Below are 110,370 nucleotides of genomic sequence, written 5' to 3' on the forward strand. Positions count from 1 at the left end.
GGTTTGCCCCGTAGCGAAGCGCAGGGGTCGCAGACTGGGGGTCGCCTTTTCTTTGCTTACTTTCTTTTGGCGAAGCAAAAGAAAGTGAGTCGCCTGCCGGGGCGACAACCCGGCCTCCGCCCTCAACACAAGCATGCTTTTCAAACCAGCGCGCCAAGGCTTCGAAAAGCTCAGCCCGAACGGTATGGGGCAAACTAGGGAACTATAAAAACAATAGCGGCTAGCGCTTTCTACACAAGCGCTAGCCGCCAAAACCACTAAAAATGCTGACCTTAAGCCGCCAGAATCAGCTTCTCCAGCTTCACCGCATCCACCGCAAACGCCCGAATCCCCTCGGCCAGCTTCTCCGTCGCCATCGCGTCCTCGTTCAGCGCATAGCGGAACCCCGCCTCGTCATAGTTCACCGCTGGCAGATCCATCCCCTTCGCAACGCCAGCATCCAGCGCCCGCTGCAACGGCGCATCGCTCGCCGCCAGCTGCGCCAGCAGCTCCGGCGCAATGGTCAACAGGTCGCACCCAGCCAGCGCCGTGATCTGGCCCACGTTGCGGAAGCTTGCACCCATCACCTCGGTGGCAATGCCAAAACGCTTGTAGTGGTTGTAGATCTGCGTGACCGACTGAACGCCCGGGTCGTTGGCGCCCGCGCGCGCGGCCTCATCCCAGCTCGCGCCCGCCTGCTTCTTGTACCAGTCGTAAATGCGGCCCACAAACGGGGAAATCAGCTGCACCTTGGCCTGGCCGCAAGCCACGGCCTGGGCGAACGAGAACAGCAGCGTGAGGTTGGTGTGGATGCCCTTGCGCTCCAGCTGGGCAGCGGCCTGGATGCCCTCCCACGTGGCCGCGATCTTGATGAGCACGCGGTCGATGTGGATGCCTTCGGCCTGGTACAGCTCGATGATGCGCTCGGCGCGCGTGACGGTGGCGCTGGTGTCAAAGCTCAGACGCGCATCCACTTCGGTGGAGACGCGGCCGGGCACGTGGGTCAGGATTTCGCAACCAAAACGCACCAGCAGGCGGTCGATCACCTCGTCCATGGCGCGCCCTTGCCACTTGGCGACGGTGTCCTTGAGCAGGGGCGCGTATTCTGGCTTTTGCACCGCCTTGAGTATCAGCGAAGGGTTGGTCGTGGCGTCCTGCGGACGGAACTGGGCCAGTTGCAGAAAGTCGCCGGTGTCGGCAACCACGGTGGTGAACTGTTTGAGGGCGTCGAGTTGGTTCATGGCGCCATTATTCCGCATCACGTTGGGCACCTTCGGTACTACCAACCACCGATACGCCGTGGACACCCAGGCTCAGCTGCACGTCATCACCCACGGCCAGCACATCATCCAGGTCGGACGACACCACAAAGATGTGGCCGAGCGTGGTGTCAAAGGTGTATTCGTGCACCGCGCCCAGGTAGGCCCGCTTGTCCAGCCGGGCGGGCAGCAGGCCCGCGCCCTGGCGGTGAATACGCCAGGCCTCCGGCCGCACCGCCACCTTTACCGGGCCGCTCTTCACCGCCATGCGGGGGCGCAGCACCAGCGGGCCGAGTGCCACCGTGCCGTCAGCGTCGGCCACGGCGGGGAACAGCATCGCCTCGCCCATGAAACCGGCCACGAACTCGCTGTGCGGGGTTTCGTACAGCGCGCGCGGCGAGCCCTTCTGCGCAATCAAGCCCTGGTTCATCACGATGATCTGGTCGCTCACGGCCATGGCCTCGGCCTGGTCGTGTGTGACGTAAGCCACCGTGAGCGACAGGCGCTGCTGCAGCGCGCGGATCTCTTCGCGCATCTCACGGCGCAGGCGGGCGTCGAGGTTGGACAAGGGCTCGTCGAACAGCAGCACCTCGGGCTCCAGCACCAGCGCACGGGCCAGGGCCACGCGCTGCTGCTGGCCGCCCGAGAGTTCACTGGGCAGGCGGTCGTCATAGCCCACCAGGCCCACGCCGCGCAGCGCCTCCACGGCCTTGGTGCGTGCCTGCTCCTTGGGCTGGCCCGACATGCGCAGGCCGTACATCACGTTTTCCACCACGTTCATGTGCGGGAACAGCGCGTAGCTCTGGAACATCATGCTCACGTTGCGCTGCGCGGGGCCGAGTGTGGTCACGTCCTTGCCGGCAATGAAGATCTCGCCCGAGGTGGGCGACTCCAGCCCCGCGATCATGCGCAAGGTGGTGGTCTTGCCGCAGCCCGAGGGGCCGAGGATGGTGGTGAGCGTGCCGCGCGGCACCTCAAAACTGATGCCCTTGACGGCCAGGGCCGCACTGCTGTCGCTGCCGTAGCGCTTGGTGATGTTGCGGAACACGATGCCCGCGTCGTTGTTGTTCATGGTTGTCTTTTCAATTGACGATTGCGCCTAGCAACTGGCGCGGTCCAGGCGTGGGACGCCGAGCAAGGGCCGCCCCGTAGCGAGGGCGTCGCCCCCCTGGGGGGAAGGCGCCGAAGGCGACTCAGGGGGGGGTCATAAGCCACCGCGCCGACCGAGTTTGCGGTCACCCACCAGCAGCTGAATGAGCCCGATGGAGGCCGACATGAGGATGATGAGCACCGTGCAGTACGCCAGCGCCACGCCATAGTCGCCATTGCCCACGCGGCCAATGATGTAGGTGGTGGCCAGCTCGTTCTCGGCGGTGACCAGGAAGATCACCGCACTCACGGTGGTGATGGCGCGCACAAAGCTGTAGACCAGCGCCGCCACCAGCGCAGGCTTGAGCAGCGGCAGCACCACATGGCGCAGCGTCTGCACACTGCCTGCGCGCAGCATGACGGACGCTTCATCCAGCGACCGGTCCAGCTGCTTGAACGCCGCCGTGCCCGCCCGCACGCCCACCGGCAGATTGCGGAACATGAAGCACAGCACGATGATGAGCGCCGTGCCTGTCAGCTCGAACGGTGGAACGTTGAAGGCCAGGATGTAGCTCACGCCCAGCACCGTGCCCGGGATGGCGAAGGCCAGCAGCGCTGCAAACTCGAACGCGCCCTGCCCCCGGAACTCGGTGCGCGCCAGCAGCCACGCAATGCCGATGCCCAGCGTGGCCGTGAGCGGCGCCGAGATGGCCGCGAGCTTGAGCGTGGTGAAAAACGAGTTCCACGCGGTGCCCGCCCACACCACACCAAATTCGCCCCACTCCACACTGAACGCCGTGCGAAAGTGCGCCAGCGTGATGGTGTAGTCGCGCCCCCAGGTCTGCACAAAACCGCCCGCCAGCGCAAACAGGTAGACGATGAGGGTGAAGGCCATCCAGGGCAGCGCGATGGAATGCACCACGCGGCGCACACCGGTGGGCAGCGGCATGGCAATGCCCGCGTCGCCCTTGCCCGACACGGTGGTGAAGTTCTGCTTGCCCAGCAGCCCGCGCTGGATGGCGAACACGGTGAGCGCAAAGAACGTGAGGATCCAGGCCAGCGACGCGGCACGCCCCTGGTCGTACTGCGCACCCACGATGGCAAAGAAGATTTCGGTCGAGAGCACCGAGAACTGCCCGCCCACCACGATGGGATTGCCGAAGTCCGCCATGCTTTCGATGAAGCCCACCAAAAACGCGTTGGCCAGGCCGGGCTTGAGCAGCGGCAGGGTCACGGTCATGAAAGTGCGGTGCGGGCTGGCGCGCAGGGTTTGTGCGGCCTCTTCCAGGCTGGGCGCCACGCCCTGCACCACGCCGCGCATGATCATGAAGGCGATGGGCGTGAACGCAAAGGTCTGCGCCACCCAGATGCCCAGCCAGCCGTAGAACCAGCGCGTGGGCGTGATGCCGAACGCGTATTCCAGAAACTGGTTGAACACCCCGGCACGGCCAAACAGCAGGATGAGCCCCAGGCCCACCACAAACGGTGGCGTGATGATGGGCAGCAGCGCCACGATGTTCAGCGGCCGCGCATAGCGGCGCGACGCGCGCTCGGCCATCAGCGCCATGAAAGTGCCCAGCAGCGTGGTGCTGGTGGCGGTCATCAGCCCCAGGAACAGCGTGTTCCAGGCCACGCCGCAGCGCTGGCCACCCGCCAGGCACGAGAGACCAAAGTTGCGCTCGTGCGCAATGCGCTCCCACACCACGGCCAGCGAGAACGGGCCGTCCTCCAGAAAAAACGCAGCCGACAACGCCTTGAGCACCGGGAACACGATGAACAGCGCGAGCAGGCTGCCACAGCCCACCACCGCAGCCGCTACGAACAGATCGCCTTTGAAAAATCCTCGCCGTGCCACGCCAAACGACAGCAGCACCAGCAGCGCTGACAACACCACAAACCCGCCCCAGCCCATGCCGGGCTGGCGCGCACCCAGCTCGCCCAAGCTGGTGTTCATCCACTCAAAGGCCCAGCCGCGTGCGCCAATCGCAAAGCCACTGAGCAACAAGGCCACAAGCCCCAGCGCGCCCCCCGCCGCAAGCACGGCGCCCTGCTTGCGTCCCGCAGGCAGGCAGGCGCCCAGCCCCGCCACGGCCAGACCGGCCAGGCCTAGCCAGAGCCAGGGCCGACCAAACAATGCCGCCTGCATGAGCCCGTTGGCCGCCTGTTCGCCGCTGAAAACCTGGCCCACCGCGAGCAGGCCATTGGCATCCTGCTGCGCATACCAGGGGAACACGAGATAACCCAGCACGCCCACGACCAGCCAGACCCACAAGGGCCGGTTGACCGAGGCGCTGGGTGCTGTGGTTCGGAGGGTTGCGTGCGCCGCCGCTGCTGCTGCCGACACCACCACCCCTTAGCGCGCCGCGTTCTGCACGTCTTTTTCCCAGCGCGCAATCAGGCGGCGACGCTCGGCGCTGGCGCCGTATTTGGCGTAGTCGTAGTTGATGAGCTTCATCTTGGAAGGGTCGGTCATGCGCGGGTCCTTGGGCACCTGCGTGTTGCTGGGCAGCTGGAACTGCTTGGCCGCCAGGCCAAACTGCTGGCCGCCTGGCGTGAGTGCCCATTCGTAGAACTTCTTGGCGGCCTCGGTGTTGGGGCCGTTCTTGACGATGCTCATGGAGCCCACCTCGGCGCCCGTGCCTTCCGAAGGCGTGACCGAGCCCACGGGGAAGCCATTGACCGCCTCAGTGGTCACGTCGTGCACGAAGCTCACCGACACCGTGGTCTCGCCCCGGGCGGCCGCCTTGACGGGCGCCGTGCCCGAGCGGGTGTAGGTGCTGATGTTGGGGTGCAGGGCCTTGAGGTATTCAAACGCCTTTTCCTCGCCCATCATCTGCACCAGCGTAGCGATCATGGTGTAGGCCGTGCCACTCGATGCCGGGTTGGCCATCTGCACCTCGCCCTTGAACTCGGGCTTGAGCAGGTCAGCCCATGACTGTGGCGGGTTGAGCTTGCGCTTGGCCAGCAGCTCCTTGTTGTAGCCAAAGCCCAGCGGGCCCAGGTACACGCCCACCGTGCGGTACTTGGAATCCGCCGCCTGCTTTTGCGCCCAGGGGTACAGCTGCGGCAACTGGGGCGATTTGTATTCGAGCGTGAGGCCCTGCTCGGCCGCCTGCAGGTGCGGGTCGCCCGTGCCGCCAAACCAGATGTCGGTCTTGGGGTTGGCGCGCTCGGCGTTGAGCTGCGCCAGTGCCTCGCCTGAGCCCTTGGCCGTCATATTGACCTTGGTGCCGGTGGTCTTGGCGTACACCGTGGACATCAGGTTGCACCACTCAGCCTGCACCGAACAGATGATGTTGACCTGGCCTTGGGCCCAGCTGCCGGAGGCGGTGGCCACCAGGGCCGCACCGGACAGAAGTTTCGTCAGCAAAGGTTTGCGCATGGGAGTCTCCTCAGTATCTGGATAACGTGATTAACGCGATGCAAGGATGCTAGTCCTGCAGGCAGGCCAGGGTCAGGGGGGAAACTCCCAGACTGGGTGCAAGCAGGTTGAAAGGCGGGGATGGCGCCCTCCCCGCCGCCTTGGGAACCAAGTTACATTAAGAATGGTTCCCCCAAACCTGTTCGAAGGCCTCACCTGAGCAGCCCGCGCTGCACACCCTGACTGAGACATGCTCGACCGCATCACCGCCTCCCTGCCCTCCCTGGCCCCCGCCGAACAGCGCGTTGCCCGGCTGGTGCTAACCGACCCACGCACTTTTGCACGCCTGCCCGTGCGTGAACTGGCCGAACGCGCGCACGTGAGCAAACCCACGGTGGTGCGCTTTTGCCGCAGCATGGGGTATGACGGACTGGCAGATTTCAAGCTCAAGCTGGCAGGCAGCGTGAGCGAAGGCGTGCCCTTCATCCACCGCAGCGTGGACGCCGACGACAAGACCGGCGACGTGCTGGTGAAGGTGGTGGACAACGCCGTGGCGGCCTTTTTGCAATACCGCAATGCCGCCAGCACCGTGGCGCTGGAGCGTGCGGCCGAGGCGATTGCAGCCACCTGGAAAACCGGCAAACGCATCGAGTTCTACGGCGTGGGCAACTCGGGCATCGTGGCACAGGACGCGCAGCACAAGTTCTTCCGTCTGGGCGTCACGTCCATTGCCACCAGCGACGGCCACATGCAGGTGATGAGCGCGACCCTGCTGGGCCCGGGCGATTGCGCGGTGATCATCTCCAACTCGGGCCGCACCCGCGATTTGATGGACGCCGCCGACATCGCCCGCAAGAACGGCGCCACCACCATCGCCATCACCGCCAGCGGCTCGCCCCTGGCCAGCACCTGCCAGATCCACCTGGCCGCCGACCACCCCGAGGGCTACGACCGCTACAGCCCCATGGTGTCGCGGCTGATGCACCTGCTCATCATCGACGTGCTGGCCACCTGTGTGGCGCTGCGCATTGGCAGCTCGCTGCAGCCGATCCTGCAGCAGATGAAAGAGAACCTGCGGGCCAAGCGCTACGCGTAAATCCTGGCCGTCAGGCCAGGCCGGGTGCACACCTTCTCAGTCCAGCGTGACACCCGCGTCGCGGATCACCTTGCCCCACTTGGTCGTTTCAGCAGCCAAGAAGGCATCGCACGCCTCCGGTGTGGTGCCCTCTCCGAAGGTACCCATGGTTTCGAGCTTGGCTTTGGTCTCTTCACTCTGGATGATGGCGTTCACCGCGTCCGACATGCGCTTGACAACGTCGCGCGACGTGCCGGCGGGAGCAATCATGCTGGCCCAGGTGCTGCCCAGCATGCCCGGCACGCCCTGCTCGATGAAGGTGGGCACGTCGGGCAACATGGGCAAGCGCTTTTCGCTGGCCACGCCGATGAGGGTGATGCGGCCTGCCTTGGCGGGCTGAATCAGGTTGGGCGGAGGGTCGAGGAACAAAGGCACCTGGCCGCCGAGCAAATCCGTCAGCGCCGGCGCGGCGCCGCGGTAGGGTATATGGACCATGAAGGTCTTGGTGAGTGACTTGAGCAACTCGCTGGTCAGGTGCGCGGCAGAGCCCGTGCCTGACGAGGCAAAACTCACCTTGCCCGGGTTGGCCTTGGCATAGGCCACGAGTTCCTTCACCGTCTTGAACGGTGCATTGGGGGCCACCGCTGCCACCAGTGGAGAAACACCCAGCAGCGACACCCCCACCAGGTCCTTGCGCGGGTTGTAGGGCAGCTTGGGGTAGAGCGTGGTGTTGGCGGTAAAGGCCGGAATGACCACGCCAAAGGTGTGACCGTCCGGAGTGGACTTGGCGACAGCATCCACGCCGATGATGCTGTTGGCGCCGGGCTTGTTGTCGATGACAACCGACTGACCGAACTGCTTTTGCAGGCCCAAAGTCAGCAGACGCGCCATCTGGTCGGTAAACCCGCCCGCCGTGTAGGGCACGATGATCTTGATCGGCTTGCTCGGCCAGGCCGTTTGTGCCAGCGCGGGCAGGGCAGCGCTGGCCAGCGCTGCGCCAGCGGCTTGCACGACACGGCGGCGGGAAAGGGAAGCGTTCATGGTCTTGTCTCCTTGGTCTTTTTTAGTCAAAACAGGCTGTAGCGCTTTCCAATCAGGCGCAAACAGCTATGTTTTCAATAGCACCCGAATCGCGGTGCCGGATGCCTTGCTCCGTATGCGCTGCTCCTACAGCGCCTTCACCAGCTCCGGCACAGCCGTGAACAGATCCGCCTCCAGCCCATAGTCGGCCACGCTGAAGATCGGCGCCTCAGGGTCCTTGTTGATCGCCACGATCACCTTGGAGTCCTTCATGCCCGCCAAATGCTGGATGGCGCCAGAGATACCCGCTGCGATGTACAGCTGCGGCGCCACGATCTTGCCGGTCTGGCCCACTTGCCAGTCGTTGGGGGCGTAGCCTGCGTCCACTGCGGCCCGGCTGGCACCCAAAGCGGCGCCCAGCTTGTCGGCCAGCGGCGTCATCACTTCGTCGAACTTTTCCTTGCTGCCGAGGGCTCGGCCACCGGAGACGATGATCTTGGCGGCCGTGAGTTCGGGGCGGTCGCTCTTGGCGATTTCGCTGCCCATGAAGCTGCTCTTGCCAGCGTCTGCGGTGGCTGCGGCGGTTTCAACGGCTGCGGAACCGCCCGTGGCGGCTGCGGCGTCAAAGCCCGTGGCGCGCACGGTGATGACCTTTACGCTGTCGGCGCTTTGCACGGTGGCAATGGCGTTGCCGGCGTAGATGGGGCGCTCGAAGGTGTCGGCAGAAATCACCTTGGTGATGTCGCTGACCTGCGCCACGTCCAGCTTGGCGGCCACGCGGGGGGCCACGTTGCGGCCGCTGGCGGTGGCGGGGAACAGGATGTGGCTGTAGTTGCCTGCGATGGCGAGCACTTGCGCGGCCACGTTCTCGGCCAGGCCGTGTTCCAGGCCAGGGGCGTCGGCGTGGATGACCTTGGCGACGCCGGCGATCTGGGCGGCTGCGGCGGCGGCTGCACCGGCGTTGTGGCCAGCCACCAGCACGTGCACGTCGCCACCGCAGGCCACAGCGGCCGTCACGGTGTTCAGCGTGGCGCCCTTGACGGACGCGTTGTTGTGTTCAGCAATAACGAGTACCGACATTTAGATCACCTTCGCTTCGTTCTTGAGTTTCTCGACCAGAGCGGCCACGTCGGCCACCTTGATGCCAGCACCGCGCTTGGCGGGCTCGGTGACTTTGAGGGTCTTGAGGCGCGGCGCTACGTCCACGCCGAGGTCTTCGGGCTTGACTGTATCGAGCTGCTTTTTCTTGGCCTTCATGATGTTGGGCAAGGTGACGTAGCGGGGCTCGTTCAGGCGCAGGTCGGTGGTGATGACCGCTGGCAGCGACAGCTGCAGGGTTTCCAGGCCGCCGTCCACTTCACGCGTCACGCTGACCTTGTCGGCCGACAGTTCAACCTTGTTGGCGAACGTGGCCTGGGGCAGGTCGGCCAGGGCCGCGAGCATCTGGCCGGTCTGGTTGGCGTCGTCGTCGATGGCTTGCTTGCCCAGGATGATGAGAGAAGGCTGTTCTTTGTCGACCAGGGCCTTGAGGATCTTGGCAACGGCCAGGGGCTGCAGCTCGACGTCGGTCTCGACCAGGATGGCGCGGTCGGCCCCAATGGCCATGGCAGTGCGCAGGGTTTCCTGGCACTGGGCCACGCCGCAGGAAACTGCGATGACTTCGGTCACCAGGCCTTTTTCTTTCAGGCGCACGGCCTCTTCAACGGCGATTTCGTCAAAGGGGTTCATGCTCATCTTCACGTTGGCGATGTCTACACCCGTGTTGTCCGATTTGACGCGGACCTTCACGTTGTAGTCCACCACGCGCTTGACAGGGACGAGAACTTTCATGGGATTGTTTTCCTTGATTTTTGTTGTGGGAGTGCGGGTGCGCAGGCTTACTCGTTCGAGATGCCCTTGTCACGGATCACAGTACCCCACTTGACGTAGTCCTGCTGAATGCGGCGGGCCATCTTGTCGGGCGCTTGGTATGCAGCGATGGCGCCTGCAGTCAACAACTTGTCCTGCGTGTCCTTCTCGGCCAGGATTTGCTGCACCTCGGTTGCGATGCGGTCCACCACGGCTTTGGGCGTACCGGGCGGCGCCAGCAGACCACCCCACGAGACGGCCTCGTAGCCCTTGAAGCCCTGCTCGGCGATGGTATTGACATCGGGCAGCATGGCAACGCGCTGGGGCGACCCTACTGCGATGGCGCGCAGCTTCCCCGTCTGGATGTGCGGTAGCGCAGCCACCAGGTCGGCGTACATCAGCGGCACCTGGCCGCCGATGGTGTCGGTAATGGCGGGCACGCCCCCTTTGTAGGGAATGTGCTGCATTTCAAAGCCCCCCATCTGCTTGAGCAGCTCCATGCTCAAATGGCCAAAGCTGCCCGCACCTGAGCTGGTGTAGTTGAGCTGACCTGGACGGGCCTTGGCATGGGTAATGAGCTTTTGCAGATCGGTCACAGAAGGCATCTGGGCAGGATTGACCACCACGACGATGGGCAGGTCGTACACCGTGGCCACGGGCGTGAAGTCTTTCACCGTGTCGTAGCCCGCCTTCTTGTACAGGTGCGGCGCCAGCAGCGTGGGCGTGGCCAGCATCATCAGCGTGTAGCCGTCGGCCGGGCTCTTGGCCACCTGGGCGGCAGCGATGGAGCCCGAAGCACCTGCACGGTTTTCCACCACCACGGGCTGGCCCAGCCGTTCGGCCAGGCGTTGGCCCACGATGCGCGAGGCAGTATCGGTAGGGCCGCCTGCCGGGAAGGGCACCACCAGCTTGATCATCCTGGTGGGCCACGCTTGCGCGTGGGCCGAGGCCGCGCCCCACAGGGCGCTGGCCGCCAGAGCGGCGGACACGGCCAGCACGGCGCGGCGGGCTGCGAAGGTGCGAGAGACAAACATTGGGGTCAAAACGGGCTCAGGTTGTTGGAGGGGTTGCATCAGTCCAGCTTGGCGCCGGACACCTTGACCACGCGCTCCCAGACGGGTGCATCTTTTTTGAACTGGGCGCCGAACTGTTCGGGGCTGCTGCCGACGGGGATGAAACCCATCTGCTGGATGCGCTCACGCACCTCAGGCAGCGCAATCACGGCCTGCAGCTCGCGGCCCAGGCGGGCCACGACCTCCGGCGGGGTGTTGGCCGGGGCGCTCATGCCCAACCAGCCTGTCACCTGGAACACCTCGTCCTTGATGCCCTGCTCGGCCATGGTGGCCAGCTTGGGAAGCGCATCCATGCGCTGGGTGCCCGTCACGGCCAGCGGCTTGAGGCGGCCGGAATCAATGTACGGCCGGGCCGACTGCAGGCTGGCAAATGCCATTTGCAACTGCCCGCCCACCAGGTCCTGCAGCATGGGCGCCTCGCCCCTGTAGGCCACATGATTCATGTCGGCCTTGTGCTTGTCGGACAGCCAGGCGCCAGCCAGGTGGGCATACGAGCCCATGCCCCACGAGCCGTAGGCGACCTTGCCCTTGTTGCGGTCGATATAGCTCATCAGCTCGGCCGCGGTGGACACCGGCAGCTGCGGATGCACCAGCAGCACCACCGGAGCCAGGGCGATCTGCGTGATGAGGGCCTGGTCCTTTTGCGGCTGGTACGGCAGGCGCTCGTACAGGTACTGGTTGATCAGCATGGTGGTACCCAGCGACACCAGCAGCGTGTAACCGTCGGCCGGTGACTTGAGCGCCTGGTCGGTGCCGGTCACACCGCCGGCGCCGCCACGGTTGTCTACCAACACGGGCTGGCCCAGGCGGGCCGAGAGCTTCTCGCCCAGCGTGCGGGCGGTGATGTCGGTGGCGCCACCGGCCTGGTAGGGCACGATCAGCTTGATGGGCTTGCTGGGCCAGGCATCTTTGCCCGACTGGGCCAGTGCGGAACCCAGCAGGCCGGTGCTGGCCAAGGCGGCCAAGCCCTGCAGGACGCGGCGGCGGTGAATGCGGGTGATGTTCATGTTTGTCTCCTGGTTGAGGTTGAAATTTGCTCTAGCGCTTACCTAACAAGCGATTGAAGCTATTATTTTTATAGTATTTAGAGCGATGGAAGCGTGAGCACGCCCTTGTCGCGCAGGGCTTCAAGCTCTGCCTCGGGCAGCTGCAGCAGTTGCTGCAGCACCTCCCGCGTGGCGGCGCCCAGCGTGGGCGGGGCGTTGCGGATGGGCAGGCGCTGCCCATCGAGTCGATAAGGCGGCGCGAACACATGCGTAGTGCCCGCCACGGGGTGGGGCATTTCCTGCAGCAGGCCGCCGCGGCGCGTACGCTCGCTGGTCAGCGCCTCGTGCAGGCCGGCCACCCTGCCGCAAGGGATGCCAGCAGCGCTCAGGCGTTCGAGAAGCACATCACGCGGGAAGCTGGCGATCAGCGCCTTCATCTGGGGCAACAGGGTCAGTCGATTGCGGGCACGCTCGACATTGGTGGCGTAACGTGGGTCTTCGACGATATCCGGACGCATCACCACCTGGCGGCAGAACTTGTCGAACTGGCTGTTGTTGCCCACGGCGATGATGAGCGGACCATCCTGTGCCTCGAACATGCCGTAGGGCACGATGGACGGGTGGGCATTGCCGTAGCGCTGCGGGTCGTGGCCCAGCAGCATGGCGTCGAGCCCGTAGTAGCCGGTGATCATTAGGCCGCAGTCGTACAGCGCCATTTCGATGTGGCGGCCCTTGCCCGTAGTGCTGCGGCGAAACAGCGCGGCCAGCACGGCCTGCGCCGCGTACATGCCGGTCATCATGTCCACGGCAGCCACGCCGAACTTCAGCGGTGGCTGGCTGGCCTCGCCGTTCAGCGCCATCAGCCCGGCCTCGCCTTGAATCACCAGGTCGTAGCCGGGTCGCTTGGCCTCGGGGCCGGAACTGTCGTAGCCCGCCACCGAGCAGTAGATGAGGTCGGGCTTGATGGCCTTAAGCTGCTCGTAGCCCAGGCCCAGCTTCTCGGCACCACCGGTCTTGAAGTTCTGGATCACCACATCGCACTGCGGCAGCAAATCGCGGATGATCTTCACGCCTTCGGGCGTCTGCAAATCCACCGTGATGGACCGCTTGTTGCGGTTCATGCTGTTGTAGTAGGTGGTCTCGGTCTTGCCGATGCGCATGCCCCAGTCGCGGGTGTCGTCGCCCCGGCCGGGGTGCTCCACCTTGATGACGTCAGCGCCAAAGTCGGCCAGCACCTGGCCACACAGCGGCCCGGCAAACACGCGCGAGAGGTCGAGCACGCGCACGCCGTCGAGCGGGAAGTCCATGCCCTCGGGCAGCGGGGGTGTCGGTGTTGTAGTGGTCATTTCGTAGTGTCGGGTTGGGTAGCGGCAGTGGCAGGAGCCTGGCGCAAGCGTGCGAAATCGGCCGGGCGCTTTTCCAGAAACGCAGCGATGCCTTCGCGGGATTCTTCGGTGGCCTGTGACAGCACCATCAGCTGTGCCTCAAGCTCCAGCTGGTCAGCCAGCGGCTGCACATAGGCGCTGCGGCACAGGGCCTTGATGTTCGCCATCGCGGTGTCAGGCCCGGTGGCAACTTGCGCAGCCAGGGCCACGGCCTGGGCGAGTGCCTCGCCCGGCTCGGCCAGGCGGTTGACGGGGCCGAGCGCATGCAGCCGCTCACCCGAGATGCGTTCGCCCGTGAGGCACAGCTCGGTCAACACCTGGCGGGACACAAACTCGGCCAGGAAGGCGGTAGCACCGCCGTCGGGCGTGAGGCCCACCTTCACATACGCGACCGAGAACACGGCATTGCGCGCAGCCACCAGCATGTCGCAGGCCAGCGCCAGCGACAGGCCGGCGCCCGCCGCAGCGCCCTCCACCGCGGCAATGACCGGCTTGCGGCAATCGCGCACGGTGCGGATCAGGTCGTGCAGGCCTTCGAGCTTGGCGCGGCGCTCTTCCACGGGCAGCTCGCGCCGCTTGGCCAACTGGCGCAGGTCGCCGCCCGCGCAAAAGTGCCCGCCTTCACCCGTGAGCACGATGGCGCCCACGGTGGGGTCGGCCTCGGCCTGTGCCAGTGCCTCGGTCAGCGCTGCATAGAACGCGGGCGACAGCGCATTGCGCGCGGCAGGGTTGTTGTTGGAGAGCACGAGCACCGCGCCCTCACGGCGTTGCAGCAGAGGCAGTGGCTGCTCCATGGCTTCAGCTCCGACCCAGCGCGATAAAGCGCGCCAGGTGGTGGTCTTCATCGCCAAACTGGTGGTCCACCATAACGAGGCGCTTGGCGTAGTGGGACAGGGGCAGCTCCCACGTCATGCCAATGCCGCCGTGCAGCTGAATGCTTTCTTCAGCCACCAACGCTCCGATGCGGCCCATGGTGACCTTGGCGGCCGACAGCGCGCGCTCGCGCTCGGTGCGGTCGGTGCTGTCCATCGCGGCCGCTGCGTTGATGACTGCAGAGCGCGCCTGCTCCACTTCCAGCAGCAGGTCGGCCATGCGGTGCTGCAGGGCCTGAAAGCTGCCAATGGGCACACCAAACTGCTTGCGCGTTTGCAGGTATTCCAGCGTGTGCTTCTTGGCCACATCCATGGCGCCCAGCGCCTCGGCGCACACGGCCAGAATGCCCCAGCCCACGGCATGTTCCAGCGTGGCAAAGCCCTGCCCTTCAGTGCCCAGCAGTGCATCGGCACCCACCTGCACATTCTGCAAGCTGACTTCTGCCACACGGCCGCCATCGATGCGCCCCATGCCACGGCGGCTCAGGCCTGCGGTATCGGCGGGCACCAGGAACAGCGAGATGCCGTCTTCATCGTCCACAGCGCCCGCTGTGCGGGCACTGACCAGCAGCATCTGCGCCTGGTCACCATGCAACACCACGGCCTTGTGGCCCGTCAGCAGCCAGCCATCGCCACTGCGCACGGCGCGGGTGGTCACTCGGTTCTGGGCATAGTGCGCGCCGGGTTCCTCATGCGCCAGTGTGGCCACGGTGCTGCCGTCGATGATGCTGGCAATGTGTTCCTTTTGCGCAGCGCTGCCCGCCAGGCCCAGTCCCCGGCCCACCACCAATGCGCCCACAAAGGGCTCCACCACCAGGCCTGCGCCCAGGGCTTCAAACACCACGGCCACGTCAAAGCCCGCGCCGCCAAAGCCGCCATCGGCCTCGGGGAACAGCGCGCCAATCGCACCCAGCTCCGCAAAGCGGCCCCACAGCGCTGCGTCCATGCCGCTGTCGCCGTAGGCGATGTGGTTGCGGATTTCGATCCCGTACTGCTCGGCCACAAAACGGTTCAAGGTGTCCGCCAGCATGCGGCGGTCTTCGGTATGTTCAAAGTTCATCGCAGCGGCCTCACAAACCAAGGATCATTTTGGAAATGATGTTCTTCTGAATTTCATTGGAGCCGCCAAAGATCGACAGCTTGCGGTAGTTGAAGTAGTTGGCGGCGGCCGTGGCCGCCTCTTTCGGGCCCACGGGTTCGTCGGCATAGCCTTCGTACTGCGCTTCTTCGATGAAGGGCAGCGCGTACGGGCCCACCGCACGGCGGATGAGCGAGAGGATCTCCTGGCGGATTTCGGTGCCACGGATCTTGAGCATCGAGCTTTCCGCCCCCGGCACGCCGCCACCGGCCACGGCGGCAATCACGCGCAGGTTGGTGGTCTTCATGTTCTCCAGGTCAATCTCAACCTGGGCCATGCGGGCGGCAAACAGCGGGTCCTGGTCCAGCGGCTGGCCGTTCTTCATCACCTTGGCGGCCACCACCTTGAGCTTGGCCAGTGCGGCAATGCAAAAGCCCACGCCTGCAATGCCGGTGCGCTCGTAGGTCAGCAAATACTTGGCGTAGGTCCAGCCCTTGTTTTCCTCGCCCACCAGGTTTTCTACCGGCACCTTCACGTCGGTGAAGAACACCTCGTTGACTTCCTTGTCGCCATCCAGGGTGCGGATGGGGCGCAGCTCCACGCCGGGCGATTTCATGTCCACCAGCAAGAAGCTGATGCCCGACTGGGCCTTGGCCTCGCGGTCGGTGCGTACCAGGCAGAAGATCATGTTGGCGTGCTGGCCCTGGGTGGTCCAGGTCTTCTGGCCATTGACGATGTAGTGGTCGCCTGTTTCGTCAGTGACTCGCACTGCCGTGGTCTTGACCGAAGCCAGGTCCGAGCCCGCGCCGGGTTCGGAGTAGCCCTGGCACCACCAGTCCTCGCCGCTCAGGATGCGCGGCAGCCAGTATTTTTTTTGCGCCTCGTTGCCAAACTTGATGAGCACGGGGCCCAGCATGTTCACCCCAAAGGGTACGATGCGCGGGCCACCGGCCAGGGCGCATTCGGTGTCGAAAATGAACTTCTCGACCGCACCCCAGCCGGGGCCACCGTATTCCTTGGGCCAGTGGTTGGCCAGCCAGCCGCGCTCGTTCAGGATGGCGTGCCACTCGTCCTGGTCGGCCTTGGACAGGCGCTGCCCGGCCTTGACCTTGGTGGCAATGCGTTCGGGCAGCTTGGCTTTCAAGAAAGCCTGCACCTCGGCGCGGAAGGCTTCTTCTTCGGGGGTGAAATTCAGGTCCATATCGGGTCGCTTGCAGTGTTCAGAGTTCGCTGGTGTGGCGCTGGGTCAGAAAATTTCAAAAAGGCCTGCAGCGCCCATGCCGCCTGCAATGCACATCGTCACCACGCCGTACTTGGCCTTGCGGCGGCGGCCTTCGAGCAGCAGGTGACCCACCAGGCGCGCGCCGGTCATGCCAAAGGGGTGGCCAATGGCAATCGCCCCGCCGTTCACGTTCAGCCGCTCGGACGGGATGCCCAGGCGGCGCTGGCAGTACAGGGCCTGCGAGGCAAAGGCTTCGTTCATCTCCCACAGGTCAATGTCCTGCACCGTGAGGCCGTGGCGCGCCAGCAGCTTGGGCACCGCAAACACGGGGCCAATGCCCATCTCGTCGGGCTCGCAACCGGCCACAGCAAAGCCGCGGAATGCACCCAGAGGCTGCAGGCCCCGGCGCTCGGCTTCTTTCGCTTCCATGAGCACGCAGGCGCTGGAGCCGTCGGACAGTTGCGAGGCATTGCCTGCGGTGATGAACTGGCCAGGGCCCTTCACCGGCTCCAGCTTGGCCAGGCCTTCCAGCGTGGTATTGGCGCGGTTGCAGTTGTCGTGCGTGGCGGTCACTTCGCGGTAGGTGACCTCGCCGGTCTCCTTGTTCTTTTCCATCATGCGCGTGATGCAGGGCACGATCTCGTCAGCAAACACCCCCGCCTGCTGCGCGGCGGCGGTGCGTTGCTGGCTTTGCAGCGAAAACAGGTCTTGGTCTTCACGGCTGATGCCGTAGCGGCGGGCCACGATGTCAGCGGTGTCGATCATGGCCATGTAGAGGTCGGGCTTGTGCTCTTGCAGCCAGGGGTCGATGTCTGCCGGGTTGCCGGGGCGGATGGCCGAGATGCTTTCCACCCCGCCCGCCACCATGGCGGGCACGCCTTCGGCCACGATGCGGCCTGCGGCAATCGCCACCGACTGCAGGCCCGACGCGCAAAAGCGGCTGGCCACCATACCCGCCACCGACAGGGGCAAGCCCGCACGCAGCGCGGTCTGGCGGCCAATGTTCTTGCCGGTGATGCCCTCGGGGTAGCCACAGCCCATCACCAGGTCTTCGATCAACTCGGGGTCGATGCCCGAGCGCTCCACCGCCGCCTTGACGGAAAAGGCCGCCAGCTGCGGGCCGGGTGTGGCATTGAACTCGCCACGGTGCGACTTGGTCAGCGGGGTGCGGGCGGTGGAAACGATGACGGCTTCACGCATGATTTGCTCCTTATTTGGTAGCTGCTTGCGCTTATTGATCAAGCGGTAGCGGCCAAAATGATTTGAATTCGATGGGACTGAGAAAATCGCCTAGAGAGGCGGGATCAGCGCTTTTCAGCCTGGTTCAGGCTGTCAAAGTTGCGCCCCTCCCGCACCAACTGCACCAGCAAGGGCGACGGCTTCCAGAACAGCGGGTCTTCCTTGGCAAAGGCCTCGATGTCGGCCAGCACCTTGGGCAGGCCCATCATGTCGGCCCACTTCATCGGGCCGCCCCGGTGGCGCGGAAAGCCGTAGCCCGCCACAAAGGTCACATCCACATCCAGCGGGCGCAGGGCAATGCCCTCGTGCACCACGTTGGCCCCTTCGTTGACCATGGCGGCCATGTAGCGGTGCATGATCTCGTCGGCAGTGAAGCTGCGGGGGCTGACGCCCTTCTTGGCCCGCTCGGCATCCACAATGGCCAGCACTTCAGGGTCGGGCTGGCCCGTGCGGGCGCCTTCGGGGTAGAGGTAAAAACCGCGCCCCGTCTTCTGCCCAAACCAGCCGCGCTCGCAGATGCGGTCGGCAATTTCCACGTAGCGGACCTTGGGGTCGCGCGTGGCAGCGCGGCGCTTGCGGGTGGCCCAGCCAATGTCGCCACCGGCGAGGTCCGTCACCTGGAAGGGGCCCATGGCAAAACCGAAGCCGCGCACGGCGGCGTCGATCTCATACGGGCTGGCACCGTCTTCCAGCAGGTAGTCGGCGGCCTGCTTGTACACGGCCAGAATGCGGTTGCCGATGAAGCCGTCGCACACACCGGCGCGCACAGGCACCTTTTTGAGTTTTTTGGCCAGCTCAAACGCCGTGGTCACCACATCGGGCGCGACCTTGGCGGGCACCACGATCTCCAGCAGCTTCATGATGTTGGCGGGGCTGAAGAAGTGCAGGCCGATCACGTCCTGAGGGCGGCCGGTGGCGGCGGCGATGGCGTCGATGTCGAGGTAGGACGTGTTGGTGGCCAGCACCGCGCCGGGCTTGCACACGCGGTCCAGCTCGCGGAACACGGTCTTCTTGACCTCGATGTCTTCAAACACGGCCTCGATCACGAGGTCCACCTGGGCGATGTCGGCATAGCTGGTGCTGCCGGTGTAGCGCGCCATCACGGCGACCTTCGCTGCGTCGGTCATGCGGCCTTTGGCGACCAGGGCGTTGTAGACCTTCTCGACATTGGCGCGGCCACGGGCGATGGACTCGGCATCACGCTCGATCATGGTGACGGGCAAGCCGGCATCGAGGGCCGCCACGGCAATGCCCGCGCCCATGGTGCCGCCGCCGATGACGGCGATGCTGGCCACGGGACGTGGCTGCGCGGCCTGGGCCTCGGGCACCTTGACCACTTCACGCTCGGCAAAAAAGGCGTGGATGAGCCCGGCGCGTTGCGGGCTGTCGATGCATTCCATGAACAGCGCACGTTCGCGGGCCATGCCTTCGTCAAAAGGCAGCTGCAGTGCTGCCTGCACGCATTCGATGATCTTGAGGGGAGAGAACAGGCCGCGCGACTTTTTGGCGGTCTCGGCCTTCTGTGCGTCCAGCCAGGCCAGCGCAGCCTGCGGCTCGGCAATGGCCAGGTCACGCGTGCGGCGCACGGGGGCGTTGGCAGCCAGCAGTTCGCGCACGTAGGCCAGGCCTGCGGCCAGCGGGTCGGGGCCTTCCACCAGCTTATCGACCAGACCTGCCTGCAGCGCGGCCTGCGCTTTGAGGGGCTGGCCGCTGAGCATGAGGGTGGTGGCCGCCTGCACGCCCATCAAGCGCGGGGCGCGCTGGGTGCCTCCCGAGCCGGGCAGCAGGCCCAGGTTCACCTCGGGCAGGCCCAGCGTAGCGGCAGGCAATGCCAGGCGGTAATGGGCTGACAGAGCCACTTCGAGACCGCCGCCCAGCGCCGCACCGTGCAGCACGGCCACCACGGGCTTGTTCAGGTTTTCGATGGCGCGGCAGACCTCGGGCAGGATGGGGGCAACCGGTGGCTTGCCGAATTCGCGGATATCCGCCCCGGCAATGAAGGCCTTGCCAGCGCCCACCAGCAGCACGGCCGCCACGGCGGCGTCGGCCTGCGCCTGCTGCATGGCGGCCAACAGGCCCTGGCGCACGGCGGCGCCCAGGGCGTTGACGGGTGGGTTGTCGATGGTGACGACAAGCACATCGCCCTGCAGCGCGGTGGTGACAACGGAAGATGCGGGAATGGCGGCGCCCATGCTGGAAAGTCTCCTGGTCGATGGCTATTGACTGCCTGTGAATGACTCGGTGATTGTTGATGCGTGAAGTTATCTTGACAATTACATAGCCTGTTGACAGACTGTCAAACGCCTTTTGACAAATACCACCGCAACGGCATCACGTGCCGCCTCCCTGTTCAATGGAACTCACCTCCCTCACCGTGCTGGTCGACATCCTCGATGCCGGCAACCTCAGCCAGGCCGCCCGCAACCTGAAGATGTCCCGTGCCAACGTCAGCTACCACCTGCACCAGCTCGAAAAGTCAGTGGGTGTGCAGTTGGTGCGCCGCACCACGCGCCGGGTGGAGCCCACCGAGGTGGGCCTGCGCCTGTATGCCCATGGCCGCGCCATTCAGAACGAGATGCTGGCTGCGCGCGAGACCATTGCCACGCTGGGCCAGGGCCTGCAGGGCCGCGTGGGCCTGAGCGTGCCCAGTGGCTACGGGCAGATGGTGATGTCAGACTGGCTGATCGACTTCAAGCGGCTGTACCCTGGCATCGTGCTGGATGTGCGCTTTGAAAATCGGGTGGACGACCTCATCCGCGATGAGGTGGACATCGCCATCCGCGTGATGCCCGAGCCCCCACCCACGCTGGTGGCGCGCGACCTAGGCAGCGTGCGCTACATCGCCTGCGCATCGCGGGGGTACGCCGAGGCGCATGGGCTGCCCCAAAGCTTTGAAGCGCTGCAGGCCGCGCCGGTGATCACCGCAGGGGTGGTGGGCAAGCAGCTGCGCCTGCGCGGGTACCGGGGTGACCAGCGCCAGGAAGCCCTGCTGGAGCCCACCCTCATTTCGGAGCATTTTCCGTTTCTGCGCCAAGGCATCCTGGCAGGGCTGGGCGTAGGGCTGGTACCGGATTACGTGGTGCAGGACGCCGTGTCCAGTGGGGAAGTGCTGACCACGCTGGACGACTGGCGGTTGAGCATTTTTGGCACCCAGATGTTCATGCTCTACATGCCCAACCGCCACCAGACGCGTGCGGTGCGCACCTGCATTGACTACCTGCTGGGGCGGGCCCTGCCGGCAGCCGGCCAAGGAGTGACTGCGGAGCCAGGATGAGCATCTTCTGCGCGTTTACAAGAAAAAATAGCCGCAAGCGCAGGTATTCATTGCGCTAGCAGCTATTTTATTGATAGCAATCGCTACTGCGACAGTAGCAATGCCGGATGAGTCCCTCCGCCGCGCGTCAGCAAACCCGCGTGGCGGCTGGCATCAGATCCGCCCTTCCTCCACCGCATGGCACGCAATGCGGATGCCACCAATGCTCTTGAGCTGGGGGCGCTCGGTGCGGCAGCGGTCGTTCACATGCGGGCAGCGGGGGTTGAAGGCGCAACCGGGTGGTGGGTTCAGCGGGTTGGGCACCTCGCCCTGCACGGGGGTGCGGGCCTTGCCGGTGTCGTGCATCTTGGGGATGGCATCGAGCAGCATGCGTGTGTACGGGTGGCGGGGCGTGTCAAACAACGTGTGTTTGTCGGCCAGCTCCACCAGGCGGCCCAAGTACATCACGCCGACCTGGTCGCTGACGTGGCGCACCACGGCCAGGTTGTGGCTGATGAACAGGTAGGTGAGATGCCGCTCGCGCTGCAGGTCCTTCATGATGTTGAGCACCTGGGCCTGCACCGACACGTCAAGTGCACTCGTCGGCTCGTCGCACACCAGGAACTCGGGCTCGGTGGCCAAGGCGCGCGCGATGGAGATGCGCTGACGCTGGCCGCCGGAGAACTGGTGCGGGTATTTCACCATGTCCAGCGGCGACAGGCCCACGGACTTGAGCAGTTCACCCACGCGCTGCTTGAGCTCAGCCTTGTCGGTGATGAGGCCATGCTCCTTGAGCGGCTCGCCAATGATGTCTTCGACCAGCCAGCGGGGGTTCAGGCTGGCATACGGGTCCTGGAAGATCATCTGGATGCGGCGGCGCATGGCCTTGGCGTCGTTGCCCTTGAAGGCGGCGTGCGCATCCTGGTTGTCAAACGTGAGGCCGCCGCGTGTGGGCTCGTACAAACCCACCAGCAGGCGCGCCACGGTGCTTTTGCCGCAGCCGGACTCACCCACCAGGGCCAGGGTCTTGCCTTTTTCGATCTCGAAACTCACGCCGTCCACCGCATGCAGCAGCGTGCGGGGCTTGCGCTCGATCACGCGGTTGAGCCAGGGGGCGGACACGTCAAAAGTCTTGGCCAGGTCGTGCGCCTGCACCAAAGCCTTGCTTTTCATTGCTGCGCTCATGCGGTCACCTCGGTTTTTGTCGTGGCACCAGCGTGCAGCCAGCAGGCGGCGCGGGTGGAGCCTGCGTCCATCAGGTCGGGGCGATCAGTCATGCAGCGGTCAAAAGTCTGGGGGCAGCGCGGGTTGTAGGCACAGCCCTGGGGAATGGCGTTCAGACGGGGCATGGCGCCGTCGATCTGGTTCAGGCGTTCACGGTCCACCGTCATGTCGGGGATGGAGGCCATGAGGCCGCTGGTGTACGGGTGCGAGGGCTTGTTGATGACGTCGTGCACGGGGCCGATCTCGGCCACGCGCCCGGCATACAGCACGGCCACGCGGTCGCAGGTCTCGGCGATCACGCCCATGTCGTGGGTGATCAGCATCACCGCGGCACCGCGCGATTTGCAGATGTTTTTCAGCAGCGTGATGATCTGCGCCTGGATGGACACGTCGAGCGCCGTGGTGGGCTCATCGGCCACGATGAGCTTGGGCTCGGCCGCCAGGGCCAGGGCAATCACTACGCGCTGGCGCATGCCACCGGAGAACTGGTGCGGGTAGTGGTCGATGCGCTCTGCAGCGGCCGGAATGCCAGTGTCTTGCAGCAGCGCAATGGCACGCTGACGGGCCTCGGCGGGCGTGACCGGCAGGTGGGCCAGGATGGTTTCAGTGAGCTGTCGGCCCACTGTGTACAGCGGGTTCAGCGAGGTCAGCGGGTCTTGAAAGATCGCGCCGATGCGGCGGCCACGGATGTGGCGCATTTCCTCGTTGCTCAGGTTGTCGATGCGCTGGCCCTCCAGCAGGATCTGGCCAGATGCCACGCGGCCCGGGGGCTCCAGCAGGCCGATGATGGCAGCGCCAGTGAGCGATTTGCCCGCGCCGGACTCCCCCACCACGCCCAGGATCTCGCCGGGTGCAATGGAGAAGGAAATGTCGTCCAGGGCGCGCAGGGTACCGCGACGGCCCGGGAATTCGACAACGAGGTTTTTGACTTCTAGGAGACTCATGGGGATATCGCTTTTCTTGTTCTTGTTCAACGCAGGCGCGGATTGAGGGCATCACGCAACCAGTCGCCGAGCAAGTTCACACTCAGGGCGATCAGCACCAGCATGGCACCGGGGAACACGGTGATCCACCATTCTCCGGAGAACAGGTAGTCGTTGCCGATGCGGATCAGCGTGCCCAGCGAAGGCGAGGTGGGCGGTGCGCCCACGCCCAGGAAGGACAGCGTGGCCTCGGTGATGATGGCCGTGGCCACCTGAATGGTGGCCAGCACCATCACGGGGCCCATGACGTTGGGCAGCACGTGCTTGCGCATGATGCGCAGGGGCGAGACGCCTGTCACGCGGGCAGCCTGCACGTATTCCTTGTTGCGCTCGACCAGGGTGGAGCCGCGCACCGTGCGCGCGTACTGCACCCAGCCCGTGAGCGAGATGGAGATGATCAGCACACCAAACGCCAGCGACTCGTGCGCGTTGGGGAACAGCGCACGACCCACACCCGCAATCAGCAGCGCCACCAGGATGGCGGGGAACGACAGCATCACGTCGCACAGGCGCATGAGCACGGCATCGATCCAGCCGCCGCGAAAGCCGGCCAGCAGGCCAAACGCCACGCCCACCACCACGGAGAGCACCACGGAGGCAAGGCCCACCACGAGGGAAATGCGCGCACCATAAATGAGCGCTGAAAGGATGTCCCGGCCCTGGTCGTCGGTGCCCAGGGGGTACTTCATGGAGCCTTCGGCGCTCCAGGCCGGAGGCAGCCGCGCGTCGCTGAGTTCGAGCGTGGCCAGGTCAAAGGGGTTGTGGGGTGCGACCCATCCGGCAAACACCGAACAGAACACACAGATCAGCGCGATGGCAGCGGCCACCATCGCCATGGGCGATGTGCGGAAGCTGTAGCCGATATCGCTGTCAAACCAGCGGGCAAGGGTTGTTTTCATTGTGGGAAACCAGTAAACAAGCACCAACGCAGAGCCCGGGTAGCGGCCCTGCGTTGGCGTGGACTTTCAAAGAACCGGTCGTTCTCTCTTTTCTCTGCGATCGACTAACGTAGGGGCTTCTGTGCCCCTTCTTACTTGGTGATGCTCATCCACTTGAAGTGCATGAAGTTGTCGGCCATCTGCACGAGCTTGACGTTCTTGCCCACGCCCCAGGCCAGCGCTTGCTGGTGCAGCGGAATGTGGCCCACATCGGCCGCGTGCAGATCGAAGACTTCCTTGATCATCGCGTTGCGCTTGACCTTGTCGGTCTCGGCCTGGATCTTGAGTGTCAGCTCATCCACCTTGGGGTTGCAATAGGCACCAAGGTTGAACTGACCAGCACCCTTATCGTCAACGCAGCGCATGAGGGCATTGAGCGCGTTGTGCGAGTCGTAGGTGGCGGGTGTCCAGCCCAGCATGTAAAAGCTGGTGTCGCGGCGCAGCACCTTGGGGAAGTAGGTGCCCTTGGTTTCGGCCTGCAGGTTGACCTTGACGTTGATGCGCGAGAGGTTGGCGGCCACGGTCTGGCAGATGCGCCCATCGTTCACGTAGCGGTCGTTCGGGCAGTTCATGGCCACTTCAAAGCCATTGGGGTAGCCCGCTTCTGCCATGAGTTTCTTGGCGGCTTCCACGTCATAAGGAAGACGCTTCGCGTCCGGCTGGAAGCCATTGATGCCAGGGCCCACCAGCAGAGCTGACGGATTGGAAGCACCACGCATCACGGTCTTCTTGATGCCTTCGATGTCGATGGCCTGGTAGAACGCCTGGCGCACACGCTTGTCCTTGAACGGGTTCTTGCCCTTGACGTTGGAGTACAGCAGCTCATCGCGCTTTTGGTCCATGCCCAGGAAGATGGTGCGCAGTTCGGGGCCGGTGATGGCACGGGTGTTGGCGCCGCCGTTCACGCGCTCGATGTCCTGCACAGGCACGGGCTCCATCACGTCCACCTCGCCGGACAGCAGGGCGGCCACACGGGTCGCATCGTTGCCGATGGGGGTGAAAACGACTTCGCTGACGTTGCCTTCGATCTTGCCCCAGTAGCTGCCGTTGCGTGTGAACACCGAACGCACGTTGGGCTGGCGCTCACGCAGGCGGAAGGGACCCGTGCCGTTGGCGCGGAACGAGGCGGCGTTCTCGATACCCTTGCGACGGTCCACGGGTGCCAGTGCTTGGTTGGTCTCGCACCACTTCTTGCTCATCATGTAGACGAGCGAGATCACGTCCGGAAGGATGGGGAAAGGGGTCTTGGTCTCGATCTCGACCGTGTGGTCGTCGATCTTGCGCACTTCCTTGAAGTCGTTGGTGTAGCTCTTCATGTCCGAGCCCTCCACCTGGGTGCGAGCGAAGCTGAACACCACGTCGTCGGCGGTGAACGGCGTGCCGTCGTGGAATTGCACGCCCTTGCGCAACTCGAAACGCCACACGGTGGGCGACGTCTGCTTCCAGCTCGTCGCCAGGGCAGGCGCCAGGCTCAGGTCCTTGTTGCGGCCGACCAGCGGCTCATAGACGTTGCCGGTGACGCTCAGCTGCAGCGACTCATTGAGCGAGTGGGGGTCCATCGACAGCGAGTCACCCTGGTTGGCGATGCGGATGGTCTGAGCTTGGGCCACCAGGCTCGCCGCCGCCAACGCGGTAAAGAGAGCGGTCAGAGCGATTTTTTTATGGAATTTCATGGAAACCTCCAGGTTGGGGAAAGCGGGGTGAAAGGGTTGGGCCGTGGCGCGGTAGTGCAAATGGGCAGGCTGGTTGGACGGTGCTTCAAGCTGCCGCCAAAGGCATGGCCTGCTCGATAAGGCTGGCGTGCAGCGCTGAGCCCAGGGGCAGGATGTCGTCGTTGAAGTCGTAGCGGCTGTTGTGCAAGGCGCTGCCACTGGCCCCTGTGCCCTGGCCGATCCGCAGATAGGCACCGGGGCGGGTCTGGAGCATGAAGGCGAAGTCCTCGGCCCCCATACTGGGCTCCAGGTCACGCACCACATGGTCGGCACCCAGCAGGGATTCGGCCACGTCGCCGGCAAAGATGGCTTCGCTTTCGCTGTTGATCGTGGCCGGGTAGATGCGCTCGTAGTGCACCGTGGCCGTGGCGCCAAAGCCCAGGGCAATGGCGTTGCACAGCTCCTTGAGGCGTTTTTCCACCATCTCCTGCACGACCGGATCAAATGTCCGCACGGTGCCCACCAGGGTGGCAGAGCCCGGCAGCACACTGAAGGCCCCCAGGTCGCCAGCCTGTGCGGCGCAGATGCTGACCACGGCGCTTTCAATGGGGCGCACATTGCGCGAGACGATGCTTTGCGCGGCCGTAATGATGTGCGCGGCCACAACCAGCACGTCCACCGTCTGGTAGGCATGGGCACCGTGGCCGCCGCGTCCCGTGATCTCGATGGTGAAGCGATCCGCCGCAGCCATCATGGGCCCGGAGTTGATGCCCACGGTGCCGGGCTTCATCGCGGGCCAGTTGTGCATGGCGTAGATGGACTGCACCGGGAAACGGTCAAACAGCCCGTCTTCCATCATGACGCGGGCTCCAGCAAAACCTTCTTCGCCCGGCTGAAACACGAGCACGGCTGTGCCGTCGAAGTTGCGGGTCTCGGCCAGGTAGCGCGCAGCCCCCACCAGCATGGCGGTGTGGCCGTCGTGGCCGCAGCCATGCATGAGGCCCGGCTTGCACGACTTCCAGGAGAAATCGTTGTGCTCGGCCAGCGGCAGCGCATCCATGTCGGCACGCAGGCCGACCATGCTGCCACTGGAGGTGCTGCGGCCGCGGATCACGCCCACGACTCCTGTGCGGCCAATGCCGTCGTGGATCTCGTCCACGCCGCAGAGCTTCAGGGCCTCTTTGACGCGCGTGCTGGTGTAGATCTCCTCGAAACCCAGCTCAGGGTGGGCGTGCAGGTCCCGGCGCAGCGCGGTCAGCTCGGGGTGGTACTGCGCGATGTGCGCAAACGCCCGGCCTCCGGCTTTGTATCGAAGCGACTGCATGTCAGGCGTCCCGAAAGCTCGTGCAGCGCCAGCAGCCGGCAAAACCGGCGCGGCACAGGCCAGCGCTCCCGCGCAAGGGCCGCCCCGCCGCGCTGGGAGCGTCCCCCCTTTGGGGGGATGGCGCGAAGCGACTCAAGGGGGAGTTCATTCAATGCCCTCCTGCCTTGCCTACGCGCAGGCGAGGATCGACCGCAAAATACAACAGGTCCACCACCAGATTGATTACCACAAAGATCAAGGCAATCAAGCACAGGTAGGCGGCCATCACCGGAATGTCGGCAAAGGTCACGGCCTGGATGAACAGCAGGCCCATGCCGGGCCACTGGAACACGGTCTCGGTGATGATGGCGAAGGCAATCAGACCACCCAGCTGCAGGCCGGTGATGGTCATCACGGGCACCAGCGTGTTCTTGAGCGCATGGCCGAAGTGAATGGCGCGATTGGACAGGCCCCGGGCGCGTGCGAACTTGATGTAGTCGGTGCGCAGCACCTCCAGCATTTCTGCGCGCACCAGCCGCATGATCAGCGTGAGCTGGAAAATCGCCAGCGTGATGGCAGGCAGCGTGATGTGGTGCCAGCCCTTGGCCTTGAGCAGGCCCGTGCTCCACCATCCCATCTGTACCACTTCACCGCGCCCGAAGCTGGGGAACCAGCCCAGGGTGACAGCGAACACCAGGATCAGCAGGATGCCGATCAAGAACGTTGGCAGCGACACGCCCAGCAGTGAGATGGTCATGAACAGCTGGCTTGTGAAGGTGCCGCGCTTGAGGGCTGCATACACGCCCATGGGCACGCCAATGACCAGGGCCAGGAAAGCAGCCACCAAAGCCAGCTCCAGTGTGGCGGGAAAGCGCTCTGCAATCAGTCGCGAAACCTTGGCACCCTGGCGCAGGCTCAGGCCGAATTCGCCCTGGGCTGCGTTGACCAAAAAATGCCAGAACTGCACGAAAAAGGGCTTGTCCAGACCGAGCGAGGCGCGCAGTTCGCGGATCTGCTCGGGGGTGGCGTCCTGGCCCAGCAGGAACACCACAGGGTCTCCCACGTACTGGAACAGCATGAAGGAGATGAAGGCCACCGTGACCATGACAATCACAGCCTGTATCAGGCGGCGCAATATAAAGGCGAGCATCGGAGAGTCGATTGAGTGTTCGATGGGAACGCCACAGCCACTTTTGATGGCAGGGCGCTGGCAGGCAATAAGCGGTCGTCAAACCGGACCAGAAAACAAAACAAAGAAAGCAAGGGCCTCGGGGCCCTTGCTCTCAGTGTGTCAGGCACCGGTCAATTCACCTTGACGGTGCGCATGTCCACGCGGTTATCCGCGCGGTGAACCAGTTCAATGTTCTTCTTCACGGCCCATGGGATCACCTGGTCATGCAGAGGAATGTGGGACACGGTGTCGTTGGACAGTTGCAGCGCTTCCGTCAGCATGCGGGCGCGCACCGGTGCATCGGTTTCTGCCTTGATGCGGTCCACCAGATAGTCCATGCGCTGGTTGCTGTAGCGGCCCACGTTGTAGTTGCCGTCACCACCTTGGCCCACAGTGCGGACCAGCGATTGCAGGCTGTACAGCGCATCGAAGGTCGGCACACCCCAGCCCAGCATGTAGATGCTGGCTTCGTAGCGCTGAATCATCGGGAAGTAATTGACCAGGGGCAGCGTGCGCAGCTTGGCCTTTACGCCCACGCGCGACCACATGGCGGTCACGGCCTGGCAGATGGCTTCGTCATTGATGTAGCGGTTGTTGGGGCAGGCAAAGTCCACCTCAAAACCATCGGGGTAACCGGCCTCGGCCAGCAACTTCTTGGAGGCTTCAACGCTATAGGGGAACCGCTTGCCAACGGCCTCGGTATAACCCGCCACCTGTGGGGCCACGATGGTGCCCGTGGGCTTGCCCAGGCCGCGCATGATGTTGCGGGAAATGGTTTCTGCGTCAATCGCCTGGTACAGGGCCTTGCGCACGCGCACGTCCTTGAGCGGATTTTTGCCCTTGATGTTGGAGCCTGGCAGTTCGTCGCGGAACTGATCCATGCCCAGGAAGATGGTGCGGTTCTCAATGCCGTCAATCACCTTGAGGTCGGGGCTGGCGCGCAGGCGGCCCAGATCCTGGGGAGTGGGGTCGAGCACCATGTCCACTTCGCCCGACAGCAGGGCTGCAATGCGTGTGGCAGCAGACTTGATCGGGGTGTAGACGATTTCGGTCACGTTCCCGTCCATCTTGCCCCACCAGTTGGGGTTGCGCTTGAACACCATCTTCACATCAGGCTGCCACGATTCCAGCGTGTAAGGACCAGTGCCCATGGCATTGCGGTGGGCAAAGTTTTCGTCGGTGCCCTTGATGTCTTTGGGCTCGACCGACTTGTTCTTTTCCGCCCAGGCCTTGCTCATCATGCGCAGTTCGGTCATCTGGCGCAGCAGCACAGGGTTGGGCGCGGTCAGGATGACGTCGATGGTTTGCGCATCCACCTTGTTGATCTTGCTGATGCCCTGGATGTAGGGGGTGAAATTCGATGTCTTGGCCATCGCGCGCTGCAGCGAATACACCGCATCGTCGGCGGTGAAGGCCGAGCCATCATGGAACTTCACGCCTTGGCGCAGGGTGAAACGCACCTGCGTGGGGCTGATTTCTTTCCAGGCCGTTGCCAGCACGGGTTCTACGTCAAAGGTCTTGCTGTTGTAGTAAACCAGGCTTTCATACACATTCGCATGGATGCCATTCTGGAGCGCGTTGTTCTGGGAATGGATATCCCAGGTCGCGATTTCCCCCTGGCTTGCCCATTTGAAGGGCTTGGCATGCAGGGCTGGCGCCACAAGCAGTGCAGCGGCCGCAGCCACCGACAAAAGACTGTATTTGAGTTTCATGGAACCCTCTTGAATAAAAGTTTTACTATGCAGTAAAGGTTGCTCTATAGCCAACGGGAAATCCCTGAATCCCGGGCACTACGAAGGGCCTCTAAGGGCTGATTTTGTAGGGAAGCAGCACGCAAGGATGGTGCCAAGAATCTGCACCAAAGCAAACAAGAGGAAGAAACCTCGGAGACAGTGCGAAGGACGCCATTGCCCGACATCAACCGACCGATCCGTAGGGCCGATGTACCCGGAGTTACATACAGGAAGTCCGCACAACCAACCACCAAGCACAAATCAGCAGACAAAAAAAAGCCGCCCGAAGGCGGCTTTTTTTGCTTTGATACCGGTAACTGGCCAGAAGCCAGTCTCGATATTAGAAGCTGTGACGGATACCGAAGTCGTAGCCGTTGGAGTTGTCGCCAGCAGCAGTCACGGAACCGTTCAGGGACTGAGCAGCGCCGTTCTTGTTGCTCACGTGAGCGTACGTTGCGTACAGAGCCGTGCGCTTGGACAGGTTGTGCACGTAGCCCAGAGCGATCTTGTTCGAACGTGGGTCAGCACCAACGGTGTCGATCTTGTAGGTGGAGTAAGCCAGACGGATTTCGCCAGCGCCCACGGGCACCAGACCACCGATCAGGAAGCCCTTGCCTTCGTTGCCGCCCTTGACGTCGTCTTGGTTGTAGTGAGCCATGATCTTGGCCACGCCCAGGTCGTATTGACCGCCCAGGTTCACAGCCTTGATGTTGCCCGACAGGAACTTGGTGTCAGAGAAAGCCAGAGCCACGTTGATGGGGCCATTGGCGTAACCAGCGCGCAGAGCCAGGCCGTTGCCGTCCTTCTTGTTGGCTGCGTTGCTCAGGTTTTCACCCATGTAGTACTGGGCTTGGCCGTAGAAACCACCCAGGTTGCCAGGCAGGAAGTAGCCGATAGCGTTCGAAGCGCGCACGGTGGTTGGGCCACCCAGGCTGGAGTTCAGGGTTTGGGTCGTGCCAACACCGTTGGTGCCGAACGGATCGAACACGGTCAGGTTCCAGAATTGGGGCGTGTAGTCACGGCCCAGACGCACTTCACCGAAGCCGCCGTTCAGGCTGACGGTCGAACGACGGTTGAAGGTCAAGCCGCCACCGCCGGTGACGCCGCTTGCGCCTTGGTTGTTGGTGCTGGTGGTGCCACCGGAACCGTTGTCGTTGTTCACGCCAGCTTCGAGCCAGAACGAAGCGGACATGCCGCCACCCAGATCTTCAACACCGCGGAAGCCCAGACGGCTGCTGTTGTAGCCGGAGTTCGTCAGTTGGGACTTGTTGGCGACGCTGCCGGAACCGTATGCGTAGGTAGCGTCAACGATACCGAACAGGGTTACGGACGATTGAGCCATTGCAGCGCCGGAAGCAGCCAGCACAGCCAGGGCAATCAGGGATTTTTTCATTGCGAGTTACTCCAAGGTTAAACATCGGGCTCCGGTACGGGGGGTCTATGGTGAAAGCACCTGCACAGTCCCGCCGGTTCCCCGGGCCAACCTCCTGGTGGGGAAGTTGCTCTTATTGCACCAGACCCGGCCAGGTTTCGCAAAGGAATTCACCCACAATCGACCCGAAAGGGAAAAATCGTTGCAGTGTTGCAACATTTCCATGAACCCCGGCAAAATCGATCTGCTGCGCCTTGTAGCAGCTCCTGCCAGCGCCCGAGATTTGTATCCAAGTGAAAATTGTGTTTCTGCGCTCTTGCCAACCTGAAAGCCTCCATGGACTCTTTGCTTATTGCGGCTGACACCGCACTGCGCACACTTTTTGCAACACCCCGGGCATCGGAGCCCACGCCGGCGCGCGGCATGGACGAAGGAGCACTCGACCCCACCCAGAAGAAGCTGGCGGGGGCGCTGATGCGTGTCAACCACGTGGGCGAAGTCTGCGCACAAGCCCTGTACACCGCGCAGGCAGCCATCACGCGCGACCCCGCGCTTCAAGCCCACCTGCTGGAGGCCGCCCGCGAAGAAACAGACCATCTCGCCTGGACCCAGCAGCGCCTGGACGCGCTGGGCGCCCGGCCCAGCCTGCTGAACCCCCTGTGGTTTGCGGGCGCCTTCGCGCTGGGGCTGGTTGCCGCCAAGGTCAGCGACCGGGCAAGCCTGGGTTTTGTGGCAGAAACGGAAAACCAGGTGGCGGCGCACCTGCAAAGCCACCTCGCACGGCTTCCCGCACAAGACCTGCCCTCACGGGCCGTGGTGGCCCGCATGAAGGACGACGAGGAGCGCCATGCCGCCCAGGCCCGGGCATCGGGCGCACTGGAACTGCCGCCCCCCGCCCGGGCGGCGATGAAGGTAGCCGCCAAGGTGATGACCACCACCGCGCACTACCTCTGAGCACTGGCCGCACTGCGCACGCACTGACCGCGTGCGCCAAGGGGCATCGCGCGCGCGACGACCTCAAAAACTGGCGCAGCCCAAGCCAGCAGACGCCGTGGAACTGGCCTTGCCAGGCCACCAGGTGCGTCCTCCTCCCGCACAGCGAGAGAGGGGGAAGGCGCCGCAGGCGACTCAGGGGGAGGTCTACCTCATGCCTCGACCACTTCAAACCCGGTGGTGATCTCCGCCGTCTTGCCCAGCATGATGCTGGCCGAACAGTATTTGTCATGGCTCATGGCGATCGCGCGCTCTACCGCAGCGGGCGGGATACCCTTGCCGGTCACGGTGAAATGCATATGGATCTTGGTGAACACCTTGGGGTCCGTCTGGGCGCGTTCGGTGGTCAGCTTGACACTGCAGCCGCGCACATCGTGGCGGCCCCGCTTGAGGATGAGCACCACGTCGTAGGCCGTGCAGCCGCCTGTGCCGGCCAGCACGGTCTCCATGGGCCGGGGCGCCAGGTTCAGCCCGCCGTTGGCCGGATTGGCGGCATCGGGCGCGCCATCCATCGTTAAAACATGGCCGCTGCCGGTCTCGGCCACAAAGCCCATGCCAGAACGGGTTCCTGTGCCTCCGGTCCAGCTGACTGTGCATTCCATGGTCTATCTCCTTTTTGGTGCGTGGTTTTTTTCGCACGGAATGGCCCGGCGAAATAAAAATTTGGTGTTGATTTTGCTGCAATGCAACAAGACTCGCGCTAAACTTCCACCAAGCGCTGCTTTTTCTGGATGGAAAAGGCAGATGGCAAGAAGCCCGGTTTTCGGCACTTGTCCCGCACCGATTGTCTCCTCCATCTCCTCAAAGGATGGATTAGCCCCAGGCCTCACGGCTTGGGGCTTTTTTTTGGCTGAACTGGCCTCGATAGCTTCCCTCAGCGGCGCATCGCCCCCCCAAAAACCGACCCCCTATGATGTGGACCCCCGCCGCTGCCCCGTGGCGGTCCCACCTGCCCTGCCATGACCCAGCACCTCACCCCTGCCGACTACCTGAAAAAAATCCTGACCGCCCGCGTGTACGACGTGGCGGTGGAGTCGGCGCTGGAGCCCGCCAAGAACCTCAGCCGCCGCCTGCACAACAAAGTGCTGCTCAAGCGCGAAGACCAGCAGCCCGTGTTCAGCTTCAAGCTGCGGGGTGCCTACAACAAGATGGCGCACCTCACGCCCGAGCAGTTGGCACGCGGGGTGATCTGCGCCTCGGCCGGCAACCACGCGCAAGGCGTGGCCATGAGCGCCCACAAGCTGGGCACGCGCGCCGTCATCGTGATGCCCACCACCACGCCGCAGCTCAAGATCGACGCAGTGAAGACGCTGGGCGGCGAGGTCGTGCTGTTTGGCGAGAGCTATTCCGATGCCTACGGCCATTCGGTGAAGCTGGAGAAGGAACAGGGCCTGACCTTCGTGCACCCGTTCGACGACCCGGACGTCATTGCCGGCCAGGGCACCATCGCCATGGAGATCCTGCGCCAGCTGCAAAGCCTGGGCAGCAACCAGCTCGACGCCGTGTTTGTGGCCATTGGCGGCGGCGGGCTCATCTCGGGCGTGGCCAACTACATCAAGGCCGTGCGGCCCGAGATCAAGGTGATCGGCGTGCAGATGAACGACTCGGACGCCATGATCCAGTCCGTCAAGGCGCACGAGCGCGTGACGCTGGCCGACGTGGGTCTGTTCTCGGACGGCACCGCCGTCAAGCTGGTGGGCGAGGAGACCTTCCGCATCGCCCACAGCGGCCTGGTGGACGAATTCATCACGGTGGACACCGACGCCGTCTGCGCCGCCATCAAGGACATCTTTGTGGATACGCGCAGCATCGTCGAACCCGCAGGGGCTCTCGCCGTGGCGGCCATCAAGCAGTACGTTGCTGAAAAGAAAACCAAGGGCGAAACCTATGCCGCCATCCTGTGCGGCGCCAACATGAACTTCGACCGCCTGCGCTTTGTGGCCGAGCGTGCCGAAGTGGGCGAGGAGCGTGAGGCGCTGCTGGCCGTCACCATCCCTGAAGAACGCGGCAGCTTTCGCCGCTTTTGCGAAGTGGTGGGCGGCCTGCCCGGCGGCCCGCGCAACGTGACCGAGTTCAACTACCGCATCAGCGATGCCGCCCAGGCCCATGTGTTCGTGGGCATCACCACCAATGGCAAGGGCGAGTCGGAGAAAATCGCCAAGAACTTCGGCCGCCACGGCTTCGAGGCACTGGACCTGACGCACGACGAACTGGCCAAGGAGCATCTGCGCCACCTCGTGGGCGGGCATTCGGCGCTCGCGCAGGACGAGCGGCTGATGCGCTTCACCTTCCCCGAGCGGCCCGGCGCGCTGCTCAAGTTCCTGAGCCTGATGCAGCCGACCTGGAACATCAGCCTGTTCCACTACCGCAACCAGGGCGCCGACTATGGCCGCATCCTCGTGGGCATGCAGGTGCCACCCGAGGACGCCGCCACGTTCGACGCCTTCCTGGCCACGCTGGGCTATCCGTATGTGGAAGAGACGTTGAACCCGGCCTACCGGCTGTTCCTGCGATCCAAGTAACCAGAATATGGGCCAAATTGGCCTCCGGCGCTTATCCATCAAGCGCTGGCAGCTATCAAATCTGACATAGCCCCAGCCAACCCATGCAAGCCCTGCGCCACTATCTGCTGGCCGTGCAGTTTTTCACCCGAATCCCGGTCACTGGTCGGCTGGCAGACTGGGTCGGCTACAGCCCCGCCATGCTGCGGGCCAGCGCGGCGCACTTTCCGGGCATTGGCTGGCTGGCCGCGCTGCTGTCCACGGGCGTCTATGCCGCATTGCACTGGGCCCTGGCGCCCAACCCGCTGGCCCCGGCCGTGGCTGCCGTGTTCTGCACCATCGCCACGGTGCTGATGACCGGCGGCTTTCACGAGGATGGGCTTGCCGATGTGGCCGATGGCCTGGGCGGCAGCGCAGATCGCGAGCGGGCACTCGACATCATGAAGGACTCGCGCATCGGCGCCTTCGGGGCCATGGCGCTGGTGCTGGCGCTGCTGGCCAAGCTCAGCCTGCTGGCGCTGCTGGGGGCCCACAGCCTGCTGGCTGCCGTGGCCGCGCTGGTGGGGGCGCATGTGCTGTCGCGTTTCTGGCCGCTGCTCATCGTGCGCAGCCTGCCGCATGTGGGCGACACCGCCCGGTCCAAAAGCAAGCCGCTGGCCGACCAGATTTCGGGCGGCGCGCTGCTGGCGGCATTTTTGTGGTGTTTTATGCCGCTAGCGCTTGTCTATCAAGCGCAATCAGCTATTTATTTTATAGCGTCTGTACTCTGCAGCGCCCTTGCCGCCGCCTGGATGGCCCGCTGGTTCGCGCGCAGGCTGCAGGGTTTTACCGGCGACTGCCTGGGTGCCACGCAGCAGGTCAGCGAAATCGGCTTTTACCTGGGCGCGGCGCTGGCCTTGCGCTGGATGTGACCGGCGCACCCCCCAAAACTCGCCTTTGGCTGGTGCGCCACGCCCAGCCGCTGGTGGCACCCGGCACCTGCTATGGGGCGCTGGACATCCCCGCCGACCCCGCCGCCACGCGCGCTGCCGCAGAACACCTGGCCGCCGCGCTGCCACCCCAGTCGCGGGTGATTCACTCCACCCTACAAAGATGCGAGCAGCTTGCGCTAGAGCTTCAAGCGCTGCGGCCCGATTTGGCATCAAAACCCGACGCCCGCCTGCGCGAAATGGACTTTGGCAGCTGGGAGGGGCAGGCCTGGGAGTCCATTGCCCGCAGCGACATCGACGCCTGGACGGCCGCCTTCGCGAGCTACCGCCCTGGCCTGGGGGAAAACCTGGCGGCGGTGCTGGCCCGCGTGGCGGCTGCGCTGCAGGACCACGACCCCGGGGCTACACAGGATGTGGTGTGGATCACCCACGCCGGGGTCATCCGCAGCGTGGCGTGGCTGAGGGCGCACGGCAACGGCGTGCTGCCGCGCTCGGAAGAATGGCCCGTTGCCGCGCCGGGCTGGGGCCAGTGGGAGAGGATCGAACTGGGATAGGAGCCGGAGCCCCCTGCCCCGGCATCAAGCATCAACGCTTGAGCGGCATGTCCAGCGTCAGCGTGGCGGGGCCATCAGCATCGCGCCCCAGCTGCGCCTGGCGCGGGCCCAGCGCCTGCAGCACCAGCCCTTCATCCACCGCGGCACCCACGCGGAACGGTTTGGCGGGTTTGCCATCCACCGCGATCAGCGCGGCGCCGCCCCCGCTGTTGCGGCCCGAGAGCACCCCGATCAGTGCGAAGCGGCTGGCCAGTGTTGCCACCGGGGCGGCTGCGACCACCCCCGGGGCAGCGGGCGCAGCCCCCAGCAGCCGGGCCAGAGCCTGCGCATCGGGCGCCACGGGGGGTGGCAGCACCACGGGCGCAGCGGCTCCGGCCGCAGGGGCCGACAGGCGCAGCCCCCAAAAAACCACGCTGGCGCCTGCGGCGGCCCATAGCGCCAGAGTCCCCAAGCGGACGCCCCATTTGCTGTACGTATTGGTCACCATGCGGGGATTATGATTCACGCGATTCGACCATCCGAGAGACCGCCAGCAGTGAACACTTCTTTCCCCCTCCTCTTGCGCTCCGCCCGCCACCGCCTGGCCACGAACGTGGCCCGTGGCTTCACCCTCATCGAGCTGATGGTGGTGCTCGTCATCATCGGCGTGCTGGCCGCCCTCATCGTGCCCAATGTGCTGGAACGCGCCGACGACGCCCGCGTGACCGCTGCCCGCACCGACATCACCAACATCATGCAGGCGCTCAAGCTGTACCGCCTGGACAACCAGCGCTACCCCACGGCCGAGCAAGGCCTGCAATCGCTGATCGTCAAGCCCAGCTCGGGCCCCGTGCCCAACAACTGGAAGCTGTACCTCGAAAAGCTGCCCAACGACCCCTGGGGCCGTCCGTACCAGTACCTGAACCCTGGCATCAAGGGCGAGATCGACGTGATGTCGTTCGGCGCCGATGGGCAGTCGGGCGGTGAAGGCAAGGATGCTGATATTGGCAGTTGGCAATGACGACCGGCTCTTCGCGACAGACCCCTGCTCCATGAAACTGGCGCTCCCTCGGCCAGGGATGTCGTGGAACTGGCTTCGCCAGGCCATCGGCATCTCCCCCCCGAAGGGAAGCCGCGCGGCGGCTCAGGGGGGCTTCACCCTCCTTGAGTTGCTGGTGGTCATCAGCATCATTGCCCTGGCCACCGCCGGTGTGAGCATCGCCATGCGCGACAGCGGGCAGACACTGGTCGAGCGCGAGGCAGCCCGGCTGGCGGCGTTGCTGGAATCTGCGCGTGCGCAGTCGCGCGCCGGGGGAATGCCCGTGCGCTGGCGTGCCGATGCCGGAGGGTTCCGGTTCGAGGGCCTGCCGCCCAGCGCACTGGCGGCGATGCCCGGCCAGTGGCTGGATGCGGGCACCACGGTGCGCGCGCCCACGCTGCTGGTGCTGGGGCCAGAGCCCCTCATTGGCCCCCAGCAGGTGCTGATCACCCACCAGGCCTATCCCGAGCGCACGCTGCGCATTGCCACCGACGGGGTGCGCCCCTTCACCGTCGAGACCGTCCAATGAAGTCCACCCTGCCCCCCCAACGCTGTTGCAGGCGCCAGCGCGGCTTCACGCTGGTGGAGGTGCTGGTGGCGCTCAGCATCGTGGCTATTGCACTGATGGCGGGGCTGCAGGCCACCACGGCGCTCACGCGCAACGCGCTGCGCCAGTCAGACATCGTGCTGGCCCAGTTATGCGCCGAGAACGAACTGGTCTATGCGCGCCTGTCGCGCCAGATGCCCAGCGTGGGCGACAGCCAAGTCACCTGCGAACAGGCCGGGCGCCAACTCACCGTGGCCCTGATCGTGCGGCCCACGCCCAACCCGAGCTTTCGCCGGATGGACGCGCAGGTGCTGGATGGCGACAACTCGATCCTGCGCATCTCGACCATCATCGGAAGGTATTGACCAGATGTCCCCCCTGAGTCGCTTCGCGCCTTCCCCCCTTGGGGGGGACGCACCCGGTGGCCTGGCAGAGCCAGTTCCACGGGTGCACTGGCCTCGCGCCGCGCCGGTTTTGAAAGGCGCGCGCGGCTTCACGCTGGTAGAGCTGCTGCTGGCCATTGCGGTGATGAGCCTGCTGGCCATCCTGAGCTGGCGTGGGCTGGATGGGATGGTGCGGGCGCAGGAGATCACGCGCCAGCGGGCCGACGAGATGCTGGTACTGCAGTCTGCCCTGGGCCAGTGGGGCACGGACCTGGATGCGCTGCTGCCCATTGCCAATACCACGCCGCTCGACTGGGACGGCCAGGTGCTGCGTTTGACGCGGCGCACCAGCGCAGTGCCCGACGAGGGCGCCCTGGTGGTGGCCTGGACGCGCCGGGGCGGCCAGGGTGTGGGCCAGTGGATGCGCTGGCAGTCGCCCCCGGTGCGCACGCGCGCCGAGTGGCAGGAGGCGTGGCAGCTGGCCGCGCAGTGGGCGCGCAGCCCGGGCGACGCCGAGCGGCGCCATGAGATGACGCTGCTGCCGCTGGAGGACTGGCAGATCTTCTACTACCGGGGCGGTGCGTGGTCCAACCCGCTGTCCAGCAGTGGCACCACCCCGGTGGGCACCTCGGCCATCCCCGACGGGGTGCGCCTGCAGATCACCCTGCCGCCCGGCCAGGCCCTGGTGGGGCGGCTCACACGCGATTGGGTGAACCCCGTGCTGGGTGGGGGTCGGACATGACAATGACAAGCCCCCCCCTGAACAGCCGCGCCGCTTCCCCCCAGGGGGACGCCACTCGTGGCCTGGCAAAGCCTGTTCGACGATGGCACTGGTCTGGGCCGCGCCAGTTTCACAGCGACCCAGGGGGATTCCACATGGGGCCGCGCCCGGTCCGCAGGGAACGCGGTGCGGCGCTGCTGCTGGCTATGCTCACGGTCACCCTCGTGGCGACCTTTGCAGCGGCGTCCATGTGGCAGCAATGGCGCGCGGTAGAGATTGAAACGGCCGAGCGCGGCCGCGTGCAGTCCACCTGGATTCTGGTCGGTGCGCTCGACTGGTCGCGCCTGATCCTGCGCGAAGACGGGCGCTCGGGTGGTGCGGACCACCTGGCCGAGCCCTGGGCCGTGCCCCTGCAGGAGGCACGGCTGTCCACCTTTCTCGCGGCCGACAAGAACGTCAGCCAGGTGGACGACGCCACCACCGACACCACCGAGGCCTTTTTGTCGGGGCAGATCTCGGACATGCAGGGCCGCCTGAATCTGACCAACCTGGTCGACAACGGCAATGTGCAGACCTTGGCACTGCGGCAGTTCACGCGGCTGTTCGAGCGCCTGGGCCTGCCGCTGCAGGAGCTGAGCCTGCTCACCGACGCCCTGCGGCGCGCGCAGGCCACCACCGGCACCGACAGCACGAACGCCCCGCTGCTGCCCCCCACCATGTCGCAACTGGGCTGGCTGGGCCTGGCGCCCACCACCGTGGCCCGCCTGGCGCCCCACGTGACGCTGCTGCCCGTGCGCGCGCCGGTCAACCTCAACACCGCCGACATCGACGTGCTGCTGGCCGCCATCGACGGCCTGGACATGGCCAGCGCCCAAAAGATGCTGCAGGCCCGCGAGGCTCGGCATTTCCGCACGCTCAGCGAGGTGCGCGACCTTCTGGGTGCCAGCATCGACATCAATGAGGGCGCCCATGCCGTGGCCTCTTCGTACTTTGAGGTGCGCGGCCGCCTGCGCCTGGGCGATGCCATGGTGGACGAGCGATCACTGGTGCGCAAACAGGGCATCGAGGTCACCACGCTATGGCGCGAACGGGGTGCTTTTGACCGCGAAACCGCCCCGGGCGCTCGGGAGGCCCAGCGCTGAAATCTGACACATCTGCAACACATCCGCAGGTTCGGCCCGCACTGTCAAGCCCGCCCCCTAAAATGGCCCGCAAAACCTGTCCATGAGCACCCTCATCCTTTTCCTGCCGCCGGCCCGTCCGGGGCCGGCCACCGAGTACAGCTACACGCTGACGGCGGACGGCCACACTGCCCTTCGCCACGCCACTGCCCCGGCCGCGCTGCTGCCCGAACCCACGCGCCCCGGCGGCGAAGTGGTGGCCGTGGTACCCGCCCGGGCGCTGTCCTGGCAACGGGTGCAACTGCCGCCCGGCCTGGCACTGGGCGCGGGCCAGCAGACACCGCGCCTGCGATCGGTGCTGGAGGGTCTGCTTGAAGACCGCCTGCTCGACGACGCATCACAGCTGCACTTTGCCATCCAGCCGGATGCCAATCCCGGAGAACCCGTGTGGGTGGCGGTGTGCGACCGCACCTGGCTGCGCGACAACCTGCAGGCCCTGGAAGCCGCTGGTCGCCGCGTGTCGCGTGTCGTGCCTGAATTCGCCCCCGGCCCCACCCAAAGTGGCCGCCCCGAGCTGTGCGCCCTGGGCACCCCCGAAGACGCCTGCGTGGTGCTGACTGGGCAGGGCGCCGAACACGGCGTGGCCGTGTTGCCCCTGTCCATTGCCTCCGTGATGCTGGCCCGTGCCGGGCTCCCCCAGGATACGGCCACGGACGGAGACGATGCGCCCGTGGTGCGCGCCGAGCCTGCGGTCGCGGCCCTGGCAGAGCGCACGCTGGGCCAGCGCGTGGCTCTGCACACGGCCAGCCAGCGGGCGCTGGACGCCGCGCGCGGCGACTGGGATCTGGCCCAGTTCGATCTGGCCAGCACCGGCCGCACCCGGGCGCTGCGCAAGGCGGGCAGCCTGGCCAGCGCACTGCTGAACGCCCCGCAGTGGCGCGCAGCGCGCTGGGGCGCAGCACTGCTGGTGGTGGCGCATCTGGTGGGTCTCAATGCCTGGGCCTGGCAGGAGCGCAAGGCGCTGGCCGCCAAACAGGCGGCCGTGCGGTCCACGCTGACCCAGACTTTCCCCAAGGTGCAGGTGGTGGTGGATGCCCCGGTGCAGATGGAGCGCGAGCTGGCCCAGCTGCGGCAGGCGGCCGGCGCCGTTTCGGCCCGCGACCTGGAGCCCCTGCTTGCCGCCGCCGGAGCCTCCCTCCCCAGCGGCCGCCAGCCCACGGGCATCGAATACGCCCCCGGCGAGCTGCGCCTGCGCGGCGTCACGCTGGCCCCCGATGAAGAAACCGTGCTCTCGGCCCGCCTGCAGGCTGCGGGCTACCGGGCCCGGCTGGACGACGGCAGCCTGCTGCTGCGCGCTGAAGGCACACCATGACTGTCATCACCTCTCCCGCCCTGCGCGCCCGCTGGCAGGCCCTGGCCCCCCGGGAGCAGACCCTGGTCCTGGCCGCAGGTGGCCTCGTCGCGTTTGCCCTGCTGTGGTGGCTGGCCGTGGCCCCGGCCCTGTCCACGTTGCGCGCCGCACCCGCGCGCCATGCCGAGCTGGACTCACAGCTGCAGCGCATGCAAGGCCTGCGCGCCGAAGCGCAGCAGCTGCAGTCGGCCCCGCGCAACACGCGCGGCGATTCCGTCGGTGCGCTGCGTACCGCGCTCACACAGCGCCTGGGCAATACGGCCCAGCTCAATGTGGTGGGAGACCGCGCCACGGTCACGCTCAAAGGCGCTCCCGCCGATGCGCTGGCCCAATGGCTGGCCCAGGCACGCAGCAACGCCCGCGCCGCCCCGGTGGAGGCGCGCTTGACGCGCAGCGCCGCCCCTGCAGGCTCCGCACCCAACGCCCCGGCACCGGTCAAACTGGGCAACGCGGCCACGGCGATGCCACGTTGGGACGGCACTCTGGTGCTGGCCCTGCCGCCTGCCCAGCCCTGAATCAGCCCCCGCACAGACACTCTCTCCCGTGGCCACCTCCTCACGACACCGAAAACCCGTACCCCGCACTCCCCGCAGCGCATGGGGCTGGGCGCTGGTCGGCGCTGTGGCGGGCGTAGTGCCTGCCGTGGTGGCGTTTGCACCCGCGCACTGGCTGGCACAAAGTGTCGCCAGCGCAACGGGCGGACAGGTACAGTTGCTGCAGGCACGCGGTACGGTCTGGACAGGTTCGGCCCAACTGGTGCTGACGGGGGGCTCGGCCAGCCAGGACAGCGCCGCCCTGCCCAGCCGCCTGGACTGGCGCATCCGCCCCGGCTGGGGTGGCTTGCACGCGCAACTGAATGCCAGCTGCTGCACCCCTACAGCCCTGCGACTGCAGGCGAGTGCCGGCTGGTCCGGTACGCGCCTGACCATCATCGACGGCGAGAGCCTGTGGCCGGCCTCCGTGCTGACCGGGCTGGGCACGCCCTGGAACACGCTGCAGCCCCAGGGCCAGCTGGCGCTGCAGACCCGTGGCTTCACCATGCGCTGGAGTGCCGGACGCATGTCCCTGGCAGGCCAGGTGCAGCTGGATGCACGGGCCATGTCGTCCCGCCTGTCCACCCTGCGCCCCATGGGCAGCTACCGGCTGGCGGTGCAGGGCGGCGAGGCGCCCACGCTCACGCTGAGCACGCTGGACGGTCACCTGCAGCTCAACGGCACCGGCCAGTGGGTGGGCAACCGCCTGCGCTTTGCGGGCGAGGCCAGCGCCACCCCCGAGCGCGAAGCCGCCCTGTCGAATCTTCTGAACATCATTGGACGACGCAACGGCGCGCGCTCCATCATCACCGTGGGTTGAACCTATGAACTCCTTGTTGTCACCACGCCTGGGTTTTGCTCTTAAAGCAATAGCAGCTAGCGCAATACTGGCGTGCGCTAGCGGGCAAATTATCGCCCAAACCGCCATTGATACCGGCACCGGCAGCGTGCGCGCCGGCGAGCCCGTCACCCTGAACTTCGCCAACGCCGAGATCGAAGCCGTGGCCCGCACCATGGCCACCATCACGGGCCGCAACGTGGTGGTCGACCCGCGCGTGAAGGGCCAGCTCAACCTGGTCACCGAACGCGCCGTGTCGCCCGCCGCCGCCTTCCAGCAGTTCCTGGCCGCGCTGCGGCTGCAGGGCTTTACGGTGGTGGAGGCTGCAGGCCTGTACAAGGTGGTGCCCGAGGCCGACGCCAAACTGCAAGGCGGCAGCGTGAGCGTGGTGCAGGGCAGCTCTGGCAGCGCGCCCGGTGGCGGTCAGATCGTCACCCAGATCTTCAAGCTCAACTTTGAAAACGCCGCCAATCTGGTGCCCGTGCTGCGCCCGCTGATCAGCCCCAACAACACCATCAACGTGAACCCCGGCAACAACTCGCTGGTGATCACCGATTACGCTGACAACCTGCAGCGCCTGGCGCGCATCGTGGCGGCCATGGATGTCTCCAACGCCAGCGATGTGGAAGTGATCCCGCTGCGCAACGCCGTCGCCACTGACCTCGCGCCGCTGGTGGCGCGCCTGATCGACGGGGGCAGCGGTGCCGCGCCGGTCGCCGCACAGGGGCAGGCGGACACCTCGTTCAAGACCACGCTGATTGCCGAGCCGCGCAGCAACGCGCTGATCCTGCGCGCCGCCAACCCGGCCCGTGTGGCCCAGGTGCGCGCGCTGGTGGCACAGCTGGACCAGGCGCCTGCGCCCGGCAGCAGTGCGTCCACCGGCAACATCCATGTGGTGTACCTGAAGAACGCCGACGCCACCAAGCTGGCCACCACGCTGCGTGCCGCCATGGCAGCCATGGGCGGCACCGGCAACACGGGCGGTGGCAGCGCGGGCGCAAGCGCCGCACCGGCCGCGCCCAGTGGCGGCCTCGGCGGTGGAGGCACCAGCGGCAACATGCTGTCCACAGGCAGCGGTCTATCAGGTGGCAGCAGTGGGGGACTGGGCTCGGGAAGCAGTGGCATGGGCACCAGCAGCACCAACAACAACCAGCCGTCCACGGGCGGCCAGATCCAGGCCGACCCCACCACCAACTCGCTCATCATCACGGCGCCCGAGCCCCTGTACCGCCAGTTGCGTGCAGTGATCGACAAGCTCGACGGACGCCGCGCACAGGTGCTGGTGGAAAGCCTGATCGTGGAAGTTGCCGCCAACAAGGTGGCGCAGTTCGGCATCCAGTGGCAGGGCATTCTGGGCAAACAAGGCGATGGCACGGTGGGCGTGATCGGCACCAACTCCGGTGCAGCAGGTGCCAACATCCTGGGGATCACGGCAGCGCTGGCTTCGGGCAGCACCAGCAGCATCGCCACTGCCGCGAGCGGCCTGGGCGGGGGCCTGAACCTGGCTCTGGCGCCACGCATCAACGGCCAGTATTACCTGGGCGCGCTTGCCAACTTCCTGCAGAACAGCGGCGATGCCAACGTGCTGTCCACCCCCAACCTGATGACGCTGGACAACGAGGAGGCACGCATCCTCATCGGCGACAACGTGCCCTTCGTCACGGGCTCGTATGCGAACACCGGCAACAGCGGCACCGTGAATCCGTTCAACACCGTCGAGCGCAAGGACGTGGGCCTGATGCTCAAGGTGCGCCCGCAGATCAGCGAGAACGGCACGGTGAAAATGGCGATCTACCAGGAGATCTCCAAGATCGACCGCTCCACCCTGTCCAATGCCACCGGCCCCACCACCAGCAAACGTGCGGTCGAATCCAACGTAGTGGTGGACGACGGCAGCATCATCGTCATCGGCGGCCTGCTGGAGGACACCTACTCGCAGGGCGAGGACAAAGTACCCCTGATGGGTGACCTGCCCGTGGTGGGCAACCTGTTCAAAAGCGAGAACCGCTCGCGCCGCAAGACCAACCTGATGATCTTCCTGCGCCCCATCGTGGTGCGCGACAACGCCACCAGCGACGCACTGGTCGTGGACCGCTACGAAGCGATCCGCGCGCTGCAGCAGGCCACGCAGCCCGCCCCCAGCACTGTCATGAATTCGGTCTCTGGCGCCCCCATCCTTCCCGCGCTGCCCGAGCGGGCGCCTTCGGTCGCCAGCCCCATGCCTGTGCAGCCCGCCGCGCCGGTGCCCGTTCCCATGCAGCAGCTCACCCCTGTAGCGCCCCCTCTACCCACACCGGGTACTGCTCCCCAAAGCAGCGCGCCTGTGGAGCAGTCCAGCCCCACAGCCCAGGCGCAGGTCCCCGCGCCGCTGTACTACGTGAACGTGGGTGTGTTTGGCAAGGATGCGGAATCGCGCAGCGCCATGACCAAGCTGCGCAGCACGGCACTGCCCCTGTCCATCCAGGCGGTAGACACCAACCGGGGCACACTCACCCGCGTGCGTGTGGGCCCCTACAACACCGAAGACGCTGCCAATGCCGCTGCCGCCACCGTGCGCAGTCTGGCACTCAACGCTACGGTCTCGCCCAAGGCGCTCTGACGGACCCACGCCCATGCGCCACCCCCTGCCCTACGCCTTTGCCCGCACCGCCCAGCTGCTGCTGGAGGACGACGGCCACCAGCTGGTGCTGTGGCATGGCCCCCACCCCGACGCCGGTGCGCTGTCCGAAGTGCTGCGCAAACACCCGGTGCAGCAGTTGCTGCCGCTGGACGCCCCGGCCCTGGCCCAGCGCATCAGCGCCGTGTATTCGCACAGCGAATCAAGCGCCGCCACCGTGGTGAGCGAGGTCGAGAGCGACGCGGACCTCTCGCGCATGATGCAGGAGCTGCCCGCCGTGGAAGACCTGCTGGAATCGGCTGGCGACGCACCCATCATCCGCATGCTCAACGCCCTGCTCACGCAGGCCGCGCGCGACGGCGCGAGCGACATCCACATCGAGCCCTACGAGCGCCATTCCAGCGTGCGTTTTCGCGTGGACGGCACCCTGCGCGAGGTGGTGCAACCCAACCGCGCACTGCACGCCGCGCTGATCTCGCGCCTGAAGATCATGGCCGACCTGGACATCTCTGAGAAACGCCTGCCGCAGGACGGCCGCATCAGCCTGCGCCTGGGCACCCGCGCCATCGACGTACGCGTTTCCACCCTGCCCAGCGCCCATGGCGAACGCGCGGTGCTGCGCCTCTTGGACAAGAGCGAAAGCAAGCTGAGCCTGGAAGCCGTGGGCATGCAGGGTGAGACGCTGCGCCGCTTCGAGGGGCTGATCAGCCAGCCGCACGGCATCATCCTGGTGACAGGGCCCACCGGCTCGGGCAAGACGACCACGCTGTATGCGGCGCTGGGTCGGCTCGATGCCACGCGCAACAACATCATGACGGTGGAAGATCCCATCGAGTACGAGCTGCCCGGGGTAGGGCAAACGCAGGTCAACAGCAAGATCGAGCTGACCTTTGCCAAGGCCCTGCGCGCCATCCTGCGCCAGGACCCGGACATCATCATGATCGGCGAAATCCGCGACTTCGAAACCGCACAGATCGCCATCCAGGCCTCACTCACGGGCCACCTGGTGCTGGCCACGCTGCACACCAACGACGCAGCCAGCGCCGTCACGCGGCTGACCGACATGGGGGTGGAGCCGTTCCTGTTGTCGTCGTCCCTGCTCGGCGTGCTGGCCCAGCGGCTGGTGCGCAAATACTGCAGCCATTGCCACGGCAGCGGGTGCGAGCACTGCGGCCAGACGGGCTACACGGGCCGCACCGGTGTGTTCGAGTTGCTGGTGACCACCGACGCGATCCGCGCGCAAATCCACAACCAGGCGTCCGAAGCCGACATCCGCACCGCCGCGCTGGCCGACGGCATGGCGCTGATGCGCGAGGATGGGGAACGGCTGATTGCAGCAGGCATCACCAGCCGCGAGGAAGTACTGCGGGTGACGCGGGACTAGCCAGCCGCAGAGGCCAGTTTGATATTATTTTGATAGCAACTAGCGCTTAATAGATAAGCGCTAGGGATCCTCTGCACGAATCGAGCGGCAAGTGTGCGCTGCGGATCGTGATGGGCTGCAAGGCGCAAAACGCAGCAATAGCCGTAGCTATTGCGAGGTTTTGCAACGCCGCAGACCGCCCGAGACCGCAGATGCACACGGCACGGTGATTCGTGCAGAGGGTCCCTAGCGGTCAAAAAATGCTCAAAATTAACGTATGCGCAGCGCAGGCCTGCGCTGCGCCTGGGCCACGGCTGGCGCAGCGGGCGCCGCTGCCGCGCTGAAGACCGAGGGTGCAGGAGCCCCGCCGTCCTGCAGCTTGAACTGGCTGACCGCACTGCTCAGGTGCAGCGCCTGTTCGCGCAGCGATTCAGAGGCAGCGGTGGACTCTTCCACCAGCGCGGCGTTCTGCTGCGTCATCTGGTCGAGCTGGCTCACGGACTGACTGATCTGGCCGATGTTGTCACTTTGCTCGGCCGACGAGGCTGTGATCTCGGCAATGATGTCAGACACCCGGCGCACGCTGCTGACAATCTCGGTCATGGTCTGCCCGGCCTGGCTGACCAGGCGCGATCCATCTTCGACGCGTTCCACCGACGAACCGATCAGACCCTTGATCTCCTTGGCCGCCTCGGCGCTGCGCTGCGCGAGGTTGCGCACCTCGCTGGCCACTACGGCAAAGCCCCGGCCCTGTTCACCGGCACGCGCGGCTTCCACGGCCGCGTTGAGCGCGAGGATGTTGGTCTGGAAGGCAATGGAGTCGATGACACCGGTGATGTCGGCAATCTTGCGCGAGCTGGTGGTGATCTGGTCCATGGTGGTCACCACCTGCGACACCACGGCACCACCGCGTGCGGCCACTTCGGCGGCCGACGAAGCGAAGTCGCTGGCCTGGCGGGAGGACTGGGCGCTTTGCTGCACGGTGCTGGTCAGCAGCTCCATGGACGAAGCGGTTTCCTCCAGATTGGCCGCGGTCTGCTCGGTGCGGTGGCTCAGGTCATGGTTGCCGCTGGCGATCTCGGAACTGGCGGTGGTGATGTTGCCTGCCGCGTCCTGCACCTGGCGCACCAGGCCCCGCAAGGCGTCCTGCATGCGGCCCATGGCTGACACCAGCTGGCCCACCTCGTCCTGGTTCATGGCCGCCACATCGCGAGAGAGGTCACCACTGGCAATGCGGTCGGCCAGTTCCTGCGCCTGCCCCAGCGACTTGGTGATGGAGCGCACGCTGAAGAAGGTGAGCGGAATCAGCACCGCCAACCCCAGCACCAGCCCGATGCCAATCAACGCCGACATGGTGGAAGTGCGCGATTCAACCCCCGCACGGGCCTCGTCCATCTGCGAGCGGGCCGCGCTGGCCAGGCTGGAGAACAGCTTGTCGGTGGCCTCCATGTGGACCTTCAGGCGGTCGGCGTAGGCACCGCCCCCCGCACCATCGAGCTGCGCGCCCTCGATCTTCTCGAAGATGGGGGCAATGCCGGTTTCGTACTGCTTGATCTCGTCCAGGGATTTGTCGATGGAGGCCACAAACTCTGCATCGCCCGACTGCACCTGACGCACCTCGGCCAGGCTCTTGCGCAGGGCAGCCAGGGTCTTGGCCCAGGACTCGCGCAGGGCAGAGACCTCGACCGAGTTGTTGAAATTGATGATGATGTCTTTTTCGGTCCGGCGCAGGTCACCCAGGGTCGTGCGCAGGTCGGACATATCAGTCAGGGTTTGCACCCGCTGCGAAAACAGCTCCTGCAATGTGCCCCGGGTGCGGTCCAGGGCCACATAGCCCATGGCGCCAATGACGATCAGAAGAATCAGCGAAAAAACGGTTCCGAAGTAAAGACGTGTGCGGATAGAGAAGCGGCCGAGAGCATTCATGGCTCTTCCTTACATTTTTTAACAGATAACTCAGCATAGCAAATTTAGTGCCACACGCCCATCCTCCCGGTCTTCTGAACCGGGGGTGGGCGGGACTATATGCCGGGCAGGGCTATCCACCGCACAGGGTAAGCACGGCCCCGAGGCCCTGTTTCAGGGAATCCTCGGGGCCAGTAGCTGCGCTTATTGCACTGTTCTCAAACGGGCTTCAGGGGGATGTACAACTCGCCCCCGCTCTTCTGAAACTCTGCCGCCTTGGTCTGCATGCCCTGGGCCAGGGCTTCAGCCTCGGCCACACCCTTTTGTTTTGCAAAGTCACGCACTTCCTGCGTGATCTTCATCGAGCAGAACTTGGGGCCACACATCGAGCAGAAATGTGCCACCTTGGCCGAGTCCTTGGGCAGGGTCTCGTCGTGGTATTCCTTGGCCGTTTCGGGGTCCAGGCCCAGGTTGAACTGGTCCTGCCAGCGGAAGTCAAAACGCGCCTGGCTGAGCGCATCGTCGCGCGAGCGAGCGCCGGGGTGGCCCTTGGCCACATCGGCCGCGTGGGCGGCGATCTTGTACGCAATGATCCCCTGCTTCACGTCGTCGCGGTCGGGCAGTCCCAGGTGCTCCTTGGGCGTCACGTAGCACAACATGGCCGTGCCCATCCAGCCGATCATGGCCGCGCCGATGGCCGAAGCAATGTGGTCGTAGCCGGGGGCGATGTCGATGGTCAGCGGGCCCAGTGTGTAGAACGGGGCTTCGTGGCAGGTCTTGAGCTGCTCGGTCATGTTGGCCTGGATCATGTGCATGGGCACATGGCCGGGGCCTTCGATCATGGTCTGCACGTCGTGCTTCCAGGCCACTTGCGTGAGTTCGCCCAGCGTGTGCAGCTCGGCAAATTGCGCTTCGTCGTTGGCATCGGACGCGCAGCCTGGGCGCAGGCCATCGCCCAGGCTGAACGACACGTCGTACGCCTTCATGATGTCGCAGATGTCCTCGAAGTGCTCGTACAGGAAGCTCTCGCGGTGGTGCGCCATGCACCACTTGGCCATGATGGAGCCGCCGCGCGAGACGATGCCCGTGCGCCGCTGCGCCGTGAGGTGGATGTAAGCCAGGCGCACGCCCGCATGGATGGTGAAGTAGTCCACACCCTGCTCGGCCTGCTCGATCAGCGTGTCGCGGAAGATCTCCCAGGTCAGGTCTTCGGCCACGCCGCCCACCTTTTCGAGCGCCTGGTAGATCGGCACCGTGCCAATCGGCACCGGCGAGTTGCGCACGATCCAGTCGCGTGTGGTGTGGATGTTCTTGCCGGTGGACAGGTCCATCACGTTGTCGGCACCCCAGCGGATCGCCCACACGAGCTTTTCCACCTCTTCTTCAATGCTCGACGTGACGGCTGAGTTGCCGATGTTGGCGTTGATCTTGACCAGGAAATTGCGGCCGATTGCCATCGGCTCCACTTCGGGGTGGTTGATGTTGGCGGGGATGATGGCGCGGCCCCGGGCCACTTCGTCGCGCACGAATTCGGGGGTGATGATGCGCGGGATGCTGGCACCCATCGGGTTGCCCATCAGGCGCTGCTCGCGGACTGCGTCAGCCATGTACTGCTCCATCCACTCGCGCTTGCCGTTTTCGCGGATGGCCACGTACTCCATCTCGGGCGTGATGATGCCTTTCTTGGCGTAGTGCATCTGCGTGACGTTGGCACCGGCCTTGGCGCGCAGGGGCTTGCGCTGCAGGGCGGCGGCCTCGGCGCGCAGCTGGGCCAGGCGCGTGGCGTCTTCGCTCTTTTGCCCATCGTCCAGCGCCACGGGAGCGCGGCCTTCGTAGTGCTCCACATCGCCACGGCCGGTGATCCAGCCCCCGCGCACGCTGGCCAGGCCCTTGCGCACGTCGATCACGGCTTCAGGGTCGGTGTAGGGGCCGGAGGTGTCGTACACGCTGACCAGCTCGCCGTTGGTCAACGCAATGTCGCGCACGGGCACGCGCAGGTCGGTGTGCAGTTGGCCGGGGATATAGGCTTTGCGCGATGCGGGGAAGGGCTCGCGCGTCAGCGCCAGCAATTCAGCAAACTTCTCGCGAGCGATGGGATCGGGGGCGTTCATGGGCAGGTCTCCTGGTTCCGGTGGCGGTGGGGTCTGCTCCGGAATGGACCTGTGCGCCCCCCAGGGGCGGCAGCACCTGGGGCATGACGTGCCCACAGGGACTGCGGGCACGGGGACAAGGAGGTCGGCTCTTCTTCCGCCGGTATGAACCGGATCAAGTTCGTCGGGTTCGCAAGCTGGCCTGAATTTCTTCAGGCCTCTTGCATCTCAGCGCATCAGCACACCCCGGAGCAGGCGCGAGTATAGGCCAGAGAAAAAACTGCGTTGCAGAGCCCGCGCATCACGCGAGTCGGCCGATGAGGATCACCGCAAAGAAAAAGACGGCGGCAATCACCGTCCACTTGAGGATGATGAGCCCCAGGCGCTTGTAGCGCGCCTGCCCCGTACCGGCATAAAACGCAAACGACACGGCAGCCGCCAGAAGCAGCAGCATGGCCAGCCAGCGAAAGATCAACATGTGCGTGCTACCAGGCGCGCGCGGGCTGAGCGAAGCCGGTGGGGGCCTGGCGCTCATCCTCGAAGGTGACCACTTCCCAGGCATCACGCTGGGCCAGCAGCTCGCGCAGCAAGAGGTTGTTCATGGCGTGGCCCGAGCGGAAAGCGCTGTACGCAGCCAGCAGGGGCTTGCCAATGAGGTACAGGTCGCCCATGGCATCCAGGATCTTGTGCTTCACGAACTCGTCGTCGTAGCGCAGGCCGTCGCTGTTGAGCACCTTGTAGTCGTCCATCACGATGGCGTTATCGAGCCCGCCGCCCAAGGCCAGGCCGTTGGAGCGCATCATCTCCACATCGCGGGTGAAGCCGAAGGTGCGGGCGCGGGCAATGTCGCGGCTGTAGTTGCCTTGCCCCAGGTCAAACTCCACACGCTGGCCGGTGGAGTCCACGGCCGGGTGGTCAAAGTCGATCTCGAAACTGAGCTTGTAGCCGTGGTAAGGCGTCAAACGTGCCCATTTGGCATTGGCGCCCTCGCCCTCGCGGACCTCCACCGGCCGCAGGACGCGGATGAAGCGCTTGGGCGCGTTTTGCAGCTCGACCCCTGCGCTCTGGAGCAGGAAAACGAAAGATGCGGAAGATCCGTCGAGGATAGGCACCTCTTCGGCCGTGATGTCCACATAAAGGTTATCCAGCCCCAGCCCCGCACAGGCCGACATCAGGTGTTCCACCGTGTGCACCTTGGCATTGCCGACCGCGATGGTGGATGCCAGCCGGGTGTCCGTCACGGCCTCGGCGCGGATCGGGATGTCCACGGGCTGTGGCAGATCCACCCGCCGAAAGACAATCCCCGTGTCCGGCTGTGCTGGCCGCAGGGTCAACTCGACCCGCTGGCCGCTGTGCAGCCCGACGCCTACGGCGCGGGTCAGTGTCTTGAGGGTGCGTTGCTGGAGCATCCCGCCATTTTAGTTTCTGGCGCCCTGTCCCGCACCGGCTGAGGTCTTGCCTGCCTTGCAGACGCCATGCCCGGAGCGCTTGGGGCCCGTACGTAGAGCTACCGCCGCGTTTTCACCTACTGCGCAGGCCCCCGGGTTCGCCGCACAATTTGGGGCCAGAGGGCCTTGAAAAGATACAACATGAACACACCACAGATGCCCCCCAGGAGACTCCCATGAGCAAGCTCAGCTTCAAAATGAAAATCATGCTCATGATCGGCACTGCGCTTGTCGCGCTGCTGATCATGGCCGTCACCTCCCTCCTGCAGGAGCGACGACTCATCACCGAGTCCCGAAAAGAGCTGCTGACCACCGCCGTCCAGTCCGCCCACAGCATTGTGGCCGCCTACCAGGCCAAGGCCGCCAGCGGCGCCATGCCCCAGGAGGAGGCCCAAAAGGCCGCCAAGGACGCCCTGCGCATTGCGCGCTATGGCGGCCCCGAGGGCAAGACCGAGTATTTCTACATCTGGACCACCGAGGGCGTGGGGGTGATGCACCCCTTTAAACCCGAGTGGGATGGGCAGAACATGCTGGGCAAGGTCAAGGACGGCTCGGGGGTGGACATCATCGCCCTGCTGGTGAACGGCATGCGCAGCAGCAAGGATGGCAAGGCGTTTGTCCCCACCATGTTTGCCCGCCCCAACCAGACCACCCCGGTGCCCAAGCTGCAGTACATCGTCCGTGTAGACGGCTGGAACTGGATGGTGGGCTCGGGGCTGTATACCGATGACGTGGACATGCTGCTGCGCAAGGCCCTGCTGTCGAGCCTGGCCATGGTGGTGGTGGTGATTCTTGTGGTGGGGGCCATCGGCCTGTTCGTATCGCGCTCCGTGCTGCGCCAGATCGGGGGAGAGCCTACTGACGCCATCGCGATCATGTCGGAAGTGGCCGAAGGCAATCTCGATACACACATCCCCACGGCCCACCCCGGCTCGATGCTCGACGGGCTCGCCCACATGGTCACCTCGCTGCGCAAGCTGGTCACCGACGTGCGCGCCGCCACCGACAGCATCGCCACCGCGTCGAGCGAAATCGCGCAGGGCAACAACGACCTGGCCCACCGCACCGAAGACACCGCCAGCAACCTGCAAAGCACGGCCAGCAGCATGGAGGAGCTGACCAGCACCGTCAAGCAGACCTCGGACTCCGCGCAGACGGCCAACCAGATGGCCACATCAGCCGCTGCGGTCGCGGCACGTGGGGGTGAAGTGGTGTCCCGGGTGGTGGCCACCATGCAGGACATCAACGCCAGCAGCAACAAGATCAGCGACATCATCGGCGTGATCGATGGCATCGCCTTCCAGACCAATATCCTGGCCTTGAATGCCGCCGTCGAGGCAGCCCGCGCGGGCGAGCAAGGCCGGGGCTTTGCCGTGGTGGCCAGCGAGGTGCGCAGCCTGGCCGGACGCAGTGCCGAAGCCGCCAAGGAGATCAAGGCGCTGATTGGCGCATCGGTCGAAAAGGTGGAGTCGGGCACGCAGCTGGTGGGCAATGCGGGCGCCACCATGACCGAGATCGTGGAAAGCGTTCAGCGCGTGACCGACATCATTGGCGAAATCCGCTCGGCTACGTCCGAGCAGAGCCAGGGCATTGCCCAGGTCAACACGGCCATGAACCAGCTCGACCAGATGACGCAGCAGAACTCTGCCTTGGTGGAGCAATCCACTGCCGCCGCAGACAGTCTGCGCGAGCAGGCCATGAAGCTCACCCAGGTGGTCGCACTGTTCCGGGTCAATGGCAGCAATGCCCCAGCGCCGTCCCCGGCAAGCCGGCCCGCCCCTGCGGCCACACCCCGCCCCACACCCGCTCCCGTACGCGCTGCCGCACCGCGCCCCGCACTGGCCAAGGCCGCTGCACCCCGCCCAGCGTCGCCCGCCAAGGCCCCGGCAGCGGCGCTGCCGCCCAAGGCCAGCAGCCCCAAACCTGCAGCGGACAACAACAACAACGACGATTGGGAGTCCTTCTGACCCCAAGGACCTGAAGCAGCACAAGCACAGCGCAAGCAAACCTCGCTGCCAAAAAAGAAGCCCTGCCAGCTTGTGCTGGCAGGGCTTCTTGTCTTGCGGCCCATGGAAGAGCCTGTTGTCGATCAGTCGGCTTGCTTGCGCAGGAAAGCAGGGATCTCCAGGTCATCCATGCCACCCGAGGACAGCGCGTCCACACGGGCCGCAGCCTGGGTGCGGTTGGTGCGCCACACGCTGGGCACCGACATGCTGCCGTAGTCGGCTTGCGCGCTGCCCGTGTGGCCACCTTGCACACCCACAGCCCCCCCCAGGGTTGCCACACCGGCCATGGGCATCTGGTAGGCCATATTGTCCGTGCCCGTGCGCAGGCCACCTTGCACCACCGAGATGGGCTGGCGGCGTGCGTTGGCACGCGACAGGCCTGTGGCCACCACAGTCACGCGGATTTCGTCGCCCAGGGTTTCGTCGTAGGCAGCGCCGAAAATCACATGAGCGTCGGTCGATGCGTAGGCATTGATGGTGTTCATGGCCTGGCGCGACTCGGACAGCTTGAGGCTGCCCTTGCTCGCGGTGACCAGCACCAGCACGCCCTTGGCACCCGACAGGTCGATGCCTTCGAGCAGCGGGCAGGCAATGGCCTGCTCGGCAGCGATGCGGGCGCGGTCGGGGCCGCTGGCAGTGGCCGTGCCCATCATGGCCTTGCCGGGCTCGCCCATCACGGTGCGCACGTCTTCGAAGTCCACGTTCACCTGGCCGTACTCGTTGATGATTTCAGCGATACCGCCCACGGCGTTCTTGAGCACATCGTTGGCGTGTGCAAAGGCTTCGTCCTGGGTGATGTCATCGCCCAGCACATCGAGCAGCTTTTCGTTGAGCACCACGATCAGCGAATCCACATTGGCTTCCAGCTCGGCCAGGCCTTCGTCGGCGTTCTTCATGCGGCGGCCACCTTCCCAGTCGAAAGGCTTGGTCACCACACCCACGGTCAGAATACCCATCTCCTTGGCGATGCGCGCGATCACCGGGGCAGCCCCCGTGCCCGTGCCGCCGCCCATGCCGGCCGTGATGAACAGCATGTGCGCGCCCTGGATGGCGTCGCGGATGTCTTCAACTGCCGCTTCGGCTGCATCGCGCGCCTTTTCAGGCTTGCCGCCTGCCCCCAGACCACTGCCACCCAGCTGGATGACACGGTGGGCCGAACTGCGCGTGAGCGCCTGCGCGTCGGTATTGGCGCTGACAAACTCCACGCCCTGCACGCTGCGGGAAATCATGTGCTCGACGGCATTGCTGCCGCCACCGCCCACACCGATCACCTTGATCTGGGTGCCCTGGTTGAATTCTTCGGCTTCGATCATTTCGATGGTCATCTTGGAGCTCCTGTTTCTAAATTCGTAGGCAATTGCCATTTGGGGAAGGGGGTACTGGTGGCTGGAGAACGAGGCGGTCCTGTACATCGCCATCGCTCTCGCGCAGTGCCGTGCGGGCTACCACGGGCTAACCACAAGGCCCCCACGCTTGCCACTGCGTGTGCTGCGCTGCCCCCCAAGGGGGCCTTCGCGCCTTGGGGCGGCCCGGCAGCGCTCGTTCCTGGGTATTTCATGGTCAGAAATTCCCCACGATGAAATCTTTGAAACGGCCGAACGCCGTCTTCATGGACCCGCTCTTTTGCGCCACCTTGAAGCCGCGCAAACGGGCCAGCCGGGCCTCTTCGAGAAGGCCCATGACGGTAGCAGCACGGGGCTGGGCCACCATGTCAGACAACGCGCTGGAATACTTGGGAATGCCTCGGCGCACGGGCTTGAGGAAGATGTCTTCGCCCAGCTCGATCATGCCGGGCATCACCGAGCTGCCGCCTGTGAGTACGATGCCCGACGACAGCACTTCTTCATAGCCCGACTCGCGCACCACCTGCTGCACGAGCGAGAAAATTTCTTCCACCCGCGGCTCGATCACACCGGCCAGCGCCTGCTTGCTCAGCATGCGCGGGCTGCGGTCGCCCAGGCCCGGCACTTCCACCTGCGCCTCGGGGTCGGCCAGCAGTTGTTTGGCGTAACCGCTTTCCACCTTGATGTCTTCAGCGTCCTTGGTGGGAGTGCGCAGCGCCATCGCGATATCGCTGGTGATGAGGTCGCCCGCAATCGGAATCACTGCAGTGTGGCGGATCGCGCCGCCGGTGAAGATGGCCACATCGGTCGTGCCCGCGCCAATGTCCACCACCACCACACCCAGCTCGCGCTCATCGTCGGTCAGCACGGCTTGGCTGCTGGCCAGCGGGTTCAGCATGAGCTGCTCGACCTCCAGGCCGCAACGGCGTACGCACTTGATGATGTTTTCGGCCGCGCTCTGCGCACCGGTCACGATGTGGATCTTGGCCTCCAGGCGGATGCCGCTCATGCCGATGGGCTCTTTCACATCCTGCCCGTCGATCACAAACTCTTGCGGCTCCACCAGAAGCAGGCGCTGGTCGCTGCTGATGTTGATGGCCTTGGCCGTCTCGACCACGCGCGCCACGTCGGCCGAGGTGACTTCCTTGTCCTTCACGGCCACCATGCCGCTGGAGTTGAGCCCCCGGATATGGCTGCCGGTGATGCCGGTGTACACACGCTGGATCTTGCAGTCGGCCATCAGCTCGGCCTCTTTCAGGGCCTGCTGGATGCTTTGCACGGTAGCGTCGATGTTCACCACCACACCGCGCTTGAGGCCATTGCTCGGGGCCACGCCCAAGCCTGCAAGCTTGAGCTCGCCATTGGGCAGGACCTCGGCCACCACGGCCATGACCTTGGCGGTGCCGATATCCAGCCCCACCACAACGTCTTTGTATTCTCTTGCCATATCAGTCTCTGCCCTTCTCTGTTCTGTCCCGCCGCCCCACGGCCCCATTCACGAACCCACCTGCGTCCCGCTCCACATACCAGCGCTGTTGCTGCATGCCATTACCTCCTGCGCACGGCACTGGCCGAAGCAGCCGCCGCTGCGGTATCGGTCACCACCGTGGTCACACCGCGCATGCGCAGGGCGTAGCCCCCGGCATGCCGCAGGTCGGCGGACTCCAGGGCATCCACGCGCCGCCCGTACTGCGCCGCCACCTGTGTCAGGGTGCGCGTGAAGCGTTGCGTGCGCTGCACCACCTCCTGCGGTGTGCCGCCGCCCAGCTCCACCACGGCGTCGCTGTCCAGCGTGGCCCGCCAACCGCCCCGCCCCGTCAGCTCCAGCGTTTCCACCTCCAGCCCGAGCGGTTTGAACACCGGCTGCAGCAGTCCAAACATCTGCAGCACCTCGGGGGAGCTGCCCGCAGGTCCCAGCAGGCGCGGCAGGCCGTCCTGTTCCACATCACCCACGTTGGCCTCGAACACTTCGCCCTGGCTGTTGACCAGTGCAGAGCCGGTGTCCGGCCCCCAGTACGCCACGGCGTCATGCTCCTGCAGTTCCACGCGCAGGCTGCCGGGGTACACCCGCCGCACCTGGGCGCGGCGCACCCAGGGCACCTGCTCGAAGGCCTCGCGCGCGGCACGCAAATCCACCGTGAAGAAATTGCCCACCAGGTGCGGCGCGACATTGGCCCGCAAGGTCACCGCGTTGTTGTGCACCAGCTCGCCCTGCACCACGATGCGCGCAATCGCAAAGCCCGGGTAGCGCAGCACCCACCAGGCCCCCGCCGCCAGCACAAGCAGGACGCAGCCCACGAACAAGACCGATGCGGTCAGGTTCATGAGCTTGACGTCCAGCGGTGCGGGCAACGTTTGGGTCATCAGTCGGCCTTCGACCTTGTGGGAGTGTCCAAGGCAGCATCGGCCAGGATGCGCAGGCACAGCTCTTCGTAGCTGATGCCCGAAGCCCGTGCGGACATGGGCACCAGCGAATGCCCGGTCATGCCGGGGGACGTGTTCATCTCCAGCAGGAAGGGCTTGCGATCGCTGGCGCGGATCATCAGGTCGGCACGGCCCCAGCCCCGGCAACCCAGGGTGCGGTAAGCCTCCAGCACGATGCGCTGGATCTCGCGCTCCTCAGCTTCGGGCAGCCCGCTCGGGCACTGGTACTTCACGTCATCGGTGAAATACTTGTTCTGGTAGTCGTAGGCGCCATCGGGCGCCACGATGCGGATCACTGGCAGCGCACGGGCACTGGCGCCCTGGCCCAGCACGGGGCAGGTCACTTCTTCGCCTTCGATGAACTCTTCGCACAACACATCGGGGTCGTACTGGGCAGACAGCTGCACGGCCTCCTGCATGTCCGAGTAGCCACGCACCTTGGTCACGCCGATGGAGGAGCCTTCGCGCGGCGGCTTCACGATGAGGGGCAGGCCCAGTTCATCGGGCACGGTGCGCACCACCTCGCGCTGCTGGCGGTCCGGCGCCAGCCACACGTAGCGTGGTGTGGGCAGGCCCTCGGCCAGCCACACGCGCTTGGTCATGACCTTGTCCATGGCGATGGCCGAGGCCATCACGCCCGGACCGGTGTACGGGATGCGCAGCAGCTCCAGCGCGCCCTGCACCGTGCCGTCTTCACCATGGCGGCCGTGCAGCGCGATGAAACAGCGTGCATAGCCGTCGCGCTTCAGGTCACCCAGCGCGTTCTGCGCGGGGTCGAAGGCATGGGCATCCACCCCGCGCGAACGCAGCGCCTGCAGCACGCCGCTGCCAGACATCAGCGAGACCTCGCGCTCGGCCGAGTCACCGCCCATCAGTACGGCAACCTTGCCCAGGGATTTCACATCGAAATTGGAATCAAAAACGGTCATAGCGCGCTCCCTTCAAGCGCTGAAAGCTCACTATTTTGTAGCATCTCCACCACCTTGCCAGGTACGGCGCCAATCGACCCTGCGCCCATGCACATCACCACATCGCCGTCCTTCGCGTTGTCGGCAATGGCTTGCGGCAGGTCGGCCACGTTGTCGATGAACACCGGCTCCACGCGGCCCGCCACGCGCAGCGCACGGGCCAGCGATCGACCATCGGCGGCCACCACAGGCGCCTCCCCAGCGGCATACACCTCGGTGAGCAGCACGGCATCGGCATTGCCAATGACCTTCACAAAATCCTCGAAGCAATCGCGCGTGCGGCTGTAGCGGTGCGGCTGGAAGGCCAGCACCAGGCGGCGCCCCGGGAAGGCACCCCGTGCGGCAGCCAAGGTGGCCGCCATCTCCACCGGGTGGTGGCCGTAGTCGTCGATCACGGTGAACTGGCCGCCGTCCTTGGCGGGCAGGTCGCCATAACGCTGGAAGCGCCGGCCCACGCCCTTGAAGCCCGCCAGCGCACGCTGTACGGCTTCGTCCGGAATGTTCAGCTCCACGGCCACGGCAATGGCCGACAGCGCGTTGAGCACGTTGTGCTCGCCCGCGAGGTTGAGCACGATCTCCATGTCGGGCAGCGTGACGCCGTTGCGCCGCTGCACGGTAAAGCGCATCTGGCCCGCCTCGGCCAGCACGTTGATGGCGCGCACCTGCGCGTCTTCCGAGAAGCCGTAGCTGGTGATGGGGCAGGTCACGCTTTGCAGGATGTCGCGCACGGCGGGGCTGTCCACACACAGGATGGCCGTGCCGTAGAACGGCATGCGGTGCAGAAAATCGACAAACGCGCCCTTGAGCCGGCCGAAGTCGTGGCCGTAGGTCTCCATGTGGTCGGCGTCGATGTTGGTCACCACGGCCATCACGGGCAGCAGGTTCAGGAACGATGCGTCGGACTCGTCGGCCTCGACCACGATGTAGTCGCCGCTGCCCAGCTTGGCGTTGGCGCCTGCGCTGTTGAGCTTGCCGCCGATCACAAAGGTCGGGTCCAGGCCCGCCTCGGCCAGCACGCTGGTCACCAGGCTGGTGGTGGTCGTCTTGCCGTGGGTGCCTGCAATGGCGATGCCCTGCTTCAGGCGCATCAGCTCGGCGAGCATCAGCGCGCGGGGCACCACGGGAATTTTTTTCTCGCGCGCGGCCAGCACCTCGGGGTTGTCGGGCGTGACGGCGGTGGAGGTGACCACCGCATCGGCACCGTCAATGTGCGCAGCCGCATGGCCCAGGCAGGTCTTGATGCCCAGCCCCTCCAGGCGGCGCAGCGTGGCGCTGTCGGCCAGGTCCGAGCCCGAGATGCGGTAGCCCAGGTTGAACAGCACCTCGGCGATGCCGCTCATGCCCGCGCCGCCCAGGCCCACAAAATGGATATGGCGAATCGCGTGTTTCATGCCAACTCCTCGCAGGCAGTCACCACTTCGCGGGTGGCGTTGATTTTTTGCATGTTTTTGGCCTTCAGCGCAATATCTACAAGCGCAGGGCGCTCCAATTTCAATAGCATTTGCGACAGCCCTTCGGGCGTCAGGTCGCGCTGCTGCACCAGCCAGCCGCCACCGGCATCCACGAGGAACCTGGCATTGGTGGTCTGGTGGTCGTCCACCGCCGACGGGAAGGGCACAAACAAGGCAGCAGCGCCCACGGCAGCGATCTCGGTGACCGTGCTCGCGCCAGAGCGGCAGACGATGATGTCGGCCGCCGCAAACGCGCTGGCGGTGTCATCGATGAAGGGCGTGCACTCCGCCTCGACCCCTGCAGCCGCATAGTTGGCCCGCAGGGCGTCGATCTGCGTGGCGCCGCTCTGGTGAATCACCTGCGGGCGCTGGTCGGCAGGCATCAGGGCAATAGCCTTTGGCACGATCTCGTTGAGTGCGCGCGCCCCCAGGCTGCCACCCACCACCAGCAGGCGCAGCGGACCGGTGCGCCCCGCAAACCGCTCGGCCGGACCGGGCTGCTGCGTGAACGGCGTGCGCAGGGGGTTGCCCACCCACTGGCCTTGTTTGAACACGTTGGGGAAGGCGGTGAACACCCGGTCGGCCACTCCGGCCAGCACCTTGTTGGCCATGCCCGCCACCGAGTTCTGCTCGTGCAGCACCAGCGGCTTGCCTGCCAGCACCCCCATCATGCCGCCCGGAAAGGTGATGTATCCGCCCAGGCCCACCACCACATCGGGCTTGACGCGCCGCACCACCTGCAGGGCTTGCCAGAAGGCACGCAACAGGCGCAGCGGCAGCAGGGCCAGCGTCACGATGCCTTTGCCGCGCACGCCCGAGAAGTCAATCAGTTCGAGGGCGAAGCCGTGCGTGGGCACGATGCGCGCCTCCATGCTGCCGGGCGCGCCCAGCCAGTGCACACGCCAGCCACGCGTGCGCAGCTCTTCGGCCACCGCAAGGCCCGGAAAGATGTGGCCACCGGTGCCACCGGCCATGATCAGAGCAGTCTTCTGCGCGCTCATACGCGGCCCCCTCTCATGAGGAGCTTGTTCTCGTAGTCGACCCGCAATACCACCGCAAGCGCCACCAGGTTCATCAAAATCGCAGACCCCCCAAAGCTCATCAACGGCAGCGTGAGCCCCTTGGTGGGCAACGCGCCCAGGTTCACGCCCATGTTGATGAAGGCCTGAAAGCCGATCCAGATCGCCACGCCCTGCGCCACCAATCCAGCGAACACGCGGTCCAGGGCAATCGCCTGGCGGCCGATGTGCATGATGCGGCGCGTCATCCACAAGAACAGCACGATGAGCGTGACCACGCCCACCAGGCCAAACTCCTCGCCGATCACGGCGAGCAAAAAGTCGGTGTGCGCTTCGGGCAGCCAGTGCAGCTTTTCCACGCTGCCGCCCAGGCCCACACCAAAAATCTCGCCGCGCCCGATGGCGATGAGCGAGTGCGAGAGCTGGTAGCCCTTGCCCAGAGCGTGCTCCTCGCTGAAGGGGTCGAGGTAGGCAAACACGCGTTCGCGGCGCCAAGGCGAGCTGGCGATCATCACGCCAAAAGCCGCCACCAGCACCCCGGCGATGAGAAAGAACATGCGGGCGTTGACGCCCCCCAGAAACAGAATGCCCATGGCGATGACCGCCACCACCATGAACGCGCCCATGTCGGGTTCGGCCAGCAGCAGCACGCCCACAATGCCCACGGCAGCGCCCATGGGCAGCACGGCGCGGAAAAACCGCTCCTTCACTTCCATCTTGCGCACCATGTAGTCGGCCGCATAGATGAGCACGGCAAACTTGGCCACTTCAGAGGGCTGAAAGCCAATGGGTCCGATGGACAACCAGCGCCGCGCACCGTTGACGACCTTGCCCACGCCGGGGATCAGCACCGCGATCAGCAGCAGCAATGCGACCACGAACAACCACGGCGCCGCACGCTCCCACAGCGCCATCGGCACCTGGAAGGCCAGCAAGGCCACCACAAACCCGATCACCAGATACATCGCGTGGCGGGTCAGAAAATGGGTGGAGGCATAGTTGGCAAAACGCGGGTTGTCCGGCATGGCAATCGAGGCCGAATACACCATCACCAGCCCCCAGGCCAGCAACGCGACCACCACCCACAGCAGGGCCTGGTCGAAGCCCAGCACGCTGGCCGGTGTGCTCGACGACTGGCGGTACTCGGTGCCACCCACGCGCACCGGCAATACGTCGGCCGCCTTGCCGGGCAGGCCGCCAAACCAGCCGGTCACCCGCTGCAGCAATGTGGAGTTGCGCACATCGGCCGTCATGCCATGCCCTCCAGGGATTGCCCGGCATCGTCTGCCAGCGTGCGCACCGCGTCGCAGAAGACCTGTGCGCGATGTTCGTAGTCCTTGAACATGTCAAAGCTGGCGCAGGCGGGCGACATCAGCACGGCATCGCCCGCATGGGCCCGCTGCGTGGCCAGAGCCACCGCCTGAGGCAACGTCTCGGCATCCAGCAGTACCACACCGCAGTCCTGCAGCGCAGCGCGGATCTGCGGCGCATCGCGCCCGATGAGCACCGCAGCGCGCGCATAGCGCGACACCGGCGCTGCGAGCGGCGAGAAGTCCTGCCCCTTGCCTTCGCCACCCAGGATGACCACGATGCGGCGCTCTGCGCCCAGGCCCGTAAGGGCCGCCACCGTGGCACCCACGTTGGTGCCCTTGCTGTCGTCAAAGTACTCAATGCCGTTGATGATGGCCACGGGCTCCACACGGTGCGGCTCACCCCGGTATTCGCGTAGCCCGTACAGCAGCGGGGCCAAGGTGCAGCCTGCGGCCGAGGCCAGGGCCAGCGCAGCCAGCGCGTTCACCGCGTTGTGGCGACCCCGGATGCGCAGCGCATCGGCGGGCATCAGGCGCTGGATGTGCAGGTCTTCCGCCACTTCGTTGCGGCCGCGCTTGCGGGTTTCATCCGCGTCCATCGCGCGTACCAGCCAGGGCATGCCGCTCACGACCTCAATGCCAAAGTCGCCGGGGCGCCGGGGCATGTCGGCGCCAAAGGTCAGGTGCTCACGCACCTGGGGCTTTTGCAGCTTGACCTTGACCGGAGGCGGCAGCATCTGCATCACGGCCACGTCTTCGCGGTTCAAAATCATGAGCCCCGTCTGGCCAAAGATGCGCGCCTTGGCCGCCGCGTAGGCCGCCATGTCACCGTGCCAGTCCAGGTGGTCCTGCGTGATGTTGAGCACGGTCGCCGCAGTGGGCTCAAAGTTGGTCACACCATCGAGCTGGAAGCTCGACAACTCCAGCACCCACACCTCGGGCAGCGTGCCCGCGTCGATGTGGCCCGCCAGGGTATCGAGCAACGTGGGGCCGATGTTGCCAGCCACGGCCACGCTCTTGCCCGAACGCTCCACGAGCTGGCCCGTGAGCGATGTGACCGTGGTTTTGCCGTTGGTACCGGTGATCGCCAGCACCGCCGGTGCGTAGCCGTGGGATGCCCGCAGCGCGTTCAGCGCCATGGAATACAAATTTAGTTCGCCCCCAGCGCTTATTCCACAAGCACCAGCAGCTATCAAAACAGGAGCTATTGCCTCAGGACTCAAACCGGGAGAACGGTAGACCGCGTTCAGGCCTTGGCCTTCCACCAGGCTGGCATCAAAGGCACCGGCGACAAAACGCACCTGGGGCAGCTCCTGCTGCAGCAGGGGCAGCTGTGGCGGCGCAGCGCGGGTGTCGGCCACGGTGACCTCGGCCCCGCAGCGCACGCACCAGCGGGCCATGGCCAGGCCCGAGGCGCCCAGCCCCAGGATAAGGATGTTCTGACCTTGCAGCAGTTGGGCCATGGCTTCGCGCGGCGCGACCTGCGGCTCGGCCTCTGCGCCGGATGCACCCGGGGCGTCAACGCCTTCAACGTCGACACTGTGCTCGACGGGCGCGGCCTCGGGCGCCGATACGTCGGCAAAGATCTGCGCCACGAAATCGGCGGCAGCCTTGGCAGCCGAGATGGCGGGCACGGCTTCAGGGTCCCAGGTATGGCCCTTGGCGGGTGCGTTCCCGGCTGCAGGGGTCACGTCCGGCGCGGCCATTTCAGGCGGCACTGCAGCGACGGGTTCGCCAGCTTGGGACGACGGCTCAGCCGCAATGCCCACGCTGGGCTGCTGCGCATCGGTGTTCAGCGCCTCGGTATCGGTATCGGCATCGGTATCGACAGTTTCCGTGGGGTCCGGTGCAAAAAAGTCGTCACCAGCGGGCGCGTTCACGTCGGCGTCCGCGCCCGGCCCTGCCAACGGCCGCGCGGCATCGGGCGCCCCGGGTTCGGCGGGCGTGGGGCGGATGAGAGGCTCGTCAGCGTTCATCGCAGTTTCAAGGTGGACAGGCCGATGAGGCACAGCAGCATGGTGATGATCCAGAAGCGCACGACCACCTGCGTTTCCTTCCAGCCGCTCTTTTCAAAGTGGTGGTGCAGGGGCGCCATCTTGAGCAGGCGGCGGCCTTCTCCGTAGCGCTTCTTGGTGAACTTGAACCAGGTCACCTGCAGCATCACCGACAGTGCTTCAACCACGAAGATGCCGCCCATGATGGCCAGCACGATTTCCTGCCGCACGATGATGGCGATGGTGCCCAGCGCAGCACCCAGCGCCAGCGCGCCCACGTCGCCCATGAACACCTGGGCTGGATGCGCGTTGAACCACAGGAAGGCAAGGCCCGCGCCCGCCATGGCGGCGCAGAAGATCAAGAGTTCGCCCGCGCCCGGAATGTGTGGGAAAAACAGGTACTTGGAGTACACCGAGCTGCCCGTGACATAGGCAAACACGCCCAGGGCCGAACCCACCATCACCACCGGCATGATGGCCAGGCCGTCCAGGCCGTCGGTCAGGTTCACGGCATTGCTGGAGCCGACGATGACGAGGTACGTCAGGATCACGAAGCCCAGCACGCCCAGCGGGTAGCTGATCTCCTTGAAGAACGGCAGCTGCAAGCCTGCCTTGGGTGGCAGGTCCAGCGAGAAGCCCGACTGCACCCAGCCCACGAACAGCTCCCACACCTTGGCGTTGGAGCTTTCGGAAATGCTGAACACCAGATACAGCGCAGCAATCAAGCCGATCACCGACTGCCAGAAATACTTCTCGCGCGAGCGCATGCCTTCGGGGTCCTTGTTGACCACCTTGCGCCAGTCGTCCACCCAGCCGATGGCGCCAAAACCCAGCGTGACGATGAGCACGATCCACACAAAGCGGTTGGACAGGTCGAACCACAACAGCGTGGAAATCGCAATCGACAGCAGGATCAGCACGCCACCCATCGTCGGCGTTCCGCTCTTGGACAGGTGCGTCTGCATGGCATAGCCCCGGATGGGCTGGCCGATCTTGAGCGAGGTGAGCACCCGGATCACCTTGGGGCCCGCAATCAGGCCGATGAGCAGCGCCGTCATGGCGGCCATCACCGCGCGGAACGTGAGGTACTGGAACACGCGGAAAAAGCCGAACTCGGGCGACAGACCCTGCAGCCATTGCGACAACATCAGCAGCATGTGGCCTCCCCCGCTTGCACGGCCTTGGGTGCCGCCACCACACGGGTGACTTCAGAGTGTTGCGCCATGGTGTCCCTCCAGTGCCCGGTTCTGCTTTTGTTGTTGTTCTTGCGGCTGCGCTGCGGCGGCTGCAGTGGCGGCAATCGCCTCCACCACCTGTTCCATCTTCATGAATCTCGATCCCTTGACCAGCACACTGCCCACGGTGGACAGGGCATCGCGCACTGCCACCAGCAGCGCACTCATATCGTTGAAATGCCGGGCACCTCCATAGGCCGTGGCGGCGTGCACCGACTGCGCGCCCAGCGCGAACAGCAGGGGGATGCCAGCCGCACGCGCATGGGCACCGGCCTCGGCGTGGAACTGCGGGCCCTGGTCGCCCACCTCGCCCATGTCGCCCAGCACCAGCAGTTGCGGGCCGGGCAACTCGGCCAGCACGTCGATGGCGGCACGCATGGAGTCGGGGTTGGCGTTGTAGGTGTCGTCCACCACGGTGATGTCGCGGCCCGCGCAGTGCACGCTGAAAGCGCGCGAGCGGCCCTTGACTGGCACAAAGTGGTTCAGCCCTTGGGCGATGGCGGCCAGGGGCGCCCCCGCCGCCAGCGTGCAGGCGGCGGCTGCCAGTGCATTGGTCACATTGTGGCGCCCCGCAATGTGCAGGTGGGTGGCCACTTCGCCTTGTGGCGTGGCCAGTGTGACGGCCCAAGCGCCCTGGCCCCACGCAGCCTGCGCGCAGGCCACATCGCCACCGTCGCCAAAAGTGACAACGCGGCGCCCTGCCGCCAACGAGCGCCAGAGGCCCGTGTAGGCATCCCCCGCAGGGAACACGGCCACACCGTCGGAAGGCAGACTGGCGAACACCGAGCCGTTCTCGCGGGCGACGGCTTCCACCGTGTGCATGAACTCCAGGTGCTCACGCTGCGCGTTGTTGACCAGCGCCACCGTGGGCTGCGCCATGGCGGCCAGCGTGGCGATCTCGCCCGGGTGGTTCATGCCCATTTCGATCACGGCGGCGGCGTGGCTGGCCCGCAGGCGCAGAAGCATCAGCGGCACGCCGATGTCGTTGTTGAAATTGCCCTGCGTGGCAAAGGCAGCCTCACCCTTCCAGGCGCGCTGGATGGACGCAATCATCTGCGTCACCGTGGTTTTGCCGTTGCTGCCCGTCACGCCGACCAACGGAAGGCTGAGTTGCGCCCGCCACGCTACAGCCAGCGCGCCCAGCGCTGCCAGGCTGTCCGGCACCTCGATGCCGGGCAGGCCTGCGGCGGCAAGGCCGCCATGGGCGATGGCAGCGGCGGCGCCACCAGCGCGGGCGTCGGGCAAGAACGCATTGGCGTCAAACCGCTCGCCCTTGAGCGCCACAAACAGGTCGCTCGCCTGCAGCGTGCGCGTGTCGGTGTGCACGCGTGCGAGCGGCGTGGCGCCATCGCCCACCAGGCGGGCGGCGGGAATGCGCGGCTGAAGCAGCGCAAACGCCTGCGCCAGGGTCATCATCACCCCAGGGGTGGCGGTCATGGACGGGCTCCTCGGGCCTGCAGCGCGGTCTGCGCATGGGCCATGTCGGAGAACGGCAGGCGCACACCGGCCGTCTCCTGGGTGTCTTCGTGGCCCTTGCCGGCGATCAGCACCACATCGGCGGTTGCTGCCTCGGCAATGGCCAGCGCGATGGCGGCGGCGCGGTCGGGCTCGGCCTGCACGGTGTTGCCAGCGATGGTGCCTTGCAGAATCTGGTGCAGGATGGCCGCAGGGTCTTCGCTGCGCGGGTTGTCGCTGGTCACCACCACCCGGTCGGCGTGGTGCTGGGCGACGGCGCCCATCAACGGGCGCTTGCCTGCATCGCGGTCGCCGCCACAGCCAAACACGCACCAGAGCTGGCCGCCGCGCTCCTGCGCGATCGGGCGCAGGGCTTGCAAGGCCTTGTCCAGCGCATCGGGCGTATGGGCATAGTCCACGGCCACCAGGGGTTGGCCAGGGTGGTGGATCTGCTCCATGCGGCCCGGCACCGGGGAAAGCTGGGCGCAGGCATACAGCGCGTGCTGCAGCGGCACGCCCAGCGCGCGCAGCCCGGCCAGCACGCCCAGCAGGTTGGAGACGTTGTACTGCCCGATCACGCGGGTCTGCAGCATATGCGAGTGCACACCTTCGGCCACGGTGAAGCGCAGCCCGCCTTCGCCCATGCTGATGTCGCGCGCCGCCAGACGGGCGGGGCCGGTGATGGACACACTCCACAGGTCCAGCAGCCGGTCTGCCAACGTGGCATGCAGCTCGGCGCCGCGTGCATCGTCGATGTTGACCACCGCAGCCTGCAGGCCCGGCCAGTCAAAGAGCACACTCTTGGCCTGCCAGTAGGCCGCCATGCCGGGGTGGTAGTCCAGATGGTCCTGCGTGAAGTTGGTGAACAAGGCAACACGGATGCGTGTGCCTGCCATGCGGTGCTCGGCCAGGCCGATGGAAGAGGCCTCAATGGCGCAGGCCGTGCGGCCCGCATCGGCGAACTGCTGGAACGCGCGCTGCAAGCGCACCGGGTCGGGGGTGGTCATGCCCGTGCTGGTGAGTGCCGGCGGCGTTCCCATGCCCAAAGTGCCTACCAGCGCGCATCCACCTTGCGCAATAAGCTCATTTTTTGATAGCACATTGAGGGCTTCGGCCAGCCACCAACTGGTGCTGGTCTTGCCGTTGGTGCCCGTCACGGCCAGCACGTCCAAGCGCTGCGTGGGCTGGTCGAACCAGTCGGCCGCAATCAGGCCGGTGGCGGCCTTCAGACCATGGAGTGCCGCCACGGGCAGACCTTGCAGCGCAAAGGCCTCGACACCCTCGTGCTCCACCAGGCAAGCCACAGCGCCGCGCGACAGCGCATCCCCGATGTAGGCGCGGCCGTCGGTAGCGGCACCAGGCCAGGCGATGAAACCATCGCCGGGACGGATCTGGCGGCTGTCGGTCTGCAGGGTGCCGGTCACCCGCTCGCGCAGCCAGGCCACAGCATCGTGCACCGATTGGAGCAAAGGCACCGTCGTCATAGCGATTCCTCCACCGCGTTGGCCACAATCTGTGGCTTGACCGCCATGTCGGGCTGCACGCCCATCATGCGCAGCGTCTGCTGCACGACTTCGCTGAACACCGGTGCAGCCACGGCACCGCCGTAGAACACGCCATTGCTGGGCTCGTCGATCATCACGGCCACGATGATGCGGGGCTTGTCGATGGGAGCCATGCCGGTGAACCACGCGCGGTACTTGCCCGAAGCGTAGTTCTTGCCCACCTGCTTGCGCGCCGTGCCCGACTTGCCGCCCACCGAGTAGCCCACGGTCTGGGCCTTCTGGCCGGTGCCACCAGGGCCTGCAGCCATCTGCAGCATCTTGCGCACCTGGTCGGCCGTGCGCTCGGAAAATACCGGCACGCCCACGGCGGGCTCGGCCGTCTTGAGCATGGTGGCGGGAATCACCCGGCCACCGTTGGCAAACACCGTGTACGAGCGCGCCATCTGGAACAGGCTGGCCGACAGGCCGTAGCCATACGACATGGTGGCCTGCTCCACCGGGCGCCAGGTCTTGTACGGGCGCAGACGACCCGTCACCACACCGGGGAAATGCAGTTGCGGCTTCTGGCCAAAACCAGCGGCTGAGAAGGTCTCCCACATTTCACGTGCAGGCATCTGCATGGCCAGCTTGGTGGTGCCCACGTTGCTGGACTTCTGGATCACGCCTTCCACAGTCAGCACGCCGTAGTTGTGCGTGTCGGAGATGGTGGAGCCGGTAATGTTGATGCGCCCCGGTGTGGTGTCCACGATGGTTTCGGGACGCACGCGGCCCGTCTCCAGTGCCAGGCCGATGGTGAAGGGCTTCATGGTCGAACCAGGCTCGAACACGTCGGTCAGTGCGCGGTTGCGCAGCTGTTCGCCCGTGAGGTTCTGGCGCCTGTCGGGCACGTAGCTCGGGTAGTTGGCCAGCGCCAGCAGCTCGCCTGTGTGCGCATCGAGCACCACCACACTGCCCGCCTTGGCCTTGTGCGCGGCCACCTGGTCGCGCAGCTTCTGGTAGGCAAAGAACTGCACCTTGCTGTCGATGGACAGCTGCATGTCCTTGCCATCGACCGGCGGCACGGTTTCGCCCACGCTTTCGACCACGCGGCCCAGGCGGTCCTTGATCACGCGGCGCGAGCCCGGCTTTCCCGCGAGCTCCTTGTCGAACGCCAGTTCCATGCCTTCCTGGCCATGGTCTTCCACGTTGGTGAAGCCCACCACGTGCGCAGCGGCTTCACCCTCGGGGTACTGGCGTTTGTATTCCTTGCGCTGGTAGATGCCCTTGATGTCGAGCGCAGCAATCTGCTGGCCCACATCCCAGTCGAGCTGGCGCTTGATCCAGACAAAGGTCTTGTCTTCATCCGCCAGCTTTTTCTGCAGCTCGGCCTGCGGCATGTCGAGCAGTTTGGCCAGCTGCTTGAGCTTGGCGCGCACCTCGGGCCTGTCCTGGTCCACGTCTTCAGGGATGGCCCAGATGCTGGCCGCCGGCACGCTGGAGGCGAGGATCAATCCGTTGCGGTCCACAATCTTGCCGCGGTTGGCGGGCAGCTCCAGCGTGCGCGCAAAACGCACTTCGCCCTGGCGCTGAAAAAACGCGTTGCCAAACACCTGCACATAGGCAGCGCGCCCCGCCAGCCCCAGAAAACCCAGAGCAATCATCGCCACGATGAACTTGCTGCGCCAGACCGGTGTCTTGCTGGCCAGCAGCGGACTGGAGGTGTAGAGCACGCTGCGGCTCATGGCTGCACCCCTGCCGGTTGCGATGCGGCCGCTGCAGCCGCCGCCGCAACACCCTGTGGGTCAGATACATACTGCGTGATGGCCGGCGTGGCCGTGCGCATGTTCAGCTGGGCACGCGCGATCTTCTCCACCCGCAGCGGCGTGGCCTGGGCGCGCTTTTCCACCTGCAGGCGCTGGTGCTCGGTTTCCAGACGACGGGCCTCGGCCACAGCGCGGTCCAGCTCGGTGAACAGGCGGCGCGATTCATACTGGGTGTGCACCAGATAGATCGCGCTGGCCAGCACCGCCAGCAACAGGACCACGTTGAGCCTCGTCATGTCAGACCACCGCCGTGCGCTCGGCCACGCGCATGATGGCGCTGCGTGAGCGGGGGTTGGCGGCCACTTCGGCAGCACTGGGCTTGATGCGGTCCAGTGCGATGAGCTTCATGGCCTGGGGTGCGGCAAACGGCGCACGGCGGTCGTACACCTCCTTGGAGTGTTTGGCGATGAACTGTTTGACGATGCGGTCTTCGAGCGAGTGAAAGCTGATGACTACCAGCCGCCCGCCCGGCTGCAGCACCGAGAGGCTGGCCTCTAGCGCCTGTTGCAGCTCTTCAAGCTCGGCGTTGATGAAAATCCGAAGAGCTTGAAATGTGCGCGTTGCAGGGTTCTGGCCCGCTTCGCGGGTTTTGACCGCGCCAGCCACGAGATCGGCAAGTTCTGCGGTGGTTGAAAGAGGACCCCGTTCTTCGCGCCGAGCAACAATCGCCTTTGCAATGGGGCCAGCAAACCGTTCTTCACCGTAGTCACGTATCACCTCCGCAATCTGACCAACTTCGGCCGTGGCCAACCAATCGGCCACGCTTTCGCCGCGCGTGGTATCCATGCGCATGTCCAGCGGGCCGTCAAAACGGAAACTGAAGCCCCGCTCGGGGCTGTCGATCTGGGGCGAGCTCACCCCCAGGTCCATCAGCACGCCCGCAGCACTGGCGGGCGGCAGATCGGCCAGATGGCGGAAACCCTCGTGCCGAATGGAAAAACGCGCATCGGTGATGCGCGTTGCTTCGGCGATGGCTTCGGGATCCTTGTCGAAGGCCACAAGGCGCCCCTGCGGCCCCAGCCGAAGGAGGATGAGGCGAGAGTGCCCACCGCGCCCAAAGGTCGCATCGACCCAGGTGCCCGCAGGCTCAGGGCTTGCGCCGCCCAGGAGAGAATCCACGGCCTCATTGAGCAGGACGGTGGTGTGTTGCAGGGGGGATGTCACAGCGCGCCTTAGAAGGAGAAGTCCTTGAAGACATCCGGCATCTCGCCCTGCATGGCCTTGGCCTCCTGCTCGTCGTAGGTGGCCTTGTCCCAAAGTTCGAAATGGTTGCCCATGCCCAGCAGCATGGTGTCTTTGGAGATACCGGCTGCTTCACGCAGCTCGGGCGAAACCAGCACGCGGCCCGTGGCGTCCATGTCCACATCCATGGCGTTGCCCAGAAAAATGCGCTTCCACCACTGGGCGGACATGGGCAGCTGGGCAATGCGCTCGCGGAACTTCTCCCACTCGGGGCGGGGGAACACCATCAGGCAGCCGTGCGGGTGTTTGGTGATGGTGAGCTGACCGGATGCCGTGGCCGCCAGGACGTCACGATGCCGGGTCGGCACAGACAGCCGACCCTTCGCATCGAGACTCAGCGACGAGGCACCTTGAAACACGGACAGATTTCCAATTCGGTTTTGCGCCTCGGGGGTCCGTGCAATGGACCTTGAGGGCACTTTTCACCACTTAATTGCACTTTTTTGCACTGTAGCAGGAAAAGCACACCGAACAAGAGGGTGTCCAACAAACTTTTGTAATGAAATCAACGACTTAGACGCGACTTTGCAGAGATTAAAAAGCCAAAAGTCGTTGAAAAATAAGCACTTAGAGAGGCCTATGAAAGTGACCTCTCAAGGCTTGGCCGAGTGGTCACAGGATGTAGCGCGAAAGGTCCTCGTCCTGGCTCAGTGTCTGCAGGCGGGCGTCCACATAGGCAGCGTCAATGGTGATGGTCTGACCCGATAGGCGAGTCGCATCAAAACTCACCTCGTCCAGCAAGCGCTCCATCACCGTGGACAGGCGGCGTGCACCGATGTTCTCCGTGCGCTCGTTCACCTCAAAGGCGATGTGCGCCAGGCGCGTGATGCCCTCAGGCGCAAATTCGAGCGTGACGCCTTCGGTGGCCAGCAGGGCCTGGTACTGCTTGACCAGGGACGCATGGGTCTGCGTGAGGATGGCCTCAAAGTCCTTGACCGACAGCGACTCCAGCTCGACCCGGATGGGGAAGCGCCCCTGCAGCTCCGGAATCAGGTCGCTGGGTTTGGACAGGTGGAACGCCCCGGATGCGATGAACAGGATGTGGTCCGTCTTGATCATGCCGTACTTGGTGGACACCGTGGTGCCCTCCACCAGCGGCAGCAGGTCGCGCTGTACGCCCTGGCGCGACACGTCGGCACCACTGGTTTCCTGGCGCGCAGCCACCTTGTCGATCTCGTCGATGAAGACGATGCCGTTCTGCTCGGCATTGGCAACAGCGCGGGTCTTGATCTCTTCCTCGTTGACGAGCTTGCCCGCCTCTTCGTCGGTGATGAGCTTCAGGGCCTCGGCAATCTTGAGCTTGCGGGTCTTGCGCTTGTCCTGCCCCATCTGGCTGAACATGCCACGCAACTGCTCGGCCATTTCTTCCATGCCCTGGGGGCCCATGATTTCGAGTTGCGGGCGGCCTTCGGCGACATCGATCTCGATCTCCTTGTCGGCCAGCGCGCCTTCGCGCAGTTTCTTGCGAAAGACTTGGCGGGCCGTGTTGTCAGCCGCGGGCTCGGTGCCTGCGGCTGCACGGGCCGGGGGAATCAGCACGTCCAGGATGCGCTCCTCGGCAGCATCTTCGGCGCGGGCGCGCACCTTTTTCATCTCGGATTCGCGCGTCTGCTTGACGGCCATCTCCGCCAGGTCGCGGATGATGGAATCCACGTCCTTGCCCACGTAGCCGACCTCGGTGAACTTGGTGGCCTCGACCTTGATGAAGGGCGCATCGGCCAGCTTGGCCAGGCGGCGCGCAATCTCGGTCTTGCCCACGCCGGTCGGGCCGATCATGAGGATGTTCTTGGGTGTGATCTCCTGGCGCAGGCTGCCTTCGACCTGCTGGCGGCGCCAGCGGTTGCGCAGCGCAATGGCCACGGCACGCTTGGCGCTGGCCTGGCCCACGATATGGTGGTCCAGCTCGGAGACGATTTCCTGGGGGGTCATGGACGACATGGCGAAAATTCCAGTCAAATTGGGCTCTAGCGCTTATCTATCAAGCGCTAGCAGCTATCAAAAACATATCAAATGCGGTCAAGACCGCCCTGCAAAAATCACCCGACCTACAAGGTCTCGATGGTGTGGTTCATGTTGGTGTAGATACACAACTCGCCAGCAATCTCCAGCGACTTCTTGACGATGTCCTGCGCAGAGAGGTCGGTGTGGTTGAGCAACGCCTTGGCGGCCGAGTGCGCGTAGGCCCCGCCCGATCCAATGGCCACGATGCCCTGCTCGGGCTCCAGCACGTCGCCATTGCCGGTGATGATGAGCGAGGCCTCCAGATCGGCCACGGCGAGCATGGCTTCGAGGCGGCGCAGCACTCGATCGGTGCGCCAGTCCTTGGTGAGTTCAATGGCTGCCCGCACCAGGTGGCCCTGGTGTTTTTCGAGCTTGGCTTCAAAGCGCTCAAACAAGGTGAAAGCATCGGCCGTGGCGCCTGCAAAACCGGCCAGCACCTTGCCGTGGTGCAGCTTGCGCACCTTGCGCGCCGTGCCCTTGACCACAATGTTGCCCAGGGTGACCTGGCCATCCCCGCCAATGGCCACTTGAACGCCCTGGGGCGTCTGGCGGCGTACGCTCAGGATGGTGGTGCCGTGGAACACCGGGTGGTTGTCGTTTGATGAGTCCATAGCTGCGGCAGTTGAGGGCACGGGCGGCGCTTTCAAGGCGACGCCGAACGCTAACTGCCACGAGCAGCCACCGAATCTGTGGCCCTGCAGCCCACCCAAAAACTATGCAACGATCACGGCCCGCACCCAGCCGACGCGCAAGGGTTGCTCCGCCGCACTGGTGGTGCGTCCCATGGAGGTTTCAGTTCTTTCGGGGTACCACCCAAGCGTGCTCGTTGATACCGATCACGTTGAAGAAAATTGCCACCAGCCGCTGCAGGTTCTGGAACTGGATCACATGGCCGTGGCCCTGCTGCTCGGCCGCCCAGTTGAGCACCGAGCCCGCAGCCGCGAAGTCCACACGAATGAGCTTGTCGCAGGCAATGGTCAGCGGCACACCCGGGCGCAGGAAGGCCTGAAAAGGCTCCAGCAGTGGCGTGGCATCACCATCGATATAGCCGCTGAGCTGCGCCACGGGGCCCGCCTCCAGCGGAGCGGGGGCGGACAACTCACCCAGGTCGGAGGCCATGAAGTCGCTCTCGGCCGCCAGAGGCGCCGAGCCCGAAGACACACCTTCGTTGTCCGAATACCCGCAGCGCGGCGACGCCCACGACGGCGGAGAGACTTCGTAGGTCACGCAGTAATCCAGCGCCACCAGCTCGAACTCATCTGGCTTGCCCATGAGCCGCAGCGCCGCCATGCGCAGGCTCCACCACTCAGGGCTGGTAGAGCGGTCACCGGACTGGGTTTTGGCATCCAGCAGGGCGTTGAGCTTTTCTACCCCGGAGAACACCAGCTGAACATCACGCTCGGCCCACTGGGTGAACTGGTCCGCCAGCAAAGGCACGGCAGCGTCATCGATAGCGCCCAAGCGGGCCCAGGACAGGGTCCAGGGCGACGCGGCGCGTGCCAACGAGGCCTGGAGTGCGGCCACCGAAGACACAGCCAGCGTGGGCGGCGCGTTCCAGCTGAAATCGCGGCGCACCGCGCCTGCCGGTGCGGCTGCAGCCGTTCCAGCCGCAGCCGCTGCGGCGGGCGGTGCCATGCCCAATTGCTCGGGCATGGAAAACCACAGCGGAGCGGAGCGGCTGTACTGGGCGGCGAAGTCGATGGCCAGGGTGTCAAACCGGTCGTGCTGGCCCGTTGCACGGTACAGGTCGAACAGTGTCATCCAGATTTCGAGCTGGTCGTCGGGCGCATCCTGCTGGTGCTGGGCCAGCACATCGAGCAGGCCGGACTCAGCCCCGGCGTGGTCGCCATTGGCAAACCGGATGGCAGCTTCTTCTAAATCGGGTTCGTGCACGAATTCCTCCGGTTCGGATGCGGGCGCTGGCGTTACCGCAGTAGCTGCCGCAAGGCTGAAGGACGCTTCGCCAGGACCTGCACCCGCGAGCATTTGCGCATCGGTGCCGCCAAACCGGCCAATGGCCATGCTGTCATCGGCAAACAGCGGCTGGACACCGGCCTTGTTTTCGAGGGGCGCTGGCAGGCTGCCGGGTGCCGTGGGCGCATACGCCCTTGCGTGGGCGGAATCAGAGGACGCAGCTGCGTCGGCAGCAACAGGCATGGCGCCGGGTTGCGTGGGAGCCTCTGCACCTTGCTTACTCTTCCACCACTGCTGCGACATCTGCGCTTCGATCTCGTCGATCTTCTTGAGCGTGACAGCCCGCTCGTCGGGCGAAGCCATGCTGCTCTGAAAGAACGAGGGGCGCCCTGCGGCGTCTTCCACACGCTGGCCTTGCAGCACCTCGCGCTGACGCAGCTTGCGCAACTGATCGAACTCGCGGCGCCGCACGAAATCGTTGCGGCGCTTGCGCTCGATCATCTCCTTGAGCATCTGCTTGCTGTACTGGCTCTCCCGGTCGTCCTGGATGGAGTCCAGCTCGGTCCAGTTCACCGTCGGGTTCTTCACGAACCGAACCACCTTCGACAGCAGGCCTCCGGGGGTGGTTTCTTCCTTGCTCATGGCTCAGGGTGCGCTTGGGGTTGATCAGGCCAGACGGCCCGGTCAATCACCAAACATCTTCTGCTTGAGTTCGCGGCGCTGTTGTGCTTCGAGGGACAACGTGGCAGTAGGACGCGCGATCAGGCGGCCCACACCAATGGGTTCGCCGGTTTCGTCGCAATAGCCATAGTCACCTGCGTCGATGCGGGCAATGGACTGCTCGATCTTCTTGAGCAGCTTGCGCTCGCGGTCGCGGGTGCGCAGCTCCAGGGCATGTTCCTCTTCGATCGTCGCGCGGTCGGCCGGATCGGGCACCACCACGGTGTCTTCACGAAGGTGTTCGGTGGTTTCACCAGCGCTGTTGTGGATCTCCTGCTTGAGCTGCACCAGCTTCAGGCGGAAGAAGGCCATCTGCTTGTCGTTCATGTACTCGTCGTCAGGCATGGCCATGACTTCGGCATCGGTCAACTCAGCGGCGGACTTGGTTTTCCAGTTGTTCGCCAGCTTGGGGTCTTTTTTGGCAGCCGTATACGTAGGCTGTGCTTGCGCGGTCGTGGGCATGGTATGTAGATAACTGGCTTTGGCAGCGGTCGAAGCCACTGTCTGTGCCATGGATGGTACGGTCAATTGGGCCAATCGTGAAGAAGGCCGGGTTGTGCGCACGGGTACCTGCGAGCCTGCTTGCAGCACGGGTGCCGGAGCAGGCGCCGCCACGGCGGGGGGTGCGGCCACCTTGGGCGCCGCAGCAGCCTTGGCAGTGGCCTTCGCAGCAACTTTGGGTGCCGCTGGGGCGGCGGCGCTTTTCGCCGCGGCAGGGGTTGCCTTGGTGGCCCCCTTGGATTTGCTGGTGTCGGCTTTCACTTCCTGGTCTCCTCGCAGTACGGGCGGGCCCTAGCTGCATTCGCAGCCAAGGGCGGGTGGCAAGCCTTCCGGGGTTTTACCGGGGCGCGATTGTATCGACCTGGGCTGACGCAAACGAAAACGTTGCAGATACAACACAAACACGCCGTTCTCCCCTGGGCGGCACAGGCCCCGGTGAGGGTCAGACCAGGCTTTGTTCCAGCCCCTGCAGGAAGATGTCCTTGGGCAGGTCAATGCCAATAAAGACCATCTTGCTCGTGCGCGTCTCACCCTCGGCCCATTGGGGGCCCAGATCGCTTCCCATGAGCTGGTGCACCCCCTGGAAGATCACCTTGCGTTCAGTGCCCTTCATATTAAGCACACCTTTGTAGCGCAGCATGCGCGGGCCGTAAATATTCACGATGGCCCCCAGGAAGTCCTCCAGCTTGGCCGGGTCGAATGGCCGGTCGGAGCGGTAAACAAAGCTCTTCACATCGTCGTCATGGTGATGGTGGTGACCATGGCCCTGCTCATGCTGGTGCGAGGGGTGGCTGCAGTGCTCGCCGTGTTCGTGGTCATGATCATGGTGGTCGTGCCCGTCCCCTTCTTCATTCAGGAAGTCTGGATCGATATCCAGCTTGGCATTGAGGTTGAAGCCGCGCAGGTCCAACACCTCCTTGAGCGGCACCTCGCCAAAATGCACGGACTTGATGGGCGCGCGCGGGTTCATGTGCTTGAGGCGATGGATCAGCGCCTCGGTCTCGTCCTTGGACACCAGGTCGGTCTTGGACAGGAAGATCTGGTCCGCAAAACCCACCTGGCGGCGCGCTTCCTGGCGGTCATTGAGCTGCTGGGGTGCGTGCTTGGCGTCCACCAGGGTGATGATGGAGTCGATGAGGTAGGTCTCGGCGATTTCTTCGTCCATGAAGAAGGTCTGCGCCACCGGGCCGGGGTCGGCCACGCCGGTGGTCTCGATCACGATGCGGTCGAACTCGAGCAGGTTCTTGCGCTTCTTGGCGGCCAGTAGCTGCAGCGTCTCGCGCAGGTCTTCGCGGATGGTGCAGCAGATGCAGCCGTTGCTCATCTGCACGATCTGCTCCTTGGACTCGGTCACGAGGATGTCGTTGTCAATGTTCTCTTCGCCGAATTCGTTCTCGATCACGGCGATCTTCTGGCCATGGGCTTCGGAGAGCAGGCGCTTGAGCAGCGTGGTTTTGCCCGAGCCCAGGAAGCCGGTGAGGATAGTGACGGGGATCAGTGCCATAAATCTGTCTTTCAAGGGAATCAAATACATGCGCTGCAGCCCGATGCTGCGGGCTGCAGGGCCCCGCACAGGGGGCGTTTTTTCAGTGTACCGAGGCTGTCAAGCCCCTGCCGGACGCCGCCGGGCTCACCCTTTGCGCATCACGACCAAGCCCTTGAGGTATTCCCCTTCCGGAAACTCCAGCGTCATGGGATGGTCGGGCGCGCCGCCCAGGCGCTCCAGGATGTAGCCGTCCACGCCCGCATCCGCGCCCGCCGACGCCACGATCTTGTGGAACAGGTCGGCGCTGATGCCGCCCGAACACGAGAAGGTGAACAGCACCCCGCCCGGGGTCAGCAGTTGCAGCGCCAGCCGGTTGATGTCCTTGTAAGCGCGGGCCGCGCGTTCGGCGTGCGCTGCGGTCGGCGCAAACTTGGGCGGGTCGAGGATGATGGCGTCAAAACGCTGGCCCTCCTTGAGGAACTGGCGCAGTGAAGCGTTCACGTCGGCATCCATAAAGCTCGCGCGGTTCGGGTCGAAGCCGTTGAGCGCCACGTGCGCACGGGCCCGCTCCAAGGCGGGACCGGACGAGTCGATGGACGTCACATGCCCATCGGCCACGGTGCCTGCCGCACGCATGCCCGCCAGCGCCGCCACGCTGAAGCCGCCGGTGTAGCAGAAGCAGTTGAGCACATGCTTGAAGCCCAGGCGCTGGGTGTAGTCGGCAAACCGCTTGCGGCTGTCGCGCTGGTCCAGGTAGAAGCCGGTCTTGTGGCCCTCGGCGATGTTGAGCGTCAGGCTCCACTGGTGTTCACGGATCGTGAGTTCAAGCGGCGGCCCTTCGCTATCGCCCGCCACGCCCGCGGGCCCGCCGCGCAGCCAGCCCGTGGCGGGCTCCAGACCTTCCAGCGCACGCACGCTGGCGTCTGAGCGTTCATACAGCTTGGTCAGGCCCGTCTCGCGCAGCAGCGCGTCGGCGATCACATCCTTCCAGCGCTCGGTGCCCGCGCTGGTGAACTGGGCCACCAGCGTATCGCCATAGCGGTCCACGATGAGCCCCGGCAGACCGTCGGATTCGCCGTGCACCAGACGCACGCCATCGCTTTGCACATCAAATCGGGCTCTGGCGATGATGGATCGGGCGCAAGTAGCTATAAAAAACGGAGCATCAATGCGCTGTGCTTCGTCAAAGCTCCACACCCGCGCGCGGATGCGCGAGGTCGGACTGAAGGCGGCCCAAGCCAGGAACTGGCCTTCGTGCGACTCCACACGCACGGTCTCGCCGCTGTCGCCGCCGCCCTTGGCGATGGCCGATTCGAAGATCCAGGGGTGGCGGCGCAGGAGCGAGCGCTCCTTGCCAGGGCGAAGGCGAAGGGTTTTCATGCCCCGGATTGTGCGGGCTCACCGCTGCCGTCCAACCATCATCCCTTGAAAAACAGCATGCGCTGCCCCTGCAGCAAGCCCGCCCGTTTGCACAGAAGAACGCACCACAGTGCCGGTGATGAAAGCATATTTATCACTTTGAAAATCATTTATTTGACAAATATGATTCAATCCTCCTAAAATTCGCACAACTATCATTTTTATCAAACAAACATGTCTGCGAATCTTCACACCCTATCCAGCCTGGGTTCTATCCCTGATGCAGCCCCAACGGTCTTGACCGATCTTCGCGAGTTCCTGGCATTCAAGATCGGCAACGAGGAGTACGGCGTAGACATCCTGCGGGTGCAGGAGATCCGTTCGTACGAAAAGCCCACCACCATCGCCAATGCCGCCGCCGACCTCAAAGGCGTGGTCAACCTGCGCGGCGTGATCGTGCCCATCATCGACCTGCGCCTGAAACTGGGCTTGCCAGAGGCTCGCTATGACCATCTGACCGTGGTGATCGTGCTCAACATTGGTCAGCGCGTCGTGGGCGTTGTGGTGGATGGCGTGTCTGATGTGCTCACGCTGGAGAGAGAGCAATTGCGCCCTGTCCCCACACTCGACATGGACGTGGATCGGGACCACCTGCTGGCCATCGGATCGGTCGATGACCGGATGCTCATCCTGCTCGACATTGAAAAGCTCTTGGCACCCTCGCTGCCTTCGCCCCTCACCGTGCAATGACACGCTGTCGCATTGCCACGAAACACAACCACACCTACACGGAATCCCTATGAACTTCTTCAGAGCATTCGGCATTGCGAAACGCCTGCACCTGCTGTCCTTCGCACTCATTAGTGGCCTGACCCTGGTCGCGCTTCTCGCATGGTTCAACCTCTCCGAGGTCACCGCCCAAACCCGAAAGGTCGCCACAGAGTCCGTTCCCCACCAGTTGCGGCTGGCAGCCATGGAGCTCAACGTCACACGATCATCTCTCCAATTGCGCCATGCGCTGCTGGTCAGGACACCCAGCGACGTGAAGGCCACCTTGGCAGACATTGCGGAGAAAAAGAAGCTGATCGACACCGACCAGTTGGCGCTGGAGAAAACTGCTGTCACCACCACCGAAAAGACTGAATACGCTGCACTCGTTCAGGCGCTGGGCACGTTCTGGCAGATCGCAGGGCAAAACATCCAGTTGATTGAGCAGGGCAACAAGGACGAGGGCTTCGACTTCCTGGTCGCCAAGACGATTCCTGCCCGCAACGTGGTGCTCGAAATGCTGAGCCAACAAAAGCAGCGCCAGAACACATCGCTGACCGAGAGCATTGGAAAGATCGAGTCAGATGCGAAACAAACGCTTTACAGCCTGGTGGCAGCCGTCGCGGCGATTGCAGCCGGTTTGATGGTGTTTTCCTGGTACGTCGGCAGCGTCCTTCAGCGCCGGGTGTCAGAAGCGCAAGTGATCGCAGCCCGCGTGCGCGATGGCGACCTGACCGGAGAGGTCATTGACAACGCCAACGATGAATTCAGCCCGCTGCTGCAAGCGCTCTCCGACATGCAGACATCGCTGACACAGGTTGTCTCGCAGGTACGCCAAGGCTCCGACAGCGTGGCCACTGCCAGCGCGGAGATATCGGCGGGCAACAGCGATCTCTCGGCACGCACCGAAAACCAGGCCAGTGCACTGGAAGAAACCGCAGCATCGATGGAGGAGCTGAATTCGACGGTTCGCCAGAACGCCGAGAACGCTCGGCAAGCCAATCAGCTCGCGCAGAACGCGTCGAACGTGGCAAGCCAAGGCGGCGAGGTTGTCGCAGACGTGGTCCGCACGATGAAAGACATCAACGACAGCTCCCGCAAGATCTCGGACATCATCGGTGTCATTGACGGCATCGCGTTCCAGACGAACATCCTGGCCCTGAACGCCGCCGTGGAGGCCGCCCGAGCGGGGGAACAAGGCCGTGGCTTTGCAGTGGTTGCGAGCGAGGTTCGCAACCTGGCAAGCCGATCCGCAGACGCCGCGCGCGAAATCAAAGTGTTGATCGGCGCCAGCGTGGAGCGGGTAGAAGCCGGCTCCGCCCTCGTGGACCGGGCAGGCCAGACCATGAGCGATGTGGTCTCGGCGATTGGCCGCGTTACCGACATCATGGCGGAGATCAGCGCAGCCAGTTCCGAGCAGAGCCAGGGCGTGGACCAGGTGAACGAAGCCGTCACCCAGATGGACCAGGCCACCCAGCAGAACGCGGCACTGGTGGAGGAAATGGCAGCAGCAGCCAGCAGCCTCAACACCCAGGCAGCGGAGCTGGTCAACGTGGTTTCCTCCTTCAAGATTTCGCCCTTGGCTTTGGAAGAGCGCCCTGCGTTGGTGCCCGCACAAGGAGCGCTCAGCACATCCACCACATACGCTTCACGGCCGCCGATGGCCCGGAAAGCCCCAAACCAGCGATCAGCGACCTCCGCCATCAAGGCGGCTGTCCGAAGTGTCGCAATGGCGAAATCGGGCGTGGCGCATCTGCCTTCGGCAAAACTCGTGACTGCCGCTCCACATGCAGAGAAAGAGTGGGAAAACTTCTAGGAACCCGCCGGACTTGGAAAACGTCGGCTGCAAGTTGCCCCCCAGGGGCAACTTTCGCTATCGACACTCCAAGCCCGACAGCCTCAAGGCCAGACGCCAGACGCCAGGCGTCAGCTGTTGAAGTCCCCTTGGAATCACCACCTTCGGGTGGTTTTTCTTTGTTCAGAAGCTGTGAAATGATCCACGTACCGGCAATAGGCTGCCGTTTGCGAGATGCAAAGAATTCAACTTTCGCCTTGAACAGAAACCACACGCAGCACCTGCTGCCGCAACTGTCGCCATCCCTGTTGCATAAGGTCAGAATGGCCCCCTGCAGCCCACTCCTCGGTGCTTCGCGCACACTGGGCAGCTGGCGCCTCACCCAGCATCGTCAACACTGACTTGAGGTTGTGCGCCACGCGCCGCAGCGCCTGTGCATCTTGCGCCGTCACGGCCAGATCGCCTTCCATCACATCTTGAGGAAACCGGGCCAGGCATGCCTGTCGATAAGCTTCGTAAAGCGCTCGGTTGCCGCCGAAAAACTCGGCCACTGGATTGTGTTGAGCAACGGTGACGACGGCGGAATCGGCCTGAGCCCCCAAGTCGAGGCTGGCCAGAGTCTCAGAAACACATGCCATCAGCGCCCCCACGGAGGCGGGTTTGTGCAGAACGCGCCAGACGTTGAGCGACTCCAGCGTGCACTGCGTGGCTGGGTCAATCCCACCACTGAACACCACGGTGCGGCAGACCGCTCCCTGTGGCGAAAGACGTGTCTGCATCCAAACCAGTAGATCAAGGCCGGAGCCATCGGGCAGGGTCAGATCCGTGAGGACCAGGGGTGCCACTTCGGTGGTCAGCGCCTGCTTCGCCTCGGCGAGCGTGGCGCATGGCACCAGATTCACGCCGAGGGGATCGAGCGCCATCTGGACAAACCGGCGCACTGACGGATCGTCCTCTACCAACAGCACGCGCGGCTGCGTCACGACGGCGCTCAGGCCTTCTCGGCCACAGGACGCAGGAACCCCGCCAGCAACGCAGGCAACTCCTGCACCAAGCGGGGCTTGTGCACCACAGGCAGCCCGGCCAGCGCAAAGGCGTAGGGACTGCGCTGCTCTTCGTCGAGCGAAGTCACAACGATCAGACGGCTGCGCTGGAACTGGGGATGCGAGCGCAGACGCGCAATCAGCGTTGCGCCATCAATGCCAGGAAGAAGGATGTCCACAATCAGCACATCCGGCTGCAGTTCGCCCGCCATCGCCAAGCCAACGATGCCGTCGTCTGCCACATGCAGTTCCACTTGCGGGAAATCGTGCGCCATCAACAGCTTCACCAGGGTCTGGAAATGTGCGGAATCCTCGATCAGCAACACCCGCTGGCCGTGTGTACCCGCTGGTTCGCGAGAAGCGCCGACCTGCTCGGCGCGCCTGGGAGCAGCTTTGACCACCCCATCGTCTGGCGCGACCACCACACCAGACACGGCAACTTCGGCAACCGGTACAACGGGCTGACCCTGCCGCTGGGCCAGCCAGCGCTCGACCGATGCCTTCGCGATGCGCCGATGACCTCCTGGTGTTTTCCAGGCCTCCAGCTCACCCCGGTCCACCATCAGCTGAACAGAACGAACCGCCATGCCCAGCACCCGCGCCACATCACGGGTACTGCAATCCACCGGCAGCGAAGAGAGAAGACTGAGTTCCATAGCGGCGAATTTTATCACTTCGAAAAATCACTTTTGTGATAAAATTGATAAAACTAGTTGCAACAAGTGCCCAACCATGAACAAACGCATTCTGATCATCGAAGACCATGCGGATATCCGCCGACTGATCCGCATGACCCTGGAGTTCGAAGACCACGACATCCATGAAGCCGTCAACGCCGACGAGGGCCTGGAGGCCGTGCGAACGCTGCGCCCCCAGTTACTGTTACTGGACATCATGATGCCCGGAAGCATGGACGGACTCGATCTGTGCCGCCTTGTCAAAAGCGACCCATCGCTGGGCAAACCCTGGGTGGTGCTGCTGACGGCTCGCGGGCAAAGCCAGGATATCGAGGCGGGGATGATGGCCGGGGCCGACGCCTATCTGCTCAAGCCCTTCAGCCCCCTCAAACTGATCGAAACCATCAACCACCTGGGCACAACCCCCGGCGAGGCGCCATGAACATGGTTGCAGCTGCACGTGAAAATACCCAGTTCAGCCCTGCGGCGGCCGAGCAGATGGAGAAGATCGTCTTCGACCTGGGCCGCATGTACCAGGAACGCAACGAGGCGTTGCAGGAAGTGGCCCGCGCCCACCACGAGGCACTGTTTCTGCTGTCCATGGCGGCGGAATACAAAGACGGCGACACGGGCATCCACATCGTGCGCATCGGATTCCTGGCTGAGGCCCTGGCGCTTTTCTTGGGCGAGCCCAAGGACTATGCGCTGATGCTGCGCAAGGCGGCCCCCATGCACGACATCGGCAAGATCGGCATTCCTGACGACGTGCTGAAGAAACCCGGTGCCTTCACGCCCCAAGAGCGCGCAACCATGAACCAGCACTCCGCCATCGGTGCAGATATCCTGGGCAAATCGCGCATCGCCCTCTTCCAGATGGCGGCCGAAATTGCGCTTGCACACCATGAACGCTGGGATGGCAAGGGTTACCCGAACCAGTTGGCGGGCCCAGCCATTCCGCTGTCTGGACGCATTGTGAGCATCGTGGACTTCTATGACGCCCTGACCATGGACCGGGTCTACCGCCCAGCCTTCAGCCACGAAAAAGCGCTGGAGATGCTCCTGGCCGAACGGGGCAAGGCCTTTGACCCGGACATCGTGGACTGCTTCCTGCGCAACAGCCCCGCCATTTCTGCCCTGCGTGAGCAGGTCACGGCCGGACGCATGGCCTTCGCCGACCTGATCAACCACAAGCAGGATGCGCCATGATCTTGCCCACATACCGTGTGGTGGCTGCGGTGCTGTTGCTCCTGGCTGGCGCAGTGGCCTCCTGGGGTGCCACAGCAGGTGAGGTGCAGGACCGCGTTCAGGCCCGGGGCGAAGTCAGGGTCTGCATCTGGCCCGCGTACCAGCGCATCTCGTTTCGGGACCCGCGCTCCGGCCAGCTCAGCGGCCTGGACATCGATCTGGCTACCGCATTGGCGTCTGATCTGCGCGTCAAGCTGCGATTCGTGGACTCGTCCTTCGTCACCTTGGTGCAGGACCTGCAGGCAGGCACATGCGATGTAGCGATGTTCGGCATCGCCATGCTGCCGCAGCGCATGGAGCAACTCCAGTTCTCCACGCCCTATTTGCAAAGCGATATCTATGCCGTAACCACACGCACCAGCCGCATCGTGCGGCAGTGGAGTGACATCGACCAACCCGGCGTGCAGGTAGGCGTGCAGGCTGGAACGTTCATGGAGCCCGTCATGCGGCAACGCCTCAAGCATGCAGGTCTCGTCTCCATCCACCTGCCACAGACGCGCGAACGCGAGCTCATTGCTGGCCGCGTGGACGTCTTCATGACCGATTACCCCTACGGTCGCGCACTGATCGAAAGCACGGAATGGGCCGCACTGGTGGCCCCCCCCAAGCCGTTCTATACGCTCCCCTACGCCCATGCCAGCAAACCAGGCGACGTCGAATGGCGAGCCGTGCTCAACGCTTTTGTCGCCCGGATTCGGCAGGACGGCCGCCTGGAAACGGCAGCACGGCGCCACGGACTCGAAAGCATCCTCCTGAACTGATGCCTCTGCCATGAAACGATCCATTCCCTTTGCCAAGCTCAGCCTGCTGGAAGTAGCCAGCAGCAGGGCGCTCTTCGGGGGCACACTTCTCATGCTGGCCGTAATCGTCGGCACCGCATCGCTGATGTGGCTGGAGTTCCGCCGCACAGAAGCTCAGGACCGCAAGCAGCTCGAACTACTGGCCAGCGTCATGGAGTCGCACGCCAGCCAAGTTTTCGACAACACCAAGCTCACCCTGGACAGCCTTGCGAAAAACCTGACCACCGAGAATCACACTCCCGCGCAGCTCGAAGCACAGCAGTCTTACCGCTTGCAAGGCCTGCCTTTTCTGCGCAGCATCGCCATCGTCAGCTCCGAAGGGCTGGTGCTGGCCTCCACGACCGCCTCGGACCGGGGTGGCAAGGTGGATCTGCAGCGCCTGCCACCTTCACCAGCGACCGATGAGCGGGTGGTCATTGGAGCCTGGGTGCGTGGCCGCACACTCACCCAAGATATGCGCAATGCAGCCGTGCCAGCGGGCCTTGGCTACATTCCCATGGTGCGCCTGGTTCGCCTGCCATCGAACGCTGTGGTGACGTTGGTGGCACAGATCAATCCCGACGCCCTGGCCACCTACCAGCGGCAGTTGATGGAGGCAGGCCACCCTGGCACACAGGTCATGCTGGCATTGGACAACGGGACCTTGCTCACCCAGGTGGGCAACGACACCTTGAATCTTGGTAGCAGCCTGGGCTCCCACCCTTTGTTCCAGGGTTTGCTGCCAGCGCACAAAGGAACTTACGGCCCGCTGCAAACCTTTCAGGCCCATAGCCTGGGCGCCTGGCGCAGTTCCAATAGCCAGCCTCTGGTGGCTTTTGTAGAGCAACCCTATGAAGCCACGACCCAGCAGTGGCTGGCCGCAATGCGAGGACCGCTGCTGTTCATGGGGGTGGCCTTGGCGCTGATAGGACTTCTCACCCATGCGTCCTGGCGCAATGCCCGCGCAAAAGAAGTTGCGCAACGTGAGCGCGATGAGGCCCAGCAAGAAACTGCACGGCGCGAGCAAGAGCTGTCCGTCCTGTTCCGAAGTGTTCAGGAGCTGATCTTCCGCACCGATGCCCAAGGGACCATCCGGTTCGTCAATCCCCGCTGGCATGCCATTACCAACCAGCCCGCTGAAATGGCCCGAGGCCAGCGTCTGCGGGACGTCGTCCACCCCGAGTGCCGCGATGGCGTGGATGCCCTGTTCGACGCCACCCAGCCCCCGGGCGTGCGCATGGCGCAGGTCCGCCTCACGGGACCCGCAGGAGAAACGCGCGCGCTGGACATCTCGGTGGTTCCGCTGCGTGACCGGTCGGGTCAGTTGCGCGGCTTTGCGGGCAGCGCGGTGGATGTGACAGCCCTGCTGGCCGCCCAGCAAAGCCTGCAAGAGCAGTTGGCCCTCACAAGCCAGGTGCTCGAATGCAACCCGTTGCCCATCTGCATGACCGACACCGAAGGACGTCTTCTCTCGGTCAACCAGGCCTGGGAAAGTTTCATGGGGCTGTCGCGCAAAAGCGTCCTGGGGACGCGCAACATCGACTTTCTGCCCACGCAGGAGGCGCAGGCGTACTGCGCACACCAAGAACAACTGTTGCGCGAGGGCGGTCGTGTCCGCTACGAAGAGCGCATGCGCCGACCCGATGGCAGCTTCCGGGATGTGCAGGTCACCAAGGTGCTCGTCACCACCAACGGCAAGCAGCCCATCGGTATCCTGACCGCCAAGATGGACATCACGGAATTCCGGGCCGCACGCGATCTGGCCGAAGAGGCGTCGCGCTCCAAGTCGGAATTTGTGGCCAACATCAGCCACGAGTTGCGCACGCCCCTGCAATCCATCCTGGGCTTCTCCGAACTCGGACTGGCGCGGGGCCGCCATCAATCCAAGCTGGCGTCCATGTTCAGCGACATCCACGACGCGGGCCAGCGCATGCTGGTGCTGGTCAATGACCTGCTCGACATCGCAAAGATCGAGAGCACGGTTGGAGCCTTCCAATTCGAGCGCGCCGACGTGCGCGATCTCATCGAGGAAGTGGCGGCAGAGATGGAGTTGCTGCTGGACCGCAAACGCCTGGGCCTGGGCTTGCGACTGGGCCGCATGCCTTTGATCGCCAAAGTGGATCCATCGCGCTTTCAGCAAGTGGTACGCAATGTCTTGAGCAACGCCATCAAGTTCTCGCCCGAAGACAGCATCATCGACATCACCGCCGGAGTCTCGGACGACCACAGCATCCACATCCAGGTGCGCGATCAAGGCCCGGGCATACCTCCCGCAGAGCTGGAGACCGTGTTCCAGGCCTTCGTGCAATCGAGCAAGACGCGCGATGGCTCCGGCGGAACGGGCCTGGGCCTGGCGATATGCCGCAAGATCGTCGAAGCACATGGGGGGCGCATCCATGCCACCAACGGGCCCGACGGGGGTACCATCTTCCACATCACGCTGCTCACCGCAGGCTACACGGACACGATGCCAGCCCCGCTCACATGAACAGGAAGCCCAGCAAGCCCCAATCCTCCGACTGGCGCAGCAGCCCGGCGCTGATGTATTTTGTGGTGGCCTGCGTTTTCAGCGCTGTAGTGCTGCTGGGTGCCTGGGCCACCATGGCCGCCATGCTGCGCTGGCAGTGGAAAGAAACCCTGGACGCCGAGATGCGCCAGAACACCAACACCGCCCTGGCACTGAAGGAGCACACACTGCGCATCCTGGACACGGTGGACCAGGCCATGTGGCGTTTGCAGCATACCGCCGAAGACGGACCACTCAACGGCGAGGACCTGGCAACCATCGCCAATGAAACCGGCATGGTGCCGCACATCCTGACGCAGTTGTCCTTCGTGGGCCCCGATGGCCGCTTTCAGGGCAGCAACCTAGACCCCGACGGCTCGCGCAGCAACCATGTGAGCCTGATGGACCGCGACCATATCCGGGTGCACTTGCTGCCCGCCGAAGCGGCCCCGCCCAGCTCTGGCATGCTGCACAACGGCCTTTTCATCAGCAAGTCCCTGCTGGGCAAGGTGTCGGGGGTATCGACCATCCAGCTCTCACGCAAAGTCACGGCCGCTGATGGGCGCGTGCTGGGGGTGGTGGTGGCGTCACTCAATCCACGCCATTTCGCCGACGTGTACCGGGGCGTGCAACTGGGCAGCGACGGCGGTGTGGGACTTGCGGGGCTTGACGGAGTGATCCGTGTGCGCGTGTTGGGAGGTGCCAGCACAGAGGTTGGGATGCAACTGCCCGCGCCCCTCCTGCAAGCACTGCGCAGCCAGGACAGCGGGGCCATGTTGTCGCCATCGTCCGACGCCAGACTGCGCATTATTGGTTTCAGCCGTGTCGGAAGTTACCCGCTTGCCGTACTCAGCGGCACCTCAGAAGAACACTCTTTCGCCCGCTGGCGCACCACACGCGACACGATCCTGTGGTTGACGGCACTGTTGAGCCTGGCGGTTGTGGCCTTTGTCGCCGTATTTCTGGGAAGCATACGCAAGCTGGCGGTCAGCCACGCGGCCCTGACCCGCAGCGAGGCCGAAGCCCAGCGCGCCAACCAGGCCAAAAGCGAATTCCTGGCCGCCATGTCGCACGAGCTGCGCACTCCGCTGACGAGCATCCGCGGCTTTGCTGAACTCATGGAGCTGCGCAGCAACGATCCACAGACCCGGGAGCAATCGAGCCTTATCCGCCAGGGCGCAGAACACCTGAACGCTCTGCTGACGGAAATCCTCGATCTGGCGCGGATTGAAGCGGGTGCCATGCCAGCGCACCCCGAGCCCGTGGAACTGCCCGGTCTGCTGCACGATGTGATCGAGCTGTTCCGTGTCAGTGCAGTGGCCAAATCGCTGGCGCTCACGGCGACCACGGCCGCCAACGTCCCGAACTCTCTGCTAACCGACCGCCTCAAGCTCAAGCAGATCCTGAACAATCTCTTGTCCAATGCCATCAAATTCACCCCGTCGGGCACCGTGTGCCTGGCCGTGGATACCAGCGCAGATGGTCACCATGTGCAATTCCATGTCACAGACACGGGCCCCGGTATCCCGGAAAAGCTGCACGAGGTCATTTTCGAAAAGTTCAGCCAGGGCCACGCCCGCGTCAGCTACCAACACGGGGGCACCGGACTGGGGCTGTCGCTGTCTCGTGCGCTTGCCCAACTGCTGGGCGGCACGTTAACCGTCAGGTCCCGGGTGGGCGAGGGCTCCACATTTACGCTGTCGCTGCCGCTGCAAATTCCGCCGAAAGCCGCCCCGCACTTCGCATAAGCCGCATTGCTTACCACTGCGGGGCCGATACACCGCAGAGGTTTATTGGTTATGCATCAGCGGCGACGGCGTGCAAAGGCCGTGGTGAAACAGCCCATCAGAATCGACAAAATGATCATCCCCCACTGGGACAGCGTAGGAATGGGTGACGCAAACCCGATCTGGCTTGCCGGCGAACACACTTCCAGACCCGGCGTGGCCCCGGTAGCGGCCACTGGCGTCACACAGAAAAACAGGAAGTTGCCCATATCGCCTGCCACCGGGGTATACCCCATCGTTGTGGCGACATTCGTTCCTGCCGCCACGCTGTTGCTGGGGCTGCGCACCCAGCGGAAGGTGGACGCACCCTGCACGTCTGCATTGGCGTCCGTGTAGGTGTAGTTGCCTGTGGCGGGTTGCCCAATGGTCGGCACGCCCGCAACGGACACGGACAGGGCCACGGGGGGCACCTGCGCAACCACCGAGATTTGCACCGTCGCATCGTCACAAAGAGCCGCGTTCGGAGCAGGCAGGCACACCCGGTAGGTGAATGTGTCGGTCCCGCTGAAGCCAGCATTCGGCGTGTAGGTATAGGCACCCGTCGCGCTGTTCAGATTCAGGGTGCCGTTGGCGGTGCTCGCGAGCACCGCGTACGTGGAACCCACCGGGGCAGAATCATTGCCCGTCACCGAAGCATTGAACGGCACCCCTTGGGTGGCGGGGCCTGCATTGTCATCTACCGCATTCGGGCCGACGGTCACTGTGACCGTAGCGGGGACGCAGGTTGCCTGATCAGGTGCTGGCTTGCACTGTTGATAGGTGAACGTATCCTGGCCTGAAAAACCAGGTTGCGGCGTGTAGGTGTAGGCCCCCGTGGATGGATCGAGCACCACAGAGCCGTTGGCGGGTGTCGCAACCACGGCAAAAGTGGAGCCAGCCACGGTCGTGTCGTTGGTGGCCACATTGCCCGGCACAGGGGTGTTGAACGGGGTGGTGGCCGTGTCGTCCACAGCGCCGATGGCTCCAGGCGGCAAGGTCACCGTCACGGTTCCAACATCCACCCAGGTGCCTGGCACCGTGGCTGCATCGGTCACGGCTAGGTTGTCCAGCTCGAAGCCCCCTCCTCCAGCGTGGCGGACAACGATGGTCCTGAAATTGACGCTGGCCCCCCGCAGCAACAGGTTGATGTAGCCATAGGGCTCTCCTGTATTGCGACCCGCAGGCGGATTGGGGTTGCCAAAGTAGTCCGCCTTGGCGTACGAATTGCCGTCGATCGCCGTGATGTTGCCGCCCCCACCCAGCAGCGTTGTCAGCGAGTTCGTCGTGAACTGCGCCAACAAGGTGTTGGTGTCGTCATAGAACTCGATGGTGTTGCCGGCGTTGCCCGCCGACCACCAGAATCCAACGTACTTCCGGTCGCCAATCAGGGTGATGGTGACCTGGTTGCCGTTTCCTATAGCAAGGTAGTTCCCTGTCCCATCTGCGCCACCATACTGGTCAGCCGCAGTACGGTTGACACCCCCGGTGGCACCCGTCCAAGCCCCGATGGCAAAACTCCCCGTCGCACCAATTGCCCCTGCTGCATCCGAGAAGGTTTCAACAATGGCGCCCGATCGCGTCGTGTTCTGTTCGCCGGGCGGTGAAAGGTATACGTCCAGAGTCTGAGCGCCAGCGTTAAAGCCGCTCAGCAAAGAAGCCGCACCCATCAGCACGGCAGACAAGGTCGGGGGACGCAGCAGAGAACCGGGGAAGCGCATAGATCGGGACAGGCTCAAAAGTGTGGCCGCGATCATAGGGGGAGGCGTTACGCAAAGCGACAATAGCCACCAAAATGCAACACTTGTTGACAATCTGCTACCTAAGGCGGCCACAAGCTCCAGAGTTATTCCCTCTGAATGCGGGGTCAGCAGCCCCGTCCCTCACGCCTCCAGCGAGCTCAACCCCATGCTTGCATGCGACCAATCAAGGCGAAAGTGAAGCGCTGCCCGAGTCGCGGACGTGGCCACAATGCCTCTCTGCGCCCACCGCACAACGCGGTTCAGCGCTCGCGCCGAATCAAAGCGCGTGACCGAAACGCCCCAGGCGCGGGGCCCAATTGGCAAGGATGTCGGCCGACACCAGCACCCGGCGCGCCTGGCCGATGAGCAGGTGGCGCGGCACAAACCCGATGTAGCGTGAGTCGGCGCTGTTGTCGCGGTTGTCGCCCAGCACCAGGTATTCGCCCTCGGGCACCGTCACCGGGCCGAAGCTGCGGTGCGCGGTCACGCCCTGCAGCCACTGCACACGGCGCTCGTGGCCCTGCAGGTGTTCCGTCCAGCGGGTGGCGGGCACCTGGGCGCCCCATTCCGCCAGGGTTTCGGTCACCGCTTCGGGCGCGTCATAGCGCGCCGCCTCGCCGTTGAGGTACAGCACCTCGTCGCGCATTTCCACAGTATCGCCGGGCAACGCCGCAATGCGCTTGATGAGCCGCGTGCCATCGCGCGGCGACGAGAAGGTGACCACATCGCCCCGCTCGGGCTCGCCCAGGCGGGCGAGCACCACATCGGTCAGCGGCAGCTTCAGATCGTAGGCCAGGCGGTTGACAAAAACGACGTCACCTTCGAGCAGCGTGGGGCGCATCGAACCCGAAGGGATGGGGTTCCAGTCGGCCACCGCCGTGCGGAAGATGCCGAAACACAGCAGCAGCACGATGAACCCACGGTTCGATTTGATCCATTTCAGCAGCATGACGACAACTCCAAGTAGCTTCAAAGCAAGCGCTCTGCTCGGATGCGCCCTGTTGCAACTTGGTTCCGTGAGACAGGCCATTGCGGATCTCCCCCACCGCTTGCTTTGAGCGCAGCCAATTCCAGTGCACCCGTGGAACCGGCTTTGCCGGGCCAGGGGGTGCGTCCCCCTTGGGGGGAAGCGGCGCAGCCGCTCAGGGGGGCTTTTTTCTAGCTCGGGGATGCGCCGCGTCATACACCTTGGCCAGGTGCTGAAAATCGAGGCGCGTGTAGACCTGTGTGGTCGTGATGTTGGCGTGGCCCAGCAGCTCCTGCACCGCACGCAGGTCGCCGCTGCTTTGCAGCAGGTGGCTGGCAAAGGAGTGGCGCAGCATGTGCGGGTGCACCGGCGTGGTCAGCCCCGCCTGCTGGCTGCGCTGGCGCAGGCGCAACCAGATCGACTGTGCCGTGAGCCGCTTGCCGCGCTGGCCGACGAACAGTGCGGTGTCAAGCCTCGCCGATCCTTCACCGCCGAAGGGCGTGGCCCGCAGTAGCAGCCAAGCCTGCAGCGCTGCGGTGGCCGCGCGCCCCACGGGCACGCTGCGGCGCTTGCTGCCTTTGCCGAACACATGGGCCTCACCCGCTTGCAGATCGACCCAGCCCCGGCCCTGGCGCTGGGTGTCGGCATTGGGGATGGCGTCGAGCCCCGCCAGTTCACCCACGCGCAGGCCGCAGCCGTAGAGCAGCTCGACCATCGCCGCATCGCGCGCCTCCAGCCAGGGGTCGGCGCCGGTGTTGTCGAATTCGGCCAGCCGGACGGCGTCGTCCACGCCCAGCGCCTTGGGCAGTGGCTTGGGCGCCTTAGGGGCGCGCACGTCCTGCACCGGATTGTGCGGAATCAGCCCCTGCCGCCCCGCCCAGATGAAAAAACCGCGCCAACCCGAGAGGATGAGCGCAATGCCGCGCCCGCTGCGCCCGCCGCTGTGCATCTGCGCGACAAAACGGCGGATGTGTGCGGTCTGCAGCTGCAGCAGCGGCACGCTGACCGCCGCAGCAAACTGCGCGAGCTTTTCAAGGTCCAGCGCGTAGAGCGTGAGCGTGCGCGCTGCCAGCCGCTTTTCGACGCGCACGTGCTCCAGGTAGCGCAGGACGTGGGGGTCGAGCGTGGTGGGCGCAGTGGGCGTGTCAGACATGGTTACCGAGGCTGAGCCGCCGCAGAGTGGCCGCTGGCCGTCTGGCTACTTCAGACGAAGCAATGCGGAGCTGGCGAGTTCTGCCATGCGCGACAGAAATTCGGTGCCCATCGTGGCATCAAAACGCTGCGGGTCTTGCGAGCCCAGCACCAGCAGGCCAAAGGCGGGCGTGGCGCTGTCGATAGCGCCTGCGCGCAGCGGCAGCAGGGCCAGCGACTGGGCGGGCTCGCCCGCCTCGTTGGCCAGCCAGGCGGCGGGCTCGAAACCCAGGTTGGGGCCGCAGAACGGCATGGTGAGCGACGAGGCGAACGCGCGAGCGTCTTCGCTGGCGCCCTGGGTGAAGTCGGCGTCGATGTACGGCGCAGCCACCTCCCACACGCGGACCGCCGCCTGGGGCACGTCGAAAAGGGTGCGCACACCATCCACCACAGCCTGGGGCAGGTCGAACGGGTCGCGCACCTGCAGCAGGCTGCCGGTCCATTGGTGGACCTTGTTGGCAATGGCAGCGTTTTCGGTGCTGTTACGCACCATTTCCATGATGCGCTGCTCCAGGCCCTTGATCTTCTCTCGCAGCATTTCAGCCTGTCGCTCCTGCAAGCTCACGGCGCGCGCGCCGTGTGGGCTGGTGATCTGCACGCTGGCCAGCACCTCGGCATGGCGTTCGAAAAAGCCCGGCGTGTTGGTGAGGAACTGGGCGATGTCGTCTTCGGTGATCGGTGGGATGTGGGACGTCATAGGAGGGTGTCAGGAATATCGATCTGGCCTTCGAACACCGTGGTGGCGGGGCCTGTCATGAAAACGGAATCGGTGTCGGCACCGCTCCAGGCAATGGTGAGGCGGCCGCCGCGCGTGTCCACATGCACCTCGTTATCGAGCAGGCCGAGGCGGATGCCGGCCGACACGGCGGCGCAGGCGCCCGTGCCGCAGGCCAGGGTTTCGCCAGCGCCGCGCTCGAACACGCGTAGCCGCACGTGGGTGCGGTCCACGATCTGCAAAAAGCCTGCGTTCACGCGCTGCGGAAAACGCGCGTGGCGCTCGATCAAAGGGCCCGCTTCGGCGACGGGGGCGGTGTCCACGTTGTCCACCAGTTGTACGGCGTGTGGGTTGCCCATGGAGACCACTGCTATCAAAACAGTAGCTACTAGCGCTTTACCATCCAGCGCTAGAGGCCATTTTTGCCCTGATCCTTGCTCTACAGGGCTCAGGCCGCTGGCATCGAACGGTACCTGCGCGGGATCGAACTGCGGGCGGCCCATGTCCACGGTGACACGGCCATCGGGCGTGAGGCGGGGGGCGATCACGCCGCTTTGGGTCTGCACCCGCAGGGTGTCTTTGCCCGACAGGCCTTTGTCGTGCACAAAGCGCGCAAAGCAGCGGGCGCCGTTGCCACACTGCTCCACCTCTCCGCCATCGGCGTTGTGGATCACGTATTCGAAGTCGATACCGTCAGCGGGCGAAGGACGCACGGTGAGGATCTGGTCGGCCCCCACGCCGAAGTGGCGGTCGGCCAGAAAACGGTATTGGGCGGTGCTGAGCCCCAGGCGGCCCTGGGTTTCGTCGAGCACCACGAAATCGTTGCCCGCGCCCTGCATTTTGGTGAAGCGAATCTGCATCCGTCAGATTATCGTCGGTGGGCCGCCAATAACCTCAGGCAGCGCCGGTTTCACGGCCCCATTAGGCTTGCGCTCTTTGGGCGCCGCTCTGGCTGCCACCCGCCAAGGACTCTTTGATGCCCGATCTTTCCGCCTTCGCCATCACCCACAAATGGCCCGCCCAGCACCCCGACCGCCTCCAGCTGTATTCGCTGCCCACGCCCAACGGCGTGAAGGTGTCGATTGCGCTCGAAGAGCTGGGCCTGCCGTATGAACCCCACCTGGTGAGCTTTGACACCAACGACCAGACCTCGCCCGAGTTCCTGTCGCTCAACCCCAACAACAAGATCCCCGCCATCCTCGACCCGAATGGCCCGGGTGGCCAGCCGCTGGCGCTGTTCGAATCCGGCGCCATCCTGTTGTACCTGGCCGAGAAAACCGGCCAGCTGATCCCGCAGGAGGCCGCTGCGCGCTACGAAACCATCCAGTGGGTGATGTGGCAGATGGGCGGCCTGGGCCCGATGTTCGGCCAGCTCGGCTTCTTCCACAAGTTTGCGGGCAAGGACTATGAAGACAAGCGCCCGCGTGACCGCTACGTGGCCGAATCCAAGCGCCTGCTGGGCGTGCTGAACCAGCGCCTGACAGGCCGCCAGTGGGTGATGGGCGACCAGTACACCATTGCCGACATCGCCATCCTGCCCTGGGTGCGCAACCTGATTGGTTTCTACGGCGCGGGCGACCTCGTGGAGTTTGGCCAGTTCACCGACGTGCAGCGCGTGCTGGACGTGTTTGTGGCACGCCCGGCGGTGGTCAGGGGTCTGGCAATTCCGGCACGCGGCTGAGCGAGGAGAGGGTGCGCGCTGGCGCTTTCTTTCTCGCCCGCCCTTGATATTGATCATGTCGGCCAGCCCGCCGCACGGCCGCCGCGCACCTACGATGGACCTCCTTAAAAAAACAGGGAGTACCTTATGGGATTAACCGTCAACGTTCTGGACGATCTGGGCGCGCACAACCTTCAGGCAGCTGCCCAGGCGGCACTGCAGGAGACCAACGCCATCGCGTTGATCGAGCTGCTGGAGATGCTGTGGAGTTGCGACGTGGACGGCGCCAACGCCGTCATTGATGCGGTGCTGCTGCGCCTGCAGCAGCTGCGGGCGTTGCGCTGAGTGGCCAACCCCAGCACATCCGCCGTAGTACGGCCCATGGGCCGTACCGAAGTGGGACGTGTGCACACGGCGCGCCTCCCCTCGATAATGGCCCGATGCCCCGCACCAGCCAACAACTGCACCCCTACCGCGAACCTGTAGCCACCCGCCTGGCCGCCACTGTGCTGCTGCTGCGCGATGCACCCGGCAATGCGGGAGGCATCGAAGTCCTCATGACCCGGCGCTCCGACAAGGCCAGCTTTGCACCGGGTGCCTATGTGTTCCCGGGCGGGGGCATCGATGCGCTGGATGCGCAATCGCACACTGCCGCCGACCGCCGCCCCACCCAAAGCGACCTGCACCTCACCCAGGCCATCGCCGCCATCCGTGAGAGTTTTGAAGAACTGGGTGTGCTGCTGGCCCGCCATGCCGACGGCCCCCGCAAGGGGTTGATGGCCGATGCGCAGGACATCGCCGCCATCGACCGCCACCAGCCCTTTGTGGCGCAATGCACCGCGCGCGGCCTGCGGCTGGCGGCCGACAGCGTTTTCATGCTTGCCCACTGGATCACCGACCGCGACCTGCCGCGCCGCTTCGACGTGCCATTTCTCGTCGCCCGCATGCCCGAGGGCCAGGAGCCTGTGGCTGACGAGGCCGAGCAGTTCGAGCCCGTCTGGGTGCGCCCGGCCGATGCGCTGGCACGGCATGAGGCGGGGCAGTTCTTCATGATCTTTCCGACCATCCGCACACTGCAGCGGCTGGCCACGTTTGCCACCACCCAGGCCGTGTTTGATGCACTGGCCCACGAGTTGCCCCTGTGGACCAGCTGCCCGCGCGCGGGCACGCTGGCGGGCAAGGAAGCGCGGTACATGGAAAGCGACATGCCCTACGGCGAGCTGGCGCTGGTGTGCCCCGACGGCCAGATCGTGCACCCGCTGGACTGGCAAACCGAGCGCCCCGTGCCGCTGCTGCGCAACGTACAGCGGTTGACCGCCCCCAACCCCGGCGTGATGACCGGCCCCGGCACCAACAGCTACCTGGTGGGCGACCCCGCCACGGGCTATATCGCCATCGACCCCGGCCCGGCAGACCCCGAACACCTGGACAAGCTCTGGCGCGCGGCGGGCGGTGACATCCGCATGATCGTGTGCACCCATTCGCACCCCGACCACTCGCCGGGCGCCGCGCCGCTGCAGGCACTGTGTGTGCAGGCGGGCAAAGCCCGGCCCCCCATCCTGGGCCTGCCCTCGGCGCCCACCGCGCGCACGGCCAGCACATTCACACCCGACAGATCGCTACAAAATAATGAGCTACTCGCGCTTGATGGACAAGCGCCAGAGGGCAATATTACCCATACTTTGCAGGTCATCCACACCCCGGGCCACGCCGCCAACCACCTGTGCCTGCTGCTGGTGGAAGACGCCCTGCTGTTCAGCGGTGACCACATCCTGAACGGCAGCACCACGGTGGTGGACCCACCTGACGGCAACATGGCCGACTACCTCGATTCGCTGGACAAGCTCGACGCCGTGTGCGCCGAGCTTGGCGTGGAGTTCATCCTGCCTGCGCACGGTTATGTTCTGGGCAATGCCCGTGGCGCCATCGCCAAGCTCAAGTCCCACCGCCTGGCACGCGAGGCCAAGGTGCTGGCCGCCATGCAGGCGCTGCCCCAGGGCAGCATGGAAGACTGGGTGCGGCACGCCTACGCCGACGTGCCGCCGCGCATGTGGCCCGTTGCGCAGCGCTCGCTCCTGGCGCATGTGGAGCGAATAAGAATGTTCGCCCCCTGAGTCGCCTGCGGCGCCTTCCCCCATCCGGGGGACGACGCCCTCGCTGCGGGGCGGCCCTTGCTTGGCGTCCCTGGCGGAGAGCGCGCCCGCTGCACGCGCCACGAACAACAAGAGGCGTGCCCACACAATCCATCCAACAAAGAAAGCCGCCCCAACCCATGAATGACAAAAACCCCGACCCCTCCCACATCCGCCTGGCCAAGCGTGTGGCCGACCAACTGAACTGCTCGCGCAGCACGGCCGAGCAGTTCGTCGAAGGCGGCTTTGTGAGCGTGGACGGCCAGGTGGTGGAAGCCCCCGGCGCACGCGTGCGCCCTGACCAGGCCGTGACGGTGGCGCCAGACGCCAGCCTGCTGGAGTTGACCCCGGTGACCTTGCTGCTGCACAAGCCCACTGGTTTTGAAGCCGGCCTGGGCCTGCCCGCCGGGCAGGCGGCCCACGCCAGCCGCAGCCAGGGCGCCACTGCGGCCACCACCCTGCTGAGCCCGGCATCCCACCTGCCTGAGGACGCCTCAGGCATCCGTGTGCTGCAGCGCCACTTCAAGCAGCTGGAATGTTTCACCCCACTGCCCACCGAGGCCAGTGGCTTGGTGGTCTACACGCAGGACAAGCGCATCGCGCGCAAGCTGGCGGAAGACATCGAGTCGCTGGAGCAGGAGTGCATCGTGGAGGTGAAAGGCGACATTGCACCGAACGGGCTGCAGCGCCTGTGCCACGGCCTCTCGTTCAACGGCCGCCCGCTGCCGCCCATCAAGGTGAGCTGGCAAAACGAGACCAAGCTGCGCTTTGCCCTCAAGGGCATCCGCCCCGGCCAGATCCCGGCCATGTGCGAGGCCGTGGGCCTGGCCGTAGTGGCCTTGAAGCGCATCCGCATCGGCCGCGTGCCGCTGGCGAAGGTACCTGAAGGGCAGTGGCGGTATTTGCAGCCTTGGGAAAGATTTTGAATCCCCCCTGAGTCGCCTTCGGCGCCGTCCCCCCCGGGGGGACGCCACCGGTGGCCTAGCAAAGCCAGTTCCACGGTGGCACTGGTCTGGCCGCGTGCCCCGTGGCTACGTCGGTGCGACCGTCCGCTTGGCGACCCTGCCGACGGGTTCGGTATCAGACCAACCCAAACCGTTCACGCTGAGCTTGTCGAAGCACGGCGCCAAGCTTGGACATGCTCGGCCCGAACGGTAAGCCCCAGCTTCCAAGCGACAAGTTCGCAGCTATCAAATTCATAGCTTCCAGCGCTTGATAGAAAAGCGCCAGATGCCAATTCGGCATAAACTTTTCTTCCACAGACCGCTGCTACACTGCGCGGCAAACAGGAGGGAGTTCATGAGCCAAGTTTCATCAGACAGAGACAGCGCTGCGGGGCCGATGTCTACGTTCATGCCGCAGAACATCGATGCACACCCCATGGAGTTCACGGGCAGCGGGGGCGAATACTTTCGGGTGTGGATCGTCAACGTGCTGCTGTCCATCGTCACGCTGGGCATCTACACCCCCTGGGCCAGGCGCCGCACGGCGCAATACTTCTACAGCCACACGCTGGTGGCGGGCAGCCCGCTCGAATTCACTGCGCAGCAGCGCAAGATGGTGATGGGCTTCGTGCTGCTAATGCTCATCACCCTGGCCTACAACATCGCGGCCAACACGGGGCAGGATGCTGCCGTGGGCGTCTTGCTGCTGACGGGCGCCGTGCTCTCGCCGCTGATCTGGGGCAGTGCCATGCGCTTTCGGCTGGGCGCCACGCGCTGGCGCGGCCTGCGCCTGCAGTTCACCGCCCACTGGAAAGAGGTCTACCTCGCGAGCTGGCCCCTGTTTGCGCTGGCATTGGTGTGGTTTGGCGTGTTTTTTGGCATGCAGATCCTCTCGCCCGAACTGGCCGACGTCTTGCAGGAGGTGGAGGACGAAGCCGCCAACCCCAAGATGCCTTCGTTCACCCCGGCCATGGGCGCCCTGCTGCTGCTGGGCCTGGTGCTGACCGTGCTGTGCTTCATCCGCCTGGAATACAACTACAAGAGCCTGCTGGTGCTCAAGGCCCAGGTAGGCGCCGAAAAAGGCCGTTGGAAGCCGGTGTACATGGATTTCGTCAAGGTGTGGCTGGCCACGGTGGCCGTTTTCGTGCTGACCGTGGTGGGGTTCTCGGTGTTGATTGGCGTGCTGGCGGGCAGCTCCATCGCCCTGTTCGCCGGTCAGAGCAGCCGCATGGGCTTGTGGATGATTCTGGTGATCATCGTGTCCATCGTCGCGGGCATCTTCATGCTGATCCTGGCTTCGGCCCCCGCCCGCGCCTACCGCGAGGCGCGCATGTTCCAGCTCATGTGGAACAACATCGGCGTGAGCCATGTGGCACGGTTCAAGTGCCACCTCAAGAGCGGCAGCTACGTGGGGCTGCGCATCAAGAACATGCTGCTCACCCTGCTCACGCTCGGCCTCTACCGCCCGTTTGCGCGGGTGAGTGAATACCGCATGAAATGCGAATCCGTCACCCTGCACGTCAAGGGCGGCGTGGAACAGGTGGCGGGCGCCATGGTGCGCCAGCAACAGGGCGGCCTGGGCGATGCGCTGGCCGATGCGGCTGGCCTGGACCTCATCGGTTGAGCATGCCCGCCCCCGTGAACACAGACCTGCTCCAAGGACGCTGGTTCGACGGCCAGAGCAGCAGAGCCCGCCCCGTGATGGTGAGCCTGCGGCCCACGCCGCAGGGCCCGTCGCTGGTGCTCCACCCGCTCTCACAGCCGGGCGCCGAGCCGGTCGTGTTCGCTTGGCAGGACGTGGGCTGGCCAGAGGCCTGGAACGAACACAAGCCCCAGCCCCGGGTGGTCGTGGACCTGCGGGACCACGGCAGCCTGGAGATCGATGCCGTGAGCGACTGGCGTGCCGCCCTCGCAGCCGCTGGCGAGCGCCCCGGCCTGGCCCAGCGCATGCAGACCCGCTGGCCCGTGCTGCTGGGTGTGACAGCCGCCGCCGTCATCGGCCTCACGCTGTTCTACCGCTATGGCACGCCCTGGGCAGCCACACAGCTCACCCGCTTTGTGCCCCTGGGCTGGGAAACCAGCGTGGCCGAGAACGTGCTCAAGCAAATGGACGACGGCACCTTGAAGCCCAGCAAGCTCCCCAAGGAGCGGCAGGAGCAGCTCAAGGCCCGCTTTGACGCCCTGGTGCAGCAGACGCCCACAACCATGCACCGCTACCCCGACTACCGTCCGCCGCTGTCGCTGGAGTTCCGATCGGGCATGGGCGCCAATGCGTTTGCCCTGCCCGGCGGCAAGATCGTGATGACCGACGGCATCGTGAAAACCGCCACCGACCAGGGCCTGCCCGACGACGCCCTGGTGGGCGTGCTGGCCCACGAGATCGGCCATGTGGTGTACCGCCACACTACGCGCATGGTGGTCGAACAAGGCGTGCTCAACATGGGCCTGGGCCTGGCGCTCGGGGACGTGTCGGCCGTGGTGTCCACAGGCGCATCGGTGCTCACTGGCCTGGCCTACAGCCGCAGCCACGAACGCGAAGCCGACTGCTACGCCATCGCCCTCATGAACCACACGGCCTTGCCCACGTCGCCCATGGGCAAGCTGCTGCTGGCAATTGCCCACGACGAAGAGGACGAAGAAGAAAACAAGAAGAAAGAAGAAGAGAAAGCGGGCCAGGACAAGACGGCTGCACCCAAGGCAGACCCCGGCGCCAGCAGCCCCGAGCGGGCGCGCCAGCGCAAGACGGCGGAAGAGATGGCCTCGCATCCCGTGTGGTCGCTGCTCAGCAGCCACCCCGACACCGTGGCGCGAGCCAGCGAGCTGGAAAAGGGGCATGCGCCCCATTGCGCGAAAAACTGAGCCAGCCCTCGCCCCTTGCTGGGCAAGGCTGGCTTATTCCCGCCATCGGCAGAGCTTGAGGCGCGAAGGGCCTGGGAACCGCGGTGGGGAAACCGGGGATGGGAAATAAAGTGTGAAGCGCGCCGATAAGCCGGATTCTGTGCACCACGGTTGCCCGCAGTGTGACCGCCATTAATCTGGGCCGGGTGTCGCCACCACGGCTCGGTGCTACCTACCCGCCAACTCTGCGGAACCACATCAACGTTGGCCTACTTGGTATTGCTGCGCGTAGAGATTGCCCGTTTCACCCCCGGTGGTTTGCCTTGCGGCACTCCCCCGGGACTCGTCTCTGTTGCTCTGATCCTCACCTCACGGTGGGCAGCCGTTAGCTGCTACGCTGTCCTGTGCAGTCCGGACGTTCCTCCAGTGCTTGGTTTCCCAGATTGCACCAGCGGCGGTCTGGCGCGCTTCACGCTGGCGATTATCGCATCGCCCCTGGCCACGGCGCACGGCGCTGCGCCATCCGCAAGCTGCACCTGTCTCAAAAATCCACTTAGTGCGCCCCGGTAGGCGGGTGGCCACTTGTCGACTTGCCTGAGTCGCTTTCCGGCTTTGCATGCACAAAGGGTAAGCAGCCATTGAAAACGGGTCCTAGATCGTGACGGGCCGCGCAATGACTACTTACAGGATGAAACCAGAAATACTGTCTCACTGGTAATCACACATATGGCGCCACGGGTTCTCAATGGGCACACTGGCCCCGCACCGTTTACCACAGCAACATCAGGAGGAATGCCAATGAACGTGACTGCAACGACCCATGCGGGAGGAGTTCCGGGTGGCCACGGGGTCAATGAAGATTTGACCATCAAGGACGGCTTTATCGTCGACCCACGCGTAGTCGATAAGCGCGTTGCGGCACTGGAACACGGCGCCATGACCAGGGTCGATGCCATCGTGCTGCACCAAACCGACAGCAGCACCATGAATCTAGAACACGCCAAGACCGACGGGATCGGCGCGCACTTCTACATCGAAAAAGACGGCACCATTTACCAAACTGCGCGACTAGACCAGAGCGTCTACAGCGTCGGAAAAATCCGCTCCCGATGCGATGACAGCCGAACCTGCAGCAAAGAAGAGAAAACGGCGATCGACACGCTCATGAACTCGTCTGCAAGCTACGGCGCCAAAGTCAAAGCGCTCAACACCCGGGAGCAGGCCAAGGCCTACCCCGATCGATATCCAACCAACGGTGACTCCGTGGCCATTGAAGTGGTAGCCAAATTCGACCCAAAGACAAAACTGTTCGAGCGCCCCACGGCAGAGCAGACCGAATCGCTGAAATGGCTGACGCAGGCATTGGGTAGCCACTACGGGCTGGACTTGCAAACGGACGTTTACCGTCACTCCGACATCTCTTACAAACAGGCCGATGAGGCCAAGAGCCTGGTGTTCCAATGAGGGTGGCGCTGATCACCCTCTTGTCTTGTTGGGCCTGCGCGTCCGCAGTGGCACAGCCATCCAACCTTCATTGGGTACAGAGTTTCGCCGTCAAAGAAGGCACACGTAACCGCTGCGAAGCACCGCGCTTCAGTGAAGCCGAATTAAGGACGTACTTTCTGCACGAAGCCAAGCGCGTCCCGGAAGAAGGGTTCGCGCAACGTGACTGGTCTGGCTGCTACGCGGAAGGGTTCGCAGTAAACGCTCGGGGCGAACGCCAACTTCACTGGCAGCTCGACCTGCTGGGAACAGGAATCATCACCTGGACAGATGGCCAGACTCACCATTTCGCGCGCGAGCAGTGAGACGTTTCCCGCATCACCGCCCTGCTGCGCGGCTGGGCGCTGCCCCGCCAGCCATCGCAGGGCCGCCGCCGAGGCTTGCGCTGCAAACACCGCGCGGAACCACGCACTGTGTCTAATGGCGTCGTCCCAACCATGACGGGAACGACGCCGAAGTCAACCGCTCCCAGTCCAGCCCGAACCGCGCCAGGTACTTGCGCAGCCGGTCCGCATCATTGACCACCGTGCGCTGCGTGCGCGAGGCTTGGAACAGCAGGCGCCCTGCGTCCGACAGGGTGCGGGCCTGGCGGCAGACCTGCAGCACGGCAGCGAGTTGCAGCTGGTCGAAGAGATCCATGGACTCCACGGCATCCTTGCCGAGCAGATCCGAGAGATGGTCACGGCCCAGCGTACCGGGCGTGGACGCCAAACCGTTGCGCGCATCGCTGGCGGGTTGCCACAGCCAGCGCAGGCGGGCCATTTCGGCCTCGACCAGGGACAGGCCAATGCGGCCGCTGTCGGCCAGCGTGGCCAGGCGCGTCACGCTGGCCGAAAGGTCGCGGAAGTTGCCGGTCCACAGGGCCTCCGGCGACTGGGCGTAGCGCAGGTAGGCCGCGCGCGCCTCGTTGGAAAAGCGCACGCTGCGGCCCAGCTCGGTGCCTGCGCGGGCCAGCTGGTGGTCCACATTAGGTTCGATGTCTTCAGGCCGCTGCGCCAGGCCGGGCAGCACATAGCTCCAGAGGTTGATGCGCGCATACAGGTCTTCGCGAAAGCGCCCGGCCGCCACCTCGGTGCGCAGGTCGCGGTTGGTGCCGGCGATCAGCTCGAAGTCGCTGGCCACCTCGCGGTCGCTGCCCATGGGGTAGAAGCGCTTTTCCTCCACCGCCTTGAGCAGCATGGCCTGCTCGTCCAGGCCCAGTTCGCCAATCTCGTCGAGGAACAGCACGCCCTTGTGTGCCGTGCGCAGCAGGCCCGCACGGTCGGCCGCTGCGCCAGTGAAGGCGCCCTTTTTGTGGCCGAACAGCGTGGACGCTGCGCCGTCGCCATGCAGCGTTGCGCAGTTCACTTCCACGAACTCGCCCTCCACCTGGTGGCGCGACTTTTTCAGCTCGAACATGCGCCGCGCCAGGTGCGACTTGCCCGCACCCGTGGGCCCGGTGAACAGGATGGGCGCGCGCGAGCGCACCGCCACGCGCTCCACCTCGTCGATCAGCGCGTTGAAGCGCGCGTTGCGCGTGGCAATACCGCTTTTGAGGAACTGCACCGCGTCCTGCTGCTCGGCGCCAAAGCGCTGGGCAATCACGTCGTAGCGCGAGAGGTCCAGATCAATCAGCGCGTAGCTGCCCGGATCGCCCATCTGCTGGCGCTTGGGCGGCGAGGTCTGCGCCAGCACGCCCGGAATGCGGCGCGACTCCACCAGCAGGAACAGGCAGATCTGCGCCACGTGGGTGCCAGTGGTGATGTGGGTCCAGTATTCCTCGCGCTCGGTGTCAAAGCGGTAGCGCTGCGCCCAATCAAAGAGCTTCGCATACACCTCGCCAAAGTCCCACGGGTCGGCAATGGGCAGGGGTACCAGGTTCACCGTGGTCTCGGGGGACGCGATCACCATGTCCGCGCGCACCTGGTGCGCCAAGTCCTGGTGGGGCGGCGTGTAGAGCAGCTCCAGCCGCTCGATCACCACGTCCTCATGCTGCACCAGCGATACGGTGGGGCGCCACTTCTCCCACCGCCCCGCGCCCCGGCCGGAGTCGAGCTGGGTGCCAAGGAAACCGATCACGACTTTGTTTTTGCGCATGCTGTTCATCTATTTAGCTAGCTTTAATTCTATTAATTTCAAATTCACCTAAGAAGTAAAAAATCTTACGGATGAATTTCTCTATACAAATCAATGACTTGAAGAAATTCAACCGACAAAATCAGGCTGGCACACATCTGGCAATAGATAAGACATCCAGCGCAGGCGGTGACCGCTCACAGGCCGGGGTTAGGACCAACGTTCGCCCCGCCGGTGCAGGGAATCCGGGCTCTCAAAGCCCTGTCGATTCCCCGCATGCCGCACACCGTGAGCGCTGGGTAACGGCACGGCAGTGGTAGCCATCCCGAAAGGGGTGCCGGGTTCGACTCCCGGCTTGCCTCCATTGGTAGCTCATTGGTAGAGCACCCTCGCAAGAGGGCTGTAGCAGGTTCGACTCCTGCCCATTCATCCGACCGAAGGGTTGGAACTGAGAAACGGTCGAAAGACCACCCGCCGAACGCGGGGAGTTGCCCCAGGGTTGCGCCTCTTTTGGACGCAACCGCAAGGCAAGACCCCGTCAGCCGGTGGCGGTTTGTGCCAGCACCCGGCACAGCCCGCGCCCGCAGCCAGCCACGCTGCCGCCCTGCTTGCAGGGCAGCAACCACGGCGCACTGCAGGGCCCTGGCTGTGCCCCCTGGCACCCCGCCATCGCTGTAACGGCACCCTGATTGCAACGACAACGAAGAAGTAACGACAACGACAGAACAAGGAGAAGAAAAATGATGAAGCTGATCGAACGAGTGACCGTGAAGAAAAACGAACGCGCCCTGCTGCTGCGCAACGGCAGCTTTGACCGCGTGCTCCAAAGCGGCACCTACTGGCTGTTTGCAGGCATGGACCAGTTGCGCGTGGAGACCTTCGCGCTCGAACAACCCGCCTTCACCCACGGCCTGGCCGACTACCTGATGGCGCAGGAGCCTGCCGTGGTGGCGGCAGAGTTTGTGCAAGTGAACCTGTCGGAGCAGCAAGTGGGCCTGCGCAGCGAAAACGGCGTGCTGGTCGAGGTGCTGCCCCCTGGCACCCGCCGCCTTTATTGGAAAGGCCTGGTGGAGGTGTGCGTGCAGGTGATCGACCTCGACGCTGGCCCCGAGCTGCCCGCCGCACTGGTGGCGCGCCTCACGCACACACAACTGCGCCAGCGCAGCGTGACCGGATTGACCGGCGTGCTGCAGGTGCAGGTGCCCGAGGGCCAGTGCGCGCTGCTCACCATCGACGGCAAGGTGGATCGACTGCTGCCCGCAGGCGCCTACGCGTTCTGGAAGTACGGCCGCACCATCGCCGTGGAGCTGGTGGACCTGCGCCTGCAAGCCGTGGAGGTATCGGGCCAGGACATCATGACCCGCGACAAGGTGAGCCTGCGGCTGAACCTGTCGGCCACATTTCGCTACACCGATGTGCTGCGCGCCTTTGCCCAGTTGCAAAAGCCTGCCGACCACCTGTACCGCGAACTGCAGTTTGCGCTGCGCGCCGCCGTGGGCACCCGCACGCTCGATGAGCTGCTGGAGAACAAGACGGTGATCGACGACGTGGTGACCGCGCACATGGCCGCCAAGCTATCGCCCTACGGCATGCAGCTGGAAAGCGTGGGCGTGAAGGACATCGTGCTGCCCGGCGAGATGAAAACCATCCTGACCCAGGTGGTGCAGGCGGAGAAACAGGCCCAGGCCAACGTGATCCGCCGCCGCGAAGAGACTGCCGCTACGCGCTCACTGCTCAACACGGCGAAGGTGATGGAGGACAACCCTGTTGCCCTGCGCATGAAGGAGCTGGAGACGCTGGAGCGGGTGGCTGAACGGATCGACAAGATCTCGGTGTTTGGCGGACTGGATCAGGTGCTGAACGGCCTGGTGAAGATACGCTGAAAGAGAACCATGAAAAAGAAACCAACGACTGCTGCAATGCCTCTGGAAGACGCCACACAGGCGGTCTACCAGACCTTAGCGAAATACCAGGCACCGCATGGGCTGCTGGATGTCTGCACCGGCTGCTGCATGGATGCCGAACTGGAGCGCGAGATGCGATGCCTGCCGCTGCGCCAACTGACGCGGGAACACTTTTATCAATACAACGACTCTGCCAAGAGCCAGGTACAGCCCGCTGACGAGATCAAGTACTACCTGCCTCGCATGCTGGAATTGCTGGCGCAAGGAGCCCGATTGCACCACTCCACCGAGATCTATCTCGACCGGCTGGGGCGTTGCCTTGCCGATGCCTACTCATCTGACGAGAAGGCTGCCGTGCTGGGGTATGCACGGGCATTCTTCGCCGAGGGCCTGGCGCAGTGGGAGCCGGACAGCGAAGGCCTTTTCCAGGGAGAGCACGCATTCAGCATCCTGCTGATGTGGGACTACGCCGGAGTATCCATACAGCCCTTGCTGGGCGACTGGTTGGCTGACGACCGCGAAGCGGCGACGCTGAACTTTGTAGATTCCTACTACTGGGAATACTGGACGAATGGCGGAGCGATCTCCAACGCGTTTGCCGAGGCGCCCTTTCATGCCGCCATGCAGGCATGGCTGAATGATCCGCAAGTCAAAGCCGCGTGGGCACACAAGCTATTGAAGCTGACAGAGGACGGGCCACCCGCCGACTGGCGCCCGGCATGCGCCAAATGCGGCCAGATCCACTACCCGCTGACCGAACGCATTGCAGCTGTCTTTGATGCAATGGCCAGCTGAAGATGAACAACAGAACAGGAAGAAAGATGAACAACTACGAACAATACGAAGTACCCAACGGCGTGCCCGTGAAGATGTGGACCAACGGCGTTCCCGTGGAAGAAGAAGCCCGCAACCAGCTGCGCAACATCGCGCGCCTGCCCATCGTGTTCAAGCACGTGGCGGTGATGCCCGATGTGCACCTGGGGATTGGCGCCACCATCGGCTCGGTGGTGCCGACCCTCAAGGCCATCATTCCCGCTGCGGTGGGGGTGGACCTGGGTTGCGGAATGATGGCGTGCAAGACCACGCTGACGGCCAGCGACCTGCCTGACAACCTGGCTGGCGTGCGCTCCGCCATCGAGCGCGCCGTGCCGGTGGGGATGACGCCCAAACGCATGGGCCGCGATAAAGGCAGCTGGGACACCCCGCCCGCCGAGACCGACCGCGCCTGGGCCGGGCTGGTGGATGAGTTCGAGGAAATTTGCGAGGCGCACCCGCGCATCAAGAACACCAACAACTACAAGCACCTGGGGACGCTGGGAACGGGTAACCACTTCATCGAGATCTGCCTGGACGAACACCAGTCCGTGTGGGTGATGCTGCACTCCGGCTCACGCGGGGTGGGGAACGCCATCGGCACCCACTTCATCGAGCTGGCCAAGAAGGACGCCGAGATGAACCAGCGCAATCTGCCCGACAAGGACCTGGCGTACTTCGAGGAAGGCGCGCAGCACTTCGGCGACTACGTGAAGGCCGTGGGGTGGGCGCAAAAGTTTGCTGCCGCCAACCGCGAAGTGATGATGGGCCGCGTGATTGCCGCGCTGCGCCAGGTGATCACCAAGCCGTTCGAGACGCACATTGAGGCGGTGAACTGCCACCACAACTACGTGCAGCGCGAAACGCATTTCGGGCAAGAGGTCTTCGTGACCCGCAAGGGCGCGGTGAGTGCCGAACAAGGCAAGCTGGGGATCATCCCGGGAAGCATGGGGGCCAAGAGCTTCATCGTGCGCGGAAAAGGTAACCCCGAGAGCTTCAACAGCTGCAGCCACGGCGCTGGCCGCACCATGAGCCGTACCAAGGCCAAGAAGATGTACACCGTGGCCGACCAGATTGCCGCCACCGAGGGCGTGGAATGTCGCAAGGATGCCGACGTGATCGACGAGATTCCGATGGCATACAAGAACATCGACGCGGTGATGGCGGCGCAGGAAGACCTGGTGGAGGTGGTGTACACGCTCAAGCAGGTTGTGTGTGTGAAGGGGTGACCGATGAACTACTACGAACTAAGCATGCTGGATGACGTCATTGACTCAACAGCCCAGACTGCGGAACAAGCAGAGCGGCTGAATCGGATCGCCTGCTCACCAAAATGGTTCGTGACAGCAGCGCATTCCGCCGCACAAGGTGCTATGTCCTGCTACTTAAACCAAGGCAACGGGATAGCGTCATGGCGCGAGAGAGATGCAAAGGCTTGGCTAAAAGCTCATGATGAACCGCCCCGGGTTTCGTGGAGGCCGGTTGGTTTAAGTCAGACCACCACCATG

At 64.7% G+C, this 110,370-nt stretch carries 95 protein-coding genes, 1 tRNA gene, 1 other RNA gene and 1 riboswitch; of the genes, 37 read left to right on the plus strand and 60 right to left on the minus strand.

What is annotated here, in order from left to right; all coding sequences use genetic code 11:
• Positions 1-272 precede the first annotated feature (272 nt).
• From tal to ACODS0_RS21415, 4 genes are all read right to left on the minus strand, one after another.
• On the minus strand, positions 273-1,220 hold the full coding sequence (gene tal, locus ACODS0_RS21400; protein ID WP_121422352.1) for a transaldolase: 948 nt from the start codon (positions 1,218-1,220) through the stop codon (positions 273-275).
• Between the two features lie 7 nt (positions 1,221-1,227).
• Positions 1,228-2,310 (minus strand): ABC transporter ATP-binding protein, encoded by a 1,083-nt coding sequence (locus tag ACODS0_RS21405; protein WP_121422351.1) that lies wholly within the window; start codon positions 2,308-2,310, stop codon positions 1,228-1,230.
• A gap of 132 nt (positions 2,311-2,442) precedes the next feature.
• The gene (locus ACODS0_RS21410) at positions 2,443-4,581 is read right to left on the minus strand and encodes an ABC transporter permease (protein WP_370449771.1); all 2,139 of its coding nucleotides are present in this window, start codon (positions 4,579-4,581) and stop codon (positions 2,443-2,445) included.
• Positions 4,582-4,680: 99 nt separating this feature from the next.
• The gene (locus tag ACODS0_RS21415; RefSeq protein ID WP_488837056.1) at positions 4,681-5,709 is read right to left on the minus strand and encodes an ABC transporter substrate-binding protein; all 1,029 of its coding nucleotides are present in this window, start codon (positions 5,707-5,709) and stop codon (positions 4,681-4,683) included.
• A gap of 229 nt (positions 5,710-5,938) precedes the next feature.
• On the opposite strand from ACODS0_RS21415, the gene ACODS0_RS21420 reads away from it, so the two are divergent.
• The gene (locus ACODS0_RS21420) at positions 5,939-6,784 is read left to right on the plus strand and encodes a MurR/RpiR family transcriptional regulator (RefSeq protein ID WP_055394300.1); all 846 of its coding nucleotides are present in this window, start codon (positions 5,939-5,941) and stop codon (positions 6,782-6,784) included.
• Positions 6,785-6,820: 36 nt separating this feature from the next.
• Here ACODS0_RS21420 and ACODS0_RS21425 read toward each other — a convergent pair whose 3' ends face one another.
• From ACODS0_RS21425 to ACODS0_RS21475, 11 genes are all read right to left on the minus strand, one after another.
• Positions 6,821-7,804, minus strand: a complete 984-nt coding sequence (locus tag ACODS0_RS21425; RefSeq protein ID WP_431151911.1) for a tripartite tricarboxylate transporter substrate binding protein — start codon at positions 7,802-7,804, stop codon at positions 6,821-6,823.
• 126 nt (positions 7,805-7,930) lie between these two features.
• Positions 7,931-8,863 carry an electron transfer flavoprotein subunit alpha/FixB family protein gene (locus ACODS0_RS21430; RefSeq protein WP_488837058.1) on the minus strand — a complete coding sequence of 311 codons (933 nt, stop codon included), beginning with the start codon at positions 8,861-8,863 and terminating at the stop codon, positions 7,931-7,933.
• Entirely contained in the window at positions 8,864-9,613 is a 750-nt protein-coding gene (locus ACODS0_RS21435) for an electron transfer flavoprotein subunit beta/FixA family protein (protein WP_176888366.1), read from the minus strand. It abuts the gene before it with no gap.
• A 47-nt stretch (positions 9,614-9,660) separates the two neighbouring features.
• Positions 9,661-10,665, minus strand: coding sequence for a tripartite tricarboxylate transporter substrate binding protein (locus tag ACODS0_RS21440; RefSeq protein ID WP_488837061.1), 1,005 nt, complete (start codon positions 10,663-10,665; stop codon positions 9,661-9,663).
• A gap of 38 nt (positions 10,666-10,703) precedes the next feature.
• Complete coding sequence (locus ACODS0_RS21445; RefSeq protein ID WP_487261981.1) at positions 10,704-11,711, minus strand: Bug family tripartite tricarboxylate transporter substrate binding protein; 1,008 nt, start codon at positions 11,709-11,711, stop codon at positions 10,704-10,706.
• A gap of 77 nt (positions 11,712-11,788) precedes the next feature.
• Positions 11,789-13,036, minus strand: coding sequence for a CaiB/BaiF CoA transferase family protein (locus ACODS0_RS21450; RefSeq protein ID WP_121422342.1), 1,248 nt, complete (start codon positions 13,034-13,036; stop codon positions 11,789-11,791).
• Positions 13,033-13,869 carry an oxepin-CoA hydrolase, alternative type gene (locus tag ACODS0_RS21455; protein WP_218299088.1) on the minus strand — a complete coding sequence of 279 codons (837 nt, stop codon included), beginning with the start codon at positions 13,867-13,869 and terminating at the stop codon, positions 13,033-13,035. The genes ACODS0_RS21450 and ACODS0_RS21455 overlap by 4 nt, the downstream gene beginning before the upstream one ends.
• Positions 13,870-13,873: 4 nt before the next feature.
• Positions 13,874-15,007, minus strand: coding sequence for an acyl-CoA dehydrogenase family protein (locus ACODS0_RS21460; protein ID WP_488837064.1), 1,134 nt, complete (start codon positions 15,005-15,007; stop codon positions 13,874-13,876).
• A 10-nt stretch (positions 15,008-15,017) separates the two neighbouring features.
• Positions 15,018-16,226, minus strand: coding sequence for an acyl-CoA dehydrogenase family protein (locus ACODS0_RS21465; protein ID WP_488837066.1), 1,209 nt, complete (start codon positions 16,224-16,226; stop codon positions 15,018-15,020).
• A gap of 45 nt (positions 16,227-16,271) precedes the next feature.
• Complete coding sequence (locus tag ACODS0_RS21470; RefSeq protein WP_488837068.1) at positions 16,272-17,447, minus strand: acetyl-CoA C-acyltransferase; 1,176 nt, start codon at positions 17,445-17,447, stop codon at positions 16,272-16,274.
• Between the two features lie 104 nt (positions 17,448-17,551).
• Positions 17,552-19,678: a 3-hydroxyacyl-CoA dehydrogenase NAD-binding domain-containing protein gene (locus ACODS0_RS21475; protein ID WP_488837070.1), complete on the minus strand. Its 2,127-nt coding sequence runs from the start codon at positions 19,676-19,678 to the stop codon at positions 17,552-17,554.
• A 161-nt stretch (positions 19,679-19,839) separates the two neighbouring features.
• Between ACODS0_RS21475 and ACODS0_RS21480 the strand changes: the two genes are divergently transcribed.
• The gene (locus tag ACODS0_RS21480) at positions 19,840-20,760 is read left to right on the plus strand and encodes a LysR family transcriptional regulator (RefSeq protein ID WP_056745237.1); all 921 of its coding nucleotides are present in this window, start codon (positions 19,840-19,842) and stop codon (positions 20,758-20,760) included.
• 153 nt (positions 20,761-20,913) lie between these two features.
• Here ACODS0_RS21480 and ACODS0_RS21485 read toward each other — a convergent pair whose 3' ends face one another.
• From ACODS0_RS21485 to ACODS0_RS21520, 8 genes are all read right to left on the minus strand, one after another.
• Complete coding sequence (locus ACODS0_RS21485; protein ID WP_121422336.1) at positions 20,914-21,924, minus strand: ABC transporter ATP-binding protein; 1,011 nt, start codon at positions 21,922-21,924, stop codon at positions 20,914-20,916.
• A complete protein-coding gene (locus ACODS0_RS21490) occupies positions 21,921-22,907 on the minus strand; it encodes an ABC transporter ATP-binding protein (protein ID WP_121422335.1) in 987 nt (328 codons plus the stop codon). Before ACODS0_RS21490 ends, ACODS0_RS21485 begins: the two co-directional genes overlap by 4 nt.
• 26 nt (positions 22,908-22,933) lie before the next feature.
• Positions 22,934-23,845: an ABC transporter permease gene (locus tag ACODS0_RS21495; RefSeq protein WP_306553431.1), complete on the minus strand. Its 912-nt coding sequence runs from the start codon at positions 23,843-23,845 to the stop codon at positions 22,934-22,936.
• A 131-nt stretch (positions 23,846-23,976) separates the two neighbouring features.
• Positions 23,977-25,557, minus strand: coding sequence for an ABC transporter substrate-binding protein (locus tag ACODS0_RS21500; protein ID WP_488837074.1), 1,581 nt, complete (start codon positions 25,555-25,557; stop codon positions 23,977-23,979).
• Between the two features lie 85 nt (positions 25,558-25,642).
• Positions 25,643-26,860 carry a M20 aminoacylase family protein gene (locus ACODS0_RS21505; RefSeq protein WP_121507524.1) on the minus strand — a complete coding sequence of 406 codons (1,218 nt, stop codon included), beginning with the start codon at positions 26,858-26,860 and terminating at the stop codon, positions 25,643-25,645.
• A gap of 148 nt (positions 26,861-27,008) precedes the next feature.
• A complete protein-coding gene (locus ACODS0_RS21510) occupies positions 27,009-27,989 on the minus strand; it encodes an ABC transporter permease (protein WP_121422333.1) in 981 nt (326 codons plus the stop codon).
• Positions 27,990-28,141: 152 nt separating this feature from the next.
• Positions 28,142-29,722, minus strand: coding sequence for an ABC transporter substrate-binding protein (locus ACODS0_RS21515; RefSeq protein WP_121507525.1), 1,581 nt, complete (start codon positions 29,720-29,722; stop codon positions 28,142-28,144).
• A 361-nt stretch (positions 29,723-30,083) separates the two neighbouring features.
• Positions 30,084-31,136: a porin gene (locus ACODS0_RS21520; RefSeq protein ID WP_488837076.1), complete on the minus strand. Its 1,053-nt coding sequence runs from the start codon at positions 31,134-31,136 to the stop codon at positions 30,084-30,086.
• Between the two features lie 315 nt (positions 31,137-31,451).
• On the opposite strand from ACODS0_RS21520, the gene coq7 reads away from it, so the two are divergent.
• Complete coding sequence (coq7, locus tag ACODS0_RS21525) at positions 31,452-32,069, plus strand: 2-polyprenyl-3-methyl-6-methoxy-1,4-benzoquinone monooxygenase (RefSeq protein WP_121422330.1); 618 nt, start codon at positions 31,452-31,454, stop codon at positions 32,067-32,069.
• Positions 32,070-32,260: 191 nt separating this feature from the next.
• Here coq7 and ACODS0_RS21530 read toward each other — a convergent pair whose 3' ends face one another.
• Positions 32,261-32,710: an OsmC family protein gene (locus tag ACODS0_RS21530; RefSeq protein WP_055398537.1), complete on the minus strand. Its 450-nt coding sequence runs from the start codon at positions 32,708-32,710 to the stop codon at positions 32,261-32,263.
• 357 nt (positions 32,711-33,067) lie between these two features.
• Between ACODS0_RS21530 and ilvA the strand changes: the two genes are divergently transcribed.
• The 3 genes from ilvA (at position 33,068) to ACODS0_RS21545 (ending at position 36,092) form a co-directional block, all read left to right on the plus strand.
• Entirely contained in the window at positions 33,068-34,630 is a 1,563-nt protein-coding gene (gene ilvA, locus ACODS0_RS21535; RefSeq protein WP_121507527.1) for a threonine ammonia-lyase, biosynthetic, read from the plus strand.
• 83 nt (positions 34,631-34,713) lie between these two features.
• Positions 34,714-35,520, plus strand: a complete 807-nt coding sequence (cobS, locus tag ACODS0_RS21540; RefSeq protein WP_055398538.1) for an adenosylcobinamide-GDP ribazoletransferase — start codon at positions 34,714-34,716, stop codon at positions 35,518-35,520.
• Complete coding sequence (locus ACODS0_RS21545; protein ID WP_436130472.1) at positions 35,511-36,092, plus strand: histidine phosphatase family protein; 582 nt, start codon at positions 35,511-35,513, stop codon at positions 36,090-36,092. Before cobS ends, ACODS0_RS21545 begins: the two co-directional genes overlap by 10 nt.
• A gap of 31 nt (positions 36,093-36,123) precedes the next feature.
• On the opposite strand, the gene ACODS0_RS21550 is transcribed toward ACODS0_RS21545, so the two are convergent.
• Positions 36,124-36,579 carry a type II secretion system protein N gene (locus ACODS0_RS21550; RefSeq protein WP_055398539.1) on the minus strand — a complete coding sequence of 152 codons (456 nt, stop codon included), beginning with the start codon at positions 36,577-36,579 and terminating at the stop codon, positions 36,124-36,126.
• Positions 36,580-36,627: 48 nt separating this feature from the next.
• Here ACODS0_RS21550 and gspG point away from each other — a divergent pair, with 48 nt between their 5' ends.
• From gspG to ACODS0_RS21600, 10 genes are all read left to right on the plus strand, one after another.
• Positions 36,628-37,092 carry a type II secretion system major pseudopilin GspG gene (gspG, locus tag ACODS0_RS21555; RefSeq protein WP_370109541.1) on the plus strand — a complete coding sequence of 155 codons (465 nt, stop codon included), beginning with the start codon at positions 36,628-36,630 and terminating at the stop codon, positions 37,090-37,092.
• Between the two features lie 31 nt (positions 37,093-37,123).
• Complete coding sequence (locus ACODS0_RS21560; protein ID WP_255484830.1) at positions 37,124-37,639, plus strand: prepilin-type N-terminal cleavage/methylation domain-containing protein; 516 nt, start codon at positions 37,124-37,126, stop codon at positions 37,637-37,639.
• Positions 37,636-38,022 (plus strand): type II secretion system minor pseudopilin GspI, encoded by a 387-nt coding sequence (gene gspI / locus ACODS0_RS21565; RefSeq protein WP_436130229.1) that lies wholly within the window; start codon positions 37,636-37,638, stop codon positions 38,020-38,022. The genes ACODS0_RS21560 and gspI overlap by 4 nt, the downstream gene beginning before the upstream one ends.
• A gap of 82 nt (positions 38,023-38,104) precedes the next feature.
• Complete coding sequence (locus ACODS0_RS21570) at positions 38,105-38,782, plus strand: PulJ/GspJ family protein (RefSeq protein ID WP_228897326.1); 678 nt, start codon at positions 38,105-38,107, stop codon at positions 38,780-38,782.
• 134 nt (positions 38,783-38,916) lie between these two features.
• Positions 38,917-39,903 carry a type II secretion system minor pseudopilin GspK gene (gene gspK, locus ACODS0_RS21575; protein WP_055398544.1) on the plus strand — a complete coding sequence of 329 codons (987 nt, stop codon included), beginning with the start codon at positions 38,917-38,919 and terminating at the stop codon, positions 39,901-39,903.
• A gap of 82 nt (positions 39,904-39,985) precedes the next feature.
• Entirely contained in the window at positions 39,986-41,254 is a 1,269-nt protein-coding gene (gene gspL, locus ACODS0_RS21580; protein WP_431151895.1) for a type II secretion system protein GspL, read from the plus strand.
• Positions 41,251-41,808 carry a type II secretion system protein M gene (locus tag ACODS0_RS21585; RefSeq protein WP_055398546.1) on the plus strand — a complete coding sequence of 186 codons (558 nt, stop codon included), beginning with the start codon at positions 41,251-41,253 and terminating at the stop codon, positions 41,806-41,808. Before gspL ends, ACODS0_RS21585 begins: the two co-directional genes overlap by 4 nt.
• A 28-nt stretch (positions 41,809-41,836) precedes the next feature.
• Entirely contained in the window at positions 41,837-42,646 is an 810-nt protein-coding gene (gene gspN, locus ACODS0_RS21590) for a type II secretion system protein N (RefSeq protein ID WP_488837082.1), read from the plus strand.
• A 4-nt stretch (positions 42,647-42,650) separates the two neighbouring features.
• Complete coding sequence (gene gspD / locus ACODS0_RS21595) at positions 42,651-45,263, plus strand: type II secretion system secretin GspD (protein ID WP_488837084.1); 2,613 nt, start codon at positions 42,651-42,653, stop codon at positions 45,261-45,263.
• A 13-nt stretch (positions 45,264-45,276) separates the two neighbouring features.
• A complete protein-coding gene (locus ACODS0_RS21600; protein WP_121422318.1) occupies positions 45,277-46,665 on the plus strand; it encodes a GspE/PulE family protein in 1,389 nt (462 codons plus the stop codon).
• A gap of 249 nt (positions 46,666-46,914) precedes the next feature.
• Here the strand turns inward: ACODS0_RS21600 and ACODS0_RS21605 are convergent, their stop codons facing one another.
• From ACODS0_RS21605 to lpxC, 4 genes are all read right to left on the minus strand, one after another.
• Complete coding sequence (locus ACODS0_RS21605) at positions 46,915-48,570, minus strand: methyl-accepting chemotaxis protein (RefSeq protein ID WP_055398550.1); 1,656 nt, start codon at positions 48,568-48,570, stop codon at positions 46,915-46,917.
• A 197-nt stretch (positions 48,571-48,767) separates the two neighbouring features.
• Positions 48,768-50,660 carry a phosphomethylpyrimidine synthase ThiC gene (thiC, locus tag ACODS0_RS21610; RefSeq protein ID WP_488837087.1) on the minus strand — a complete coding sequence of 631 codons (1,893 nt, stop codon included), beginning with the start codon at positions 50,658-50,660 and terminating at the stop codon, positions 48,768-48,770.
• A 114-nt stretch (positions 50,661-50,774) separates the two neighbouring features.
• Positions 50,775-50,898: riboswitch (TPP riboswitch) on the minus strand.
• 42 nt (positions 50,899-50,940) lie between these two features.
• Positions 50,941-51,117, minus strand: a complete 177-nt coding sequence (locus ACODS0_RS21615; protein WP_176888338.1) for a hypothetical protein — start codon at positions 51,115-51,117, stop codon at positions 50,941-50,943.
• 7 nt (positions 51,118-51,124) lie between these two features.
• The gene (gene lpxC / locus ACODS0_RS21620) at positions 51,125-52,048 is read right to left on the minus strand and encodes a UDP-3-O-acyl-N-acetylglucosamine deacetylase (protein WP_121422316.1); all 924 of its coding nucleotides are present in this window, start codon (positions 52,046-52,048) and stop codon (positions 51,125-51,127) included.
• 215 nt (positions 52,049-52,263) lie between these two features.
• On the opposite strand from lpxC, the gene ACODS0_RS21625 reads away from it, so the two are divergent.
• Positions 52,264-54,054, plus strand: coding sequence for a methyl-accepting chemotaxis protein (locus tag ACODS0_RS21625; protein WP_488837090.1), 1,791 nt, complete (start codon positions 52,264-52,266; stop codon positions 54,052-54,054).
• A 122-nt stretch (positions 54,055-54,176) separates the two neighbouring features.
• On the opposite strand, the gene ftsZ is transcribed toward ACODS0_RS21625, so the two are convergent.
• The 22 genes from ftsZ to ACODS0_RS21735 form a co-directional block, all read right to left on the minus strand.
• A complete protein-coding gene (gene ftsZ, locus ACODS0_RS21630; protein ID WP_488837092.1) occupies positions 54,177-55,418 on the minus strand; it encodes a cell division protein FtsZ in 1,242 nt (413 codons plus the stop codon).
• 235 nt (positions 55,419-55,653) lie between these two features.
• The gene (gene ftsA, locus ACODS0_RS21635) at positions 55,654-56,883 is read right to left on the minus strand and encodes a cell division protein FtsA (RefSeq protein WP_008903721.1); all 1,230 of its coding nucleotides are present in this window, start codon (positions 56,881-56,883) and stop codon (positions 55,654-55,656) included.
• Positions 56,884-56,984: 101 nt separating this feature from the next.
• Positions 56,985-57,800 (minus strand): cell division protein FtsQ/DivIB, encoded by an 816-nt coding sequence (locus ACODS0_RS21640; protein WP_121422313.1) that lies wholly within the window; start codon positions 57,798-57,800, stop codon positions 56,985-56,987.
• Positions 57,800-58,789, minus strand: coding sequence for a D-alanine--D-alanine ligase (locus tag ACODS0_RS21645; RefSeq protein WP_055399558.1), 990 nt, complete (start codon positions 58,787-58,789; stop codon positions 57,800-57,802). Before ACODS0_RS21645 ends, ACODS0_RS21640 begins: the two co-directional genes overlap by 1 nt.
• Positions 58,786-60,219 (minus strand): UDP-N-acetylmuramate--L-alanine ligase, encoded by a 1,434-nt coding sequence (murC, locus tag ACODS0_RS21650; protein WP_488837095.1) that lies wholly within the window; start codon positions 60,217-60,219, stop codon positions 58,786-58,788. Before murC ends, ACODS0_RS21645 begins: the two co-directional genes overlap by 4 nt.
• On the minus strand, positions 60,216-61,280 hold the full coding sequence (gene murG / locus ACODS0_RS21655; RefSeq protein WP_488837097.1) for an undecaprenyldiphospho-muramoylpentapeptide beta-N-acetylglucosaminyltransferase: 1,065 nt from the start codon (positions 61,278-61,280) through the stop codon (positions 60,216-60,218). The genes murC and murG overlap by 4 nt, the downstream gene beginning before the upstream one ends.
• Positions 61,277-62,551, minus strand: a complete 1,275-nt coding sequence (gene ftsW, locus ACODS0_RS21660) for a putative lipid II flippase FtsW (protein ID WP_055399564.1) — start codon at positions 62,549-62,551, stop codon at positions 61,277-61,279. Before ftsW ends, murG begins: the two co-directional genes overlap by 4 nt.
• A complete protein-coding gene (murD, locus tag ACODS0_RS21665) occupies positions 62,548-64,584 on the minus strand; it encodes a UDP-N-acetylmuramoyl-L-alanine--D-glutamate ligase (RefSeq protein ID WP_488837099.1) in 2,037 nt (678 codons plus the stop codon). The genes ftsW and murD overlap by 4 nt, the downstream gene beginning before the upstream one ends.
• The gene (gene mraY / locus ACODS0_RS21670) at positions 64,581-65,759 is read right to left on the minus strand and encodes a phospho-N-acetylmuramoyl-pentapeptide-transferase (RefSeq protein ID WP_121507542.1); all 1,179 of its coding nucleotides are present in this window, start codon (positions 65,757-65,759) and stop codon (positions 64,581-64,583) included. Before mraY ends, murD begins: the two co-directional genes overlap by 4 nt.
• Positions 65,760-65,810: 51 nt before the next feature.
• Entirely contained in the window at positions 65,811-67,274 is a 1,464-nt protein-coding gene (locus ACODS0_RS21675; protein ID WP_488837101.1) for a UDP-N-acetylmuramoyl-tripeptide--D-alanyl-D-alanine ligase, read from the minus strand.
• Entirely contained in the window at positions 67,271-68,776 is a 1,506-nt protein-coding gene (locus tag ACODS0_RS21680; protein WP_488837103.1) for a UDP-N-acetylmuramoyl-L-alanyl-D-glutamate--2,6-diaminopimelate ligase, read from the minus strand. Before ACODS0_RS21680 ends, ACODS0_RS21675 begins: the two co-directional genes overlap by 4 nt.
• Positions 68,773-70,518: a peptidoglycan D,D-transpeptidase FtsI family protein gene (locus ACODS0_RS21685; protein WP_176888333.1), complete on the minus strand. Its 1,746-nt coding sequence runs from the start codon at positions 70,516-70,518 to the stop codon at positions 68,773-68,775. The genes ACODS0_RS21680 and ACODS0_RS21685 overlap by 4 nt, the downstream gene beginning before the upstream one ends.
• Positions 70,515-70,835: a cell division protein FtsL gene (gene ftsL, locus ACODS0_RS21690; protein WP_055399574.1), complete on the minus strand. Its 321-nt coding sequence runs from the start codon at positions 70,833-70,835 to the stop codon at positions 70,515-70,517. Before ftsL ends, ACODS0_RS21685 begins: the two co-directional genes overlap by 4 nt.
• 1 nt (position 70,836) lies before the next feature.
• Positions 70,837-71,763, minus strand: coding sequence for a 16S rRNA (cytosine(1402)-N(4))-methyltransferase RsmH (gene rsmH, locus ACODS0_RS21695; protein WP_055399576.1), 927 nt, complete (start codon positions 71,761-71,763; stop codon positions 70,837-70,839).
• An 8-nt stretch (positions 71,764-71,771) separates the two neighbouring features.
• Entirely contained in the window at positions 71,772-72,200 is a 429-nt protein-coding gene (gene mraZ / locus ACODS0_RS21700) for a division/cell wall cluster transcriptional repressor MraZ (RefSeq protein ID WP_008903734.1), read from the minus strand.
• A gap of 253 nt (positions 72,201-72,453) precedes the next feature.
• Positions 72,454-73,779: an ATP-dependent protease ATPase subunit HslU gene (gene hslU, locus ACODS0_RS21705; protein WP_487261961.1), complete on the minus strand. Its 1,326-nt coding sequence runs from the start codon at positions 73,777-73,779 to the stop codon at positions 72,454-72,456.
• Positions 73,780-73,886: 107 nt separating this feature from the next.
• Entirely contained in the window at positions 73,887-74,453 is a 567-nt protein-coding gene (gene hslV / locus ACODS0_RS21710) for an ATP-dependent protease subunit HslV (protein ID WP_055399580.1), read from the minus strand.
• A 181-nt stretch (positions 74,454-74,634) separates the two neighbouring features.
• Complete coding sequence (locus tag ACODS0_RS21715) at positions 74,635-76,398, minus strand: STAS domain-containing protein (protein WP_488837107.1); 1,764 nt, start codon at positions 76,396-76,398, stop codon at positions 74,635-74,637.
• Between the two features lie 42 nt (positions 76,399-76,440).
• The gene (gene dksA / locus ACODS0_RS21720) at positions 76,441-77,238 is read right to left on the minus strand and encodes an RNA polymerase-binding protein DksA (RefSeq protein WP_082437502.1); all 798 of its coding nucleotides are present in this window, start codon (positions 77,236-77,238) and stop codon (positions 76,441-76,443) included.
• Positions 77,239-77,419: 181 nt separating this feature from the next.
• The gene (locus ACODS0_RS21725) at positions 77,420-78,481 is read right to left on the minus strand and encodes a CobW family GTP-binding protein (protein WP_488837109.1); all 1,062 of its coding nucleotides are present in this window, start codon (positions 78,479-78,481) and stop codon (positions 77,420-77,422) included.
• A gap of 126 nt (positions 78,482-78,607) precedes the next feature.
• A complete protein-coding gene (locus ACODS0_RS21730) occupies positions 78,608-79,843 on the minus strand; it encodes a class I SAM-dependent rRNA methyltransferase (RefSeq protein ID WP_488837111.1) in 1,236 nt (411 codons plus the stop codon).
• An 18-nt stretch (positions 79,844-79,861) separates the two neighbouring features.
• Positions 79,862-80,074 carry a hypothetical protein gene (locus tag ACODS0_RS21735; protein WP_488837113.1) on the minus strand — a complete coding sequence of 71 codons (213 nt, stop codon included), beginning with the start codon at positions 80,072-80,074 and terminating at the stop codon, positions 79,862-79,864.
• 45 nt (positions 80,075-80,119) lie between these two features.
• Here ACODS0_RS21735 and ACODS0_RS21740 point away from each other — a divergent pair, with 45 nt between their 5' ends.
• Positions 80,120-80,572, plus strand: a complete 453-nt coding sequence (locus ACODS0_RS21740) for a chemotaxis protein CheW (protein ID WP_488837115.1) — start codon at positions 80,120-80,122, stop codon at positions 80,570-80,572.
• A 49-nt stretch (positions 80,573-80,621) separates the two neighbouring features.
• Entirely contained in the window at positions 80,622-82,406 is a 1,785-nt protein-coding gene (locus ACODS0_RS21745) for a methyl-accepting chemotaxis protein (RefSeq protein ID WP_488837142.1), read from the plus strand.
• A gap of 224 nt (positions 82,407-82,630) precedes the next feature.
• Here the strand turns inward: ACODS0_RS21745 and ACODS0_RS21750 are convergent, their stop codons facing one another.
• Both ACODS0_RS21750 and ACODS0_RS21755 read right to left on the minus strand, forming a co-directional pair.
• The gene (locus tag ACODS0_RS21750) at positions 82,631-83,368 is read right to left on the minus strand and encodes a response regulator (protein WP_488837117.1); all 738 of its coding nucleotides are present in this window, start codon (positions 83,366-83,368) and stop codon (positions 82,631-82,633) included.
• 8 nt (positions 83,369-83,376) lie between these two features.
• Positions 83,377-84,084, minus strand: a complete 708-nt coding sequence (locus ACODS0_RS21755; protein ID WP_228897345.1) for a response regulator — start codon at positions 84,082-84,084, stop codon at positions 83,377-83,379.
• A gap of 76 nt (positions 84,085-84,160) precedes the next feature.
• Here ACODS0_RS21755 and ACODS0_RS21760 point away from each other — a divergent pair, with 76 nt between their 5' ends.
• Genes ACODS0_RS21760 through ACODS0_RS21780 form a run of 5 tightly spaced genes read left to right on the plus strand, consistent with a single transcriptional unit; the run spans position 84,161 to position 90,383 of the window.
• Entirely contained in the window at positions 84,161-84,547 is a 387-nt protein-coding gene (locus ACODS0_RS21760; RefSeq protein WP_055399596.1) for a response regulator transcription factor, read from the plus strand.
• 2 nt (positions 84,548-84,549) lie between these two features.
• On the plus strand, positions 84,550-85,311 hold the full coding sequence (locus tag ACODS0_RS21765; RefSeq protein ID WP_228897693.1) for an HD-GYP domain-containing protein: 762 nt from the start codon (positions 84,550-84,552) through the stop codon (positions 85,309-85,311).
• Entirely contained in the window at positions 85,308-86,111 is an 804-nt protein-coding gene (locus ACODS0_RS21770) for an ABC transporter substrate-binding protein (RefSeq protein ID WP_228897346.1), read from the plus strand. Before ACODS0_RS21765 ends, ACODS0_RS21770 begins: the two co-directional genes overlap by 4 nt.
• A 10-nt stretch (positions 86,112-86,121) precedes the next feature.
• Positions 86,122-88,617: a sensor histidine kinase gene (locus ACODS0_RS21775; protein ID WP_488837120.1), complete on the plus strand. Its 2,496-nt coding sequence runs from the start codon at positions 86,122-86,124 to the stop codon at positions 88,615-88,617.
• Positions 88,614-90,383: a sensor histidine kinase gene (locus tag ACODS0_RS21780; RefSeq protein ID WP_488837122.1), complete on the plus strand. Its 1,770-nt coding sequence runs from the start codon at positions 88,614-88,616 to the stop codon at positions 90,381-90,383. Before ACODS0_RS21775 ends, ACODS0_RS21780 begins: the two co-directional genes overlap by 4 nt.
• Positions 90,384-90,439: 56 nt before the next feature.
• On the opposite strand, the gene ACODS0_RS21785 is transcribed toward ACODS0_RS21780, so the two are convergent.
• The 5 genes from ACODS0_RS21785 to dapF all read right to left on the minus strand — a co-directional run bounded on the left by ACODS0_RS21785 (position 90,440) and on the right by dapF (position 95,873).
• Positions 90,440-92,119, minus strand: a complete 1,680-nt coding sequence (locus ACODS0_RS21785) for an IPTL-CTERM sorting domain-containing protein (RefSeq protein WP_431173655.1) — start codon at positions 92,117-92,119, stop codon at positions 90,440-90,442.
• Positions 92,120-92,417: 298 nt separating this feature from the next.
• A complete protein-coding gene (lepB, locus tag ACODS0_RS21790) occupies positions 92,418-93,089 on the minus strand; it encodes a signal peptidase I (protein WP_176888317.1) in 672 nt (223 codons plus the stop codon).
• Positions 93,090-93,282: 193 nt separating this feature from the next.
• Positions 93,283-94,260, minus strand: coding sequence for a tyrosine recombinase XerC (locus ACODS0_RS21795; RefSeq protein WP_306555974.1), 978 nt, complete (start codon positions 94,258-94,260; stop codon positions 93,283-93,285).
• A gap of 45 nt (positions 94,261-94,305) precedes the next feature.
• Positions 94,306-94,995 carry a DUF484 family protein gene (locus ACODS0_RS21800; protein WP_488837123.1) on the minus strand — a complete coding sequence of 230 codons (690 nt, stop codon included), beginning with the start codon at positions 94,993-94,995 and terminating at the stop codon, positions 94,306-94,308.
• Positions 94,992-95,873: a diaminopimelate epimerase gene (dapF, locus tag ACODS0_RS21805; protein WP_121422302.1), complete on the minus strand. Its 882-nt coding sequence runs from the start codon at positions 95,871-95,873 to the stop codon at positions 94,992-94,994. The genes ACODS0_RS21800 and dapF overlap by 4 nt, the downstream gene beginning before the upstream one ends.
• Before the next feature lie 116 nt (positions 95,874-95,989).
• Here dapF and ACODS0_RS21810 point away from each other — a divergent pair, with 116 nt between their 5' ends.
• The 6 genes from ACODS0_RS21810 to ACODS0_RS21835 all read left to right on the plus strand — a co-directional run bounded on the left by ACODS0_RS21810 (position 95,990) and on the right by ACODS0_RS21835 (position 102,608).
• The gene (locus ACODS0_RS21810; protein WP_488837124.1) at positions 95,990-96,694 is read left to right on the plus strand and encodes a glutathione S-transferase N-terminal domain-containing protein; all 705 of its coding nucleotides are present in this window, start codon (positions 95,990-95,992) and stop codon (positions 96,692-96,694) included.
• 126 nt (positions 96,695-96,820) lie between these two features.
• The gene (locus tag ACODS0_RS21815; RefSeq protein ID WP_488837125.1) at positions 96,821-97,018 is read left to right on the plus strand and encodes a hypothetical protein; all 198 of its coding nucleotides are present in this window, start codon (positions 96,821-96,823) and stop codon (positions 97,016-97,018) included.
• Between the two features lie 95 nt (positions 97,019-97,113).
• Positions 97,114-98,787 (plus strand): MBL fold metallo-hydrolase, encoded by a 1,674-nt coding sequence (locus ACODS0_RS21820; protein ID WP_488837127.1) that lies wholly within the window; start codon positions 97,114-97,116, stop codon positions 98,785-98,787.
• A gap of 158 nt (positions 98,788-98,945) precedes the next feature.
• Complete coding sequence (locus ACODS0_RS21825) at positions 98,946-99,731, plus strand: rRNA pseudouridine synthase (protein ID WP_488837129.1); 786 nt, start codon at positions 98,946-98,948, stop codon at positions 99,729-99,731.
• Between the two features lie 373 nt (positions 99,732-100,104).
• Positions 100,105-101,373, plus strand: coding sequence for a YjgN family protein (locus ACODS0_RS21830; protein ID WP_370628606.1), 1,269 nt, complete (start codon positions 100,105-100,107; stop codon positions 101,371-101,373).
• A gap of 2 nt (positions 101,374-101,375) precedes the next feature.
• Positions 101,376-102,608 carry a M48 family metallopeptidase gene (locus ACODS0_RS21835; protein ID WP_488837131.1) on the plus strand — a complete coding sequence of 411 codons (1,233 nt, stop codon included), beginning with the start codon at positions 101,376-101,378 and terminating at the stop codon, positions 102,606-102,608.
• A 110-nt stretch (positions 102,609-102,718) separates the two neighbouring features.
• Here ACODS0_RS21835 and rnpB read toward each other — a convergent pair.
• Positions 102,719-103,058: RNase P RNA component class A (gene rnpB / locus ACODS0_RS21840), an RNA gene on the minus strand.
• A gap of 327 nt (positions 103,059-103,385) precedes the next feature.
• On the opposite strand from rnpB, the gene ACODS0_RS21845 reads away from it, so the two are divergent.
• A complete protein-coding gene (locus tag ACODS0_RS21845; protein ID WP_228897358.1) occupies positions 103,386-104,051 on the plus strand; it encodes a peptidoglycan recognition protein family protein in 666 nt (221 codons plus the stop codon).
• A 2-nt stretch (positions 104,052-104,053) separates the two neighbouring features.
• A complete protein-coding gene (locus tag ACODS0_RS21850) occupies positions 104,054-104,395 on the plus strand; it encodes a hypothetical protein (protein WP_228897359.1) in 342 nt (113 codons plus the stop codon).
• A 112-nt stretch (positions 104,396-104,507) separates the two neighbouring features.
• On the opposite strand, the gene rtcR is transcribed toward ACODS0_RS21850, so the two are convergent.
• Positions 104,508-106,166 (minus strand): RNA repair transcriptional activator RtcR, encoded by a 1,659-nt coding sequence (rtcR, locus tag ACODS0_RS21855; RefSeq protein WP_488837134.1) that lies wholly within the window; start codon positions 106,164-106,166, stop codon positions 104,508-104,510.
• A gap of 345 nt (positions 106,167-106,511) precedes the next feature.
• Between rtcR and ACODS0_RS21860 the strand changes: the two genes are divergently transcribed.
• From ACODS0_RS21860 to ACODS0_RS21880, 5 genes are all read left to right on the plus strand, one after another.
• Positions 106,512-106,575: transfer RNA gene (locus ACODS0_RS21860), tRNA-OTHER, on the plus strand.
• Between the two features lie 313 nt (positions 106,576-106,888).
• Positions 106,889-108,028 (plus strand): slipin family protein, encoded by a 1,140-nt coding sequence (locus ACODS0_RS21865; RefSeq protein ID WP_488837144.1) that lies wholly within the window; start codon positions 106,889-106,891, stop codon positions 108,026-108,028.
• A gap of 9 nt (positions 108,029-108,037) precedes the next feature.
• On the plus strand, positions 108,038-108,844 hold the full coding sequence (locus ACODS0_RS21870; protein ID WP_488837136.1) for a hypothetical protein: 807 nt from the start codon (positions 108,038-108,040) through the stop codon (positions 108,842-108,844).
• A gap of 26 nt (positions 108,845-108,870) precedes the next feature.
• Positions 108,871-110,091: an RtcB family protein gene (locus ACODS0_RS21875; RefSeq protein ID WP_488837138.1), complete on the plus strand. Its 1,221-nt coding sequence runs from the start codon at positions 108,871-108,873 to the stop codon at positions 110,089-110,091.
• Between the two features lie 3 nt (positions 110,092-110,094).
• A partial coding sequence (locus ACODS0_RS21880; protein WP_488837140.1) for a hypothetical protein occupies positions 110,095-110,370 on the plus strand: 276 nt, incomplete at its 3' end.

The organism is Acidovorax sp. FG60 (assembly GCF_057808995.1).

Coding starts and splice junctions, on each gene's coding strand:
- ACODS0_RS21800 (WP_488837123.1), bottom strand. CDS start 94,995: ATGACGTCCCACATCCCACCGATCACCGAAGACGACATCGCCCAGTTC.
- dapF (WP_121422302.1), bottom strand. CDS start 95,873: ATGCAGATTCGCTTCACCAAAATGCAGGGCGCGGGCAACGATTTCGTG.
- ACODS0_RS21875 (WP_488837138.1), top strand. CDS start 108,871: ATGAACAACTACGAACAATACGAAGTACCCAACGGCGTGCCCGTGAAG.
- ACODS0_RS21520 (WP_488837076.1), bottom strand. CDS start 31,136: ATGAAAAAATCCCTGATTGCCCTGGCTGTGCTGGCTGCTTCCGGCGCT.
- ACODS0_RS21420 (WP_055394300.1), top strand. CDS start 5,939: ATGCTCGACCGCATCACCGCCTCCCTGCCCTCCCTGGCCCCCGCCGAA.
- ACODS0_RS21495 (WP_306553431.1), bottom strand. CDS start 23,845: ATGAAAACAACCCTTGCCCGCTGGTTTGACAGCGATATCGGCTACAGC.
- ACODS0_RS21775 (WP_488837120.1), top strand. CDS start 86,122: ATGAAACGATCCATTCCCTTTGCCAAGCTCAGCCTGCTGGAAGTAGCC.
- ACODS0_RS21490 (WP_121422335.1), bottom strand. CDS start 22,907: ATGAGTCTCCTAGAAGTCAAAAACCTCGTTGTCGAATTCCCGGGCCGT.
- tal (WP_121422352.1), bottom strand. CDS start 1,220: ATGAACCAACTCGACGCCCTCAAACAGTTCACCACCGTGGTTGCCGAC.
- ACODS0_RS21825 (WP_488837129.1), top strand. CDS start 98,946: ATGAATGACAAAAACCCCGACCCCTCCCACATCCGCCTGGCCAAGCGT.
- lepB (WP_176888317.1), bottom strand. CDS start 93,089: ATGCTGCTGAAATGGATCAAATCGAACCGTGGGTTCATCGTGCTGCTG.
- ACODS0_RS21440 (WP_488837061.1), bottom strand. CDS start 10,665: ATGTTTGTCTCTCGCACCTTCGCAGCCCGCCGCGCCGTGCTGGCCGTG.
- ACODS0_RS21765 (WP_228897693.1), top strand. CDS start 84,550: ATGGTTGCAGCTGCACGTGAAAATACCCAGTTCAGCCCTGCGGCGGCC.
- ACODS0_RS21550 (WP_055398539.1), bottom strand. CDS start 36,579: ATGGTGACCAATACGTACAGCAAATGGGGCGTCCGCTTGGGGACTCTG.
- gspK (WP_055398544.1), top strand. CDS start 38,917: ATGGGGCCGCGCCCGGTCCGCAGGGAACGCGGTGCGGCGCTGCTGCTG.
- ACODS0_RS21460 (WP_488837064.1), bottom strand. CDS start 15,007: ATGAACTTTGAACATACCGAAGACCGCCGCATGCTGGCGGACACCTTG.
- rtcR (WP_488837134.1), bottom strand. CDS start 106,166: ATGCGCAAAAACAAAGTCGTGATCGGTTTCCTTGGCACCCAGCTCGAC.
- ACODS0_RS21685 (WP_176888333.1), bottom strand. CDS start 70,518: ATGAGCCGCAGCGTGCTCTACACCTCCAGTCCGCTGCTGGCCAGCAAG.
- cobS (WP_055398538.1), top strand. CDS start 34,714: ATGCAAGCCCTGCGCCACTATCTGCTGGCCGTGCAGTTTTTCACCCGA.
- ACODS0_RS21730 (WP_488837111.1), bottom strand. CDS start 79,843: ATGAAAACCCTTCGCCTTCGCCCTGGCAAGGAGCGCTCGCTCCTGCGC.
- ACODS0_RS21725 (WP_488837109.1), bottom strand. CDS start 78,481: ATGGCACTGATCCCCGTCACTATCCTCACCGGCTTCCTGGGCTCGGGC.
- ACODS0_RS21500 (WP_488837074.1), bottom strand. CDS start 25,557: ATGAAATTCCATAAAAAAATCGCTCTGACCGCTCTCTTTACCGCGTTG.
- ACODS0_RS21615 (WP_176888338.1), bottom strand. CDS start 51,117: ATGTTGATCTTTCGCTGGCTGGCCATGCTGCTGCTTCTGGCGGCTGCC.
- ACODS0_RS21645 (WP_055399558.1), bottom strand. CDS start 58,789: ATGACCGTTTTTGATTCCAATTTCGATGTGAAATCCCTGGGCAAGGTT.
- ACODS0_RS21835 (WP_488837131.1), top strand. CDS start 101,376: ATGCCCGCCCCCGTGAACACAGACCTGCTCCAAGGACGCTGGTTCGAC.
- ACODS0_RS21450 (WP_121422342.1), bottom strand. CDS start 13,036: ATGACCACTACAACACCGACACCCCCGCTGCCCGAGGGCATGGACTTC.
- ACODS0_RS21780 (WP_488837122.1), top strand. CDS start 88,614: ATGAACAGGAAGCCCAGCAAGCCCCAATCCTCCGACTGGCGCAGCAGC.
- ACODS0_RS21715 (WP_488837107.1), bottom strand. CDS start 76,398: ATGAGCAAGGAAGAAACCACCCCCGGAGGCCTGCTGTCGAAGGTGGTT.
- murC (WP_488837095.1), bottom strand. CDS start 60,219: ATGAAACACGCGATTCGCCATATCCATTTTGTGGGCCTGGGCGGCGCG.
- hslV (WP_055399580.1), bottom strand. CDS start 74,453: ATGGACTCATCAAACGACAACCACCCGGTGTTCCACGGCACCACCATC.
- ACODS0_RS21680 (WP_488837103.1), bottom strand. CDS start 68,776: ATGACGACGGTGCCTTTGCTCCAATCGGTGCACGATGCTGTGGCCTGG.
- ftsW (WP_055399564.1), bottom strand. CDS start 62,551: ATGACGGCCGATGTGCGCAACTCCACATTGCTGCAGCGGGTGACCGGC.
- murG (WP_488837097.1), bottom strand. CDS start 61,280: ATGAGCGCGCAGAAGACTGCTCTGATCATGGCCGGTGGCACCGGTGGC.
- ACODS0_RS21815 (WP_488837125.1), top strand. CDS start 96,821: ATGGGATTAACCGTCAACGTTCTGGACGATCTGGGCGCGCACAACCTT.
- gspD (WP_488837084.1), top strand. CDS start 42,651: ATGAACTCCTTGTTGTCACCACGCCTGGGTTTTGCTCTTAAAGCAATA.
- ACODS0_RS21760 (WP_055399596.1), top strand. CDS start 84,161: ATGAACAAACGCATTCTGATCATCGAAGACCATGCGGATATCCGCCGA.
- ACODS0_RS21465 (WP_488837066.1), bottom strand. CDS start 16,226: ATGGACCTGAATTTCACCCCCGAAGAAGAAGCCTTCCGCGCCGAGGTG.
- ACODS0_RS21810 (WP_488837124.1), top strand. CDS start 95,990: ATGCCCGATCTTTCCGCCTTCGCCATCACCCACAAATGGCCCGCCCAG.
- ACODS0_RS21455 (WP_218299088.1), bottom strand. CDS start 13,869: ATGGAGCAGCCACTGCCTCTGCTGCAACGCCGTGAGGGCGCGGTGCTC.
- ACODS0_RS21830 (WP_370628606.1), top strand. CDS start 100,105: ATGAGCCAAGTTTCATCAGACAGAGACAGCGCTGCGGGGCCGATGTCT.
- lpxC (WP_121422316.1), bottom strand. CDS start 52,048: ATGCTCCAGCAACGCACCCTCAAGACACTGACCCGCGCCGTAGGCGTC.
- ACODS0_RS21640 (WP_121422313.1), bottom strand. CDS start 57,800: ATGACCCAAACGTTGCCCGCACCGCTGGACGTCAAGCTCATGAACCTG.
- ACODS0_RS21445 (WP_487261981.1), bottom strand. CDS start 11,711: ATGAACATCACCCGCATTCACCGCCGCCGCGTCCTGCAGGGCTTGGCC.
- ACODS0_RS21585 (WP_055398546.1), top strand. CDS start 41,251: ATGACTGTCATCACCTCTCCCGCCCTGCGCGCCCGCTGGCAGGCCCTG.
- ACODS0_RS21870 (WP_488837136.1), top strand. CDS start 108,038: ATGAAAAAGAAACCAACGACTGCTGCAATGCCTCTGGAAGACGCCACA.
- ACODS0_RS21605 (WP_055398550.1), bottom strand. CDS start 48,570: ATGAATGCTCTCGGCCGCTTCTCTATCCGCACACGTCTTTACTTCGGA.
- ACODS0_RS21510 (WP_121422333.1), bottom strand. CDS start 27,989: ATGCTCGCCTTTATATTGCGCCGCCTGATACAGGCTGTGATTGTCATG.
- ACODS0_RS21865 (WP_488837144.1), top strand. CDS start 106,889: ATGAAGCTGATCGAACGAGTGACCGTGAAGAAAAACGAACGCGCCCTG.
- hslU (WP_487261961.1), bottom strand. CDS start 73,779: ATGTCGTCCATGACCCCCCAGGAAATCGTCTCCGAGCTGGACCACCAT.
- ACODS0_RS21485 (WP_121422336.1), bottom strand. CDS start 21,924: ATGAGCGCAGCAATGAAAAGCAAGGCTTTGGTGCAGGCGCACGACCTG.
- ACODS0_RS21770 (WP_228897346.1), top strand. CDS start 85,308: ATGATCTTGCCCACATACCGTGTGGTGGCTGCGGTGCTGTTGCTCCTG.
- ACODS0_RS21600 (WP_121422318.1), top strand. CDS start 45,277: ATGCGCCACCCCCTGCCCTACGCCTTTGCCCGCACCGCCCAGCTGCTG.
- gspI (WP_436130229.1), top strand. CDS start 37,636: ATGAAGTCCACCCTGCCCCCCCAACGCTGTTGCAGGCGCCAGCGCGGC.
- ftsA (WP_008903721.1), bottom strand. CDS start 56,883: ATGGCAAGAGAATACAAAGACGTTGTGGTGGGGCTGGATATCGGCACC.
- ftsL (WP_055399574.1), bottom strand. CDS start 70,835: ATGACGAGGCTCAACGTGGTCCTGTTGCTGGCGGTGCTGGCCAGCGCG.
- thiC (WP_488837087.1), bottom strand. CDS start 50,660: ATGAACGCCCCCGATCCCATCGCTCGCGAGAAGTTTGCTGAATTGCTG.
- ACODS0_RS21405 (WP_121422351.1), bottom strand. CDS start 2,310: ATGAACAACAACGACGCGGGCATCGTGTTCCGCAACATCACCAAGCGC.
- ACODS0_RS21505 (WP_121507524.1), bottom strand. CDS start 26,860: ATGCAGTCGCTTCGATACAAAGCCGGAGGCCGGGCGTTTGCGCACATC.
- ACODS0_RS21785 (WP_431173655.1), bottom strand. CDS start 92,119: ATGCGCTTCCCCGGTTCTCTGCTGCGTCCCCCGACCTTGTCTGCCGTG.
- ACODS0_RS21480 (WP_056745237.1), top strand. CDS start 19,840: ATGGAACTCACCTCCCTCACCGTGCTGGTCGACATCCTCGATGCCGGC.
- gspL (WP_431151895.1), top strand. CDS start 39,986: ATGAGCACCCTCATCCTTTTCCTGCCGCCGGCCCGTCCGGGGCCGGCC.
- ACODS0_RS21475 (WP_488837070.1), bottom strand. CDS start 19,678: ATGGGCGCCGCCATTCCCGCATCTTCCGTTGTCACCACCGCGCTGCAG.
- ACODS0_RS21820 (WP_488837127.1), top strand. CDS start 97,114: ATGCCCCGCACCAGCCAACAACTGCACCCCTACCGCGAACCTGTAGCC.
- ACODS0_RS21435 (WP_176888366.1), bottom strand. CDS start 9,613: ATGAAAGTTCTCGTCCCTGTCAAGCGCGTGGTGGACTACAACGTGAAG.
- coq7 (WP_121422330.1), top strand. CDS start 31,452: ATGGACTCTTTGCTTATTGCGGCTGACACCGCACTGCGCACACTTTTT.
- ACODS0_RS21560 (WP_255484830.1), top strand. CDS start 37,124: ATGAAACTGGCGCTCCCTCGGCCAGGGATGTCGTGGAACTGGCTTCGC.
- ACODS0_RS21470 (WP_488837068.1), bottom strand. CDS start 17,447: ATGCGTGAAGCCGTCATCGTTTCCACCGCCCGCACCCCGCTGACCAAG.
- ftsZ (WP_488837092.1), bottom strand. CDS start 55,418: ATGACCATCGAAATGATCGAAGCCGAAGAATTCAACCAGGGCACCCAG.
- mraY (WP_121507542.1), bottom strand. CDS start 65,759: ATGCTGCTGATGTTGTCGCAATGGCTGCAGGGTCTGTCGCCCGAGTTC.
- ACODS0_RS21795 (WP_306555974.1), bottom strand. CDS start 94,260: ATGTCTGACACGCCCACTGCGCCCACCACGCTCGACCCCCACGTCCTG.
- ilvA (WP_121507527.1), top strand. CDS start 33,068: ATGACCCAGCACCTCACCCCTGCCGACTACCTGAAAAAAATCCTGACC.
- ACODS0_RS21430 (WP_488837058.1), bottom strand. CDS start 8,863: ATGTCGGTACTCGTTATTGCTGAACACAACAACGCGTCCGTCAAGGGC.
- murD (WP_488837099.1), bottom strand. CDS start 64,584: ATGAACGCTGACGAGCCTCTCATCCGCCCCACGCCCGCCGAACCCGGG.
- ACODS0_RS21625 (WP_488837090.1), top strand. CDS start 52,264: ATGAGCAAGCTCAGCTTCAAAATGAAAATCATGCTCATGATCGGCACT.
- ACODS0_RS21415 (WP_488837056.1), bottom strand. CDS start 5,709: ATGCGCAAACCTTTGCTGACGAAACTTCTGTCCGGTGCGGCCCTGGTG.
- ACODS0_RS21425 (WP_431151911.1), bottom strand. CDS start 7,804: ATGAACGCTTCCCTTTCCCGCCGCCGTGTCGTGCAAGCCGCTGGCGCA.
- ACODS0_RS21515 (WP_121507525.1), bottom strand. CDS start 29,722: ATGAAACTCAAATACAGTCTTTTGTCGGTGGCTGCGGCCGCTGCACTG.
- ACODS0_RS21755 (WP_228897345.1), bottom strand. CDS start 84,084: ATGGAACTCAGTCTTCTCTCTTCGCTGCCGGTGGATTGCAGTACCCGT.
- ACODS0_RS21675 (WP_488837101.1), bottom strand. CDS start 67,274: ATGACCGCCACCCCTGGGGTGATGATGACCCTGGCGCAGGCGTTTGCG.
- ACODS0_RS21845 (WP_228897358.1), top strand. CDS start 103,386: ATGAACGTGACTGCAACGACCCATGCGGGAGGAGTTCCGGGTGGCCAC.
- ACODS0_RS21530 (WP_055398537.1), bottom strand. CDS start 32,710: ATGGAATGCACAGTCAGCTGGACCGGAGGCACAGGAACCCGTTCTGGC.
- ACODS0_RS21745 (WP_488837142.1), top strand. CDS start 80,622: ATGAACTTCTTCAGAGCATTCGGCATTGCGAAACGCCTGCACCTGCTG.